The 113725-nt window shown below is 62.3% G+C and carries 100 protein-coding genes (1 of these 100 only partly in view); 44 read left to right on the top strand and 56 right to left on the bottom strand.

Going from position 1 to position 113725, the window contains the following annotated elements:
- Window positions 1-815: 815 nt before the first annotated feature.
- Window positions 816-2717 carry a biosynthetic arginine decarboxylase gene (gene speA / locus AC1IN8_RS03980; RefSeq protein WP_139439311.1) on the top strand — a complete coding sequence of 634 codons (1902 nt, stop codon included), beginning with the start codon at window positions 816-818 and terminating at the stop codon, window positions 2715-2717.
- Between the two features lie 117 nt (window positions 2718-2834).
- On the opposite strand, the gene AC1IN8_RS03975 is transcribed toward speA, so the two are convergent.
- The 3 genes from AC1IN8_RS03975 to AC1IN8_RS03965 all read right to left on the bottom strand — a co-directional run bounded on the left by AC1IN8_RS03975 (window position 2835) and on the right by AC1IN8_RS03965 (window position 7634).
- Entirely contained in the window at window positions 2835-3950 is a 1116-nt protein-coding gene (locus AC1IN8_RS03975) for an LPS O-antigen chain length determinant protein WzzB (protein ID WP_479758141.1), read from the bottom strand.
- A 518-nt stretch (window positions 3951-4468) separates the two neighbouring features.
- Window positions 4469-6571 carry a putative bifunctional diguanylate cyclase/phosphodiesterase gene (locus AC1IN8_RS03970; RefSeq protein WP_479758140.1) on the bottom strand — a complete coding sequence of 701 codons (2103 nt, stop codon included), beginning with the start codon at window positions 6569-6571 and terminating at the stop codon, window positions 4469-4471.
- A 385-nt stretch (window positions 6572-6956) separates the two neighbouring features.
- Window positions 6957-7634 carry an HNH endonuclease gene (locus AC1IN8_RS03965; RefSeq protein WP_479758139.1) on the bottom strand — a complete coding sequence of 226 codons (678 nt, stop codon included), beginning with the start codon at window positions 7632-7634 and terminating at the stop codon, window positions 6957-6959.
- Between the two features lie 267 nt (window positions 7635-7901).
- Here AC1IN8_RS03965 and AC1IN8_RS03960 point away from each other — a divergent pair, with 267 nt between their 5' ends.
- Window positions 7902-8369: a hypothetical protein gene (locus AC1IN8_RS03960; RefSeq protein ID WP_479758138.1), complete on the top strand. Its 468-nt coding sequence runs from the start codon at window positions 7902-7904 to the stop codon at window positions 8367-8369.
- Window positions 8370-8484: 115 nt separating this feature from the next.
- Window positions 8485-8853 (top strand): VOC family protein, encoded by a 369-nt coding sequence (locus AC1IN8_RS03955; protein ID WP_247626811.1) that lies wholly within the window; start codon window positions 8485-8487, stop codon window positions 8851-8853.
- 14 nt (window positions 8854-8867) lie between these two features.
- Here AC1IN8_RS03955 and AC1IN8_RS03950 read toward each other — a convergent pair whose 3' ends face one another.
- Both AC1IN8_RS03950 and gdhA read right to left on the bottom strand, forming a co-directional pair.
- Entirely contained in the window at window positions 8868-9083 is a 216-nt protein-coding gene (locus AC1IN8_RS03950) for a DUF3955 domain-containing protein (RefSeq protein ID WP_479758137.1), read from the bottom strand.
- Window positions 9084-9264: 181 nt separating this feature from the next.
- Window positions 9265-10623, bottom strand: coding sequence for an NADP-specific glutamate dehydrogenase (gene gdhA, locus AC1IN8_RS03945; protein WP_479758136.1), 1359 nt, complete (start codon window positions 10621-10623; stop codon window positions 9265-9267).
- 653 nt (window positions 10624-11276) lie between these two features.
- On the opposite strand from gdhA, the gene rluF reads away from it, so the two are divergent.
- Window positions 11277-12290 (top strand): 23S rRNA pseudouridine(2604) synthase RluF, encoded by a 1014-nt coding sequence (gene rluF / locus AC1IN8_RS03940; protein WP_479758134.1) that lies wholly within the window; start codon window positions 11277-11279, stop codon window positions 12288-12290.
- Between the two features lie 43 nt (window positions 12291-12333).
- Here the strand turns inward: rluF and AC1IN8_RS03935 are convergent, their stop codons facing one another.
- Together AC1IN8_RS03935 and AC1IN8_RS03930 are read right to left on the bottom strand one after the other, a co-directional pair.
- Window positions 12334-13587: a cyanate transporter gene (locus AC1IN8_RS03935; protein WP_479758132.1), complete on the bottom strand. Its 1254-nt coding sequence runs from the start codon at window positions 13585-13587 to the stop codon at window positions 12334-12336.
- Window positions 13580-14083 (bottom strand): nucleoside deaminase, encoded by a 504-nt coding sequence (locus AC1IN8_RS03930; protein ID WP_247626806.1) that lies wholly within the window; start codon window positions 14081-14083, stop codon window positions 13580-13582. The genes AC1IN8_RS03935 and AC1IN8_RS03930 overlap by 8 nt, the downstream gene beginning before the upstream one ends.
- A 124-nt stretch (window positions 14084-14207) precedes the next feature.
- Here AC1IN8_RS03930 and AC1IN8_RS03925 point away from each other — a divergent pair, with 124 nt between their 5' ends.
- Entirely contained in the window at window positions 14208-15065 is an 858-nt protein-coding gene (locus tag AC1IN8_RS03925) for a LysR family transcriptional regulator (protein ID WP_479758459.1), read from the top strand.
- 270 nt (window positions 15066-15335) lie between these two features.
- Here AC1IN8_RS03925 and AC1IN8_RS03920 read toward each other — a convergent pair whose 3' ends face one another.
- The 4 genes from AC1IN8_RS03920 to AC1IN8_RS03905 form a co-directional block, all read right to left on the bottom strand.
- Window positions 15336-15803, bottom strand: coding sequence for a GyrI-like domain-containing protein (locus tag AC1IN8_RS03920; RefSeq protein WP_265437489.1), 468 nt, complete (start codon window positions 15801-15803; stop codon window positions 15336-15338).
- Between the two features lie 69 nt (window positions 15804-15872).
- Complete coding sequence (rsmS, locus tag AC1IN8_RS03915; protein WP_139435937.1) at window positions 15873-16028, bottom strand: pleiotropic regulatory protein RsmS; 156 nt, start codon at window positions 16026-16028, stop codon at window positions 15873-15875.
- 86 nt (window positions 16029-16114) lie between these two features.
- On the bottom strand, window positions 16115-16585 hold the full coding sequence (locus AC1IN8_RS03910; protein ID WP_479758130.1) for an acyl-CoA thioesterase: 471 nt from the start codon (window positions 16583-16585) through the stop codon (window positions 16115-16117).
- A gap of 14 nt (window positions 16586-16599) precedes the next feature.
- The gene (locus AC1IN8_RS03905; protein ID WP_479758129.1) at window positions 16600-16902 is read right to left on the bottom strand and encodes a hypothetical protein; all 303 of its coding nucleotides are present in this window, start codon (window positions 16900-16902) and stop codon (window positions 16600-16602) included.
- Between the two features lie 215 nt (window positions 16903-17117).
- Between AC1IN8_RS03905 and AC1IN8_RS03900 the strand changes: the two genes are divergently transcribed.
- On the top strand, window positions 17118-17771 hold the full coding sequence (locus AC1IN8_RS03900) for a tellurite resistance TerB family protein (RefSeq protein ID WP_139435933.1): 654 nt from the start codon (window positions 17118-17120) through the stop codon (window positions 17769-17771).
- A 182-nt stretch (window positions 17772-17953) separates the two neighbouring features.
- Window positions 17954-18412 carry an N-acetyltransferase family protein gene (locus AC1IN8_RS03895; protein ID WP_479758127.1) on the top strand — a complete coding sequence of 153 codons (459 nt, stop codon included), beginning with the start codon at window positions 17954-17956 and terminating at the stop codon, window positions 18410-18412.
- 38 nt (window positions 18413-18450) lie between these two features.
- Here the strand turns inward: AC1IN8_RS03895 and AC1IN8_RS03890 are convergent, their stop codons facing one another.
- On the bottom strand, window positions 18451-19896 hold the full coding sequence (locus AC1IN8_RS03890; protein WP_479758126.1) for an aminotransferase-like domain-containing protein: 1446 nt from the start codon (window positions 19894-19896) through the stop codon (window positions 18451-18453).
- A gap of 121 nt (window positions 19897-20017) precedes the next feature.
- Between AC1IN8_RS03890 and AC1IN8_RS03885 the strand changes: the two genes are divergently transcribed.
- From AC1IN8_RS03885 to cydX, 3 genes are read left to right on the top strand one after another with little or no spacing between them, the layout of a single operon-like run.
- Complete coding sequence (locus AC1IN8_RS03885) at window positions 20018-21589, top strand: cytochrome ubiquinol oxidase subunit I (protein WP_479758125.1); 1572 nt, start codon at window positions 20018-20020, stop codon at window positions 21587-21589.
- Entirely contained in the window at window positions 21589-22716 is a 1128-nt protein-coding gene (cydB, locus tag AC1IN8_RS03880; protein ID WP_479758124.1) for a cytochrome d ubiquinol oxidase subunit II, read from the top strand. Before AC1IN8_RS03885 ends, cydB begins: the two co-directional genes overlap by 1 nt.
- Window positions 22717-22740: 24 nt before the next feature.
- On the top strand, window positions 22741-22854 hold the full coding sequence (gene cydX / locus AC1IN8_RS03875) for a cytochrome bd-I oxidase subunit CydX (RefSeq protein WP_005310033.1): 114 nt from the start codon (window positions 22741-22743) through the stop codon (window positions 22852-22854).
- Between the two features lie 63 nt (window positions 22855-22917).
- Here the strand turns inward: cydX and AC1IN8_RS03870 are convergent, their stop codons facing one another.
- From AC1IN8_RS03870 to AC1IN8_RS03845, 6 genes are all read right to left on the bottom strand, one after another.
- A complete protein-coding gene (locus tag AC1IN8_RS03870) occupies window positions 22918-24090 on the bottom strand; it encodes an MFS transporter (protein ID WP_479758123.1) in 1173 nt (390 codons plus the stop codon).
- 434 nt (window positions 24091-24524) lie between these two features.
- On the bottom strand, window positions 24525-25328 hold the full coding sequence (gene dkgB, locus AC1IN8_RS03865; RefSeq protein ID WP_479758121.1) for a 2,5-didehydrogluconate reductase DkgB: 804 nt from the start codon (window positions 25326-25328) through the stop codon (window positions 24525-24527).
- Between the two features lie 88 nt (window positions 25329-25416).
- Window positions 25417-25707, bottom strand: a complete 291-nt coding sequence (locus AC1IN8_RS03860; protein ID WP_479758120.1) for a putative quinol monooxygenase — start codon at window positions 25705-25707, stop codon at window positions 25417-25419.
- Window positions 25708-25905: 198 nt separating this feature from the next.
- Window positions 25906-26496 (bottom strand): HEPN domain-containing protein, encoded by a 591-nt coding sequence (locus tag AC1IN8_RS03855; protein WP_479758119.1) that lies wholly within the window; start codon window positions 26494-26496, stop codon window positions 25906-25908.
- 229 nt (window positions 26497-26725) lie between these two features.
- On the bottom strand, window positions 26726-27088 hold the full coding sequence (locus tag AC1IN8_RS03850) for a VOC family protein (protein WP_479758118.1): 363 nt from the start codon (window positions 27086-27088) through the stop codon (window positions 26726-26728).
- Between the two features lie 26 nt (window positions 27089-27114).
- Window positions 27115-27501 carry a DUF6404 family protein gene (locus AC1IN8_RS03845; RefSeq protein WP_479758117.1) on the bottom strand — a complete coding sequence of 129 codons (387 nt, stop codon included), beginning with the start codon at window positions 27499-27501 and terminating at the stop codon, window positions 27115-27117.
- A 169-nt stretch (window positions 27502-27670) separates the two neighbouring features.
- Between AC1IN8_RS03845 and AC1IN8_RS03840 the strand changes: the two genes are divergently transcribed.
- On the top strand, window positions 27671-28573 hold the full coding sequence (locus AC1IN8_RS03840; RefSeq protein WP_265437479.1) for a LysR substrate-binding domain-containing protein: 903 nt from the start codon (window positions 27671-27673) through the stop codon (window positions 28571-28573).
- A gap of 165 nt (window positions 28574-28738) precedes the next feature.
- Here AC1IN8_RS03840 and glpK read toward each other — a convergent pair whose 3' ends face one another.
- Both glpK and AC1IN8_RS03830 read right to left on the bottom strand, forming a co-directional pair.
- A complete protein-coding gene (gene glpK, locus AC1IN8_RS03835) occupies window positions 28739-30241 on the bottom strand; it encodes a glycerol kinase GlpK (protein WP_139435909.1) in 1503 nt (500 codons plus the stop codon).
- A 41-nt stretch (window positions 30242-30282) separates the two neighbouring features.
- Window positions 30283-31131 (bottom strand): MIP/aquaporin family protein, encoded by an 849-nt coding sequence (locus AC1IN8_RS03830; RefSeq protein WP_042648340.1) that lies wholly within the window; start codon window positions 31129-31131, stop codon window positions 30283-30285.
- A 488-nt stretch (window positions 31132-31619) separates the two neighbouring features.
- Here AC1IN8_RS03830 and glpT point away from each other — a divergent pair, with 488 nt between their 5' ends.
- The 6 genes from glpT to tyrA all read left to right on the top strand — a co-directional run bounded on the left by glpT (window position 31620) and on the right by tyrA (window position 39631).
- Window positions 31620-32978, top strand: coding sequence for a glycerol-3-phosphate transporter (gene glpT, locus AC1IN8_RS03825; RefSeq protein ID WP_139435903.1), 1359 nt, complete (start codon window positions 31620-31622; stop codon window positions 32976-32978).
- Between the two features lie 100 nt (window positions 32979-33078).
- Window positions 33079-33837, top strand: a complete 759-nt coding sequence (locus tag AC1IN8_RS03820) for a DeoR/GlpR family transcriptional regulator (RefSeq protein ID WP_005328190.1) — start codon at window positions 33079-33081, stop codon at window positions 33835-33837.
- A gap of 464 nt (window positions 33838-34301) precedes the next feature.
- The gene (glpD, locus tag AC1IN8_RS03815) at window positions 34302-35789 is read left to right on the top strand and encodes a glycerol-3-phosphate dehydrogenase (RefSeq protein WP_202046248.1); all 1488 of its coding nucleotides are present in this window, start codon (window positions 34302-34304) and stop codon (window positions 35787-35789) included.
- A 100-nt stretch (window positions 35790-35889) separates the two neighbouring features.
- Window positions 35890-36969 carry a glycerophosphodiester phosphodiesterase gene (glpQ, locus tag AC1IN8_RS03810; protein WP_479758116.1) on the top strand — a complete coding sequence of 360 codons (1080 nt, stop codon included), beginning with the start codon at window positions 35890-35892 and terminating at the stop codon, window positions 36967-36969.
- A gap of 330 nt (window positions 36970-37299) precedes the next feature.
- Entirely contained in the window at window positions 37300-38373 is a 1074-nt protein-coding gene (locus tag AC1IN8_RS03805; RefSeq protein ID WP_479758115.1) for a 3-deoxy-7-phosphoheptulonate synthase, read from the top strand.
- 118 nt (window positions 38374-38491) lie between these two features.
- Window positions 38492-39631 (top strand): bifunctional chorismate mutase/prephenate dehydrogenase, encoded by a 1140-nt coding sequence (tyrA, locus tag AC1IN8_RS03800; RefSeq protein ID WP_265436810.1) that lies wholly within the window; start codon window positions 38492-38494, stop codon window positions 39629-39631.
- 66 nt (window positions 39632-39697) lie between these two features.
- Here tyrA and hdfR read toward each other — a convergent pair whose 3' ends face one another.
- From hdfR to AC1IN8_RS03750, 10 genes are all read right to left on the bottom strand, one after another.
- Complete coding sequence (gene hdfR, locus AC1IN8_RS03795) at window positions 39698-40573, bottom strand: HTH-type transcriptional regulator HdfR (protein ID WP_025326467.1); 876 nt, start codon at window positions 40571-40573, stop codon at window positions 39698-39700.
- Window positions 40573-40932 carry a MaoP family protein gene (locus AC1IN8_RS03790; protein WP_005328181.1) on the bottom strand — a complete coding sequence of 120 codons (360 nt, stop codon included), beginning with the start codon at window positions 40930-40932 and terminating at the stop codon, window positions 40573-40575. Before AC1IN8_RS03790 ends, hdfR begins: the two co-directional genes overlap by 1 nt.
- A 290-nt stretch (window positions 40933-41222) precedes the next feature.
- A complete protein-coding gene (gene eco, locus AC1IN8_RS03785; RefSeq protein WP_005328180.1) occupies window positions 41223-41705 on the bottom strand; it encodes a serine protease inhibitor ecotin in 483 nt (160 codons plus the stop codon).
- A gap of 187 nt (window positions 41706-41892) precedes the next feature.
- Entirely contained in the window at window positions 41893-42450 is a 558-nt protein-coding gene (locus AC1IN8_RS03780; protein ID WP_139435884.1) for an Lcl C-terminal domain-containing protein, read from the bottom strand.
- Window positions 42447-43805: an Lcl C-terminal domain-containing protein gene (locus tag AC1IN8_RS03775; RefSeq protein ID WP_479758458.1), complete on the bottom strand. Its 1359-nt coding sequence runs from the start codon at window positions 43803-43805 to the stop codon at window positions 42447-42449. Before AC1IN8_RS03775 ends, AC1IN8_RS03780 begins: the two co-directional genes overlap by 4 nt.
- A 62-nt stretch (window positions 43806-43867) precedes the next feature.
- On the bottom strand, window positions 43868-46282 hold the full coding sequence (locus AC1IN8_RS03770; RefSeq protein WP_479758114.1) for a proprotein convertase P-domain-containing protein: 2415 nt from the start codon (window positions 46280-46282) through the stop codon (window positions 43868-43870).
- A 35-nt stretch (window positions 46283-46317) separates the two neighbouring features.
- Window positions 46318-48360, bottom strand: coding sequence for a prolyl oligopeptidase family serine peptidase (locus AC1IN8_RS03765; RefSeq protein WP_479758113.1), 2043 nt, complete (start codon window positions 48358-48360; stop codon window positions 46318-46320).
- On the bottom strand, window positions 48360-50510 hold the full coding sequence (locus AC1IN8_RS03760; RefSeq protein WP_479758112.1) for a TonB-dependent hemoglobin/transferrin/lactoferrin family receptor: 2151 nt from the start codon (window positions 50508-50510) through the stop codon (window positions 48360-48362). The genes AC1IN8_RS03765 and AC1IN8_RS03760 overlap by 1 nt, the downstream gene beginning before the upstream one ends.
- A gap of 258 nt (window positions 50511-50768) precedes the next feature.
- Complete coding sequence (locus tag AC1IN8_RS03755; RefSeq protein ID WP_479758111.1) at window positions 50769-52616, bottom strand: DUF3413 domain-containing protein; 1848 nt, start codon at window positions 52614-52616, stop codon at window positions 50769-50771.
- A gap of 43 nt (window positions 52617-52659) precedes the next feature.
- Window positions 52660-52887 (bottom strand): YejL family protein, encoded by a 228-nt coding sequence (locus tag AC1IN8_RS03750; RefSeq protein ID WP_011705556.1) that lies wholly within the window; start codon window positions 52885-52887, stop codon window positions 52660-52662.
- A 73-nt stretch (window positions 52888-52960) separates the two neighbouring features.
- Here AC1IN8_RS03750 and yejK point away from each other — a divergent pair, with 73 nt between their 5' ends.
- The 5 genes from yejK to AC1IN8_RS03725 all read left to right on the top strand — a co-directional run bounded on the left by yejK (window position 52961) and on the right by AC1IN8_RS03725 (window position 59421).
- Window positions 52961-54010, top strand: coding sequence for a nucleoid-associated protein YejK (yejK, locus tag AC1IN8_RS03745; RefSeq protein WP_202046239.1), 1050 nt, complete (start codon window positions 52961-52963; stop codon window positions 54008-54010).
- Between the two features lie 396 nt (window positions 54011-54406).
- Window positions 54407-55588: a maltose/maltodextrin ABC transporter substrate-binding protein MalE gene (gene malE / locus AC1IN8_RS03740; protein ID WP_025326475.1), complete on the top strand. Its 1182-nt coding sequence runs from the start codon at window positions 54407-54409 to the stop codon at window positions 55586-55588.
- 71 nt (window positions 55589-55659) lie between these two features.
- A complete protein-coding gene (gene malF / locus AC1IN8_RS03735; protein ID WP_404838148.1) occupies window positions 55660-57312 on the top strand; it encodes a maltose ABC transporter permease MalF in 1653 nt (550 codons plus the stop codon).
- Window positions 57313-57324: 12 nt separating this feature from the next.
- Window positions 57325-58215: a maltose ABC transporter permease MalG gene (gene malG, locus AC1IN8_RS03730; RefSeq protein ID WP_025326477.1), complete on the top strand. Its 891-nt coding sequence runs from the start codon at window positions 57325-57327 to the stop codon at window positions 58213-58215.
- Between the two features lie 69 nt (window positions 58216-58284).
- Window positions 58285-59421, top strand: coding sequence for an ABC transporter ATP-binding protein (locus tag AC1IN8_RS03725; RefSeq protein ID WP_319917796.1), 1137 nt, complete (start codon window positions 58285-58287; stop codon window positions 59419-59421).
- A 114-nt stretch (window positions 59422-59535) separates the two neighbouring features.
- Here AC1IN8_RS03725 and ppk2 read toward each other — a convergent pair whose 3' ends face one another.
- Window positions 59536-60345, bottom strand: a complete 810-nt coding sequence (ppk2, locus tag AC1IN8_RS03720; protein WP_479758110.1) for a polyphosphate kinase 2 — start codon at window positions 60343-60345, stop codon at window positions 59536-59538.
- Window positions 60346-60594: 249 nt separating this feature from the next.
- Here ppk2 and AC1IN8_RS03715 point away from each other — a divergent pair, with 249 nt between their 5' ends.
- Window positions 60595-61395, top strand: a complete 801-nt coding sequence (locus tag AC1IN8_RS03715; RefSeq protein WP_479758108.1) for an alpha/beta fold hydrolase — start codon at window positions 60595-60597, stop codon at window positions 61393-61395.
- A gap of 76 nt (window positions 61396-61471) precedes the next feature.
- Here the strand turns inward: AC1IN8_RS03715 and AC1IN8_RS03710 are convergent, their stop codons facing one another.
- From AC1IN8_RS03710 to AC1IN8_RS03700, 3 genes are all read right to left on the bottom strand, one after another.
- The gene (locus tag AC1IN8_RS03710) at window positions 61472-62281 is read right to left on the bottom strand and encodes a MipA/OmpV family protein (RefSeq protein WP_479758107.1); all 810 of its coding nucleotides are present in this window, start codon (window positions 62279-62281) and stop codon (window positions 61472-61474) included.
- A gap of 184 nt (window positions 62282-62465) precedes the next feature.
- Window positions 62466-63536 carry an AI-2E family transporter gene (locus AC1IN8_RS03705; RefSeq protein WP_139435855.1) on the bottom strand — a complete coding sequence of 357 codons (1071 nt, stop codon included), beginning with the start codon at window positions 63534-63536 and terminating at the stop codon, window positions 62466-62468.
- Window positions 63537-63599: 63 nt separating this feature from the next.
- A complete protein-coding gene (locus AC1IN8_RS03700) occupies window positions 63600-63830 on the bottom strand; it encodes a sulfurtransferase TusA family protein (protein ID WP_479758106.1) in 231 nt (76 codons plus the stop codon).
- A gap of 121 nt (window positions 63831-63951) precedes the next feature.
- Between AC1IN8_RS03700 and bepA the strand changes: the two genes are divergently transcribed.
- Window positions 63952-65406, top strand: coding sequence for a beta-barrel assembly-enhancing protease (gene bepA, locus AC1IN8_RS03695; RefSeq protein WP_348773032.1), 1455 nt, complete (start codon window positions 63952-63954; stop codon window positions 65404-65406).
- Between the two features lie 69 nt (window positions 65407-65475).
- On the opposite strand, the gene AC1IN8_RS03690 is transcribed toward bepA, so the two are convergent.
- A complete protein-coding gene (locus AC1IN8_RS03690) occupies window positions 65476-65970 on the bottom strand; it encodes a TlpA disulfide reductase family protein (RefSeq protein WP_479758104.1) in 495 nt (164 codons plus the stop codon).
- A 58-nt stretch (window positions 65971-66028) separates the two neighbouring features.
- On the opposite strand from AC1IN8_RS03690, the gene arsC reads away from it, so the two are divergent.
- The gene (arsC, locus tag AC1IN8_RS03685; RefSeq protein ID WP_479758103.1) at window positions 66029-66379 is read left to right on the top strand and encodes an arsenate reductase (glutaredoxin); all 351 of its coding nucleotides are present in this window, start codon (window positions 66029-66031) and stop codon (window positions 66377-66379) included.
- Window positions 66376-66759 (top strand): DUF2069 domain-containing protein, encoded by a 384-nt coding sequence (locus AC1IN8_RS03680; RefSeq protein ID WP_139435845.1) that lies wholly within the window; start codon window positions 66376-66378, stop codon window positions 66757-66759. Before arsC ends, AC1IN8_RS03680 begins: the two co-directional genes overlap by 4 nt.
- Window positions 66760-66793: 34 nt before the next feature.
- On the opposite strand, the gene AC1IN8_RS03675 is transcribed toward AC1IN8_RS03680, so the two are convergent.
- Window positions 66794-67414: an acyl carrier protein phosphodiesterase gene (locus AC1IN8_RS03675; RefSeq protein WP_479758102.1), complete on the bottom strand. Its 621-nt coding sequence runs from the start codon at window positions 67412-67414 to the stop codon at window positions 66794-66796.
- A 421-nt stretch (window positions 67415-67835) separates the two neighbouring features.
- On the opposite strand from AC1IN8_RS03675, the gene AC1IN8_RS03670 reads away from it, so the two are divergent.
- Together AC1IN8_RS03670 and iadA are read left to right on the top strand one after the other, a co-directional pair.
- On the top strand, window positions 67836-68615 hold the full coding sequence (locus AC1IN8_RS03670) for an ABC transporter substrate-binding protein (RefSeq protein ID WP_406569430.1): 780 nt from the start codon (window positions 67836-67838) through the stop codon (window positions 68613-68615).
- Window positions 68616-68681: 66 nt separating this feature from the next.
- Window positions 68682-69812, top strand: a complete 1131-nt coding sequence (gene iadA / locus AC1IN8_RS03665; protein ID WP_319917803.1) for a beta-aspartyl-peptidase — start codon at window positions 68682-68684, stop codon at window positions 69810-69812.
- 79 nt (window positions 69813-69891) lie between these two features.
- Here the strand turns inward: iadA and AC1IN8_RS03660 are convergent, their stop codons facing one another.
- Complete coding sequence (locus tag AC1IN8_RS03660; RefSeq protein ID WP_139434168.1) at window positions 69892-70794, bottom strand: LysO family transporter; 903 nt, start codon at window positions 70792-70794, stop codon at window positions 69892-69894.
- Between the two features lie 531 nt (window positions 70795-71325).
- Between AC1IN8_RS03660 and AC1IN8_RS03655 the strand changes: the two genes are divergently transcribed.
- The 4 genes from AC1IN8_RS03655 (at window position 71326) to AC1IN8_RS03640 (ending at window position 74666) form a co-directional block, all read left to right on the top strand.
- Entirely contained in the window at window positions 71326-72096 is a 771-nt protein-coding gene (locus tag AC1IN8_RS03655; RefSeq protein ID WP_025326493.1) for an ABC transporter ATP-binding protein, read from the top strand.
- Between the two features lie 65 nt (window positions 72097-72161).
- Window positions 72162-72935, top strand: coding sequence for an ABC transporter substrate-binding protein (locus AC1IN8_RS03650; protein WP_139434167.1), 774 nt, complete (start codon window positions 72162-72164; stop codon window positions 72933-72935).
- A gap of 204 nt (window positions 72936-73139) precedes the next feature.
- The gene (locus AC1IN8_RS03645) at window positions 73140-73880 is read left to right on the top strand and encodes an ABC transporter permease (RefSeq protein WP_025326495.1); all 741 of its coding nucleotides are present in this window, start codon (window positions 73140-73142) and stop codon (window positions 73878-73880) included.
- 93 nt (window positions 73881-73973) lie between these two features.
- The gene (locus AC1IN8_RS03640) at window positions 73974-74666 is read left to right on the top strand and encodes an ABC transporter permease (protein WP_139434165.1); all 693 of its coding nucleotides are present in this window, start codon (window positions 73974-73976) and stop codon (window positions 74664-74666) included.
- 70 nt (window positions 74667-74736) lie between these two features.
- Here AC1IN8_RS03640 and AC1IN8_RS03635 read toward each other — a convergent pair whose 3' ends face one another.
- From AC1IN8_RS03635 to AC1IN8_RS03625, 3 genes are all read right to left on the bottom strand, one after another.
- A complete protein-coding gene (locus tag AC1IN8_RS03635; protein ID WP_479758101.1) occupies window positions 74737-75378 on the bottom strand; it encodes an energy-coupling factor ABC transporter permease in 642 nt (213 codons plus the stop codon).
- A gap of 94 nt (window positions 75379-75472) precedes the next feature.
- Complete coding sequence (pflA, locus tag AC1IN8_RS03630; RefSeq protein WP_139434163.1) at window positions 75473-76315, bottom strand: pyruvate formate lyase 1-activating protein; 843 nt, start codon at window positions 76313-76315, stop codon at window positions 75473-75475.
- 75 nt (window positions 76316-76390) lie between these two features.
- Window positions 76391-79330 carry a sensor domain-containing phosphodiesterase gene (locus AC1IN8_RS03625; RefSeq protein WP_479758099.1) on the bottom strand — a complete coding sequence of 980 codons (2940 nt, stop codon included), beginning with the start codon at window positions 79328-79330 and terminating at the stop codon, window positions 76391-76393.
- Between the two features lie 134 nt (window positions 79331-79464).
- Here AC1IN8_RS03625 and AC1IN8_RS03620 point away from each other — a divergent pair, with 134 nt between their 5' ends.
- Window positions 79465-81153, top strand: a complete 1689-nt coding sequence (locus tag AC1IN8_RS03620) for an FAD-dependent oxidoreductase (RefSeq protein ID WP_479758097.1) — start codon at window positions 79465-79467, stop codon at window positions 81151-81153.
- Between the two features lie 93 nt (window positions 81154-81246).
- Here AC1IN8_RS03620 and AC1IN8_RS03615 read toward each other — a convergent pair whose 3' ends face one another.
- The 5 genes from AC1IN8_RS03615 to AC1IN8_RS03595 are packed head-to-tail and all read right to left on the bottom strand — an operon-like array spanning window position 81247 to window position 86354.
- Window positions 81247-81675 carry an ion channel gene (locus tag AC1IN8_RS03615; RefSeq protein ID WP_479758096.1) on the bottom strand — a complete coding sequence of 143 codons (429 nt, stop codon included), beginning with the start codon at window positions 81673-81675 and terminating at the stop codon, window positions 81247-81249.
- Between the two features lies 1 nt (window position 81676).
- Window positions 81677-82705, bottom strand: a complete 1029-nt coding sequence (locus AC1IN8_RS03610; protein ID WP_479758095.1) for a hypothetical protein — start codon at window positions 82703-82705, stop codon at window positions 81677-81679.
- Window positions 82706-82713: 8 nt separating this feature from the next.
- On the bottom strand, window positions 82714-83808 hold the full coding sequence (locus AC1IN8_RS03605; protein WP_202045105.1) for an HlyD family secretion protein: 1095 nt from the start codon (window positions 83806-83808) through the stop codon (window positions 82714-82716).
- Entirely contained in the window at window positions 83801-85312 is a 1512-nt protein-coding gene (locus AC1IN8_RS03600; RefSeq protein ID WP_479758094.1) for an efflux transporter outer membrane subunit, read from the bottom strand. The genes AC1IN8_RS03605 and AC1IN8_RS03600 overlap by 8 nt, the downstream gene beginning before the upstream one ends.
- 4 nt (window positions 85313-85316) lie before the next feature.
- Entirely contained in the window at window positions 85317-86354 is a 1038-nt protein-coding gene (locus AC1IN8_RS03595) for an AI-2E family transporter (RefSeq protein ID WP_241672722.1), read from the bottom strand.
- A 560-nt stretch (window positions 86355-86914) separates the two neighbouring features.
- Here AC1IN8_RS03595 and AC1IN8_RS03590 point away from each other — a divergent pair.
- Together AC1IN8_RS03590 and pbpC are read left to right on the top strand one after the other, a co-directional pair.
- The gene (locus tag AC1IN8_RS03590) at window positions 86915-91768 is read left to right on the top strand and encodes an alpha-2-macroglobulin family protein (protein ID WP_479758093.1); all 4854 of its coding nucleotides are present in this window, start codon (window positions 86915-86917) and stop codon (window positions 91766-91768) included.
- A 52-nt stretch (window positions 91769-91820) separates the two neighbouring features.
- Entirely contained in the window at window positions 91821-94142 is a 2322-nt protein-coding gene (gene pbpC, locus AC1IN8_RS03585) for a penicillin-binding protein 1C (RefSeq protein ID WP_479758457.1), read from the top strand.
- 72 nt (window positions 94143-94214) lie between these two features.
- Here pbpC and AC1IN8_RS03580 read toward each other — a convergent pair whose 3' ends face one another.
- On the bottom strand, window positions 94215-95174 hold the full coding sequence (locus tag AC1IN8_RS03580; protein ID WP_479758092.1) for a hypothetical protein: 960 nt from the start codon (window positions 95172-95174) through the stop codon (window positions 94215-94217).
- 175 nt (window positions 95175-95349) lie between these two features.
- On the opposite strand from AC1IN8_RS03580, the gene thiI reads away from it, so the two are divergent.
- Window positions 95350-96798: a tRNA uracil 4-sulfurtransferase ThiI gene (thiI, locus tag AC1IN8_RS03575; protein WP_139434152.1), complete on the top strand. Its 1449-nt coding sequence runs from the start codon at window positions 95350-95352 to the stop codon at window positions 96796-96798.
- Between the two features lie 74 nt (window positions 96799-96872).
- Here thiI and AC1IN8_RS03570 read toward each other — a convergent pair whose 3' ends face one another.
- Window positions 96873-97265: a hypothetical protein gene (locus AC1IN8_RS03570; RefSeq protein WP_139434151.1), complete on the bottom strand. Its 393-nt coding sequence runs from the start codon at window positions 97263-97265 to the stop codon at window positions 96873-96875.
- A 101-nt stretch (window positions 97266-97366) separates the two neighbouring features.
- Window positions 97367-97999 carry a trimeric intracellular cation channel family protein gene (locus tag AC1IN8_RS03565; RefSeq protein ID WP_025326511.1) on the bottom strand — a complete coding sequence of 211 codons (633 nt, stop codon included), beginning with the start codon at window positions 97997-97999 and terminating at the stop codon, window positions 97367-97369.
- Between the two features lie 389 nt (window positions 98000-98388).
- Between AC1IN8_RS03565 and AC1IN8_RS03560 the strand changes: the two genes are divergently transcribed.
- The 8 genes from AC1IN8_RS03560 to AC1IN8_RS03525 all read left to right on the top strand — a co-directional run bounded on the left by AC1IN8_RS03560 (window position 98389) and on the right by AC1IN8_RS03525 (window position 107076).
- Window positions 98389-99288, top strand: coding sequence for a flagellin N-terminal helical domain-containing protein (locus tag AC1IN8_RS03560; protein WP_479758091.1), 900 nt, complete (start codon window positions 98389-98391; stop codon window positions 99286-99288).
- Between the two features lie 609 nt (window positions 99289-99897).
- Complete coding sequence (locus tag AC1IN8_RS03555) at window positions 99898-100797, top strand: flagellin N-terminal helical domain-containing protein (RefSeq protein WP_479758090.1); 900 nt, start codon at window positions 99898-99900, stop codon at window positions 100795-100797.
- A 614-nt stretch (window positions 100798-101411) separates the two neighbouring features.
- The gene (locus AC1IN8_RS03550) at window positions 101412-102311 is read left to right on the top strand and encodes a flagellin N-terminal helical domain-containing protein (RefSeq protein WP_408748472.1); all 900 of its coding nucleotides are present in this window, start codon (window positions 101412-101414) and stop codon (window positions 102309-102311) included.
- Between the two features lie 36 nt (window positions 102312-102347).
- Window positions 102348-102797, top strand: coding sequence for a flagellar protein FlaG (locus AC1IN8_RS03545; RefSeq protein WP_479758089.1), 450 nt, complete (start codon window positions 102348-102350; stop codon window positions 102795-102797).
- 31 nt (window positions 102798-102828) lie between these two features.
- On the top strand, window positions 102829-104223 hold the full coding sequence (gene fliD / locus AC1IN8_RS03540) for a flagellar filament capping protein FliD (RefSeq protein ID WP_479758088.1): 1395 nt from the start codon (window positions 102829-102831) through the stop codon (window positions 104221-104223).
- 20 nt (window positions 104224-104243) lie between these two features.
- Window positions 104244-104666 (top strand): flagellar export chaperone FliS, encoded by a 423-nt coding sequence (gene fliS / locus AC1IN8_RS03535; RefSeq protein ID WP_111912395.1) that lies wholly within the window; start codon window positions 104244-104246, stop codon window positions 104664-104666.
- A gap of 50 nt (window positions 104667-104716) precedes the next feature.
- Window positions 104717-104989, top strand: a complete 273-nt coding sequence (locus AC1IN8_RS03530) for a hypothetical protein (RefSeq protein ID WP_479758086.1) — start codon at window positions 104717-104719, stop codon at window positions 104987-104989.
- Entirely contained in the window at window positions 104989-107076 is a 2088-nt protein-coding gene (locus AC1IN8_RS03525; RefSeq protein WP_479758085.1) for a motility associated factor glycosyltransferase family protein, read from the top strand. Before AC1IN8_RS03530 ends, AC1IN8_RS03525 begins: the two co-directional genes overlap by 1 nt.
- A gap of 50 nt (window positions 107077-107126) precedes the next feature.
- On the opposite strand, the gene AC1IN8_RS03520 is transcribed toward AC1IN8_RS03525, so the two are convergent.
- The 8 genes in view from AC1IN8_RS03520 to pseC are tightly spaced (each overlapping or abutting the next) and all read right to left on the bottom strand, a layout consistent with a single transcriptional unit that may run on beyond the window.
- Entirely contained in the window at window positions 107127-107792 is a 666-nt protein-coding gene (locus tag AC1IN8_RS03520) for a class I SAM-dependent methyltransferase (RefSeq protein WP_479758084.1), read from the bottom strand.
- Window positions 107793-108851 (bottom strand): pseudaminic acid synthase, encoded by a 1059-nt coding sequence (gene pseI, locus AC1IN8_RS03515; protein WP_479758083.1) that lies wholly within the window; start codon window positions 108849-108851, stop codon window positions 107793-107795. It abuts the gene before it with no gap.
- Window positions 108848-109411, bottom strand: coding sequence for a UDP-4-amino-4,6-dideoxy-N-acetyl-beta-L-altrosamine N-acetyltransferase (pseH, locus tag AC1IN8_RS03510; RefSeq protein ID WP_479758082.1), 564 nt, complete (start codon window positions 109409-109411; stop codon window positions 108848-108850). The genes pseI and pseH overlap by 4 nt, the downstream gene beginning before the upstream one ends.
- A complete protein-coding gene (locus AC1IN8_RS03505) occupies window positions 109393-110337 on the bottom strand; it encodes a hypothetical protein (protein ID WP_479758081.1) in 945 nt (314 codons plus the stop codon). The genes pseH and AC1IN8_RS03505 overlap by 19 nt, the downstream gene beginning before the upstream one ends.
- A complete protein-coding gene (locus AC1IN8_RS03500; RefSeq protein WP_479758080.1) occupies window positions 110338-111627 on the bottom strand; it encodes an aminotransferase class III-fold pyridoxal phosphate-dependent enzyme in 1290 nt (429 codons plus the stop codon).
- Complete coding sequence (locus AC1IN8_RS03495; protein WP_479758079.1) at window positions 111624-112379, bottom strand: cytidylyltransferase domain-containing protein; 756 nt, start codon at window positions 112377-112379, stop codon at window positions 111624-111626. Before AC1IN8_RS03495 ends, AC1IN8_RS03500 begins: the two co-directional genes overlap by 4 nt.
- Entirely contained in the window at window positions 112376-113221 is an 846-nt protein-coding gene (locus AC1IN8_RS03490; protein ID WP_479758077.1) for an aldo/keto reductase, read from the bottom strand. The genes AC1IN8_RS03495 and AC1IN8_RS03490 overlap by 4 nt, the downstream gene beginning before the upstream one ends.
- Window positions 113212-113725: the 3' portion of a UDP-4-amino-4,6-dideoxy-N-acetyl-beta-L-altrosamine transaminase gene (pseC, locus tag AC1IN8_RS03485; protein WP_479758076.1), read on the bottom strand. 629 nt of this gene lie beyond the right edge of the window; the window shows 514 of its 1143 coding nt (coding positions 630-1143); its start codon lies beyond the right edge, outside the window; it ends in the stop codon at window positions 113212-113214. Before pseC ends, AC1IN8_RS03490 begins: the two co-directional genes overlap by 10 nt.

Raw genomic sequence — 113725 nt, 5'->3', positions numbered from 1 at the left:
CTGTTATTTTCAGGGCCAATCCTGAGCGGCCTCATCCCTCGCCATCCCAGAGCCAGCCTTGCTGGCAGCAAGATTTGGCCCATCGATCAAAACCCGTTTTTTAACACGATTTTTTATTGTCAGTGGCGCCGGTAAGTGTGTACACTCCGCGCCGATCCGAGGGTAACCCTGAGCAGGCAGAGGCCGCCAGACACCGACAGGATCAGACGCCTATAGGGCGAGGCACGCAGAAACGACAGACACTGCTGGGGAATGGTTTCTTTAATACCGGTTAGGCTCCGGTATCAGGGAGAACAACAGACTCTCATCACCTACTGACCGAGTGGGCCAACGGCTCATCATCTTCCCTTGTCATGGGCGGTCACTGGCGTTGAGCGGGCTGTGGTGGTTGTCGTTCATCAACACGCGTGCGTGCTGACGTCTACCCTTCTCTTCCTTGAACCTCTCTCCTTTTGTCGGGATGGCTGCCGAATGATGAACGAACGGCGTGGCTGATGCCGGTTGTCATCAAAGTACCGCGGCGCCCCATTACAGTGGCACCGCATACCGTTGAGCTTGATGTAAAGCCACCAGCCCCACATCAAGACTCGTTACTTCCCAAGATCCACCAGGCAGCCTTGGCTTGCCGCGATGTGCAACAGAGGATCTGGCTGCGACAAGGCCCAGAGTCAGGCAACAACGCCTGCCGCCGCCGGCCGTGACGCACCGGGTGCCCGCAGGCAGCCTTTGCTCGCCGCATGTTGCAATCGATGGTCTGGATGTGATTGAGGGTAACGAAGGCGGCCTTCTGGCCGCTCATTTGCGAGGCATAGCCCATGACTAACTGGTCCAGCAAGGACTCCTTGAAGGTCTACAACGTTCCCTACTGGGGTGCGGGTTTTTTCAATATCAATGACGCCGGTCATGTGACCGTCTCCCCCGACAAGTCTCGTCCCGGGGCGCATATAGTGCTGTCCGAGGCCATCGAACAGCTGCGCCAGTCCGGACTGACTACCCCGGTATTGCTGCGTTTCCCCGACATCCTCAAGAGCCGGGTCGATGCGCTGTTCAACGCCTTCGGTCAGGCCATCGAGAAGTCGGGCTATGAAGGGGACTACCTGTGCGTTTACCCGATCAAGGTAAACCAGCAGCGTCGCGTCATCGAGACCATCAGTCAGTCCTACAGCGACAAGCCGCGGCTTGGGCTGGAGGCCGGCTCCAAACCGGAGCTGCTGGCCGTGCTGTCCCATCATCATGAGCAAGGGTCCGTCATCGTCTGCAACGGTTACAAGGACCGCGAATACATCCGCCACGCCCTCTTGGGCAACCTGATGGGCCACAAGGTCTACATAGTGGTGGAAAAACCCTCCGAGCTGGAAATGGTGCTGGACGAGTCAGTTCGCCTCAACATCAAGCCCAACATCGGGGTGCGCGCCAAGCTCGCCTCCACCGGCTCCGGCATGTGGGAATCGAGCGGCGGCTCCATGTCCAAGTTCGGCCTCTCCGCCTCCCAGATCCTGGCGCTGGTGGAGCGTCTGCGCAGCCTCGGCAAGCTGGACTGCCTGCAACTGCTGCACTTCCACCTGGGCTCCCAGATAGCGAACATCCGCGACATCCAGGGCGGCATCCGCGAGTGCGGCCGCTTCTATGCCGAACTGCGTCGCCTCGGCGTGCCCATCGACGTGGTCGATGTGGGCGGCGGCCTGGGTGTGGACTATGAGGGCACCCGCTCCCAGAGCCACTGCTCCGCCAACTACAGCCTCTCCGAGTACGCCAACAACGTGGTGTGGGGCATAGGCGATGTGTGCCGCGAGTTCGACCTGCCGCACCCGACCATCATCAGCGAGTCCGGCCGTGCCCTGACCGCCCACCACGCCGTGCTGGTCACCAATCTGATTGGTGCCGAAGGGGTGGAAGTGAACGACATCCATGCGCCGGATGAAGACGCCCCGACCATTTTGCAGAACATGTGGAAAGGCTGGCTGGACCTGCGCGGGGAAGATCCCTCCCTGCTGGAGATCTTCCACGACTCCGTGGCGGATCTGGGGGATGTGAACGCCCAGTTCACCATGGGGCTCTTGAACCTCGAGCAGCGCGCCTGGGCCGAGATGCTGCACCAGAACACCTGCCTGGCGCTCAAGGAGCTGCTCAACCCGGTCAACCGCAACCACCGCGCCCTGGCCGACGAGCTCTCCGAGAAGCTGGCAGACAAGTGCTTCGCGAACTTCTCCCTGTTCCAGTCCCTGCCCGATGCCTGGGGCATAGGTCAGGTGTTCCCCGTGATGCCGCTCACCGGCCTCGAGCGCCCGCTCACCCGCCGCGGCATCCTGATGGACATCACCTGTGACTCCGACGGCCAGGTGGAGCACTACGTCGACGGTCTGGGTGTCGAGAGCACGCTGCCGATGCCGGAGTATGGCGAGAACGAAGAGTGCCACGTCGGCTTCTTCCTGGTGGGCGCCTATCAGGAGATCCTGGGGGATCTGCACAACCTGTTCGGTGACACCCACTGCGCGGAAGTGTGGCTGGACGAGGAAGGCAAGATGGACATCCGCAACGTGGTGCGCGGCGACACCGTCGACCAGCTGCTGCGTTACGTCAACATCGACCCGTCCGTGATCCGCGAGAACTACCAGCGTATCGTCTCCCACCCGGCGCTGGACGACGCGACCCGCAAGGCCCTGCTCGACGAGTTGGAGCTGGGTCTGCAAGGCTACGCCTACCTGGAAGACGAATAAGCCAGCGGCTTGTTCCTCCGTCGGTCAAAAGACGGGAATGAAAAACGGCGCCTTCGGGCGCCGTTTTTGTTGTCTCTCTGGCAGGAGCACAGTGGCCGCTTTATAAGAAGATGAGAATCAGCCCTGATTCGCCAGGGCTGGCCGATGAGCATGCTCTTCTTTGCTTCTGCCCCGTCTGACGGCGTGCTGGAGCAGCACCAGGGCCATCCCCAACATCCCGCCCAGCAGGGTGGCCAGGACCAGGATCAGCGGGCGTTTCGGCTGGTCTCTCGTCAATGGCTGACCAGGGGTATCCAGATAAGAAAATGGACGAAAGACCAGGGCATCAATGCTGATGCTTTCTAATCTGGCAAGCTGAACCTTCAGCTCCATTATTTCCGGCATATATTCTTCTGGCTTGAGTGACTTGAGAATGGCCAATTTTTTAGCCAGCCCGTCTTTTCCGAGCATGATTGGGAAGCGATCACCATAGCTGAAGTTTTCCAATGGTTTATTCACCCCGGCCGCATTGGCGATGCTCATGCTGTATTCAATGTTTTCAATCTCTCTGGCCAGCTCACGCCTTGCATCTTCAGTTTTCATCTTTATTTTGAGACGAAGAGCACTGTGCTGGCTATCTCTATTATTTTCCAGTGCATCGCGCAGCTCTCTATTTTGCAATGAAATGATGTAATTCATATATCCCGTCAAAAGTGATGCAGCCTCCTCTTTTTTAAAGAACGAAAAAGAGAGGCGTATGCCCGGTTGTTCCCCTTTCTTGTCTGCAGGCTCGAGCCGCATCCACTCTGACCATGTTCTCAGTAATCGCTGCTGTGCCAAGGGGGCCAGATCATGTTCCACTACGTATTTTCCAAATTGGGAGGTGCCGTGCAGATAGCGGCTGATATTGTCGTAAGACTTGAATTCCAGCAAAAAATCATCGTAGAGGGTGTGATTGCTCTTGGGGCCGGCCAATCCTTGAATGTCGAGAGCGATTCTGAGGCGATCGAGCTCCAGCGTGTCTCGCTGTTTGGGTTTATATATGACAGCGTGCGCCGTCCACTGCTCGGGAGCAACCATGGCATACAATAATCCCATGCTGCCACATATCAATGCGCTAATAAGGATGCAGATCTTTTTCTGCCACAACAATGCGAAAAGTGCATAGAGATCTATTTCATCGTCGGCCCTTGTCATCTGCAAGGAATAACCCGCTCTATGGCGGTTATTGTCGTTCGTCGCCAAATGGCTCATAGATTGTCACCGATATATATCATGTTGCATTTGGCGCTCATTCCCGCCAGTCCGATGACGGGTGCAAGGTAGCAGCACGGACGAAATCCGGGTGGGCTCTGGTTGATTTGCCATCGTTTTTTCGAACATGGGGTATCTTGGTCGGTTATGTGGTTGTCTGCCCTCGATGCCCCTGGTGGTGGCACTGGCTGAACCCGACTGCATGTCAGGATGATCAAGGTGGTCATCTGTTGTGGCACAGTCCCGTTGATGGGGAGGGAAATTGTCCTTGCCAGTCCGCCTGCGCCAGATCAGGCAATCTGTTCCAGTCGTACCGTGGAATACGCGGGCAAGAAGGGGGCTGCACTGCCGTACGCGGTACGCGGTACGAAGTGATTAGAGCACCGGCTGTCTGTACGTGAACTGTACTGGACCGCAGGTCCCTCCCCGGATCGGCTGGCATGGGGGAGAGGATGGGAAGCCATGACGCCGTGGGATAGTCCTTCGGGCCTGGGTGGATCTGCACCCGTCAGGCAGGATCAGGCGAGCACACCCTCCAGCGCGAGCCGGGGGGCATCGGGGGCACAGCGGGCAAGCAACTGCTCCCCCGCCATGGGGCGCCCCAGCAGATAGCCCTGCAGGGTGTCGCAGCCGAGCTGGGTCAGCAGGGTGCGCTGCTGCGGGGTCTCTACCCCTTCGGCCACGATGCGCATTCCCAGGGCCTGGCCCAGGGCGATGATGGCGCCGATGATGGTGGCATCGTCGCCCCCCTGCTCCAGGGTGGCGACGAAGCCCTTGTCTATCTTGAGCTCGTTGGCGGGGAAGCGCTTGAGGTAGAGCAGGCTGGAGTAGCCGGTGCCGAAGTCATCGATGGAGATGCCGAGCCCCAGCTCTGCCAGGCGATTGAGGATGGCCAGGCTCTCCTCGGCGTTCTGCATGGCGGTGGATTCGGTGATCTCCAGGGTGAGGTGGCGCGCCTCGAGCCGGTGGCGGGAGAGGGCAGCCTCCACCACCTCCAGCAAGCCGGGGCTGGCCAGCTGTATGGTGGAGAGATTGACCGCCACACTCCAGTCGTGATGACCCGCCTCCCGCCAGGAGCTCATCTGGCGGCACGCCTCGTCGATGACCCAGTTGCCGATGGGGATGATGAGCCGGGTCTTCTCCGCCAGGGGCAGGAAGCTGGCCGGGGAGATGGCGCCATGTTCCGGATGCTGCCAGCGCAGCAGCGCCTCGGCGCCGACCACCTGGCCGCTGCGGGCGTCGTACTTGGGTTGATAGTGCAGGGCGAGCTCCCCCCGCTCCAGGGCATGGCGCAGCTCCTTTTGCAGCAGGAACTGCTGGTGGGCGTTGGCATTCATGGCGCTGTCGAAGTAGTAGTAGTCGTTGCGCCCCCGCTCCTTGGCGTAGTACATGGCGGCATCGGCGTTGAGGATCAGCTCGTGCAGGCTGGTGCCATCCTGGGGATAGACGGCGATGCCGATGCTGGCGGTGATGTGCAGGCTGTGGTGCTCCCAGGGGTAGGGCTGGGCCAGGGCTGCCAGCAGCCGCTCGGCGAAGGCGGTGGTCTGGGTGATATCCCCCGGTGCCAGGGCCAGCACGAACTCGTCGCCGCCAAAGCGCGAGGCGGTGTCGCTCCCCCCAAGCAGCCCGGTGATCCGCGCCGCCACCTCGGCCAGCAGCAGGTCTCCCGTGTGGTGACCGTGGGCATCGTTGATGATCTTGAAGCCGTCGAGATCGAGAAACAGCAGGGAGAAGCTGCGCTGGCTGTGCTGGCACTCCTGGATGCGCTGCTCCAGCCGGTCGGCAAACAGCAGCCGGTTCGGCAGCCGGGTCAGGCTGTCATGAAGCGCCAGCTTGAGCAATTCGTCGTGGGCCAGGTGCAAGGAGGTCGAGAGGCGCGCGGCGTGGGCATCCAGCAGGGAGAGCACCAGGGCGATGGCGAACACCGCCAGGGTCACTATGATGACCACGGTCGCCAGCCACTGGGTATCGAGGCCGGTATAGAGGGCGCCGCACAGGCTCCCTTCCGGGAACTGGGCCGCCGCCATGCCGGTGTAGTGCATGCCGATGATGGCGGCCCCCATCACCAGGGAGGCGAGGGCCTTGCGAAAGAAGGCGCGCGGCGTGCTGTTGCGCAGGCGAAACGCTATCCAGAGCGCGGCGCCGGAGGCGAGCACGGCGATCAGGATGGAGAGCACGAAGAGGCCGCGGTGGTAATGAATGCCGGGATCTATCTTCATGGCCGCCATGCCGATGTAGTGCATGGTGGCGATACCGGCCCCCATCAGCAGGGCGCCCCCCGCGACGTGGCGCCAGGGCAGCTCGGGGCGGCTCACCAGCCAGAGCGCGAAGGCCGAGGAGCCGATGGCCGCCACCAGGGAGAGGCCGGTGAGGGTCAGATCGTAACCGAGCGCTATGGGCAGGTTGAAGGCGAGCATGCCGATGAAGTGCATGGACCAGATGCCCAGCCCCATGGCGAAGGCGCCCCCCGCGAGCCAGAGGGCGGCGGCCCGTCCCTGACTCTGGCTCACCCGGCTCGTCATGTTCAGCGCCGTGTAAGAGGCGAGCACCGCCACTAGGATGGAGAAAAACACCAGATCCTGGCTGTAATAACTGTCGAGCATGGGGTGGGTCGCGGTCACTGTCACTCACTCTGGGATGAAAAACGGCCTGAGCCATGGCCGGACTGGAGAGGAAAATCGGGCTGGGGATTGTACACCAGAGGTGCCCCAAACCGGCCAGCGATACGTACCAAAATGGGCCCTGGATCAGAGTAAAAGCACTGAATTTATCCCCCGATGGTAAGGCCCTCCCACGCCCAGTCCAAAGGCGGGTTCCAAATTTTCCCGCTTTAAAATCAGGGGTATAGACAGGTGGGGATCACAGCCACTGTCCTGTATGCCTGGGTGAGCCGCAGCGTCTTTGCAGTCCGCCGAGGGGAGAAGTGGTAAATGGAGCGAGCAGGCATCCACAGTAGACAGCTCGCCATGGGCGAGCTGTCTATGAGGAGCAAATTGTCAGGCACCCTTACTCTCTGATGAGTCTTGGGATCTTTTGGTAAAGCGCGTCTCGGCGCGCCTCTTTGTTGGCGCCAAAGTGCAGCTCGCGGTGGCAATTAGGGCAGAGGGCGACCGTGTTGCCGATGGTATCTGAGCCACCTTCCGCTAAGGTGCGCAGGTGATGAACCTCGAGAAAGGGTTCCCCGGTGACCGTGATAAAGGGGGCCTGTGCATCACAACACTCGCATCTCGAGGCTGCGGCGACGAGTACCCAGGCTTTGACCCGTGGATCCCTCACATAACTCGTCGTGGTCAGGTCGCGCTGTGAGGGCTCTTTTACTCCGAGGGGAAGAGGAGAGATTGGCTTCTCTTTATATTGAATGAGCCGATGCTCGAATTCGGCCTGTCCGCTATAAGGTTGGCCATCGAGCTCACAGAGTAGGCGTTCAATAATAGAGGCATTCTGCGGGCCAACATTCTTGGCTGGTTTTAGTCCGGAGACCCAGGCCCTGCCCATCAACACGCAGATGTGAGAGATATTTTGCATCCGATATTCAAATGATTTCTCAGAGCGGGCGAATCGTGCAGCTAGCTCAGTGTAATAGTGCTTTTTGACAAAGGGGACGCCATCCAACGCCTTGCCGTGCATATCCAGATAGGCGGCCACCGTTGCCCTTAACTCTTCTTCCGTCCATGTCTTGCGCAAAGCCGACTCCTCGCGTCCGATACCCCCTCCCTATGCCACTTCAGGCATAAGGGTGGTTTCATCCGAGTTGCATTTGATGGTGCGCATCTTAATCCAATCGGCACCATCCTTCAGCTGAAATGTCGAAAAACCTGTGTCTTATCAATAGATTTATGTAGATAAATCAGTAGGCTGGTTTTTACACAGTCTGATGGGTGCCATCAGGACCCAATAATGGGAAGTGGGTGTTGATTGCGTGCCACCTAAGCCAACCACAGGGAGGTGGTGATGGATCCGATCTCTTATCTTTTTTCGGCTTATCTCAATCTGGTGCAGCAGCAGGTGACGGATATCTATGGCACCGAGGTCAAGGCGCTGGTGGTGCAGTATGAAGGGGAGCAGATTCCCTTCTCATTTCAGCTCTGGCAGATCAAACAGAACAGCGTCTGCCGTCCCTATGAGCAGGATGTGCGGCGCTTCAGTCAGTGTACGGTCAAGGCAAGGGCGCTGTTTGGCAAGTTGTGCGATGAGTTATCGCGCCAGGATGACAGTAGCTGGCAGCTCCCTAAGTACCGCACCATGTACTGCTCGGCCGCCATCGGCTATCGGCCCATGATTGCGGAGATCGCCGATGCCAAGCAGAGCCCGGCGAAGCTCGCGGAGCGGGCCTGCAATCAGGCCATTCTGGCGGCCATGGAGAGCGAGGACGAAGCCCTGCTTGCCCAGCGCGACAAGGCCTGCGCCGCCGTACGATAAGGCGTATTTCCCTGATAAAAGAAATGGTTAGGGATAATGGATGTGCGCCAAGACACAGTCTCTGCCAAGGGGACTGGCTATGATGGGGTGGCAGTCACCACCACAGGGAGCAAGCATGATCAGCCATATCGACCATCTGGTATTGACGGTGAGCGACATAGAGCGGGCGGTGGGGTTTTACAGCCGCGCCTTCAAGATGGAGCCCATCACCTTCGGGGCGGGGCGCCGGGCCTTGCGCTTTGGCAACCAGAAGATCAATCTGCAGTTGCTGGGGGAGGAGCCGCGTAACCGGGCTCAGGTGGGCTCTGGGGATCTCTGCCTCATCACCCGCTGGCCCCTGGATCAGGTGATGGCCCAGCTCGCGAGCCAGGGGGTCGAGATAGTGGAGGGGCCGGTGACGAAGAGCGGTGCCTGCGGCCCCATCGAATCTGTCTATTGCCTGGATCCGGATCAGAATCTCATCGAGATCAGCCGCTATCGCTGAGTGCCTCTGACGCATCAGGGCCGGCTTTCTTCCCCTTTGGCGAGGGCCCTGCGCAGCAGAGGGCGCAAGCTGAGCACCATGCCGCTGAAGAGCAGCAGATAGCCCAGTGGCAGCAGGGCAAAGGGCTCGTGCAGGAACCCCTCTGCATCCACTGTGGAGCCTGCGAGGTTGAAGGCCACAAAGCAGCCGAGCCCGGCCAGGATCAGGAGGGCGCCTAGGGTCGTGGTCATCTGGTTGTTCTCGTTCGCGCATGAAAGAGGAGTGAGGGTGTCATGGCTGGGTGAAGTGGGTGTGAAGTGGCGCCGACATCACAGGCGATCGCCCTGATGAAAGCCACCTCGACGCATCTAACGCAGCAGGGCAGCCATGGGCTGCCCTGCTGCTTTGGGGGACGTTTCGGGAGTGGCGTGACTAGCAAACCCCTTGCGCCAGCATGGCGTCGGCCACCTTGACGAAGCCGGCGATATTGGCGCCGCTTTCGTAGTTCACATGGCCGTCATCCTGGCCCTGATCCACCTGGCCGTAGCGCACGCAGGTGGCGTGGATGCTGCTCATGATCCCCTTGAGGCGGGCGTCCACCTCCTCCCGGCTCCAGGAGAGGCGCTGGGCATTCTGGCTCATCTCGAGGCCCGAGGTGGCGACCCCACCGGCGTTGGCGGCCTTGCCCGGGGCGAACAGCACCCTTGATTCGTGGAAGAGGCGGATGGCGGCGGCGCTGGAGGGCATGTTGGCCCCCTCGGCCACCAGCTGTACGCCGTTCGCGATCAGGGCGGCGGCATCCGATGCATCCAGCTCGTTCTGGGTGGCGCAGGGGAGGGCGACATCGGTCGCCAGATGCCAGGGGGTACGACCGGTGAAGAACTCCAGCCCCAACTCATGGGCGTAATCCGCCACCCGCTTGCGCTGCTCGTTTTTGAGCGCCATCAGGCGGGCCAGCTTCTCTGGGGTGAAGCCGTCAGGATCATAGACGGTGCCGCCGGAGTCGGAGGCGGTGATGACCCGGGCGCCGAGCGCCATCGCCTTCTCGATGGCGTACTGGGCCACGTTGCCCGAGCCCGACACCGAGACCCGCATGCCATCGAGGGACTGGCCGCGGTGGGCCAGCATGGCCTGGACGAAGTAGAGCAGGCCGTAGCCGGTGGCTTCCGGGCGGATCAGGCTGCCGCCAAAGGAGAGCCCCTTGCCGGTGAAGACGCACTCGGCGCTGTTGGTGAGCTTCTTCATCATGCCCGCCATGTAGCTCACCTCGCGCCCGCCCACCCCGATGTCACCGGCCGGCACGTCTGTGTTGGCCCCGAGGTGGCGATAGAGCTCCAGCATCAGCGCCTGGCAGAAGCGCATCACCTCCCCTTCGCTCTTGCCCTTGGGATCGAAATCGCTGCCCCCCTTGCCGCCGCCCATGGGCAGGGTGGTGAGGGCGTTCTTGAAGGTCTGCTCGAAGGCGAGGAATTTCAGCACCGAGAGATCCACCGAGGGGTGGAAGCGCATGCCCCCCTTGAAGGGACCGATGGCGCTGTTGTGCTGGATGCGGTAGCCACGGTTCACCTGCACCTGACCCTGGTCATCCACCCAGCTCACCCGAAACTGCACGAGGCGCTCGGGCTCCACCAGCCGCTCCAGCAGGCCGTGTTGCAGGTAGCGGGGGTGACGCGCCACATAGGGCCAGATGGAGGCGACGACCTCGCTCACCGCCTGGATGAACTCGGGTTGGTGGGGGTTGCGGCTGGCCACCTGGGCCAGGAATGCCTCCTGAGAGAGGGAATGACTCATCTGTAACTCCTGTAATAAAGGGAAATTGGCCTCTTGCCAGAGAAGGGTCGGCGCCGCACCCCGCTTTATATTCGACGTTGAAAGTGAATACGGATAAAAATTTGTTTCGTTGCGGTAATTGCCGACAATGATGGCGATGACGCCGCTGCATGGCCGACATCAGGGTGATAATTCGCGCCGACGAAAATCTTTTTATGCATTTTTGGTCAATAAATAGCAAGTTTTAGTTCATCCCTCTCGATGGGTATCCTTCGAGGCTCTCTGCGGTCGCAGGCCTGTCGCTCCAGGTGGGGCCGGGGCAGGGGAGAGGAGGGCCAGAGCAGGGGCAAGGGAGGGGGCGATTGGACAAGGGGAGCCTTATCTGCGAGACCGCATCCGCCGGGCGACGGCCCTCTTCGGGGCAGATGGCAGGATCCGGTGCACGGGGCGGGGCAAGGGATGGCGCAATATGCTACTGTAGCGGCGTTTTTTTGAAGAAAGGGCGGGCTTGCCCTTTTGAAGAGACTGATTGCAGGCGCTTTTTGTAGATCTTTTTTGTTGATTCTATTTGTAGATTCTTTTTTGTTGATGGAACTGTATGCAGACCAACCCGACCATGACCCGGCTGACTGAGCCGACACTTCTTTTGAACTCCACTATCTGGCAGGTGACCCATGCTGGCCGATGAATCCATGCGCCTGAACAAATACATCAGCGAGAGCGGCATCTGCTCCCGTCGCGAGGCTGATCGCTTCATCGAGCAGGGCCATGTCTACATCAACGGCAAGCGGGCCGGGATCGGCGATCAGGTGTTTGCCGGGGATCTGGTCAAGGTCAACGGTCAAGTGATAGAGGCGCGGGAGGCGGACAGCCTGGTCTTCATCGTGCTAAACAAGCCGGTGGGCATCGTCTCCACTACGGAGGCGGGGGAGAAGGACAACATAGTCGACTTCGTCAACCACAGCACCCGCATCTTCCCCATCGGCCGCCTCGACAAGGACTCCCAGGGGCTCATCTTCCTCACCAACCACGGGGATCTGGTGAACAAGATACTGCGGGCGGGCAACGATCACGAGAAAGAGTATCTGGTGACCGTGGACAAGCCGGTGACCGATGACTTTATCCGGGGCATGGGGGCCGGGGTGCCCATCCTCGGCGCCGTCACCAAGAAGTGCAAGGTGAAGAAAGAGGCGCCCTTCGTGTTTCGCATCACCCTGGTGCAGGGGCTCAATCGCCAGATCCGCCGCATGTGCGAGCACTTCGGCTTCGAGGTGACCAAGCTCGAGCGCATCCGCATCATGAACGTCAGCCTCAAGGGGCTGCCGGTGGGGGAGTGGCGCGATCTCACCGACGACGAGCTGATCGAGCTGTTCAAGCTCATTGAAGACTCCTCCTCCGAGGTGAAACCGGCCAAGGGGGAGAAACCCAAGACCCCGGCGGCGCAAACCGCCAAACCAGCCCAGGGCAAGAAGCCGCGCCGGGACGACGATCACGAGATTGGCGGGCGCCCCAATGTGCCGGGCCCGGAGGCCTTCGAGAAGAAGAGCCCCGCAGGCAAGGGCGGCGTGGGCAAGGGAGCCGCTGCTAAAGGCGCCGCTGGCAAGGGAGCCCCTGCCAAGGGGGGCAAGCCTGCCACCGCGGGCAAACCGCGCACCAACCAGGGTGGACGGCAGAAGAAGGGGCGCTAAGGCGCCCCGTCACTCGCTTTTCAACCTGCTCGATACACCGGCCCTAGGCCGGTGTATTGCTTTGTGCCGTCCGGGGCCCTTGGGTGAGGGGCGGGGCGGGCTGCCCCATCACCTTGTCCCCCATCACCCGGGCGTAGTGACGCGGATCCAGGCGCAGCACCAGCAGGCTCATCAGCGCCAGCCCCCCCAACTGCCACTGCCAGGCGCTGGCGAAGTCGCCGCTCAGGTGATGGAGGCGGGCCGCCACCCAGGGGCCGGTGGCCGCCAGGATGAAGCCGACCCCCTGCATCAGGGCACTGAGGCTACCGGCGCGCCTGGGGTCTGGCAGGTGATCCAGCGCAATCACCATGATGAGGGAGAAGCTGCCGCCAAGGCCGGCGCCGCACAGCAGGCACCAGAGGATGGGGGCGATTTGCGGGGCTAGCCAGAGGCCGCCAAAGCCCGCCACCTGCATCACAATGGCCAGCCCCATCCAGGGGCGCCTGTCCTCCTTGCGCGCCGCCAGCAGTGGCAGACCCAGGCCGCTGGCAGTCTGGGCCAGGGCCAGCCAGGCCACCAGCTCGCCCCCCTGCTGGGGGCTCCACCCCAGCGCCAGGTAGGCGGGGGCCAGCCAGGCCACGACGATGCCGTAGCCGCTGTTGATGATGCCAAAGCAGACGATCAGCAGCCAGGCTCGGGGCAGCGCGATCAGCCGCGGCTCCCCTGATAGGGGGGCGTGCGGCGCGGCGGTGGGCAGGCGCACCCGCCAGCCGAGCCAGACCAGGGCCAGCAGCACCGGCAGGCTCCACAGGGCCAGCGCCCGGGACCAGTCGAGGTGCGCGGCGAGCCTGGGGGTGAGCACGGCCCCGAGCGCCCCGCCCCCCATCATGCAGGCCGAGAAGATCCCCATCACCAGGGGCACCTTGCCCGCGAACGTCCCCTTGATGAGGCCGGGCAGTGTCCCCTGCACCAGGGCCGACCCCAGCCCGCACAGGGCGGCGCTGACGATAAGCAGGGTACCGCTCGCGAGATCGAGGCGCAGGGCGCTGCCCAGCATCAGCAGCAACAGGGCCGCACCGAGCAGGGGGCGTGGCCCGGCCTTGTCGAGCAGGGCCGGGGTGAGCAGGACGCCGACCCCGATCAGCAGCAGCGGCAGCAGGGTGACCCAGGCCAGCCTCTCCATGCCGAGGCCCAGCTGGGCGTCTATCTGCCCCGCCAGGGGGCCGATGGCGGTGAGGAAGGGGCGCAGGTTGATGCCAATGAGCACCACCAGCACCAGCAGGGCGCCGCTGCCGGAGGGGAGCGGGCGCTTAACCATGGGACTGGGGGCCGTAGAGGGCGGCGGCCGGGATGGGGCTCGGCAGCTTGACGAGGGGCAGGGGCGGCGGGTTGAGGGGCAGTCGCAGCCTGTGGTAACTGGCGCTGCTGTCAAAGCCGAAGGGGGCCGCGTCTTCATTGTCGAAGGCGTAGTAGACGGCGCTGATGCCATTCATCACCAGGGCGCACAGGCACATGGGGCAGGGGTGGCCGCTCGCGTAGACCACGGCGCCCGCAAGGGGCCCCTGGCGGCTCCCCTCCCGCAGCGCCTCCAGCTCGGCATGGCGGGTGGGATCCCCCGCCTCCAGCATGCGGTTGACGGCGCTCGCCACCAGCTGGTTGTCTCGCACCAGGAGGGCGGCGAAGGGGCGGCCCCCCTGCTGGCGGTGGGTCAGGGCCAACTGCAGGGTCTGCTCCAGCCACCCCTGATGGCTGGGGGCGGAGACGGCACTGAGGGCGTTCACTGGGCGGGCACCGGAGTGGGGAGGCTGTGACATGGGTTCATCCTGGCAAAAGAGGGGGGTGACGGCAGCCTAACGGGCCCGCAAGTCATTTGGAAATTAAATGATAAAATGACTTTCAGTGATTTTATAAATGGAGAATCCCCCCATGGAGCGACCCTTGCTGGATCCCCACCTGCTGCAGAGCTTTGTCGCCATCGTCGAGACCGGCAGTTTCACCCGTGCCGGCGAGCGGATGCACCTGACCCAGTCCACCATCAGCCAGCAGATGCGCCGCCTCGAGCAGCAGCTCGGTTGTCCGCTGCTCGACCGATCCGGCCGCCAGGTGGTGACCACGGCCCAGGGGGAGACACTGCTCGGGCTGGCGCGCCGCATCCTGGGGCTGCTGGCCCGGGCGGGGGAGCGGGTGGGGGAGGCCAGCCAGCCCCTGCGCCTCGGGGTGCCTGAGGATTTTGCCGCCGGCGCCATGACCCCTGTGCTGGCGGCTTTCGCCCGGCAATACCCCGAGGTGAGGCTGGAGGTGCAAAGCGGGCTGAGTCACGAGATCTGGCAGGCGTTCGAAGGGGGAGAGCTGGATCTGGCGCTGATCAAGCAGGGGCGCGGGCAGGGGGAGCCCATCGCCCGCTGGCGCGAGCCGCTCGCCTGGGTCGACAGCCGGGAGTGGCCAGCCAGCGAGCGGGATCCTGTTCCCCTGGTGGTGTTTCCGAGCGAAGGGCTCTATCGGCGCCAGATAACCGACGCCCTGGATGCCAGGGGCATTGCCTGGCGCATCGCCTACGTGAGTGCCAGTCTCGCCAGCCTGCAGGGGGCGGTGAGCGCGGGCATAGGGGTGAGCCTGCTGCCCGCCCGCTTGTTGCAACCGGAGCAGGTGGAGCTGACACACTGGCCCGCGGTGCGTCCGGTGGAGCTGGCCCTGCACCTGGGGGCGGGGGGCAGTGAGCCCCTCAGCCGGCTGTGCGAGGCCCTGATCGCCCTCTGCGACGAGGTGATGGGGGAGGAGGCAATCGTAGCGCGCTGAGGGGGACAACACGGCGCCGAAACAGTGCCCTGGTGAGACGTGCCCTGTGAAGGCCGCCCTCGTCTTGGCCCCTCAGACGAGGGCTTGTCTGGGCACCACGGCGAGCCAGAGTTCCACCTCGCCGCTGCCGCTATCCGGGTTAACTGTGAAGGCCGCCCTCGTCTTGGCCCCTCAGGCCAGGGCTTGTCTGGGCACCACGGCGAGCCAGAGCTCCACCTCGCCGCTGCCGCTATCCGGGTCAACGGTGAAGGCTGCCCTCGTCTTGGCCCCTCAGGCCAGGGCTTGTCTGGGCACCACGGCGAGCCAGAGTTCCACCTCGCCGCTGCCGCTATCCGGGTCAAAGGCGTCGCCGTAGCGCTCAAAGTCCGGCTTGTGGGCAGAGTCGTAATCGGATTGCGCGAGCCACGCCAGCGCCTGCTGCCAGGTGTGCGGCAGGGCATCCACATGGCCCAGATGGCGAAAGACCGCATAGGTCTGGGGGCTGATGCGCATCCGGCCCAGGGTCGGAGGCAGCACTTCCAGGGCGCTCACTTCAACTGCACACATATATTCGCAGCCGCTCTCGTCGGCGCCGCAGATGACGCCGTAGGCGTGCTCCCCCAGCTGACCCGGCAGGGGGCCGAGGGCGCTGAAGTCACGCCACTGGCCACCGAAGTCGCCGTGCTGGAAGCTGTGATGGCGGCGCAGGCCGCCAAGCAGCATGGCCTTGCCGGTTTCGAAGCGAACGGGGTCTGACATGGTGCCTCCCGGGTTGTAGGAGAAGGGTTGAAGGGAAAGGGGTGAAGGGACAGCGCCGAGGTGAGCGCGTCAGTGCGCCCGGCCTTCCTCGAGCTTGCGCTCATAGTCCTGGCGGACGATGGCGAGCGCCGCCAGGGCGAGCTCCGGGGCAATCTGGTTGGTTTCCAGCAGTTCTATCAGATCCACCGCGAGTTTGACCTCGGGCGGTGCAGTTTCCAGTGACATCTTGGTTTCTCGTGGGGCTGCGGGTGCGCCATTATAGCGCCCCGGGCGGTGAAGACACGCCCCGGCTGCCCGGGGGATGACGGGTTTCACATGTGCTGGCGCATCTCCTTGTCGAGCTCCTCGCGCAGGGCCATCAGTTTCTTGGCGTACTGCTGCAGGCTCAGCTCCTGCTCGCTCACCGGCTGCCACTGGGGCACCGGGCTCGGCTTGCCGTGCTCGTCCATGGCCACGAAGATGATGATGCAGTGGGTGGTCTTGTGGCGCGCAGGGTCAGTGGGGTGGCGGCTGTAGACGTCCACCGCCAGGTGCATGCTGGTGGTGCCGGTGTGGATCACCCTGGCGTGCACCTCCACCAGCTGGCCTATCTGGATGGGGCGCAGGAAGCGGATGCCCCCCACATAGACGGTGACGGCATAGCCGCCACACCAGCCGGCGGCGCAGGCGTAGCCGGCCTGATCGATCCACTTCATCACCATGCCGCCATGGACCTTGCCACCGAAGTTGACGTCGGCGGGTTCGGCGAGAAATTGCAGGGTCAGCTCGTGGGGTGGGGTCATATTGTCTCCTCGGTTCATTGCCGGTCACTCTTGCGGTAGGCCTCGGCCTGCTGGCAGGGAGGCAGGGATGACACATAGGGGAGTTCATTGCCGGTGCGCTGGCCGAGGCTGGCGTACTCCTGCTGGCAGCGGGTCGTCTTGCCGCCCGCCCTGACGCAGGCGTCGATGCGCTGCTGCCTCCCCTGTATGGTCTGTTGTTGCCGGGCGTTGGCACAGGCCCGATCCAGCCCGGCCTGATGGGTGTTCCTGTCAGGGGTTGCGGCGAGCAGGCCACCCCAGAGGGTGCCACCGAGCAGCAGTATGACCAGCTTCATCATGGGTTGTCTCCTTGCGAAGGGCGCCTCGCCATGCCCGGGGCTGTGCCCCCACAATGGCCAGTGATGACAATAACAACCGCAGCGACCAGGACTCATCCAACCAGATGAACCCGCCACGAGCAGGAGCCGTCGCAACAGCCGGGCTGGAACATCCATTCACCTTGAGTTCAGCGGCGGCGGCCCAGCATGGCATCTCATGCAAATGAGGAGGCCCCATGAAACAGATGCTGGAGCAATTGATGGGAGCTGGCAAGGGCTGGCTCAACGATGGCGGCGACACGCGCAAGGCCCAGATGAAGGGCATGGCCCAGGGTGGGCTGGCCGCCGGGGCCATGGCGCTGCTGCTTGGCAACAAGAAGATGCGCAAGTACGGCACCAAGGTGGCGGCGGTGGGCGGGGCGGCGGCCCTCGGCGGGCTGGCCTACAAGCTCTACCAGGACTGGCAGCAGAACCAGAGTGCGCCAGCGGCCGGCACGCCCCATCCCCTCAACGAGCTGGCGGGCGCCGAACTGGATGCCCGTGCCAGCCTGCTGGTGCGCGCCATGGTGGCGGCGGCCCGGGCCGACGGCCACATCGACGCCGCCGAGCGCCAGAAGATCCAGGCGTACCTGACCGAGCAGGGCCAACCCGATGCCGCCCGCTGGATTGACGCCGAGCTGGCCCGTCCGCTGGATCCGCAAGCCCTGGCCCGGGAAGTGACCGACATGGAGCAGGCCACCGAGGTCTATCTCGCCTCCCTGCTCGCCGTCGAGGTGGATCACTTCATGGAGCGCGGCTATCTCGACGAACTGGCCCGAGCCCTGAAACTCGATGACAACCTGAAAGCCAGCATAGAGCGCCAGGTGGCCCAGCTGGGCGCACCGGGTTGAGCCCAGCAGCTATCAGGATTGTTCACAAGGCCCCGTCATGGGGCCTTGTCGTTGGTGCCCCCGGTGAACCCTTGTCATGAAGGGATACAATCGGCGCTTCATCTTGGGGTCGACTCCTCCTATGATGGTTTTTTCCCCAGGCCGCTGGGGCGAGGTCATCAACCACAGGCAAGGAGCACCCATTGGAAATACGCAAGGCAACCGAGCAGGATCTCGACGCCATCGTCGAACTGGATCGGCAGATAGGGCAGATCCACTTCGAGCAGGCTCCCGAGGTGTTCTGCCCTCCCTCTTCCCGGCAGCGGGCGTTTCTGCTGGACGCCATCCAGAGCGAGGGGCGGCTGTTTTGTGTCGCCCTGGTGGAGGGATTGGTGGTGGGGTTCTTGAGCGCCAGGATCGACATCAATGAAACCGTCCCGTTTCTCACCACGCTGCCCGTCTGCCGCATCACGACTGTGGTGGTGGATGAGCACCACAGATCCCGCGGCATAGGCAAGGCGCTGATCGCCCATTGTGATGCGTGGGCCAAGGCCCACGATGCCAGCCAGCTCAAGCTGGAAGTCATGTCATTCAATGCGCGGGCCAGATCGCTCTACGAGTCTCTTGGCTTCAAGCGCCAGTCCGAGACTTACGCCAGATAAGGCTCCCCTACTGCGGCGAGCCAGTCCACAAGGCTTCGTCATGATGAGGCCTTGTCGTTGCTGGCCTGCCGATAGGGGGCGAGCTGCTGGTGGACCAGGGCCGCCAGCCGGGTGAGGGCGGCCTCCAGCGCCGGGCTCCAGGGATGAGCGCTGTTGAGGCGCAGGCAGTGGTTGTGCTGGCCCTGGCTCGAGAACAGGGCGCCGGGGGCCAACGAGAAGCCGCTGGCCAGCGCCTGGGCATAGAGGGCCCGGCTGTCGAGGCGCGCGTCGAATGTCAGCCAGAGGAAGTAGCCGCCGTCCGGGGTCGAGATATGCACCTCGTCCTGGAAGAGGCGCAGCAGAGCCGCCCGCATCTGCTGCTGGCGCTGGGCCAGGGTGTGGCGCAGGCGGCGAAAGTGGGCATCCACCCCGCCCTGGCGCAGCATGTCGGCGAGCGCCAGCTGGCTCGGCACATTGGTCGACAGCGTCGACATCAGTTGCAGCCGCTGGATGCGTTCGGCATGGGGCCCGGCCACCACCCAGCCGACCCGAAAGCCCGGCGCCAGGCACTTGGTCCAGGAGCCGCACAGCAGGCTGTCACCCCGGGCGTCCCAGCGCTTGATGGGGCTGGGGCGTTCGCGGCCAAAGTAGAGCTCGGCGTAGACGTCGTCCTCCACCAGGGGCACCTCATGGGCGTTGAGCAATGCCATCAGTGCCTGCTTGTGACCATCCGGCATGGTGTGACCCAGGGGATGCTGGACGTTGCCCATCAGCCAGCACGCCTTGATGGGGCGCTGGGCGAGGGCCTCGGTGAGCAGGGCGAGATCGATGCCCACCCCGGGGATCACGGGGATCTCCACCACGTTGAGCTTGAGCCGCTCTATGGCCTGCAGGGCGCCGTAGAAGGTGGGGGACTCCACCACCACCCAGTCCCCGGGCTCGGTCAGCACCTGCAGGCTTAAGGAGAGCGCCTCCATGGCGCCGGTGGTGATGATGATCTCCTGGGGGTCCACCGCCAGGCCGTCGCTGGCGTAACGCTGGGCGATGGCGCGGCGCAGCGCCTCGTTGCCGGGAGGCAGATCTGCCACCGTGCTGAAGGGGTCGAGGCGGCGCATGCAGCTCGCCAGGGCCCGGCCGAGCTGGGGGTGGGGGAAGAGGGCCGGATCCGCCACCGCGAGCCCCAGCGGCACCAGCTCCCGGGACTTGCTCGCCAGCAACACCTCGAACACCAGATCGTTGATGTCCACCGAGCCGCTGTAGCGGGCCTGCTGGGCCGTGCCGGCGGGCAGCGGTGAGGTGGCGGCCTTGACGTAGTAGCCGGACTGGGGCCGCGCCAGGATGAGGCCGCGGCTCTCGAGCAGCTGATAGGCCTGCAGCACCGTCATGGGGCTCAAGTGATGGGTCTTGCAGCTCTGGCGGATGGAGGGGATGCGCTCCCCCGGTTGCCAGAGGCCGCTCTCTATCTGCTGCTGCAACAAGGCAGCCAGCTGACCGTAACGGGACATGGGGTGGCCTAAACTGTTATAGGTGGATTTCACTATAACTGCATCTGTTATAGGTGTCATGGCACGTGTTGTACTTAACGGGCGAAAACCTGCCTGTTAAATGCAACATAGAGAGTCATGCATGATAAGCCTGGATGATGTGGTCAGCCTCTCCCGAATACAGTTCGGCGCGACGGCGATGTTCCACTTTCTGTTTGTGCCCCTCACCCTGGGGCTGTCCTGGATCCTGGTGATCGCCGAGTCCGCCTACGTGATGACCGGCAAGGTGATCTACAAGGACATCACCCGCTTCTGGGGCAAGCTGTTCGGTATCAACTTCGTCATGGGGGTCACCACCGGCATCACCCTGGAGTTCCAGTTCGGCACCAACTGGGCCTACTACTCCCACTATGTCGGCGACATCTTCGGCACCCCGCTGGCGGTGGAGGGACTGATGGCCTTCTTCCTCGAGTCCACCCTGGTCGGCCTCTTCTTCTTCGGCTGGGACAAGCTCTCCCGGGGTCAGCACCTGCTGGTGACCATGCTGGTGGCGCTTGGCTCCAACCTCTCCGCGCTCTGGATCCTCATCGCCAACGGCTGGATGCAGAACCCGGTGGGGGCCGAGTTCAATCCCATGACCATGCGCATGGAGCTGGTGGACGTGGCGGCGGTGATCTTCAACCCGGTGGCCCAGGTCAAGTTCGTCCACACGGTGGCGGCGGGCTATGTGGCCGCCTCCCTGTTCGTGATGGGGGTGAGCAGCTGGTATCTGCTGCGTCGCATGGAGGTGCGTTTCGCCCTGCGCTCCTTCGCCATCGCCTCGGGCTTTGGTCTGGCGGCCATCCTCTCGGTCATCGTGCTGGGGGACGAGTCGGGCTATCGCACCGGCGAGGTGCAGAAGGTCAAGCTCGCCGCCATCGAGGCGGAGTGGCACACAGAGCCGGCGCCCGCCTCCTTCACCCTGTTCGGCCTGCCGGATCAGCGCGCCGAGACCACTCACGCCGCGGTCAAGATACCCTATCTGATGGGCATCATCGCCACCCGCTCCCTGGATGAGCAGGTGACCGGCCTTAAAGATCTGAAGGCGCAGCACGAGGTGCGCATTCGCAGCGGCATGCTTGCCCACGACGCCCTGGAGGCGCTGCGCTCAGACGGTAGCAATGCCGAGGCCCGCGCCACCTTCGAGCGCCACCGCGCGGATCTCGGCTACGGCCTGCTGCTGACCCCCTACGCCGCCGATATCGGCAAGGCGGACGAGGCGGCCATCGCCAAGGCGGTCGACGACTCCATCCCCCAGGTGGCGCCGCTTTTTTGGAGCTTCCGGCTGATGGTGGGCATAGGTGTGGTGCTGCTCGCGCTCTTTGCCGCCGCCTTCCTGCAGCTGTGCCGGGGCAAGCTGGTGCAATCCCCCCGTCTGCTCAAGGCGCTGTTCTGGTCTATTCCGCTGCCCTGGATTGCCATCGAGGCGGGCTGGTTCGTGGCCGAGTTCGGCCGCCAGCCCTGGACCATCAGCGACGTGCTGCCGGTGTCGGCCTCCGTCTCCTTGCTGCAACCTGGGCAACTCTGGTTCAGCCTCATCTCCATCTTCCTTATCTACAGCACGCTGCTGGTGGTGGAGCTGTTCTTGTTGCGTCACGTGATCCGCAAAGGGCCCGCGAGCCTGCAGACGGGTCGTTATCAAGGTGAAATGTTGAAAAACGGGAGTCCCGTCTGATGGATTACGAAACCCTGAAACTCATCTGGTGGGGGCTGGTGCTCTTCCTGCTCATCGGCTTCGTGGTGATGGATGGCTTCGATCTCGGGGTCGGCATGCTGCTCCCCGTGGTGGCCAAAACCGATGAGGAGCGGCGAGTGCTGCTCAACAGCGTGGGGCCCGTGTGGGAGGGCAACCAGGTGTGGCTCATCGCCGGTGCCGGCACCCTGTTCGCCGCCTGGCCCCTGGTCTATGCCGCCTCCTTCTCGGCGCTCTATGTGCCCTTCATGTTCCTGCTGTTCGGCCTCTTCCTGCGCCCGGTGGGGTTTGACTATCGCAGCAAGCTGCCGGATCCCCTGTGGCGCCGCTGGTGGGACAGGGCCCTGGTGATGGGGGCCCTGCTGCCGACCCTGGTATTTGGCGCGACCCTCGGCTTCTTGTTGCAAGGCTTGCCGTTTCGCTTCGACTCGGCCCTTCGCATCCACTACGGCGCTTTTGATTTCAACTGGCCGCTGCTGTTGACCTGCATGGGCACGGCGCTGGCCCTGCTGATGCTCCATGGCTGCAGCTTCCTGCAGTGCAAGACCCAAGGGGTGATAGCACAGCGCTGCGCCCGCCAGAGCCGCTGGCTTGGCCCCCTAGCAAGCGCCCTGTTTGCCTTAGGCGGCTTCTGGCTCAGCCAGATGCGCGGTTACCGGATAGCGGAGATCGGGGATCTCAACGGCGCCCTGACCCCCTTGATGAAGCAGGTGGTGACGGCGCCGGACGGCTGGTTTGGCAACTTCGTGGCGCACCCTGTGCTCTGGGCAGTGCCTGCCCTGGGCCTCGCGCTGCCGCTCTTGAGCACGCTGGCCAGCCAGCTGGGTCGGGCGCGGCTCGCCATCCTCGCCAGCGGCGGTGCCTGCGCCGCCATGATGCTGACCGTGGCCATCGCGCTCTTCCCCTTCGTGCTGCCCTCCTCCCTGGATCCGTCCAGCAGCCTGACCCTGTGGGACGGCACCTCCAGCGAGCGGACGCTGCTTATCATGCTGGGGATCGTCGCCGTGCTGATGCCCATCAACATCGGCTATACCCTCTGGGTCTACTGGGTGGCGCGGGGCAAGATGAGCACCGAGCAGGTGCGCCAGCAGGGCCATAGCCTCTACTGACACGGGAATTGAGGAGTCTTCGATATGTGGTATTTCACCTGGATTTTGGGGCTGGGGTTTGCGCTGCTGTGCGGCCTGGTCAATCTGCTCTGGCTGGAGGCGCGCTGGGCCGCCGACGAGGATCTCAAGGAGTCTTGATCCGCACTTTTTTGCCAATGAAAAAGGCCGACACCGGGTGTCGGCCTCTTCGTCTGTGGGAGGTTAAACCGCCAGCGCCAACTTGGCCTCGCGCCTCTCGCTGACGTGGGTCAGGCCATAGGCCAGCAGCACGATGAGGGCCCCGATCCAGGGGGTGTGCATCAGACCGAGGTGATCCACCACTAAACCCCCCACCACGGATCCCAGCGCTATGCCGACGTTGAAGGCGGCAATGTTGAGGCCGGAGGCCACGTCCACGGCATTGGGGGTGTGGATTTCGGCCTGCTTCACCACCAGCACCTGCAGTCCCGGCACGTTGCCGAACGCGAAGGCACCCCACACCAGCACGGTGAGCACCGCCAGCACCGGATGGGGCGCGGTGAAGGTGAGCATCAGCAGGATGAGCGCCAGACCGCCAAACATCAGCTTCAAGGCGGGCAGCGGGCCCATCTTGTCCGCGAGCTTGCCGCCCCAGATATTGCCGACGGCCACCGACACCCCGTACACCAGCAGGATCAGGCTCACCGCATTGGCACCGAAGCCGCTCACCTGCTGCAAGATGGGGGCGAGGAAGGTAAAGGCGGTGAAGGCGCCGCCGTAGCCCAGAGCGGTCTTGGCATAGACCATCAGCAGGGGCTTCTTGGTCAGCACGGCGAGCTGCTCACTGAGGCTGGAGGCTGTCCCCTTGGGCAGGTTGCCGGGGATGAGCAGCAGGCTGCCTGCCATGGCGATGACCCCGAGTGCGCTCACCACCAGGAAGGTCTCGCGCCAGCCGAACTGCTGACCAATCCAGGTGCCGAGCGGCACGCCGGTCACCAGGGCGACCGTGAGGCCGCTGAACATGATGGCGATGGCGCTCGCCGCCTTCTCCTTGGCCACCAGCCCGGTGGCGATGGTGCTGCCCACCGAGAAGAAGACCCCGTGGGCCAGGCCGGTGAGAATGCGGGCGACGATCAGGCTCTCGTAGCCCGGTGCCTGCCAGGCCAGCAGGTTGCCGGCGGTGAAGAGCGCCATCAGGCCCACCAGCAGCCACTTGCGCGGCAGCTTGCCGGTGAGCGCCGTCAGCACAGGTGCGCCTATGGCCACCCCCAGGGCATAGAGGCTGACCAGCAGGCCCGCCGAGGGGAGCGAGACATTGAGCTGCTCGGCTATGGTGGGGATCAGCCCCACGATCACGAACTCGGTGGTGCCGATCGCAAAGGCACTCAGGGTGAGGGCAAATAACGCCAGTGGCATACAAACTCCTTGGATAGTGGCTCCCGACGGGAGAATGGCGCCAGTATGCCGATGTGATTTGTTGGCAAAAATGACGGCAACATCAAATTACTTTTGCCAAATCAGCAGCAATGGTGCTGTGGAAGGAGGAGTGGCTGAGGCAGCAAGAGCGGCTATGCAGAGTTAGCGGAAGGCAGAGACAAAGCGCGCAGCAGCAACGCGTGCAGAGCGAGCCGGGAACACAGAGGCAAGGGAAGGCTCTGGTGAGCAGCACGGGCGGCAGGGCTGGATGGCGTCTTGTGCCAGATGCTTGTGATGGCGATGGTGATGGCGAGAGAGGGGAAGACGAGAAGAAGCGGGAGGCATGATGCCTCCCGCTTGGGGTCACAGACAGATCCCGGACTGCTGTTTGCGCCCTTCTCCCCTGGCGGGAGAAGGGCTGGGGATGAGGGGGATCAATCCCAGGCCGGTGCGAAGTCCGGGTTGGCGCAGCGCTCGCCTCGATCCAGGGTGGCAATCTGTGCCATCTCCTCGGGGCTGAGTTTGACCTTCAGCGCAGCCAGGTTGGCGGCGAGATTCTCCCGTTTGGTGGAGCTCGGGATCACCGTCATGCCCTGGGCCAGCAGCCAGGCTAGCGACACCTGGGCCGCCGAGACGCCGTGGCGCTTGCCGATCTCCATCAGGAGCGGCTCGGCGAGTACCTTGCCATAGGCCAGCGGCATATAGGCGGTGATGGCGATGCCGTGCTCCTGGCAGAACTCAACCACCTTGCGGTTTTGCAGCAGGGGGTGGATCTCCACCTGCTGGTGGGCGATGGCGCCCGGCCCCAGGATCTCGATGGCCTGTTTGAGCTGGGCCACGGTGAAGTTGGAAACCCCTATCTCCCGGGTCAGACCCCGGGCCTTGGCCTCGGCCAGCTGCTCCAGATAGACCGCCATCGGCACCTCATCCTGGGGGGAGGGCCAGTGAATGAGCGCCAGATCCAGATAGTCGGTGCGCAGTTTCTCCAGGCTCAACTCCAGGCTCGGGATCACCTTGCCCGGGCCGAACTCGCTGATCCACACCTTGGTGGTCAGGTAGATATCCTGGCGGGGCACGCCGCTTTCGCTCATCAGTTGGCCCACTTCGGCCTCGTTGTCATAGATCTGGGCGGTATCGATATGGCGATAGCCGAGATCCAGACCCTGCAGCAGGGAGTCGCGCAGGGGCTGATCCTTCAGGCGAAAGGTACCAAGACCCAGGTTGGGCATCTTCATCATCATATTCCTCAAGTTATTGTTTCTACGCTCAATATTGTGTCGGCCCGTCCCCAGATCCAGGGCGGGCAGGGGCAGGCCGCAGCTGGATTCAGGCTAGTTGATAGCGGCGAACGCTGGTGCTGGCAAACCAGCCCCGGGTGCTGGCCACGAAGGCGAGAAAATGGGGCTGCTGCTGGTGGGCGCTGAGGGCGGTCTCGCTCTCCCACTCCTCGTGGAGCATCCAGCCGTGGGGGCGCTCCAGGCTCTGGTGCAACTGGTAGCAGAGGCACCCGGGCTCTTGCAGGGTAGCCGCTATCAAGGGGTCCAAGGCGGCGCGACACTCGGCGGCAAATTCAGGCTTGGCCTCAAGCTCGGCAATCACTGTGATGGGGGATGACATCTGCACCTCTTTGCTAAAACGACGGTCAGTATGCCCCCGGCAGACTGGGGGAAACAGGGCAGCAGTCGCAAAACACTATTGAGGACAGAGCAGCAATGGGGAGACCCCAGAAATTGGAGTTGATAAAGAGACCGGATAAATACCGGTCTCGGATAACAATAGGAACTGTACTATTTGCATTAATGCTAATTACAAAGGTTAGCCAGATAGTTGGTGTTGTCTTTCAAGTACGGAAGCATGATGCTGATCTATTTTATAGTTGATGTAACTGTCGGTTACCTTAACGAGTTCCTTTATAAAGCGAATCACTTTTTCAAGTTCATCACGTTTTATAAGATGCGCCGATGGTATTCCAGAATTTATTGGTTTTGAACGATGTGCAGCATCACCGCGTTTTTTAATCCATTGATTTAGAGTGGTTCTGGCTTTATCAGGCTCATAGTTAGACCATCGCCATCCCTCTGTAACATCAAAACCTAGATAGTCTTGAAATATTCGTTTGGTTTTGTCAGAACTTGGGTTATGGAACGTTTTTAAGTCTGAATGCAGTTTCTTGAGGATAAAATCGCCTAGGTAGCTGCCTTGTACAGCGGTCAATTTTTTGTGCACTTCTTCGACTAAGCGATCCTCGACATATGTTTCCCATGCAGTGAGAGCCATAACAAGGCCAGCTCGTTTTAATACTTCACTATTCGGAGGTGGGGGATTAGCATTGATGCTATCAAAATGAGCCAATAACTCTTCAGCGTCTTTTATTGCGTATTCAAATCCTTGAATTGCTTTTGACATAGTCTTCTTCCAATGAAATTCATTAAGATAATATGTTGAGTTTTATTAATATGGCATTCCAATAATATGAATCGGCACTGGCCGTATAGTAGTAAGTCATTCTCTCTTAATCTGACAGCTACGCGATCATAAAATAGGTGTTCTATCCGCGAATTTAAAGTTAAAAAAGATAAAGGTAAGCTTGATGTATGAATGGGGGCGAGAGACTGTGCATATCTGCCCCTCGCCATCAGGCCGCCGGTTCGGACCAGACCGCAAACTCGTTGCCGCTGGGTTCGACAAAGTGGAAGCGCCGGCCGCCGGGGAAGTCGAACAGCGGGCGGTTGATGGTGCCGCCATGGTGCTGCACCTTGGCCTGGGTTGCCGCTATATCGGCGCTGTAGAACACCAGCAGGGCGCCCCCCTGATGGCTGTGACTGCACATATCTGCGCGGTAGAAGCCGCCATCCAGCCCTTCCCCTTCGAAGGCGCAATAATCGGGGCCGTAGTCGGCAAATTGCCAGCCAAAGGCGGTGGTGAAGAAGGCCTTGGTCGCGGCGAGATCCCTTGCCGCAAATTCCACATAGTTCAGTTTTTCATGGGCCTTGGTCATAAGGGTCTCCTTGTCCATGTCGGTGGTTATTTCGATTGCCAGCGCTGTTGCGTGCGGATCGTGGAGTGGGGCAAGGTGTCCCAGGGGGTCAGCTTGAGTTGCTTGCGCCGAAACCAGAGCCAGGTCGCCATCAGCAGGCCGAACCCTATGCCGAACAGGGCGCTCTGGCGCAGGGCGAAGGTCGAGCTCACCTCATCCTGCCAGCCGAGGTACCACATCAACACCCCCCAGATGGCACCTGTTGGCAGACCAAAAGCAAGCAGGTTGACCAGAAAGCGCTCATGGTGGGGCGGTCTGAGTCGCAGGCCCAGTCTGCGCAGTAATCTGAACAGTGGCGGGTTGTAGTTGAGTTCCTGCACGCCCTTGTCGGCCAGCTCCCGATGGGCGGCGGCCAGCCTGTTGTCGAATGTCATAAGATCGTCCCTGTCATGATGTGGCGCCATACGGTGCCATCTGGCGGCATTGTACTGGCAAGGGCGGAGATAAAACAGGCGGTGCGTCACGATACGAAGCGACGCCTGCCTTGCCAACCTCCGGCCATTGCGCCTATAAAGCCCCATGACTCTTGCCAGGATGACAACAATGAAGACCCATTCCGATGAACTGACCCTGTTTGTGGCCGTGGTGGAGGCGGGCAGCTTTCGCCAGGCGGCGGAGAACCTCGGCATGGACAACTCTGTGGTGAGCCGCGGCATCAAGCGCCTCGAAGAGAAGCTCGCCACAGTGCTGCTCAACCGCACCACGAGGCGGGTCAGCCTGACCGAGGAGGGGAGCTGGTTCTATCAGCGGGCGGTGAAGGTGCTGACCGAGATGAGCGAGGCGGAGAGCCATCTGCTGATGCGCCGGGAACAACCCGAAGGGGTGCTGAGGGTCGATGCCGCCACTCCCTTCATCCTGCACCGGCTGGTGCCCATCATCGGCGAGTTTCGCCGCCGCTACCCCGGCATAGAGCTGCAACTGCACAGCTCAGAGGGCTTTATCAATCTGATGGAGCGGCGGGTGGACATGGCCATTCGCATCGGCGAGCTGACGGACTCCTCCCTGCGGGCCCTGCCGCTCGGGCGATCCAAGCTGCGGCTGCTCGCCTCCCCCGACTATCTTGCGGAGCGCGGCACCCCGCGCCAGCCGGCGGATCTGCTGAGCGGCCACGAGCTGCTCGGCTTTTTGCACCCCGATCACCTCAACCACTGGCCCCTGCTGAGCGCGGAGCAGGGGGACAGGTTCGCCATCACCCCGACCCTGCGGGCCAGCAGCGGCGAGACCCTGCGCCAGCTGGCGCTCAGAGGGCAGGGGATCGTCTGCCTGTCGGACTTCATGACGGGGGAGGACAGGGCGAGCGGCGCCCTGGTGGAGGTGCTGGCCCGCAGCAACAGCGGCGCCTCGCGCCCCATCAACGGGGTGTTCTACTCCGATGCCCAGCGGGACATCCGGCTGCGGGTCTGGCTCGACTTCCTCAAAGAGCAGCTCGGCGCCGAGGCGCTGTAGAGGGCATGCCGACAGTGTCAACCCCCTCCCGGCCTCCCCCTCCACGGGGGTAGGGGTCATGTTCTCCCATCCCTCAAGGGGAGGGGACCAGTGCCAATAAGAAGAGGCCGACATTGCTGTCGGCCTCTTTGCTTTTTTCATCTCAAGGAGGTGTCGGTTACCCCATCACTCCTCTTCGGCCCAGCGGCGTGAACGTTCGACCGCCTTCTGCCAGCCGCTGTAACGCTTGGCGCGATCGGCCTTGTCCATCTGGGGGATGAACTCGCGATCGACGCTGAACTTGTCTTCCAGCTCGTCCGAGCTCTTCCAGAAGCCGACGGCCAGACCTGCCAGGAAGGCGGCGCCCATGGCGGTGGTCTCGATGCGGGTCGGGCGCACCACTGGGGTGTGCATCATGTCGGCCTGGAACTGCATCAGGAAGTCGTTGGCCACGGCGCCGCCGTCCACCTTCAGGGCCGCCAGCTTGATGCCGGAGTCCTGCTGCATGGCATCCAGCACGTCGCGGCTCTGGTAGGCGATGGATTCCAGGGCAGCGCGGATGATGTGGTTGCGGTTCGCACCACGGGTCAGGCCGACCATGGTGCCGCGAGCGTACGGATCCCAGTAGGGGGCGCCCAGACCCACGAAGGCCGGCACCAGGTAGACGCCGTTGGTGTCACCCACCTTGCTCGCGAAGTAGTCGGTGTCGCGGGCATCGTGGATGATCTTCAGCTCGTCACGCAGCCACTGGATGGTGGCGCCGCCCATGAACACCGCACCCTCGAGGGCATAGTTCACTTCCCCTTTCGGGCCGATGGCGACCGTGGTCAGCAGGCCGTTGCTGGAGCGAACCGGCTCGGTGCCCGTGTTCATCAGCAGGAAGCAGCCGGTGCCATAGGTGTTCTTGGCCATGCCCTTCTCGAAGCAGAGCTGGCCGAACAGGGCGGACTGCTGGTCACCGGCGATGCCAGCGATGGGGATGCGGGAGCCGCCGCCACGGGTGGTGTAGCCATAGACCTCGGAGGAGGGTTTGACCTCGGGCAGCATGGAGGCGGGGATGCCCAGCTCGTCCAGCATCCGCTCGTCCCACTTCAGATCGCGGATGTTGTAGAGCATGGTGCGCGATGCGTTGGTCGGATCGGTGACGTGCACCTCGCCGTTGGTCATCTTCCACACCAGCCAAGTGTCTATGGTGCCAAACAGCAGCTCGCCGTTCATCGCCTTCTCGCGGGCCCCTTCCACGTTGTCCAGGATCCACTTCACCTTGGTGCCGGAGAAGTAGGCGTCCAGCACCAGGCCGGTGTTTTCCCGCACGTACTCTTCCAGGCCGCGGGCCTTGAGTTCTTCACAGATGGCCGCGGTGCGGCGGCACTGCCAGACGATGGCGTTGTAGACAGGCTTGCCGGTGGCTTTCTCCCACACCACTGTGGTTTCACGCTGGTTGGTGATGCCGATGGCGGCGATCTGCTCGCTGTGCAGGCCGCTCTTGGCCAGCACCTCGGTGAAGACGGAGGACTGGGTCGCCCAGATCTCCATGGGGTCGTGCTCGACCCAACCCGCTTTCGGGTAGTGCTGGGTGAATTCGCGCTGGGAGGTCGCGACTATGTTGGCGTCCTGATCGAACACGATGGCACGGGAGGAGGTGGTACCTTGATCCAGCGCGACGACAAATTTCTTTTCAGCAGACATGATGTTCTCCACGTTCTTATTTTCCACGTAAGGGACCGCTCTTAGGCGGCGGCCTCTTCTTTATTGGACAGCTTGGCGGCTTCTTCGGTCGCGACACGGTTGCCCGGGACGCAGGGAGCCAGCACTTTCACATACAGGGCGGTACCCAGCTGGGCGCCGACGATGGGGCCGAGGATGGGGACCCAGAAGTAGGGGTTGTCGCGACCGCCGGTCAGGGCCACATCGCCCCAGCCTGCAAAGAAGGCGAACAGCTTGGGACCAAAGTCACGGGCCGGGTTCATGGCAAAGCCGGTCAGGGGGCCGAGGGAGGCGCCGATCACCGCGATCAGTATGCCGATCAGCAGGGCGGCGGCGAAGCCTTTGGGGGCGCCGTTGTTGTTGTCACCCAGCGCCATGATGCCCAGCATCAGGACGGCGGTGATCACCAGCTCGACCGCGAACGCCTGCATGTTGGAGAGCAGGGCATTGGGGTAGGTGGAGAAGATGCCGGCGGTGCCGAGGCTCTCTACGCTGCCGCGCACCACGTTGTGGGTCAGTTCCCACTGGGTGAAGAGGTTGCCATAGAGGAAGTAGACCAGGGCGGCGGAGGCGAAGGCACCCGCTATCTGGGCGATGATGAAGGGCACCACCTTGCGCTTGTCGAAGCCGCAGAAGGTCATCAGCGCCAGGGTCACCGCCGGGTTCAGGTGGGCGCCAGAGATGCCGCCGGTCACGTAGATGGCGATGGCGACCCCCAGGCCCCAGGTAATGGAGATTTCCCATTGCCCGAAGTTGGCGCCAGCCAGCACCAGGGCAGCCACACAGCCGACGCCGAAGAAGATCAGCAGGCCGGTGCCGATAAACTCGGCGAGGCACTCGCCGAGCAGGGTATTGGGTCTTTGTATGCTCATAGTTGTTATTCCTTATATCCACCCAGAGTAGGTTTGATGTTCCGTTTCGTTATCTTGCATTCCCATTTTTTGCGTCCGAAAACGTTTCTTCTTGTTATTTGAGCTGACGCAAACGTTATGCTCGTTTGCGCTCGTTATTGGACGAGAGAGAAAATAAACCTTCTGTGCCAATTCACCAGACCCCCGCCACCGGAAATGTGGACAAGATCCCATTCATTGCTAAGAAAATGTGACGAAAAGCAACTGTTAGCGGTGTTAATACTCCTTAGTGGGTAGCTGGATTCCTTGCCCTGCAAGGGCTGGCGGCCGATGAGCGATCACTCATCGGGTGACATTTTTTGTAATAAAACTGCAATAATTCAGCCTTCATCACAGATTGAATGTTCACAAATGAGCACAATAGGCTCGCTTGCGAATAAGGACTCATCTGGTCGCAGGCATGATCGGGGCACCCTCAACCGCCCATAACAACAATAAGGACGCAGAACATGCTCAGTCTCTTCAGGCCTGCACCCCACATAGAGCGGCTACCGGCCGACAAGGTGGATCCCTTCTACAAACGCATGCGCTGGCAGGTGTTTTTCGGGATCTTCTTCGGGTATGCCGGCTACTACCTGGTGCGCAAGAACTTCAGTCTGGCGATGCCCTACCTCATCGAGCAGGGCTTCTCCCGCGGTGATCTGGGCCTGGCCCTGTCCGGCGTCTCCATTGCCTACGGTCTCTCCAAATTCCTGATGGGGAACGTGTCGGACAGATCCAATGCGCGCTACTTCCTCTCCGCCGGCCTGCTGCTCTCGGCCGGTATCATGTTCATGATGGGGACAGTGCACTGGGCTACCTCCAGCATCGCCATCATGTTCGTGCTGCTGTTCCTCAACGGCTGGGTTCAGGGCATGGGCTGGCCGCCCTGCGGTCGCACCATGGTGCACTGGTGGTCACAGAAGGAGCGGGGCGAAGTGGTCGCGGTCTGGAACGTGGCCCACAACGTGGGTGGCGGCATGATAGGTCCGCTGTTCATCCTCGGCATGGGCTGGTTCAACGACTGGCGCAGTGCCTTCTATGTGCCGGCTGCTGCTGCCGCCGCCATCGCGGTGATCGCCTTCTTCGTGATGCGCGATACCCCGCAATCCGTTGGTCTGCCCCCCATCGAGGAGTACAAGGACGACTATCCGAAGGATTACAACGAGAGTCACGAGCAGGAGTTTTCCGCCAAGGAGATTTTCGTCAAGTACGTGCTGCACAACAAACTGTTGTGGTACATCGCCATCGCCAACGCCTTCGTTTATCTCATTCGTTACGGTGTGCTGGACTGGGCGCCGACCTACCTGAAAGAAGCCAAAGACTTCAGCGTGGATCACTCCTCCTGGGCCTACTTCCTCTATGAGTGGGCGGGCATCCCGGGCACCCTGCTGTGCGGCTGGATCTCGGACAAGCTGTTCCAGGGCCGCCGCGCCCCGGCCGGTATCCTGTTCATGGTGCTGGTGACCCTGGCGGTGCTGGTCTACTGGCTCAACCCGGCGGGCAACCCCACCGTCGACATGCTGGCACTGGTCGCCATCGGCTTCCTGATCTATGGCCCCGTCATGCTGATAGGTCTCTATGCGCTGGAGCTGGCGCCGAAGAAGGCGGCCGGTACCGCGGCGGGCTTCACCGGTCTGTTCGGTTATCTGGGTGGCGCCGTGGCGGCCAACGCCATGCTGGGCTACACCGTTGACCACTTCGGCTGGGACGGCGGTTTCATGGTGCTGACCGCATCTTGCGTGCTCTCCATAGTGCTGCTGGCAATGACCCTCAAGCACGAGAACATCGCCGTCGCTGCCAAGAAGGCCGCTGCCGACAAGGCATAAAACGTGATCCTGCCCTTATCAGTCCGAAAAGGGATAGGGTACACTGCCAAAGGCCCCGCAATGCCGGGGCCTTTTTTCGTCTCTCAAGCGGAGTGCAAGCGTGAAGCAAACCCAACGACATCTGGAGATCCTGGACGTCCTGACAAGGCAGGGCTTTGTCTCGACCGACGATCTGGTGACCCATTTTGACGTCAGCCCCCAGACCATTCGCCGGGATCTGAACGATCTCGCCGAGCAGAACAAGATAAGGCGCCATCACGGCGGGGCCTCATTGCATTCGAGTACAGTCAATACCGCCTACAGCGCCCGCAAGGTGATGCAGCTCAAGGAGAAGGAGCGCATCGCCCGCGAGGTGGCCGCCAACATTCCGGACGGCTCGTCCCTCTTCATCGACATCGGCACCACCACGGAAGCCATCGCCCGCGCCCTGCTGGACCACAGGGAGCTGCGCGTGGTCACCAACAACCTCAACGTCGCCAGCATACTCACCGCCAAGGATGACTTCACCGTCATCATCGCCGGTGGCGAGATCCGCAACCGGGACGGGGGCATCGTCGGGGAGGCGACCCGTGACTTCATCGGCCAGTTCCGCATGGACTATGGCGTCATCGGCATCTCCGGCATCGACAACGACGGCTCCTTGCTCGATTTCGACTACCACGAGGTGAAGATAGCCCAGGCCATCATCGCCCACTCCCGCCAGGTGTTCTTGGCCGCCGACCACACCAAGTTCGGGCGCAATGCCATGGTCAACCTCGGCAACCTCAACCAGATCCACGCCCTGTTCACGGATCAGGAGCCGCCGGAGAAGCTGATGCGACTGATGTCCCAGCATCAGATAGCCTGCCACATCTGCTGAGTCTCCCCACGCCGCACTAGCATCAGGCCGCCGTCAGGCGGCCGCTTTCTTGCTGCTCTCTCACGGGGCCTTCCCCATGCGGGGCGCCTTGCCCCTGCAACCTCTCTCCTTCTGTCCCTGTGGCGCCGTCTCGGCTGGTCGCTGCCTGCTTGAGCCAAAAACAACGGCTCTCCTCTCGTCCCAGGTGGTCTGCCTCTGGGCAATCTCGGCTTCAGGGCCGGGCTCCTTCGGCCTCGGCCAGTCGCGCCCGCATCCGTTGCGGCAGCTTGGTCCCGGGCAGTAGGGACTATGGCGAGGGCTTGGGGTGGCACTTTGTCACCGACCGGCAGCATTTTTAGCATTGTCAGAACAATCGCGATCACATTTCTCTCACGAAATGTTCGTTTATTGGTTTTTCATGTTCTAATATGAGCGAAATCAAACATTGCCGGCATGGCGAACACAAAATAAGAAAGTAGGTGAACATGAGCGAACATTATGATCTGGTCGTCGTCGGCGGCGGCATCAACGGGGTCGGCATTGCGGCGGATGCGGCGGGGCGGGGGCTGAAGGTGGCGCTGTTCGAGGCGCAGGATCTCGCCTCGGCCACCTCGTCCAACTCCAGCAAGCTGATCCACGGCGGCTTGCGCTATCTCGAACATTACGAATTCAGGCTGGTGAAAGAGGCGCTGGCGGAGCGGGAGGTGCTGCTCGGCATGGCGCCGCACATCGCCCGCCCCATGCGTTTTCGCCTGCCGCACCGCCCGCACCTGCGCCCGGCCTGGATGATCCGTGCCGGCCTCTTCCTCTACGACAACCTGGCCAAGCGCGACAAGCTCAAGGGGAGCTGCGGCCTGCGCTTCCTGCCGCAAGATGGCCTCAAGAGCGGCATCAACAAGGGGTTCGAGTACTCGGACGCCTGGGTCGACGACGCCCGCCTGGTGGTGCTCAACGCCATGATGGCCCGGGACAAGGGCGCCGACGTACAGACCCGCACCCGCTGCGTCAAGGCGGTGCGCGGATCCAAACACTGGACCCTGACCCTGGAGCGGGAAGGGGGCGAGCAGTTCAACGTCACCTGCCGTGGCCTGGTCAATGCGGCCGGTCCCTGGGTCAAGACCTTCTATGACGAGAGCCTGCACGAGAAATCCCCTCGCGGCATTCGCCTCATCAAGGGCAGCCACATCATAGTGCCGCGCATCCATGAGCGCGAAGAGGCCTATATCCTGCAAAACGAGGACAACCGCATCGTCTTCGTCATTCCCTACCAGCAGGACTACTCCCTCATCGGCACCACGGACGTGGAGCACCATGGCAGCCCGCGGGAGGCGAAGATCAGCGAGGCCGAAATCAGCTACCTGTGCAAGGTGGTCAACGCCCACTTCACCCGCCAGATTGCCCCCTCCGAGGTCATCTGGACCTATGCCGGGGTGCGGCCCCTGTGCGATGACGAGTCCGACTCTCCCCAGGCGGTGACGCGCGACTACACCCTTGAGCTCTCCGGCGAATCCGATGGGGCGCCGCTCTTGTCGGTGTTTGGCGGCAAGCTCACCACCTATCGCAAGCTGGCCCAGGCCGCCTGCAACAAGCTCAAACCCTGGTTCAGCCAGATGGGTGAGGACTGGACAGCCACCAGCCGTCTGCCCGGTGGCGAGTTCGACTGCTCCACCACAGAGCTGGCCCGCGCCTACATGCTCGAATTCGACTGGCTGGACGAGCGCAGCGCCCGCCGCATCGCCGAGGCCTATGGCAGTCATGCCCGTCTCTGGTTGCATGAGGAGCGCGGCCAGCACTTTGGTGCAGGGCTGTATGAATCCGAAGTGCGCTATCTGATCAGCCGCGAGTGGGCCCATTCGATGGAAGATATACTGTGGCGCCGCAGCAAGCTGGGGCTGCGCCTCTGTGATGCCGAGCAGCAGCAACTGCACGCCTGGCTGGAGCAACACCATCACGCCCTGCCCAAGGCAAGCTGATGAAGACGCGGGCGGCCCTTGCCGCCCGCCGTTAAACTGCAATAAACCTCTGCTATAACAACTACCTACATCCAATAAACAATAACAAAGAGCCGTTCTTATGAAACAACCTCACCTCTCCCTGGTGGCCCTTGGCCTCGGGGTTGCCCTCGCATTGCCCGCCCTGGCCGCAGATGACGGCAAGATAGTGATCGCCCACCGCGGCGCCTCCGGCTACCTGCCCGAGCACACCCTGGAGTCCAAGGCCCTGGCCTATGGCATGGGGGCCGACTATCTGGAGCAGGATCTGGTGATGACCAGGGATGACCAGCTGGTGGTGATGCATGATCACTTCCTCGACGGCATCACGGACGTGGCGACGCGCTTCCCCGGCCGTGCCCGCCCGGACGGCCGCTACTATGTGGTGGATTTCACCCTGGCCGAGGTGCGCTCCCTGCGCATGACGGAGCCGTTCCAGCTGGTGGAGGGCAAGCAGGTGCCCGTCTATCCGGCCCGCTTCCCGCTGTGGAAGTCCGACTTCAAGATCCACACCTTCCAGGAAGAGATAGAGATGATCCAGGGGCTCAACAAGAGCACCGGCAAAGAGATCGGCATCTACCCGGAGATCAAGGCCCCCTGGCTGTTCCGCCACGAGGGCAAGGACATCTCCAAGGCGGTGCTGAAGGTACTGAAGGAGTACGGCTACACCGGCAAGAGCGACAAGGTCTATCTGCAGAGCTTCGACGTGGATGAGCTCAAACGCATCGACACCGAGCTGATGCCGGCCCTCGGCATGGACTTGAAGCTGGTGCAGCTGATGGCCGAGACCGACTGGAACGAGACCATGGTCTACGACGCCAAGGGCAAGGCGACCCCCTACGACTATGGCTGGATGTTCAAGCCGGGTGCCATGAAGACCATAGCCGGCTACGCCGACGGCATTGGCCCCTGGAAGCCGATGATAGTCACCGAGCCGGGCACCCCGGGCAAGCCGGTGTTCACCGCCATGGTGAAGGAGGCCCACGCCGCCGGTCTCAAGGTACACCCCTATACCTTCCGCCAGGATGAGGGGCAGATCCCGGCCTATGCCAAAGATTTCACCGACCTGCTCAACATCTTCCTCTATCAGGCGGATGTGGACGGGGTGTTCAGCGACTTCCCCGACAAGGCGGTGGCGGTCATCAAGGCCCACGGCAAATAATAAAAGAAGAGCAACACGGGAACGCAAGCGGGGCCAGGTGCCCCGCTTTTTTATGGCGGCAGGTTGGCCAGGGCGTGACGAGGTACAGGGTGTAATTATTTGTTTACGATTTTCGTGGTGCAGGGGGCCTCTCACGCGCTACTTTCTGGCTGTTTTGGTCACGGCAGTGGTCATTAATCCATCTATTGATGCACTGCACCGCTAGTTTCACTTGATTGTTTGTTTTTCCTTGGTAAGGTGAGGGCGGTTGCGTAACAAAGCGCTGACTTGTGTAAATAAATAAATACACTTTGGCGCAATTGGCTTAAATACAGTAGAGAGAATGAGAAAATGCAAAGAGATCCCCTGAACAACATCCATATCCAGTCCGAACAAGTGATGATCACGCCTGCCCAGCTAAAGGAGAAACTGCCCATCTCCGATCGCGCGCTGGCATTCGTGCAAGGGGCCCGCAATACCATCGCCGACATCATTCACCGTCGCGATCACCGCTTGCTGGTGATCTGTGGTCCCTGCTCCATCCACGACATGGACGCCGCCAAAGAGTACGCAACCAGACTCAAAGCGCTGCATGACGCCTATCAGGACTCTCTCTACATTGTCATGCGGGTCTACTTTGAGAAGCCGCGCACCACGGTCGGCTGGAAGGGCTTTATCAACGATCCGAATCTGGACGGCACCTTCGACGTGGAGCTGGGGCTGCACCGCGCCCGGGAGCTGCTCTGCTGGCTGGCGGAGCTGGAGTTGCCGCTGGCGACCGAGGCGCTCGACCCCATCAGCCCGCAATACCTGGCCGAGCTCTTCTCCTGGTCGGCCATCGGCGCCCGTACCACCGAATCCCAGACCCACAGGGAGATGGCGTCCGGTCTCTCCATGCCGGTCGGCTTCAAGAACGGCACCGACGGCAACCTGGGTACCGCGATCAATGCGCTGCAGGCGGCCTCCAGCCCCCACGCCTTCATGGGGATCAACCAGCAGGGCCAGGTCGCCTTGTTGCAGACCCAGGGCAACCCGGATGGCCACGTGATCCTGCGCGGCGGCAAGCACCCGAACTACGACTCCGTCAATGTGTCGCTGGCGGAAGAGGCGCTGGAAAAGGCGGGCCTGCTGCCCGGCCTGGTGGTGGATTGCAGCCACGGCAACTCCAGCAAGGATCACCGGCTGCAGCCCAAGGTGGCGGACAACGTCATCCACCAGATCCAGGAGGGCAACCGCTCCATCATAGGGGTGATGCTCGAATCCAACCTGTTCGAGGGCAACCAGTCCAGCGAGCAGCCCAAGTGCGAGATGCGCTACGGTGTCTCCATCACAGATGCCTGCATCGACTGGGAGACCACGGATGCGCTGCTGGCCCGCTGCCACAGCCAGCTGGCGGCGCCGCTCAAGGGCAGAACCGCGCCGTAAGTCGTGGTATCTTGTCGTAACTGATTGAACCATAGAGGTATCACTGCCTACGCAGTGATACCTTGTTGCCTCTTGAATCACAGGGCGCCGCCGCCTGCGGCGCCGGCAGGGACTGGATATGGCTGAAGAGTTGAATGCCCTCAGGGACAAGATAGATGCGGTGGACAGGCAGCTGATTGATCTGCTGGCCGCCCGTCTGGCCCTGGTGGGGGAAGTGGGTGAAGTGAAGAGCCGCCACGGCCTGCCCATCTATGCACCGGACAGGGAGGCGAGCATGCTGGCCCGCCGCCGGGCCGAGGCCGAACTGCTGGGGGTGCCCGGGGATCTCATCGAGGATGTGCTGCGCCGGGTGATGCGCGAATCCTATATTCTGGAATCCGCCAGCGAAAAAGAGAACCACTTCAAGTGCATGAAGCCGGATCTTGGCAAGGTGGTCATCATCGGCGGCCAGGGCCAGCTTGGCCGCCTGTTCGGCCAGATGTTCGGCCTCTCCGGCTACCGGGTCGAGACCCTGGAGCAGGGTGACTGGCCGCGCGCCGACGAGATCCTCGCCGATGCGGGGCTGGTGATGGTGGCGGTGCCCATCGACATCACCTGCCAGATCATCGACCGGCTCGGCAAGCTGCCGGCGGATTGCCTGCTGGTGGATGTGACCAGCGTGAAGGCGGCGCCGCTCGAGCACATGCTGGCGGTGCACCAGGGGCCTGTGCTGGGGCTGCACCCCATGTTCGGGCCGGATGTGGCGAGCCTCGCCAAGCAGGTGATCGTCTGCTGCCAGGGTCGCGACCCCGCCGCCAGCCAGTGGCTGCTGGATCAGATGACCATCTGGGGCGCACGGCTGCAACAGGTGGAGGCCAAGGCTCACGACGAGGCCATGACCCTCATTCAGGCGCTGCGCCACTTCGCCACCTTCGCCTACGGCTGGCACCTCTCCCGGGAGCAGGCCAACATCGACCGCCTGCTTGCCTTGAGCTCCCCCATCTACCGGCTGGAGCTCGCCATGGTAGGGCGGCTGTTTGCCCAGGATCCCCACCTCTATGCCGACATCATCCTCTCGTCACCGCAGAACCTCGCGATGATCCGCCGCTACTACCAGAACTTCGGCGAGGCGCTGGGGCTGCTGGAGCGGGGGGACAGGGACGGTTTCATCGAGGCTTTCTCGCAAGTTTCCAGCTTCTTCGGCGAACATGCCGACGAGTTCCTGCGCGAGAGCCGCACCCTGCTGGCCCAGGCCAACGACCGTCGTCACCATGGCTGACGGCACGCATCCATAACAAAGGGGCCGCTTGGCCCCTTTTTTCATGCTGTTCAGGCTGAGGCCCGGCTACTCGGCCGATGGCAGCCGCAGATCGGCGCCATCCCACCCCAGCGGCAGGGTGAGCAGCTGATCGATGAGCTCCCGGCGATCGGATTTCTCCAGATAGGCGAGGTAGAGCGGGCGGCTCAGCGCCTGTCCCCCTTCCACCAGGTGCAGTTGTCCCTGCTCCAGGAAGGGGCTCACCATACGCCGCGGCAGATAGGCGGCGCCCCCGTTGGCCAGCACGAACTGCAGCGCCATGCTGGCCGAGCTCGAGTGCAGCACCGGGGTCTTCTGCAGGCTCTGCAACCGGCTGGAAGGGGGCTCGAAACTGGTGCCCCAGTCGAGGTGAATATGGGGCATCTGCATCAGGCTGTCCGCATTGGCGGCCGGCTCGCGGCTCACCAGCTCGAACACCAGCTCGCCTATGGGATGCAGGGCTATCTCGTCTATCTTGGTCGGCTCGGAGAGCAGGGCGAGATCGAGGGAGCGCTCCAGCAACTGGCGGCACAGGTGCTCGCGAGACGCCGTCTCGAGCCGCACCGCGAGGCCGGGGGCCAGGGCATAGACGTGGTTGAGCCAGTCATTGAAGTCGAGCTCCCAGAACACCGCGGGTGCACCTATGGCGAGCTGCTGACTGAAACCGGGAGAGAGGGCCACGTCCTGCTTGGCGCGGCCCAGGGTATGCAAGATGGCGTCTGCGTAAGGCAGCAGACGCTCACCGGAGGCGGTCAGACGGATATTGTTGCGATGGCGGGCAAACAGGCTGACCCCGAGTTGTTGCTCGAGCTGGCGGATCCGAAAGCTGACCGCCGACTGGGTCAGGTAGAGATTCTCGGCAGCCCGGCCAAAATGCCGGGTCTTGCTGACCTCGATGAAGGTCCGAAGCAGCTCGGTATCCATTAATCGAGGGACTCGTCGCTGCCACCGCCGCCACCGCCCTCAAAGCTGCCGCCCGCATCCTCATTGGCGCCACCCGCGACTGTGCACAGACGGTGCACCCGCTTGGGACCAATCACCTTCAGGTACTTGAACCATACCTTGGCGTGGGGGTTGCTGCCGGCTGCGCCAGACTTGACCTGCTCGATGAAGGCGCTTTCTACGTCATCGCGGGGGGCCAGGTTGCCCTGATAGAGCGCCAGCATCACTGTGCCGTACTTTTCCAGACTGTCCGCTTCGGCCACGGTGAATTCGCCACTGCGACGCAGGCCACGGGGAAAATGTTTGAAGTCGTTGAAACGCTTGTCTGATTCGAAGCTCATAGTGCTCTTGTTCTGGTTAGTTTGACCTTTGCGGGCAAGTATCATCAGGCCGTCGCAGAGTGCAAAATCAATTTTCTTACTATGTTAATAAATATCTTTTATCGAACACCCTTTGTCTCATCCCGAGGGAGGATTTTGCGGTCCACAGCACAAAAAGCCTGAAAAATAGTGGAGTTATGTCAGGTTTTGTACAGCTGGACCCGGTCTATGCGGGGTAAAAACAATAAAATAAAGGCGCCATACGGCGCCTTTATTTGTTCATGGATTGGCTGAACCTGAGCGTCGGGCACTCATTCAATCATGGCTGGCTGCGCCAGGTTGTCGGCACGCCACAGACGGTAGCGCACTTCATACTCCTGCGGCACATAGATGACGAACGGCAGCTTGGAGTTGTAGTTCACGAAGAAGCCCTGACCATAGATCTGGACGAAGCTCTCTTTCTTCTGGCCATCCGGGCAGGCCATCAGGGTGCTGACAGGACCCGAGACCTGGCCCAGGGTCAGGTAGTTGTAGCCCCAGCCCTTGACGCTGTGCTGTTCCAGGTTGCCGGCGAAGCGGGGCAGGTTGCAGTCCACCAGCATCTTCTTGCCCACTTGCAGCTCGACCATCATGTCGGCTTCGTTTTCGACTTCCGGCAGGCGGATCACGACACGTTCCTGGTTCACTTCGGCGGCAGGGAACATGCTGATATCAAATTTTTTCGGTTCGGCGGCGAAGGCATGGCCGCCCAGTAACAAGGCGCCCAGCAGGCTAAAACGCAATACGGTTTTCATCTGTACCTCATGGGATTGGTTCAACGCCGCTAGACTAACCGCTCTGCCCGTTTCACGCCAGCGCTCCGGCGCGCAAAACCAGCCTGAACCGGCACAGGGTGACGTAATTTGATGCTTTTTTGACGCCTTCCACCCCAAAGGGGCCATTCGGGGGAAAACCGGGCAGGGGAGTCCCCGCCCGGACTGCTCACCTTACCAGCAGCACCTGCTTTGCCCAGGAGCCGGGGGCCCGCATGCCGATGGCGCCACTGGTGATGTCCAGATAGGCGACGCCCTTGCTGGCGGGCACCGGGGTGGAGGACCAGAGGTAGACATAGCCGTCGTTCACCTCCTTGCCGTCCCCGGCCATGGCGCGGGGGAAGAGGGTCTCGTTCAATGCCGGCTTGTAGCAGGCGGACTCCAGTATGCTGATGAGCTCCTTGATGGTGGGCAGGCGCCAATCGGTGTGGCCGCCGAAACCGTGGAGGGCATGGCTCGGCTCGGTGCGGATCCGCTCTGCGGTCAGCAGGGCCTGCTGCCAGTAGAGCCGGGTCGGCTCGCCGCTGCAGCTTCCATTCTGCCAGCTTTGGCCGAGCTGGCAGCGCATCCAGGTGAGGCCGGAAGCCCGGTCGGTGACGGTGCCGTTGCCGCGATCCAGGAAGCGGGAGCTGGGGCTGGTGCGCGGCAGGCTGTCGTCGCAGATGGCGATGGCCAGTGCCAGGGGGCTGCACAGGGTGAGCAGCAGGGTCAGAAGATACTTGTTCATCGGGTTACCTCGGCCACAAGGCGCAGTTGTATGGCATTGATTTCATTTTCGTTCTGGACGCCATAGGGGTAATCGGTGCCCGCATCCTCCCCCAGGAACAGAGGGCTGATGACGGCGATGGGGACGCTCTCGAGGCGCCGGGATGGGGTCAGGGTCTGGGTCCAGTAGCTGCCATCGAAGTCGCCGCTCGAGGGACCGACGTCGGGGAAGTAGCGCACATCCAGGCTGACCCGCTGGCCATCCTGGCGGGCGAGGGATCCGTAGTGTTGCAGGCTGCCTAGCTCTTGGGCCGTGGGCAGGCGCCAGTGCCCTATGCCGCAGAGTCGTTGTCCATTGAGCCATTGGCGATACTGCTCGGTGGAGCAGATAGCTTCCCCCTCGGGGCAGGCATAATCCAGCTCCGCCTGACTGGGGTGATAGTTGCCAAACTCCCAGGCGAAGACTTTGTGCAGATCCCGCGGACTGTCCGGATCATCGAGCTTCTTCTCCCAGATGAGGCCGGTGTTGAGATCCTCCACGCACTCCCACTCGTCGGCATTGTCCGCCAGGGGCTGCCCCTTGCCGTCCAGCTTGCGATAGCGCAGGGGCGCCTGGCCCAGGCTCGCCTCCTGGCCCGGGTGATCCGCAGGCTCCTGGGTCAGCAGGTAATCCACCCCGTCCGTGTAGGTGGTGACGCCGCTGGCGGTCACCAACGCCCGGGGTTGCTGCTGCATCAGCACGGCGGCGAGTCTGGCCTGCTGGCTCAGGAGCTCGGGGCTTGCGGCAAAGTGCCGGGCGAGCTCGGGCAGCAGGGTGACCAGTCCCTGCCAGATCTGGCGTTGGCGCTCGCCGGTGGCGAGACCGGGCAGGCTGGCGGCGTCATCCCGTGTCGCCAGGGCGAGCGCCTCCAGAGCCCTGTTGAACTCCTCCAGCTGCACCAGGGCCGCGAGTCCCTGATCCGGTTGCAGGGGCGCAAGGGCGAGCAGCAGCTCGGCCAGGGCCTGGGCAGGCGGTATCCCGTCCGCGACCCGGGTCTGCAGCAGCGTGCTCAAGGGGGTGGGGGTGAGGTGCTGATCGTCCAGGCGCGCCGCCGGGTGGGTCAGGGTCAGGGCGCCCGGCTCCCGGGGGAGGAACAGCAAGGGGCTGGTGAGCAGGCCGGGGGCGCTGGCGCTCAACTGGCGCGCGCCAGCCTCGCCACTGACCACGGGCTCGCCTGGCTCGCAGTTGTCGTTCTGGTTCTGGTTGACGCACAGGGTGCCCGCTGCGGGCAGGTTGACCGTCAGACGGTAGTCCGGCGCGGTCAGGGGCGCCTCGTCGGATCCGCCACCACCACAGGCGCTGAGCAGGGGGGCCAGCAGACAGGCCAGCGGGGTCATTCTCATCTTCATTTCTTGTCCTTGGAGGGGCCTTGGCCCCTCTTTGCTTTTATGGGGATGGATCAGCCGCGACGGCAGAGGCGGCGCCAGAGGGTGAGCGGCAGCAGCCAGAGCAGGTTGACAGTGCCGCCCCCGCTGCTGTCCGCGGTGTCGAAGTGGATGATGCCGTCATCCGGCGGGGCGACGGGCTCACCACACTGGGCGCCGGTGCGCTGGCTGATGCTCCAGCCGTTGATGCGCCCCTGATGGCCCGGCTTGCTGTCCACCACCTCCAGGGTCCAGCGACCGGCCAGCGGCTCTCCCACCAGGGGGGTGAAGGGTTGCAGGGGCAGCAGCTCGGTGGGGAAGACCCCCTTGAGCCGTGGCAACGGACTGTATCCCTTGTCCCAGATCTGGATGCGGGTGCCGGAGGGGGAGTTGAGCCAGATCTCCAGCTCATCCAGGGCCTGGTGTTGCAAGTCCAGGTTCAGCTGCAGGCGATCGCTCACCCGGGTGTCGCTCTTCTCCAGCACCAGGCTGGTTTCGCTGATGCCGCGCACCTCCTCGCTCTGGGCATCCTTGAGGGTCAGCGGCTTGCCGTTGGCCCGGCTGATGACGGGGGTGCCTATGGGCAGGGTGAGGGACTGCTGCCACTGACGCTCGGTCGGGCTGGTGCCCCTCATGACGAGGCTCACCGGCAGGCTCACCTCGTCGCCACAGGCCAGCGGGCTGGCGGCCTGCAGTCGCACTGTGGTGGTGAGGCTGGCGCCGGCCGCCAGGGTGGTCGCTGACCAGGCCAGGGGATCGGCCTGCAGGCCGGCGGGCAGGGACAGGGTCAGGTCCTTGAGGGTCACCGGGGTGCTGCCGGCGTTGCTGAGGTCCAGCTGCACCGACTGACGCTGCCCCAGCGCAAGGGCGCTGCCCTCGGCCAGGGCGACGTTGACGGGGGCCTGCAGCAGGCCGTGCTGGCGAAACGCCTGCTCCAGATGGCGAGCATAGGAGCGCGCCGGATAGAGGCGCGCCGCCGTGTCCACGGTAATGCGGGCCAGCTGCGGCATGCGGATGGCGGGCCCCAGGCCGAAGTGAGACTCGATGACGAGGCGATCGAACTCGTCCCGCGCCCCTTCCCCGTGCTCGGCCACCGACGCCAGCAGGGCCTGGAACAGCGGGGTGCCCCACAGCTGATCCCCGTTGCTGCCGTTGATGGTGCGGTGGGCCGGGTAGTTGTAGTCCGGGTGGTAGCGGGCCCGAGTATCGTCCAGCTGGCGCGGGGTGCGGTCGGTGAAGCGGGCATCCCAGTTGAACACCATGGCGGGTTCGAACTGGCGCCCCGCCTCGCTGCGCTGGCGATGGCTGGCGGCCAGGAAGTCGCCGAAGCCCTCGCCGATGGCGCCCCAATCCCCCTCTTCCCCGAGATCCGGCACTATGTGGTGCTGCACTCCGTGGCCGAACTCGTGCCAGATCACCATGGGATCCTCGGCATCGGGGACGCCGCTGCGGCCCAGCTCCAGCCTGCGCTCGAACGGATCGTAGAGGGAGTTGTCCTGATAGCCTGCGTCCGTGTCGACGTCGAGGGCGCCGGGGATGAGGTCGGTGAAGCCGAGGGCCTTGAGGTGGCGCTGGGCGAGATCCAGGTGGTAGTAGGCGTTGATGTCGGCAAAGCCCGGGTCGTCCCGGGTCAGGCGAAAGGCCTGCTGGTTGTCTGTCCCGTAGGGGGCGGTGGTGGGCTCGATGGCATCCACCACCCTGGCATGGGGGCCGCTCAGCACATAGTCCGAGCCCTGCAGGCTGACCGGCAGGGAGACCTTGTCCTGATAGGCGGCATCCGCCAGCACCAGAGCCTCGTGCCAGACCAGGCTGGCGTCTTGCAGCTGGGTGCGGGGATCGGGATCGAACACCCGCGCCAGGACAAGCTGATCTCCCGCATCGGGGGTACGCTGCGCCTGGGTGCTCGCCTGATCGCCCCAGCGGCCGAGCTCGCGATCCCCTTCGCAACTGGCAAACAGCTGGATCCGGGTGGCCTTGGCATTGCCCTCCTTGTGCTCGCTCACCCGCTGGCGCAGGGCCGGCACCAGGGTGTCGCCGTCGCGCCAGTACCAGGCTTCGACCGGCCCCAGCGGGTCTATCCGGCTGCCGTCGGCGCGCAGCTGGTCCAGCAGGGGATCCAGGCTGGTGCTGGCATCGCAGCCGGGCGCGGCACTCTGCAAGGGGCGCAGATTGTGATAGAGGCGCCAGGGTCTGCCGGCGCCGTCTATGCTGACGGCGGCCTGGGTGGTGGCCACCGGCAGGCCGTTGACCAGCATGCGGAAGCTATGGTGATGGCCGAGCAGGCTGGCCCTGTCGTAGTCGGGGGAGAGCGTCACGCCGAGGCGCTGCTCCAGCCAGGCCTGGGGCGTGGTGGTCAGGGGTGGCTCATCGACAAACTGCAGCTCGGCCGCCAGCAGGGGCTGGGGGAGCAGGGTTGCCGCCAGCCAGAGGGCCAGGGAGGAGGGTTTCATGGGTGACTCCAAAACAGAAAAGGTGAATGCGGACATCAGTGACGGACCCCAGCCAGGGAGAGCAGGAAGGCATATTCACGGGCAGCCTTCTGCTGCGCGGTGCCCGCACTGGCGAGATGGCCGCCGTCGAGTTCGGTGTGCAGCAGATAGGGACCGGCTCCTGTGCTGTGGGCCCGCAGGCGGGCCAGCCACTTGAGCGGCTCCCAGTAGGGCACCTGGCTGTCGTGCAGCCCTGCCGTCACATAGAGGGGCGGGTAGGGGGCCGCGTGCAGGTTGTCGTAGGGGCTCAGGCGGCGCATGGCCGCATAGTCGGCCGGGATGGCCGGATTGCCCCACTCCCCGTACTCCTGGCGGGTGAGGGGCAGCTCGGGATCCTGCATGGTGCCGAGCAGGTCGACGAAGGGAACCTGCAACACGGCCCCGGCGAAGCGGGTCGGCGCCTGATTGAGGGCCGCCGCCACCAGCAGGCCGCCGGCGCTGCCCCCCATGGCGAACAGCCGGTCCGGATCGATGGCGGGATCCCGGGCCAGGCTGTCTGCCACCGCCAGGAAATCGTCCACGCTGTGTTGCTTCTGCTGGCCGCGACCCTCCTTGTACCACGCCTCCCCCAGCAGGCCCCCGCCGCGCACATGGGCGATGGCGTAGACGAAGCCGCGATCCAGCAGGCTCAGCACCTGGGGCTGGTAGTAGGGGCGCATGGGGGTACCGTAGGCGCCATAGCCGTAGAGCAGCAGTGCCTTGGGGGAGTGGATGTCCTTGCGCCACACCAGGGAGACAGGCACCTTGACGCCGTCACGGCCGACGACCCAGCGCCGCTCGCTCTGATAGAGGGGGCTCGCGACCGGTTTGTCAGCGGCTTGCCATTGACCGGAGGCCAGATCCAGCCAGCGCTGGTGCGGCGCCTCGGCCATGCCCTGGCGGCGGATCAGGATCTGCTGACTGGCGGGATCATGGGCCCCCTGGATCCAGGCCGTGCCGGCTCCTTCGGTGAGCGCCAGGCTGTGGGTCAGCTTGCCGTCTGCGTCCAGCACATCGAGCCAGTCGTCCCCTGCCTTGCGGTATTGCAGCACTGTGTGGCGGGCAAACAGGCGCCACTTCTCGAGCTCCCGGCCCTCGCCGGACCAGAGGGGCTGCCAGGGACCAGCCGCCAGGCTCGCCAGGCTGGGCGCCTGATAAAGCCCCATGGCCCCGTCCCGGTTGCTCTTGACAAGCACTCTCTCCCCCTGGGTATCCAGGTAGTATTCGAGCCCATGTTCACGGGCCCTGAGCAGGGTCGGGCCGCCCTTATCCAGCAGGTATTGCTCCGAGCTGTCGTGGTTGTTGCTCTGCAGCACCAGGTGGCGGTTGTCCGTGGTGCGATAGAGGCTGAGCAGCCAGGCGGGATCGGCCTCCTGGTGCACCAGCGCCTCCTTGTCGGCCTGCCAGGCCCACAGCTGCCAGGGGCGCAGGGTGCGGGGTTCGTTGGCAATGGTGTAGAGGGTCTTGCCATCCAGGCTCCAGAGCAGATCGCTGGCCCGGTGCGCCAGGGTGGTGAGCGTCTCGCCGCTCGCCAGATCCAGCACCGTGATGCGGTAGTCCCTGTCCCCACGGCTGTCTTCGGCCAGGGCAAGCAGGCGGCCATCCGGGTGCAGGGCCCAGGCGGCAATCTCGTAGTAACCCTGAGCGGGCTGACGGGGGGCCAGCCGCTGGCGGGGGGCGGAGCGGGCGTCGCTGCGCTGCCACAGGCTGCCGTCCGCCTCCATGCGCCACTGGCTGCCCGCGTGAGTCAGCCACTCCTTTGGCAGGGGCTCGCCCCGCGCCCTGGCCTGCCACTCGCCTTGCAGCGTTGTTTCGAGGGGCTTTTGGGTGGCGAGTTGCTCGTCGGTCCAGCGGTTCTGCTCGCGCAGCAGCGCCAGCAGATCGGGGGCGCGGCGACTGTCGTCACGCCAGCCGCCATAGGGATCGAGGCGGGCTATCTCCCCCTTCATCAGTTGTGGACGCTCGGGGATAAGGGGCGCTGCCTCCTGGATTGCTTCAGGAGGCGGGGCGGCAGGGGCCGGGGTGGCCAGCAGGCTGGCCAGTACAAGCAGGCTGTGCATCAGATCCCCACGAAGGTGTAGCGCAGGCTGGCACTCAAGGTGCGGCCGCTCTGGGTGAAGAGGGAGGCGTCGGTACCGGCTTCCAGCCCGGCCACGTCCTGATAGCGGGTGTAGCGGGTGTCGAACAGGTTATCGAGCTTGAAGTTGACCTTGAGGGCATCGGTGATCAGCCAGTCCGCCGTCATGGCGAGACTGAACCAGCCAGCGCTCGTGAGGCAGGCATCCTGGCTCTTGGTCAGGCTGTTGCCGCAACTGGGCACCCGGCTCATGGCAGCGGCGTAGTCCGCCTGCACCCCCAGGCTCCAGTCATGGGTCTGGTAGCTCAGGCGAGTGTTGCCCTCCAGCGGAGTCAGGGTGCGCAGAGCCTCGCCCTGGCTGTCTTCCCCGTCGACCCAGCCGAGCTTGGTGGCCAGCTCCCACTCCTGGGTCAGCCAGTAGCTGGCGGCGATTTCCGCGCCCCAGGTCTCGGCCTTGGCCACGTTGCGGTACTGGCGCAGGATGACGCCGTCACTCAGGCGCAGCCCCACCTCGCGCCAGTCGATGAAGTTGTAGTAGCGGTTGTAGAAGAGGGCCGGCTTGATGCTCCAGTTCTCCCCCTCGCCGCTGAGCCCCCACTCAACGCTGTGGCTGGTCTCCTCCTTCAGATCCGTGTTGGCGATGATCTGGAATGGCGGCAGGGCGAAGTAGTGGGGAATGTTGCCGTACACCTTGTCGTAGGAGGGGGCCCGAAAGCCGTTGGCATAGCTGAGCCAGCTGCGCCACTGCTCGTTGACGCGGTAGCTGGTGGCCAGGCTCGGGGAGAGATGCCAGCTGTGGTTCTCACCCTGATTGCCATCTTGCGGGCGCAGCCACTGGTGATCCATGCGCAGGGTGGGGGTGAACTGCCACCGGCCCAGGGTCGCCACATCGCCGAGCCAGACGCCGGCCCGGTCGGTGCGGGCACTGCTGAAGGGCTCGGACTGGCTGGGCTGGGGCACCCCCGCCTCCAGGCTCAGCTTCTCCACCGGCCGCTCGTGGCGGGTACGCTCCAGCTCGACGCCGTAGCTCAGCTTGTGGGCGATGGCGCCGGTGACGAGATCCCGGCGCACGTCCAGCTCGCTGCCGACCCTCTCTTCGGTGAAGGTGGAGAGCTCCCGCTCGCTGCGGTAGCGGGGATAGCCGCTCAGCAGGTCGTTTTGCAGCAGGCTGCGCTTGTTGGCGCTGTTCTTGGAGTGGTTGCCATAGAGGCTCCAGGTGAACTGATCCGCCAGCAGACTGCCGAGATCGCTCGCCTCCCAGCCAAGCTTGCCCCCCTGGGTGCGCTGGCTGCCCTGCTCGTGGTATTGGCGCACCTGCCACTTGCCGTCGGGCTGGGGCACTTCGCGGGGCCCCTGATCCCGCTCTGCATTGTCCTCGAAGTAGTCGAGCTCCAGGCGCAGCAGGTGGTGATCGTTTAACGGGAAGCGGGAGCTGGTGGAGGCGCTAAGGCCGTCCAGATCCGCCGGGATGCGGCTCTCGTCATAGTTGGCGGTCTCGTGCCCCTGCCAGCCGGAGACCCGCAGCAGGTGCTCGCTATCCAGTACCCGGGCGGCGCCGGTGGCGCTCAGCTTCTGCTTGTCGCTGCTGCCGTCCTGCAGCACCTTGCTGCCGAGATAGGCATCCTGCCCCTGCAGGTAGTCCTCCGGCTGCTTGGTGGAGATGACTATGGTGCCGCCGATGGCATCGGAGCCATGCAGGGAGGAGCCGGCCCCCTTGGCGACCTCTATCTGCTTGACGTCATCGAGATCGAAGCTGAAACGGCCCACCTTGTCGTTGAGGTCGTCGGCACCGAAGCCGTCGCTGACCCGGACCCCATCCTTGATGATGAGCACCCGGTTGCCGCCCATGCCGCGGATGATGATGTTCTGCGGCCGACCGGCGGAGCCGGTCACCGAGACCCCGGGTTCGTTCTTGAACACGTCGGTGAGTTCGGTGGCGACCTGGCGATCCAGATCTTCCTCCGTGATGACGGTGATGGAGCCAGAGACATCGGACAGCTTCTGCTCGATGCGCTGCCCCTTGACCACTATGGTCTCGTGGGCCCTGGGTTCGGGATCTGTCCCGGCGGGATCGCTGGCGGCCAGGGCTGTACCGGACAGCAGCATGGGCCAGTAGTGAAGCAGTGTTTTCATTGTTGATAATGATTTTTATTTAAGCCTGAAGGGCGCGGATTATTGCAGATGAATCCCTTCGCTTCAACGATTGATAATCATTATCATTTTGGTTTTATGATCTTGATCGGACTGAGTTTTTTGAGAAATGAATCACTAGTTGCAGGACATACGTTTGCGAAAGGCGCTGACCGGGGGAGGGGAAGGTGCGTTCCGCCTGGATCTTTAGACAATAAAAAGCCCGCCGAGAAGGCGGGCTGATTGGAGCCGTGCTAGCACCTAGGGAGTGCGATAGAAGCGGTTGAGCTCGTTCATCACCTGGATCATGGCCCCCATGTCCGGGGTACCGTGCTTGATGGGGCGATAGGTGGCGCGATCCAGCAGCTCGAAGTCACCCTGCTTGTTGAACTGGGTGATGGTGTTGTCCTGATAGATGGCAAAGTCATTCTGATCGCCAGCCAGCAGCCAGTTGCGCGGGCTGGTGTCGAACAGGCTGCGCCCTGTGCTGTAGTCGCGAGGGGGGTTGCGTACCCCCAGCATGCCCTTCATCAGGGTCGGCACCAGATCCAGATGGCTGCTTGCCTGCTCCTGTGGCTGGCTCTCGACGCCGGGCCAGGCGAGGACCAGGGGAACCTGCACCTGATAGGGGGAGTAGTTGCTGCCATAGCCCCAGCTGTTGCTCTGGGTTTCGTTGAACTCCTGGCCGTGATTGGAGGTGATGACGACTATGGTCTGCTCGCTCAGCCCCTGCTGCTGCAGTTGGGAGAGCATCTGCTCCAGCAGTTGGTCGGTGTAGAACACCGAGTTCTTGTAGCGATTCTCCAGCTTCTGCAGGTTCTCGGGTCTGTAGGCGGTAGCCGGGTTGAACCGGGTCAGCTCGGGCTGGAAGGGGCCCTTGAGGCTGGCGGGCACCTGATAATCTCCCGGGCTCGAGAGATAGACCAGGGAGAACCAGGGCCTGTCCGCGGTGCGCGTGCCAAGCCACTGCTGCCAGTCGCCGATGAGGCGAGTGTCATCACTCTGGCGGGAGACAAACACCTGTTTGCGCAGGCCGGCGAGCAGGCTCTGCTGATATTGCTTGGCGTCTTCCAGGGCACCGAACAGGCCGAACTGATAGTCCTGGCGCAGCATCTCGTCAAACAGCACCGGCGGGCGCTTGTCGGCACGGATATCGTCATAGTAGTGGCCGGGCAGCCCGTAGAAGAGGCCGAACATCCCCATGGCGTCATCGTTGCCGCCACTCATATGGCGTCTGTAGTTGAGGTGCTGATCCGCATAGCGCTGCAGATTGGGCATGTTGATGTTGTTGAGCATGTCGGCCCGCAGGGAGTCGACCACCACCACCAGCAGGTTCTTGTGCTCGCTCGGGGCACTCACGCTGAGGGGGCGCAGGGGATAGAGCAGGCGATGCTCGGCGCTGCCCTGGTTCTCGGCCTTCTTCTCATACTGCTCGAGATCGAGCCAGCCATGCTTGGCCAGGAAGCTGCGGGCTGTCATGGGGTAGGAGAGCGGGAAGTTGGCGCGCTGCATGGTGATGGGCTGATACAGGGTGGCATCGGCCCAGCTGTTGACCAGGTGAGTCAGCATGAAGCAGACCAGCAGGGCCAGCCCCACCTGATTGCCGTACTGGCGGCGCTTGCGCTTGTTGATCTTGCGCCACACATAGGCCGACAGCAGCAGTTGCAGCAGGAAGATGGTGGGCACGGCGACGAAGATGATGCTCCAGATAGAGCCCTCTTCGGTCTGGGCCTGATCCAGCAGCAGTTGCCACACCTGGCCATTCAAGTGGAACTTGAACAGCTGGAACACCTGGGTGTCGATGAGCAGCAGCACCTGCGCCAGGGTGGCGATGATGGCCGAAATGAAGCGCAGTGGCTTCTCCCTGGGCAGCACGAAGCTCAAGGGGAAGACGGTCAGCAGATAGGTGACGAAGCTCAGGAACGAGAAATGGCCTATCCAGCTGACGATGAGATAGGTGACCCCGAGCGTGGTCGATGGCCAGCTGATGGAACCCAGATAGCGGGTCGCGATCAGCATGGCCAGGATGATGTTGAAGAAGGAGAACCAATGCCCCCAGGTGATCAGGCGAGAAACGTTATCACGATAGGGGTTGCCGGTTTCGACCATAATGATCCATCTGCTTGAAAAACATCAAAGAATGCGAAGAAACTCAGTGAGCATCGTGGCGATGATCCACCGAGGCGGTGAGCGCCTGGATGTACTTCTCGGTGATCGCCTGACGCTGGGCCGGGGCCATACCGTTGATGATGTTGGTGGTCAGGTTGCCAAGCACCATGAGACTGAGATCCACCGGCGCCTTGTGTTTCTCCAGGGCGGTGATCAGGTCGTTCATCAGGGCGTCAAACTGCTCGTTATTGTACTTTGATACGATGGGCATAATCTTGGGTTCATCTCGGTTCAAAGCGCCTTATAATACTTCACCCTTTCGGCTAACACTATGGCTTTGTGACATGAGTCTCGATATCGACAAGATCATTCTTCACTCCCTGCGCGCCGGCAATGACGGTCAGCCCCACGCCGATACCCGCAGTCAGACTCTGCCTGCCGACGAGGCGGTGCAAGGGCTGATGGCAGAACTGCATCGCATCTACAACGGCAAGGGTGGCAAGGGCTTCGGTTTCTTTGCAGACCCGGAGGCCGACGTCGCCGAGCTGGCAGAAGGTGAAGAGGCTCCCAAACAGCCGTCTCCGGCCTTTCGCATTGCCCTCGAACAGCTGCTTGGCGAGCAGACCGAATTCGTCCCCTTTTCGATCACCCTGACCCAGATGCTGGTCAAGCAGTTGGTGGAGCACGCCCTCGATGAGCAGGGGGTGCTGCTGATTGCCAAATACAACTATGTGGGGGTCGATTATCTGATGATTGCCCTGCTGGAGGGCAAGGAGAGCGTCACCGTCAGCGAGGCGCTGGACCTGCGTCACATTCATTATCTGGATATCGGCAAACTCAACCTGGTGGCCCGCATCGATCTGACCGAGTGGAAAACCCAGCCGGACTCTCGCCGTTATATCACCTTCAGCAAGGGGCGGGTTGGCCGCAAGCTGGGGGACTTTTTCATGGACTTGCTGGGTGCCCGCGAGGGCATGGATGCCAAGGTACAAAATAAAGGCTTGCTGCAGGCGGTGGACGATTACTGCGACAGCCGCCAGCTCGAACCCGCCGAGCGCAATGATTACAAGAAGCAGGTCTTCAAATATTGCACCGAGCAGGCGAGCGCCGGTGAAGAGATCGAAATCAAGGAGCTCTCGGCAGAATTGCCAGGGGACGGCGATCTCGATTTTTACAGCTTCATCGGTCAGGAATATGAGCTGGAAGATCGCTTCCCGGCCGATCGCTCCACCCTGCGCGGTCTGACCAAGTTTGTCGGCTCAGGTGGCGGTCTGACGCTGAGCTTCGAGCAAAAATTGCTGAACAGCCGGGTCTTCTACGATCCCCAGACCGACACCCTGACCATCCGTGGCGTGCCGCCCAACCTCAAGGATCAGCTGCTGCGCCAGTCATAATGTGATCCAGTCACCATTTCTGGCAAAAAGGCACCGGAGTCCGCTCCGGTGCCTTTTTATTTAAGGGGGAGATGAGTCTGGAATCCGGCTTGGTACTTTTGTTAACACATTAAACAAAATAATGGAGTTGAAAGGGTTTTCAATGGGGTGAAACCCCTTTCAATGGTGTAAATTTATTTCTTTTCGGTAATTAATTTTCCATGCAAGGTCAAAAATATGGCGATAAATCCCGATAAGTCGCTGAAATAAGAAAATGTTTTCATAACTTTCTGGAAGAAAATACGTAATTGCATTTCAAAAATGCGAGGCGTGTCATGTGAGGCGTTGCAGGCTTGGGATAATATTCATCTCGCACACAATGCTCTTACAGCGCGGAACTAATACAAGGAAAGGCTCATGAAAAAGAAATTGCTGTCATCCCTGATCGGTCTGGCTACCCTGGGTGTGGCTTGCTCAGCCACTGCTGCGATTGACGAAGGTCAGCTGACCATCTGGATCAACGGTGACAAGGGCTACAACGGCCTGGCCGAAGTAGGCAAGAAGTTTGAAGCCGAGACCGGCATCAAGGTGACCGTCGCGCACCCGGACCAGGTAGAAGTGAAGTTCCAGCAAGCCGCCGCCACCGGCAACGGCCCGGACATCTTCTTCTGGGCTCACGACCGTTACGGTGAGTGGGTCAAGGCCGGTCTGCTGGTGCCAGTGACTCCGAACGCCGCCACCAAGGCCAAGTTCGAGCAGTTCGCCTGGGACGCCATGACTGTCGATGGCAAGACCTATGGCTACCCGGTCGCGGTGGAAGCCGTCAGCCTGATTTACAACAAGGATCTGTTGCCCAATCCGCCCAAGACCTTCGAAGAGATCGCCAAGATCGACGAAGACCTGAAGAAAAATGGCAAGCGCGCCATCATGTGGGCCTATGACACCCCCTACTTCAGCTACCCCCTAGTGGCTGCCAACGGTGGTTATGCCTTCAAGAAGACCGCCACCGGTTATGACGTGAAAGACACCGGCGTGGCCAACGCGGGTGCCAAGGCCGGCGTCGGCTACATCTCCGAGATGATCAAGTCCGGTCACCTGGAGAAGGGCATCGACTACGGTGTCATGGATGCCAAGTTCAACAAGGGCGAAGTGGCCATGATGATCAACGGTCCCTGGGCCTGGAGCAACCTGGACAAGAGCGGCATCAAGTACGGCGTAGCGCCGCTGCCGACCCTGAAGGGTAATCCGGCCAAGGCCTTCGTCGGCGTGCTGGGTGCCACCATCAACGCCGCCAGCCCGAACAAGGATCTGGCCATCGAGTTCCTGGAAAACTACCTGCTGACCGATGCCGGTCTGGCGCCAGTGAACGCCGACAAGCCGCTGGGTGCCGTGGCGCTGAAGTCCTTCCAGAAGACCCTGGAAACCGACCCCAACATCAAGGCCACCATGCAGAACGCCCAGAATGGCGAGCCGATGCCGTCCGTGCCTGAGATGAGCCGTTTCTGGTCTTCCTTCGAAACAGCCCTCAAGAACGTCACCTCTGGCCGTCAGAGCGTTGACGAAGCCCTGGATACCGCTGCCAAGCGCATCGTCCAGTAAGCTAGCACCAGGGAGGCCTTCGGGCCTCCCACTCTCTCCAATCTCTCTTGGCGCAATAAAGGTTAATTGGCATGGAAGTTGTACCTTCTATCGAATCCTATGCCGGTCCGAAGAAAGACAAGTACGTCTGGCTGAAGTGGACCATGGCGGCACTGATTGCAGTGCTTAATGGTTATGCGGCCGTGATGATGTATGCCAGCGGCGAGTGGGTGTTTGCCCTGCTCGATCTGGTGGTCGTTTCCGTCGGTCTCTATGTCTTCATGAACAAGAAGACCTATGCCCACCGCTATATCTTCCCCGGTGTGGCAGGCATGGTTGTTTTTATCATCTTCCCTCTTGCCTACACGATCGGCATCGCCTTCACCAACTATTCGGGGTCCAACTTGCTCTCTCTCGAGCAGGCACGGGATTTCCATCTGAAAAAAATCTATAAGGTGACCGGCGGTGAATTCGATTTCACCCTCCTGGGTGGTGAGAACAATCAGTTTCAGCTGCTGCTGCAACAGGACGACCAATCCTTTATCAGTCAACCCCTTACCCTGCTGAACAACAAGGCACGTGAACTGGCCGTCCGTGAGGGCAGAGTCCGTGACGAGCCACAGGTTGTTCAGCTGCAACCCCTGAACGGGGAAGCGGTCGACCAGGCGGCACCCATACGTGCCATCGTCGATCACCGTACTCACCTGAGCGCCCTGGATCTGGTGCTGCCCGATGGTACCATCCACCTGACCCTGAGCAGCCTGCGCAAGTTTGCGGCGCAAAAGCCCCTCTATACCCAGCTGGTTGACGGGGCCGTGCTCAAGTCCGGTGTCGTTATCAAGGACGGCAACCTGCTGCGGGACAACCAGAACGGCGAGCTGATGCTGCCCAACGGCGACACCGGCTTCTATCAGTACATAGATGCTGATGGCCACTTCGTCGGCAAGGGCATTGCCCCTGGCTTCGTGGTGAGCGTGGGCTGGAAGAACTTCGTCCGCATCATGACAGACCCGGGTATCCAGGGTCCCTTCATGCAGATCTTCGTCTGGACAGTGATCTTCTCCGCCTGCTCGGTGGCCTTCACCCTGGCCATCGGCATGGTGATGGCGTGTCTGGTGCAGTGGGAGCAGCTCAGGGGGCGCGGTTTCTACCGGGTCATGCTGATCCTGCCCTATGCGATACCGGCGTTCATCTCGATCCTGGTGTTCAAGGGCTTGTTCAACCAGAACTTCGGCGAGATCAACCTGTTCCTGGAAGCGGCGTTCGGCATCAAGCCGGACTGGTACACCACCCCCTTCCTGGCCAAGGTGATGATCCTCATCGTCAACACCTGGCTTGGCTACCCCTACATGATGATCCTCTGCATGGGGCTGCTCAAGGCCATCCCGGAAGATCTCTATGAGGCGTCCGCCATGGACGGTGCGGGTCCGGTACAGAACTTCTTCAAGATCACCGTACCGCTCTTGATGAAGCCGCTGACTCCCCTGTTGATTGCATCCTTTGCCTTCAACTTCAACAACTTCGTGCTTATCCAGTTGTTGACGAACGGGGCGCCGGACATCATAGGGGCCAGTACCCCGGCCGGGACCACGGATCTCTTGGTGAACTACACCTACCGGATCGCGTTCCAGGGCTCGGGTGGTCAGGACTACGGTCTGGCCAGTGCCATCGCCACCGCCATCTTCCTCATCGTCGGCGCGCTTGCACTGCTCAACCTGAAATTGTCCAAAGCGGACAAGCTGTAAGGAGGCTTCTCAATGGCTATCGTACAACCCAAATCAGTGAAATACCGGGTGTGGGCAACCCACCTGGTCATGTGGGGCTTCCTGGCGCTGATCATCTTCCCGGTGATCATGGTCATCGCCATCTCGTTCCGTAACGGCAACTTCTCGGTGGGGGAGATAATCCCCTCCAATCCGACCCTGGATCACTGGAAGCTGGCGCTCGGCATGTCCATCACCAATGCCGATGGCAGCATCACGCCGCCACCCTTCCCGGTGCTGACCTGGCTGTGGAACTCCATCAAGATCGCGGGCATCACGGCCCTGATGATAGTGGTGCTCTCCACCACCTGCGCCTATGCGTTTGCCCGCCTGCGGTTCCGTGGCAAGCAGACCATATTGCAGGGGATGCTGATCTTCCAGATGTTCCCGGCGGTGCTGGCACTGGTGGCCATCTATGCGCTGTTCAACAAGATTGGCGACTACATCCCCTGGCTGGGTCTGAACACCCACGGCGGCCTGATCCTGGCCTACATGGGCGGCATCGCGCTGCACGTCTGGACCATCAAGGGCTACTTCGAGACCATAGACTCTTCCCTGGAAGAGGCGGCGGCCATCGATGGTGCGACCCCCTGGCAGGCATTCAGGTTGATCCTGCTGCCCCTGTCGGTGCCCATCCTGGCGGTGGTCTTCATTCTGGCCTTCATCGGCTCCATCACCGAGGTGCCCGTGGCCTCCATCCTGCTGCAGGATGTGAACAACCTGACCCTGGCGGTCGGTGCCCAGCAATACCTCTATCCGCAGAACTATCTGTGGGGTGACTTCGCCGCCGCCGCCGTGCTGTCCGGCCTGCCCATCACTGTCGTCTTCCTCATGGCGCAGCGCTGGCTGGTGGGTGGCCTCACCGCGGGTGGGGTGAAAGGTTAAGGTTTTAATGGCCGGGGGAGTGCTCCCCCGACTATCACGATTTGCACAGATTTCAGAGCGGAGCTCGTCATGGCTGAAGTAGTACTCAACAACGTTCGCAAAAACTACGATCCGGCTGTCCACAAGGACACGCTGCGCAACATCAACCTGGCCATCAAGGAAGGGGAGTTCATCGTCTTCGTCGGCCCGTCCGGCTGTGGCAAGTCCACCCTGCTGCGGATGATCGCGGGGCTGGAGGACATCACCAGCGGTGAGCTGACCATAGGCGGTCGTTACATGAACGACGTGCCGCCGGTGGAGCGCAACGTGGGCATGGTGTTCCAGTCCTACGCCCTCTACCCCCACATGAACATCTACGAGAACATGGCCTTCGGCCTCAAGCTCAAGAAGATGGACAAGGAGAACATCCACAAGCGGGTGATGCGTGCCGCCGAGATCCTGGGGCTCGAGCCCCTGCTGGACAGAAAGCCCAAGGCGCTCTCCGGCGGTCAGCGCCAGCGGGTCGCCATCGGCCGCTCCATAGTGCAGCAACCCCAGGTGTTCCTGTTTGACGAACCCTTGTCAAACCTGGACGCCGCCCTGCGGGTCAAGATGCGCATCGAGATCGCCAAGCTGCACAAGGAGCTCAACTCCACCATCATCTACGTGACCCACGATCAGGTGGAGGCCATGACGCTAGCCAACCGCATCGTGGTGCTGAGCCCCCTCAAGGGCGAGGCGACCACCAACCTGGAGCAGTTCGGCACCCCGCTCGAGCTCTATCACAACCCGGACAACAAGTTCGTGGCGGGCTTTATCGGCTCTCCCAAGATGAACTTCCTGGCGGGCGAGTTGCTGGAGATAGGCGAGCAGGAGTGCGTGGTCAAGCTGACTTCCGGCGATACCGTGCGTGCCCGGGTCGATGCCCGCAGCGGCGCCGTCGGTGACAAGGTGGAGCTGGGCATTCGCCCCGAGCACCTGGTGCCGCTGGATCACCCCCATGCCGACAGCAAGGTGAGCGGGGTGGTGCAGGTGGCTGAACACCTGGGGGCCGAGTCCTTCGTCTACATGGACGTGGATGGTCACGACTTCACCGTCAAGGCCAGCTCGGACGTGGACGTGGCCACCGGCGAGCAGTACAGCGTCGGCATTCCGGCCGAGGCCTGCTACCTGTTCGATGCCAAGGAGCAGGCGTTCCCCCGTACCGCCAGATATATCCGCACCTGATGGTGTTGTTGTGCAGGTTTCCGTAGTATTCAATGCCTTTTTGCCGGTCGAATGACCGGCTTTTTATTGCCTGCCGTGCGGGTAACCGGGCAGGCAGGGTCACGGGGATAAGGCTTAGAGTGCGGCGGTGATATCGGGCACGAAGGTCTGGCTGGTCAGGGGCGGGCGCTCATACCCCTCGGTCTTGATGGGGGGCAGCTTGATGGGTTCGTAGTGGATCGCCTCGTAGGGCACCTTGCCGAGCAGGTGGGCGATGCAGTTGAGGCGGGCGCGGCGCTTGTCGTCGGCCTCCACCACGAACCAGGGGCAGTCCTCGGTATCCGTGTAGGTGAACATGTCATCCTTGGCGCGGGAGTACTCCACCCAGCGGGAGCGGGACTGCAAGTCCATGGGGCTGAACTTCCAGCGCTTGATGGGGGTGTTGATGCGCTCCTTGAAGCGCTTCTCCTGCTCCTCGTCGCTGACCGAGAACCAGTACTTGATGAGGGTGATGCCGGAGCGAGTCAGCATCCGCTCGAACTCGGGGCAGGCACGCAGAAACTCGCGGTATTCGGCGTCGGTGCAAAAGCCCATCACCCGCTCCACCCCGGCCCTGTTGTACCAGGAGCGATCGAACAGCACCATCTCGCCCGCCGACGGCAGGTGGGCGGCATAGCGCTGGAAGTACCACTGGGTGCGCTCCCTGTCCGAGGGCGCGGGCAGGGCGGTGACCCGGCAGACCCGGGGATTGAGGGGCTCGGTGATCGCCTTGATGACGCCCCCCTTGCCGGCGGCGTCGCGCCCCTCGAACAGCACCACTACCTTGAGCCCCTCCTGCTTGACCCACTCCTGCAGCTTGACCAGCTCCTCCTGCAGCTGGGCCAGGTGGTGTTCATAGGTCTTCTTGTCCAGGCGCGGGCGTTTCTTGCTCTTTTCCTTCGGCATGATCTTCTCCTGTTCGAGTCCTTTTTGTGAGCCACCCCAGCTTGCACCAGGGAGGCGCCACTGCCAAGGGTGGCGTGTTACACTGCCGCCCCGTCGCTGCCAGCAGAACAGAAGAAAACATGAAGCCATTGTATGGGGATGGCGATTGATACTGCCGCCTCATCAACCGCTGGCAATAGAAAAAATGAAGCCATTTATGGCGATTTTGCACGGCCGTCTCATCAGCAGCCGCTGGCAACAGGAGATAACATGAAGCATTTTATGGAGATAGCGGGCCGCCGCATGGCCTATCTGGACGAGGGGCAGGGCCCTGTGCTGCTCTTTGGCCACAGCTATTTGTGGGACAGTGCCATGTGGGCGCCACAAGTCGAGGCGCTCAAGGGCAGCTATCGCTGCATCGTCCCCGAGCTCTGGGGCCACGGTGATTCCGACGTGCTCCCTGACGGTGGCTGCACCCTGGCAACCCTGGCCCGGGATCACCTGGCACTGCTCGATGCCCTCGACGTCGAGCAGTGCGTGCTGGTGGGGCTGTCGATTGGCGGCATGTGGGGCGTGGAGCTGGCGCGCATGGCGCCCGCTCGCCTCAAGGGACTGGTGCTGATGGATACCTTCGTTGGCTGGGAGCCCCAGATCCCCTGCGAGCGCTACCTCGGCATGCTGGCCACGATAGAGCAGCTGGGCACCCTTCCTGCCCCCGTCATCGAGCAGGTGGCGCCGCTCTTCTTTGCCCATGAGCCGGATCCCGCCCTGATGAGCGGCTTCAAGGCGCGGCTCGCCCAGTGGCCAGCGGATCAGGTGGCGAGCCTGGTGGCGGTGGGGCGCAGCTTCGTGACCCGGGAGGATCGCATCGAGTGGCTCGAAGAGATGGCGATGCCGAGCCTGGTGATGACAGGCTGCGAGGACAAGGCGCGCCCGGTGCTGGAGGGTTATCTGATGGCCGAGGCGCTGGCCTGCCCCTTCAGGGAGATACCGGGGGCGGGCCATATCTCGACCCTGGAGAACCCCGAGTTCGTCAACCGGGCCCTGGCCGAGTTTCTGGCCACCCTGTGATGGCCGCATGCCGGCTGCGAGTCACATCAAGCAAGAAGGGAGCCCATGGCTCCCTTCTTGCTGGTTGGCGGTTGGGTTACCAGATATAGCCCACCCCGAAACCGGCGTAGAGCTCCCCCTTGTGCTGGACTATGGGGCTATCCGCGATGTCGTCATCGTAGCGCTCGTAGTTGGCGGCAAACATGCCGATCCAGTGGGGGCTGAAACGGTAGCTGGTGATGATGGCCGCCATGGGGGAGAGGGTGGTGCCCGTGTCCCACGCCGGGCGCAGCCCCGTGGCCTCGCCCCCCGAGACGCCGCCAAAGTAGTAGTTCGCCATCTTGTCGCTGCGGATCATCATCCCCATGCCGGGCATGATGAGCAGCCTGTCCCGCAGTATGGGGAAGTCGGCCCACAGCAGCAGCTCCTGGCCGTTGCTGCGCCCGGTCACGTCCGTGCTGAGGCGGGTGCTGAGCAGGGCATAGGGGGTGATGAGGCTGGCGCCTATGCCCCCTTCCAGCTGCCACTTGCGCTGCTCCATGCCGGCCAGCTCGGGGGCATCGTCGGGATCCAGGTTGCCAAAGCGCATCCTGCCGTAACCGTAGGCGGCGAAACTGTCATCCTTGTGAAAGTAGTAGCGGGCCCTGTCCCCGAGGAACATGAACTGCTCGCCGAAGTAGATGAAACCCGGTATCGCGAGGGCTGTGTCATCCTGGCCCTGATAGCGGGCATCGCCACCGATGACGGCGCCGCCCAGCACCAGTCCCTTGGGCACCGGGCTGGTGGGGCTGTCCTGCACGAAGATGTCGAGGGAGCCGAGATCGACCTCGGCCCGGGCCTGGATCGCGAACAGCAGGGTCAGGAGTGCGCCAAGCGCGGCGCTGTGCAGGGGACGAACAGGGGGCATGGCGTGATCCTTCATGGGTCGGGGCTGGCAGAGCATACTGCCGACAACCTTGTCAGTGAAGCCTGTTTTTATTTCAAATTCAAGTTGATAGCATCATTGTGCCGCACCTGGATTCAGGCGGGAACCGAGTGCGGGGGCATGAGTTCGCGGGAATAAAAAAGAGAGGCGAAAGCCTCTCTTCTCATCAGGGGGCGGGGCGGGGCGCCTCGTCCCGCTTGGGCCAGGCGTTGAGCACCGCTTTCACCAGGGTCGCCAGGGGAATGGCGAAGAAGACCCCCCAGAAGCCCCAGAGCCCGCCGAACACCAGCACGGCAACGATGATGGCCACAGGGTGCAGGTTGACCGCCTCGGAGAAGAGCAGGGGCACCAGCAGATTGCCGTCGAGGGCCTGAATGACCAGATAGGCCACCATCAGCCAGGCGAAGTCCGGGGTCAGTCCCCACTGGAACAGGGCCACCATGGCGACGGGCACGGTCACCGCCACCGCCCCTATGTAGGGGATGAGCACGGAGAAGCCGACCGCCACCGCCAGCAGCACCGAGTAGCGCAGCCCCATCAGGGCGAAGGGGATGTAGGTCGCCACCCCGACGATGAGGATCTCGATCACCTTGCCGCGGATGTAGTTGATGATCTGGTCGTTCATCTCCACCCAGACCCGGTTGACCAGGGTGCGGTTGCGGGGCAGGAAGCGGCGCAGGCCGCTCATCAGCACCTGCTTGTCCTTGAGCATGAAGAACACCATCAGGGGCACCAGGATGGCGTAGATGAGGATGGCCACCACGTTGATGAGGGAGCTGAGGGAGGCGCTCACCAGCTGCTCCCCCCCGGCCAGAATGCGCTGGCGAATGTTGTCTATGATGGTCTCGACCAGGCTGACGTCGATGATCTCGGGGTACTTTTCCGGCAGGGTGCGCACCGCGTCCTGGGCATGGGCCAGCATGGAGGGCGCCTCCTTGGCGAGGTTGACCCCCTGGCTCACCAGTGTGGGGATGAGCCCCAGCAGCATCATGGTGGTCACAGAGAGAAACAGCAGCAGCACCAGGCTGGTGGCCAGGGGGCGGGAGAGCCCGGTGCGTTGCAGGCGGCTGACCGGCCACTCCAGCAGATAGGCCATCACCACGGCCACCAGCAGGGGGGCCAGCAGATCGCCAAACAGCCAGAGCACGGCGAAGCAGAACACCAGCAGCAGGAACAGGGTAACGGCATCGGGGTCGGAAAAACGGGTCTGATACCAGCGCTTCAATACATCTAACATCGAGGCTTCCTTGGTTTTACCTTGTCATCAGGATGGAAAGGGGCAACACGGAGTCTGGCGACATCATGATGGCCAGCTCCCGACCACGAGCAGCAGGGAGAGGCGGGCGGCGGACTCCTCCAGGGGGCGGACGCTGTGGCCCAGGCGTTGCAGGTAGGCCGGAATGTCCTGCCGGGAGCCTGCATCCCCCAGTATGAGGTGCAGGGATTGGCCGGGTCTTGCTTGGCGCAACCAGAGCTTGAGCCGGATCAGCGGCTCGGGACAACGCCAGGGGGTCAGGTCGAGCTGTTCCATGAGGATTCCATCGCGTGCGTGGTGGCCATTATGGCCGTGATACCAGTATGAAACAACGCTTGTGGGCCTTGATGGGCAAGGGTATTCTGCCCGAGCCCCTTCTGATGGAGATAGAAATACTGTGGCCCGTTTTTCCCCCTTGATGGCATCGCTTCCCCTGCTGGCATCCCTGATGAGCGCGACCTTTCAGGCTCAGGCGAACAACCAGCTGCCCGACATCGGCACCGCCGGGGTTGCCGCCCTGCCCATCGAGCAGGAGGTGCGTTATGGCAATGCCTTCATGCGGTTTGCCCGGGCGGGCTTGCCCATCATCGATGATCCCGTGCTGAACGAATACATCGACGATCTGGGTCAGCGACTGCTCACCAATGCCGACGGGGTGCGTTTCCCCTTTACCTTCTTCCTCATCAACGATCCCAGCATCAACGCGGCCGCCTTCCTCGGTGGGCGGGTCAAGGTGCACACCGGCCTCTTCCTCTACGCCGACGACGAGAGCGAGCTGGCCTCGGTGCTGGCTCACGAAATCACCCACGTGACCCAGCGTCACATCGCCCGTTACATGGAGGCGCAGGCGAGCAGCTCGGCCATGACCCTGGCCGGTCTGGTGGGTTCCATTGCGCTGGCGGTGATCAACCCCACTGCCGGCATAGCCGCGCTGCAGACTACCCTCGGGCTCTCCATGCAGTCGGCCATCAACTATACCCGTGACAACGAGTACGAAGCGGACCGCATCGGCATGAAGACGCTCTATGATGCCGGTTTCGATCCCATGGGCATGGCCAGCTTCTTCCAGAAACTGGCGGCGGAGTACCGCTACGCCAGCAAGCCGCCCGAGATGCTGCTCACTCACCCCCTGCCGGAGACCCGGATCAGCGAAGCCCGCGCCCGCGCCAACAGCTATGGCCGCCGTGCCTTGCCCCCCAGCCTCGACTTCTGGCTGGCCAAGGTGCGCATCCAGGTGCGTTATGGCACCGAGAGCCCCCAGGCGCTGCTCACCTATTTCGACAGCCGCCTGCAGAAGGGGGACTACCCCCTCAAAGACGCCGCCACCTATGGCAAGGCGCTGGCCCTGCTGCAGCTCAAGCGCACCGACGAGGCCGATACTCTGATGCAGAGTCTGGCCGCCCGCCATCCGGAGGATCTCTTCGTGGTGGATGCCCTGACCGACATCGATCTCGCCAAGGGGCGCAGCGCCCAGGCCATCGCCCGGCTGGAGCGCTTCCGCACCCGGATGCCGGACAACGAGGTGGTGGTGGTCAACCTCGGCAACGCCTATCTGGAGGCGGGCAACTACAAGAAGTCCATCGCCCTGCTGGATCCTTACGCCCGTGAGCACGACGAGAACAGCCTGGCCTGGAGCCTGCTGTCGGATGCCTATCGCAAGGCGGGACGGATGACGGATCTGCACATGGCGCGGGCGGAGACCCTCTCCCTGCGCGGTGACTACCAGGCGGCCATCGACGAGCTGATCGTGGCCCGTGGCACCACCAGCGACAAGCTGACCCTGGCCCGCATCGAGGCGCGCATCACTCAGCTGGAGCGGGCGAAGAAGGATCTGGACAGCCTGAAGGGCTAGTCCGGCTCACCGCGCCTGCATGCAACGGGGTGCACCAGAGATGGTGCACCCCGTGTCGTCATGGTGCCATCATGGCCGTGCCGAGGAGACTTGTGTGGCGGCCCAGGCCCGGATGGCGGCGAGCTTGTGCTCATCGAGCTCCCCCACCAGGGTCTGCTGCAACTGCCCCTTGCCGTCGAGCAGGTAGCTGGTGGGCAGCGCGCCAGGCCTTGGGAAGGGGAGGCTGGCCTCATCGAGGGGGATCATCAGGGGCACGGCTATCTGATGGCGCCGTGCCAGCTCGGCCAGCTCGCCGGGGGAGGCGGGATCATAGTTGATGGCTATGACCCCTATCTGTCCCTCCCGGTGCAGCGCCGCGAGCAGGGGCATCTCCCGCAGGCAGGAGGCGCACCAGGGGGCGAAGTAGTTGACCAGCAGCGGCTTGCCCGCCAGGGCGCTCAGGCTGATGCTCTTGCCCGTCTCGTCGGTGAGCTGGGGGGCCGGTGTGCAGGCTCCCAGCAGGGCAGCCACAATCAGCCAACAGATTCGTTTCATTTCCATATCCTTCCCGCTTACCCTGCCCATCCGTTTCCCCTACAATAGCGCCATTTGTTGTCCCATCTTGCAATATCAGGGAGTTACCATGAGCGAGACCCAAATCTATCACAACCCGCGCTGCTCCAAGAGCCGTGAAACCCTGGCCTTGCTGGAACAGCAGGGGATAGCCCCCGAGGTGGTGCTCTATCTGGAACAGGCGCCGAGCGAAGACGATATCCGCACCCTGCTGGGTCAGCTCGGGTTCGCCGACCCGCGCCAGCTGATGCGCACCAAGGAGGATCTCTACAAGGAGCTGGGGCTCAGCGAAGTGAACGGCGACGCCCTCATTCGCGCCATGCACCAGCATCCCAAGCTGATCGAGCGCCCCATCGTCATCAAGAATGGCCAGGCCCGCATCGGCCGTCCGCCCGAGCAGGTGCTGGAGATCCTCAAGTGAGCACCCGCTTCGCCCGTCTGCTGACCCTGGTCGGCTTCTTCGGCCTGCTGGCCTGGGTCATCCTCTGGCATCTGTGGCTCTCGCCCCACCCGGATCTCAACCCCTGGTTGCTGCCGGTGATCTGGACCGTGCCGCTGCTCTTCCCCCTCAAGGGCATAGTGCAGGGCAACCCCTACACCCACGCCTGGGGCAACTTCGTGCTGATGCCCTACTTCCTCCACGCCCTGACCCTGATCACCACGGACGAGGGGGAGCGGTGGCTGGCGGTGGTGGAGCTGGTGTTCACCACCCTGGCCTTCGTCGGCACCATCTATTACGCCCGTCTGCGCGGCCGCGAGCTGGGTCTGAGCATTCGCAAGAAGAAGGATGAAGCCCGGTAATAGCGCCCTCTCAACGCCCCGCTCGGGGCGTTTTTCATTGTCTTGATCCTGCCTCGTCCTGGCCCCTGCGGTAGTGGGTGAGTTGCCGCTCACTAAAGCGCATCACCTCGGGATAGAAGCGCAGAAACCCCCGTTCGCAGTCGCGCCAGCGGCCCTCATCCAGGGTATGGAGCGCCTCCCCCAGCAGTAGGGGGCGACGCAGGCGCCGGCCTATGCCGTTGAGGGCCTGACTCAGCCCCTCCCGATGCCGGTACGAGGCGATCCAGTCCTGCTCGGCCATCCGCCTGAGGGCTATTGGCAGGCCATCCGGCAGGCGGGCGTGATCCGCCAGCAGCTGGCCATAGCTCTGCTGCAGGAAGCGGGGCAGGGGATCCTGACTGAATTGCTGCCAGTGGTGGCTCAGCCAGTGGTCGTAGAGCATGTCCACCAGGATGCCGCCAAAGCGGCGCCAGGGGGCCTCGAAGCAGGCGACCGCCGCCCTGTGCTCGGGGTGGGCATCGGTGAAGGCATCTATCTTGCGGTGCAGCCAGATCCCCTCGTCGAAATGGGCCGCGAGGCCTGTGGGCAGGGGCCCCTTGACGAAGTCCCCCAGCAGGTTGCCGGTGAGGGAGCTTCGGGTGTGGGCCGCCAGATGGAGGTGCGCCAGGTAATTCATGGGATCAGGGTCGTGTGCGGGTCGATGGCAAGGTGCTCAGAGCCTAGAGGATCCTGGTTCTGTTGACCATGGCCAGGATGTTGCGTTGGCCCCACAAGCCCCTCTTGCAGGACAAATTTGAGGCGTGCTAAGGTGGCTCTCATCTTTGTCACAGGACGCGACAGACCATCATGATGCGCAAAGCCAGAGGTTTCTTTCTGGCCTTCTACTTCAAGCCTTTCTACCTCTCCGAGTGGTTCGACGAATAGATCGAGGCCCCGGAGCAGCTCATTGACCCCCGACGATCATTGATATCTGTCGAACATTGATACCCACGGGGGCGTGATCTCGCTCATCCGCGTTTTGCCGTTTGTTGGCCATCGCCTGCCCACGCTTGCGATGCCTTGACCGCGCCTGTGCGCTTTGTAATGGAGTACTCATGATGAATACCAAACTGACCCTGTCAGCCCTGTTTGCTGCCTGCCTGCTCACCACCCCCGTCACGGCCAAGGAGTGGAAAACCGTGCGCTTCGGTGTGGAAGGCGCCTATCCCCCCTTCTCCTGGACCGATGCGTCGGGGGAGATCAAGGGCTTTGACATCGATCTCGCCCATGCCCTGTGCCAGCAGATGGCCGTCAAGTGCGAGCTGGTGGCGCAGGATTGGGACGGCATGATCCCGGCCCTGCTGTCGCGCAAATACGATGCGATCATCGCCGCCATGTCGATCACCGACGAGCGGCGCAAGAAGGTGGATTTCACCGAGAAATATGCCCATATCCCCAACCGCTTCGTGGCGGCCAAGGGCACCGAGCTGGCGCTGACCCCGGCGGGGATGGCAGGCAAGCGCATCGGTGTGCAGCGCGCCACCACCCACGACAAGTACCTGACGGACAACTTTGGCTCCGATGTCACCATAGTGCGTTACGGCAATGCCGACGAGGCCTATCTCGATCTGAAGGCGGGCCGGGTGCTGGCCTTGCTGGCCGATGCCTCGGCCATCGATCAGGGGCTGCTCGGCAAGGCGGGAGGGGACAAGTTCGAGTATGTGGGGCCAGCCCTGACCGATCGCCAGTGGTTTGGTGACGGCATGGGGATTGCGGTACGCAAGGGCGATCAGGATCTCAAGGCCAAACTGGACGAGGCGATCAAGACCCTGCGAGCCAATGGCAAGTATCAGGAGATCAACCAGAAGTACTTCAAGTACGATATCTATGGTGGCTGATGGGGGGAGGGAGCTTGCTCTCTCTCTTTTTTCGCGGCAAGTGGTGATGAAACAAGGAGATGACCCATGTTGACCCTGATCGAGGGTGCGGAAATTCATAGCCCGGCCCCGCTCGGCCAGCAGGATCTGCTGGTGGCCGACGGTCGCATCGCCTGGCTGGGCAAGGGGCTGACGGTCCCCCCTGACTGGCCGCTGGTGCGCGTCGACGGCCGTGGCCGCTACCTGGTGCCCGGGCTGGTGGATCCCCTGGCCCACATCACGGGGGGCGGTGGGGAGGGGGGCTTTGCCTTTCGTACCCCTGAACTCGCGGCGGGGGAGGCCCTCAAGGCCGGGGTCACCACGCTGGTGGCGGCGCTCGGCACCGACAGCCTGACCCGCACCCCGGCCCAGGTGCTCGGCAAGGTGCGCGAGTTTCGCGCCGCCGGGGTGAGCGCTTACATGTATACCGGCTCCTATCACCTGCCGGTCAAAACCCTCACCGGCAGGGTGGAGTCGGACATCATGCTGATCCCCGAGGTGCTGGGGGTGGGGGAGCTGGCCATCAGCGATCACAGATCCAGTGCGCCGACTCATGACGAGCTGGCGCGGCTGGTGAGCGAGGCGCGGGTGGCCGGGCTGCTCGCGGGCAAGAGCGGGGTCAGCTTCTTCCACGTCGGGGATGGCCGCGGGGCCCTGGCACCCCTGCGGGCCCTGCGCGATGGTACCGACATCCCCCTGCGCCAGCTCTACCCCACCCACTGCAACCGAAACCCCTGGCTCTTTGCCGAGGCCATCGACTGGGGCCGGGCGGGGGGCTGGATCGATCTCACCACCTCGAGCTTCCCCGAGCTGCTGGACGACGGCGAGCAACTGGCGGCAGAGGCGCTGGTGGCGCTGCTGGCGGCAGGAGTGCCTGCCGATCGCATCAGCTTCAGCTCGGATGCCAACGCCAGCCTGCCGCGCTTTGACGGCGAGGGGCGCCTTGTGGAGATGCGCTGCGGCCAGATTGCCAGCCTGTGGCAGGAGTGCGTCCGTGCCTGCGCCCTCGGGGTGTCGCTCGAAGTCGCCCTCGGGGTGGTCACGGCCAATCCGGCACGGGCCCTGGGGCTGGCGGGCAAGGGGGTGATCGGCGTGGGGCAGGATGCGGATCTGCTGCTGATAGCACCGGAGCACCTCGCCATCGAGAGGGTGATGAGCGGCGGCCAGTGGCGAACCTGAGCCAGTGTGCGCCCGTCAGTAAACGAAAAGCCCGGCACTGCTGCCGGGCTTTTTGTTCGCCTGGGTGCTTTCTCCAGGCTCAGATAGCGAGGAAGCCCAGGATCAGGATGGGGCCGAGCAGGCTCAGGATAAAGCCCGAGACGATGGCCACAGGGACCACCTGGATGCCGCCGGATTTCTGGATGACCGGCAGGGTGAAGTCCAGCGCGGTGGCGCCACCGTAACCGATGGCGGCGGAGGGGTGGCGACGCATCAGCACCGGAATGATGAGGATGGCGATGAGCTCGCGCCCCAGATCGTTGATGAAGGCGGCGGAGCCGAGCACAGGCCCCAGCTTGTCGGCCACCAGGATGCCGGAGAGCGAATACCAGCCGAAGCTGGAGCTCATCGCCAGACCATGGGCAAAGGGCATGCCCAGCAGTTGTGAGGCCAGCAGGCTGCCGAGCCAGCTGCTGAGGATGACGGTGGCGGCTATCTTCATGCCCCAGGGGTTGAGCAGGATCTGGCGCAGCCGCATGCCGGAGTTGCGCATCTGGATGCCGATGAGCAGCAGCAACAGCATCAGGGCCCACTCGCTCCACTTGTCGATGGGCAGGGCGCGCAAGTCCACCAGCAGCCCCAGCAGCACGCCGCCGAGCACCACGAAGCAGAGCTGAAGCGACTCCCACAGCAGATGCAGCTTGCTCGGCATCCTGGCGTCGCTCGACTCGTGGGTGGGGGGGCTGCGTCTGTCCAGCCACCAGAGCGCCAGCAGGTTGCAGGCGGTGATGGCGGCCAGCATCACCCCTGCCACCTTGAAGATCACCGCCAGGTTGCTGCCGAGGTTCTCCACATAGGCCAGCCCCAGCCCCATCAGGAACAGGATGAGATAGACCATCTTGCCGAGGGATTGATTGATCAGCTTGATGAGCCGGGTGGAGGAGAGGGGGACAAGATAGCCGACACCTAACGGCAGCAGGATCAGCAACACATTCAGCAACATTGGGGCCTCGGTCACAAAACTGGGAAAACGACACATTACCACTACTTATTGGCCAAGAGTCATAAATCCACGAGTTTGTATGCCTCATTCGACCCTTTTTTTATCGGTTTGTTACTTTTCCATGGCGAGACCGCCTTCCCGGAGCCCTCTGATCTCGGGCCGTCATCGCCAATAAAATCAATTTCATTCAGAAAAAAGTGCGTTTTGTTCAGCCGAAGCGGGGTGAATAAAGTGACTCTGAACGGCTTCTGACTGAAATGGCTGAATCTTCTTGCTACTGGTGCGTTCCGGGTATAAAAAGGCGGTATCCCGGAGGTGGTGCAAAGCGGATTTTATGCAGACAAAGTGCTGAAAAATACCGCCAAGGCCAATAAAAATACAGATAAACCACTAAATACCTCGGTTCTGTATTGTTTTTTAACTACCTGAATGATATTTTCGCTGAAGGTTGCCATCGGTTAACTTTTTGTTAAATTCACGATGGTGGAGTCACGCCGTAGCGGCGTCTAGGGACAGACAAGGTTGTAATGGATGAGCGACGTTGCCGCACTGGAAGTTCGTGAACTGCACAAGTATTTTGGCACCCACGAAGTGCTCAAGGGCATCGATATGACGGCCCGCAAGGGGGATGTGATCTCCCTGATCGGCTCCTCGGGTTCGGGGAAGTCGACCTTTCTACGCTGTATCAATCTGCTGGAAACCCCCTCTTCCGGCACGGTCTCACTCCATGGCGAGCTGATCCGCATGAAGAGCAATCGGGCCGGTGAACGCCTGCCTGAGGACATGCGTCAGGTGGAGCGCATTCGCAGCCGCCTGGCCATGGTGTTTCAAAGCTTCAACCTCTGGTCCCACATGACCATTATGCAGAACATCATCGAAGTCCCGATCCAGGTGCTCAAGGTGCCCCGTGCCGAGGCCATCGCCAAGGCGGAGCAGCTGCTCAACCGGGTGGGGCTGTGGGAGCGGCGCGACTACTACCCCGGCCACCTCTCCGGCGGCCAGCAGCAGCGGGCGGCCATCGCCCGCGCCCTGGCGGTCGAGCCCGAGGTGATGCTGTTCGACGAGCCCACCTCGGCGCTCGATCCCGAGCTGGTGGGGGAGGTACTCGGCCTGATGCGCGAGCTGGCGGAAGAGGGGCGCACCATGCTGGTGGTGACCCACGAGATGTCGTTCGCCCGTGACGTCTCCAACAAGGTGATGTTCCTGCACCAGGGGCGGGTGGAGGAGGAGGGCAATCCCAAGGAGATCTTCGCCCATCCCAAGTCGGAGCGGTTCAAGCAATTCATCTCTTCCATCTATTGATGGAGGAGCGGTATTTTCAATATTCTGCGTTTTCAACGATCGACGTGTTTATCAAGGAGAGATACATGAACAAGCTGATGCTGGCGACTGCCGTGATGACGGCCCTGTGTTCCGGTAGCCTGATGGCCAAGGAGTGGAAAGAGGTGCGGATCGGGGTGGAAGGTGCCTATCCCCCCTTCTCCTGGACCGAGCCGAGCGGCGAGGTGAAAGGCTTTGACATCGACATCGCCAACGCCCTGTGTGAAGAGATGAAGGTGAAGTGCACCCTGATCAAGCAGGATTGGGATGGCATCATTCCGGCGCTGCTGTCACGCAAGTATGACGCCATCATCGCCACCATGGACATCACCGAAGAGCGCAAGAAGAAGGTGGACTTCACCCAGAAGTACCAGCACATTCCGGCCCGCTTCGCCGCCAAGAAAGGCACCGAGGTGCAGCTCGACAAGGCCTTCATGGATGGCAAGACCATCGCCGTGCAGCGCGCCACCTCCATGGACACCTACATCACAGACAACTTCCCCAATGCCACCATCAAGCGCTACGGCACCGCAGATGAAGCCTATCTCGATCTGAAATCCGGTCGGGTTGACTATGTGATGGCCGACTCCGCCGCCATCAGCGACGGCCTGCTGAAGAAAGAGGGCGGCGATGCCTTCGAGTTCGTGGGGCCCAAGCTGACCGATCCCAAGTGGTTTGGCGAGGGTGCCGGCATCGCGGTGCGCAAGGCTGACAAGGATCTGAAAGAGAAATTCAATGCCGCCATCCTGGCCCTGCGCGCCAACGGCAAGTACAAGGAAATCAACGACAAGTACTTCGACTTCGACGTGTACGGCGAGTAACTCCCAGGCGCGCTACCCCGGGTAGCCGCCGAAGGGATTGCGGCGGATCATCACGACAGGTTGACCCTCGTCTGTCCTCATCGGGCCCGTTGTCTCTCGCAAGGGAGCGATGGGCCCGCTTAGTTGCAATGGAGCCGCATGTGTTTGGTTTGAAAGGATATTGGGACGGGCAAGCCCGCTCAATGCGTTGCAATGGAGCCGCATATGTTTGATTTGAAAGGATACGAAACCTCCCTGCTGGAGGGGGCCTGGGTCACCCTGGAGGTGGCGCTGGCCTCTCTGCTGCTGGCGCTGGTGCTCGGCATGCTGGGGGCGCTGGCCAAGCTCTCCCCCTACAAGTGGGCGCGCGGCATCGCGACCGCCTATACCACCGTCATTCGCGGCATCCCGGATCTGGTGCTGATGATGTTGCTGTTCTTCGGCGGCCAGGTGCTGATCAACGGGATCTGCACCTGGGTCAACGAGGCCTACAACAACTACCTGCTGGAGAGCAACCCGAACCAGGAGTGGGTCTCATTGCTGCCGGATTACATCGACATCAGCCCCTTTGCGGCCGGGGTCGCCACCATAGGCTTCATCTTCGGTGCCTACATGACCGAGACCTTCCGTGGCGCCATCCTGGCGGTGGACAAGGGGGAGCTCGAGGCTGCCCGTGCCTTTGGCATGCGGGCGACCCAGGTGTTTGTGCGGATCCTCTTCCCCCAGATGATGCGCCACGCCCTGCCGGGCTTTGGCAATAACTGGCTGGTATTGCTCAAAACCACGGCCCTGGTCTCCATCATCGGGCTCGATGACATGGTGCGAAAGGCGTCCCTGGCGGCGGGCTCGACCCAGCAACCCTTTACCTTCTACATGGCGGTGGCGTTGATCTTCCTGATCTTCACCGCAGTCTCGACCTCGGCGCTCAAGTGGGCCGAGCGTCACTACGCCATCAAGACGAGGTAAGCCATGCCGTATTCAATGCAGTCATTCGTTTACTGTGATCGTTGCGGTGTCAGTGCCGAGCGTATCTTCATCACGATCAAGACGAGGTAAGCCATGGATTTCTCCATCATTCTCACGGAGTGGCCCACCTACTGGGAGGGCTTCTATACCACCATCTGGCTGGTGGCGGCCTCCCTCATGCTCGGCCTCATGCTGGCGGTGCCCATGGGCATTCTGCGCAACAGCCGCAACTGGCTGATCAAGGGGCCGATCTGGGCCTATATCTACTTCTTCCGCGGCACCCCGCTGCTGGTGCAGCTGTTCATCATCTACTACGGCGCCGCCCAGTGGGAGTGGCTCAAGAACGGCCCTGCCTGGGTGCTCTTCTCTGAGGCCTGGTTCTGCGCCCTGCTGGCGTTCACCCTCAACACCGGTGCCTACACCGCCGAGATAGTGCGCGGCGCCGTGCTGAACATGCCAAAGGGGCAGATTGAGGCGGCCAGTGCCTTCGGCATGAGCCGCTGGCAGACCCTCACCCGCATCATACTGCCCAATTCATTTCGCCGTGCGCTGCCCGCCTACAGCAACGAGGTGATCTTCATGCTGCAGGGCTCGGCGGTGGCGGGCATCATCACCATCGTCGACCTGACAGGTGCGGCGCGGATCATCAACTCCCGCTACTACAGCCCGTTCGAGGCCTTCCTGACCGCAGGCCTGCTCTACATGCTGCTCACCTTCGCCATCGTCTGGCTGTTCAAGAAGTGGGAGGCCCGCTGGCACGCCCACCTGCGTCCCCGCAGCGTATGACCTGATACAAAAGCCAGAGACAAAAAAGCCCGCAGTCGCGGGCTTTTTCATTGCGCCGGCCTCTGCAGACTCAGCGCCCCAGATATTCCCTGTCGAAGAAGGTGTTGACCCAGTGGGGTCGGTAGACGGCGAGCAGTGTCATGGCCATGCCGTTGAGCAGGGCCTCGGGGAAGAGCAGCAGCGGCCAGATGGAGAGGTAATCGGCAGTGATGGTGTGCCAGGGGTAGGTGCCGCTCATCCCCATCAGCAGGGCGCTGGCGAGGATCTTGACCGAGATGCTGAGGGCCCCCCCGAGAAAGGCGGCCACGAACAGGTAGACGAAGAGGTGGCGGGGCAGCCAGGCCCAGCTTGCGAGAAACAGCAGCCAGCTGGTGGCCACCGGCAGTGCGACGCCGATGAGCGCCTGCCAGCCGAACTCCGCCGGATCGGTGACACCAAAGGCCCCGAGGAGCAGCAGGGTGAGGCAGGGGGCCAGCAGGGCGAGGCGCCAGCCCAGCAGCAGGGTCAGGGTGGTGAGGCCGAGAAAGTGGATCTCCAGCCCCTCATGGAGGCCGGCCCGCAGGGTCCAGAGCGGCACCAGGACGATGGCGCTCCCCAGGCAAAGGTGCTGATAGAGGGGGTTGTCTTGGAGGGTGCGCAGCAGGGAGGCGCGCAGGCTGAAGGCGAGCAGCACCAGCCAGAGCAGGAGGGCGGTGACTTGTCCTTCACTCATGGCCTGTTCCCCCGGATCTCACTGCCCGGAGATGAGCCCGGGCGCTGGCTGGCGCAATAAAAAGAGGCCGCCCAGTCCCGGGCGGCCTCCTGTCTCAATACTTCACGTTGGGGTGGTACTTGCCGAGGATGCCCTGGACCCTGTCCATGGTCTCCTTGCTGGGGGGCTTGATCCCGGTCAGATCGTAAGTGTCTCCCAGCACGTCCCACTTGTGCTTGCCGAGTTCGTGGTAGGGCAGCAGCTCCACCTTCTCGACGCACTCCCCCAGCTCGGCGATGAACTGGCCGAGCCCCTCGGCGCTCTCGTCATCGTCGGACCAGGTGGGCACCACCACGTAGCGGATCCACATGGTCTGGCCGCGGGACGCCAGGTAACGGGCGAACTCCAGGGTGTACTTGTTGCTGACATGGGTGAGGGGGATGTGCTTCTCGTCGTTGATCTGCTTGATGTCGAGCAGCACCAGGTCGGTGTTGTCGAGCACCCGATCGAGCAGCTCGTCGTAGTGACGCACGAAGCCGTTGGTATCCAGGCAGGTGTGGATCCCCTGCGCCTTGCAGGCGGCAAACAGCTCGGCGATGAACTCTTGCTGCAGCATGGCTTCCCCACCGGAGGCGGTGACGCCGCCGCCCGAGGCATTCATGAAGTGGCGGTAGCTGGTGAGATCCTGCATCAACTCGGGCACTGTGACTTCGCGGCCGCCCTGGGTGTCCCAGGTGTCCCGGTTGTGGCAATACTTGCAGCGCATCAGGCAGCCCTGCATGAACACGATGAAGCGGATGCCGGGGCCGTCGACTGTGCCGCAGGTCTCGACGGAATGGATCCGGCCAATGATGTCGGGATTGCTGGTGTCGCTAACGGTGGCGGCAGGGATCCGCTGAGTGCCCTGATCGGCAGGGCCGCTGGTTTCAACGGCAGGGATCCGGTTAATGACTGACATAGACGACTCCAATTGTTCGGACAGGGTTCGAGCGGTCGTTATTTTATGACATAAAGCCCTATAAATCCTACCAGTTTAGCCCGCCGGGGTGGCACCCAGCAGACTCTCCAGTGCCTTGACAGGGAGCGGGCGGCTGGTCAGGAAGCCTTGGTAGTGCTGGCATCCCAGGGCCTTGAGCACGGCCAGCTGCTCCTCGTCCTCCACCCCTTCGGCGGTCACCGTGAAGCGAAATACCTTGGCGAGATCCAGGATGGCCTTGACGATGGCCTTGTCCTGCTCGCTGTGCACCAGCGTCTGGATGAAGCTCCTATCCAGTTTGACCTCATCGGCGGGCAGATCGCGCAAATAGGCGAGAGAAGAGTAGCCGGTACCGAAGTCATCGATGGAGATGAGGATGCCCAGCGCCTTGAGCTGGCGGATCTTGGCGATGCTGTCCAGCCGGTTCTCCAGCACCACGGACTCGGTGACCTCCAGCAGCAGGCGCGACGGTGGCACCCCGGTATCGCGCAGCACGTACTCCACCTGCTGCACGAAGCCGGCGGTGTGGAACTGGCGGGCGCTGACGTTGACCGACAGATGGGGGATGGCGAGGCCGTTGTTGAGCCAGAAACTGTACTGGGCGCAGGCGGTCTTCATCACCCAGTAGCCTATCTCCTGGATCAGGGTGGTCTCTTCGGCGATGGGAATGAAGTCCCCGGGGGGGATCATGGTGCCGTCCATCTTCTGCCAGCGCAGCAGGGCCTCCACGCCCGAGAGGCTGCCGTTGTCGACCCTGTACTGGGGCTGGTAGTGCAGCACCAGCTCGTTGTTGCGCAGGGCATCGCGCAGCTGGTTGCTCAGGGAGAGCTTGCTCTTCTCCTTCTCTGCCATGGCTTCGCTGAAGAAGATGTGGTTGCCCTGGCCGGCCCGTTTGGCCATGTGGACGGCGGTGTCGGCCTGCTGCATCAGGATCAGGTGATCCTTGTCATCGTCGCTGAACAGGCTGATCCCTACGGAGGCACTGCAGTGCAGCTTGTGATCGCCGATGTCGAAGGGGAGCCGGAAAATCCCCATCAGCTCCCGGGCGAAGTGCTCCGCCAGTATCTTGGCGGTGACATAACCCTGGCCCAGCGCGGTGAACAGCAGGGCGAACTTGTCCCCCGAGGTGCGGGCCAGCACCAGGTTCTCCTGGGGCAGGGACTTGAGTCGCACCACCACGGCCTGGAGCAGCAGATCGCCGCAGGCGTGGCCGAGGGAGTCGTTGATGGACTTGAAGTTGTCGAGATCCAGCAGCAGCAATGCTCCCCACTGCCCGTTCGGGCTCTGCAGGGTGCGCTGCATGATGTCGTTCAGGCTGCGTCTGTTGTAGAGGTCGCACAGATCGTCGTAATAGGCGAGCCGCTCTATGTGGCGAGCCGTCTCCTTCTCCTGGGTGATGTCGTGGAAGCTGCAGACGAAGTGGCTGATCTCGTCCTCCTCATCCTTGACGCCGCTCACCATCAGCCGTACCGGGAAGAGATGGCCGTCCCTGTGCAGGCACTGCTCCTCGCCGAGCCAGTACCCCTGCTTGTCGACGGCGGCGATCACCTCCTGCTTGAGGCTGTCGCCATAGTAGGTGGGCCTCAGGGCCTCGATATGCTGACCCAGCATCTCCTCGCTGGCAAAGCCGGTGATGCGGCTGAAGGAGTCATTGACCTTGAGGATGATGCCGCCGTGATCCATCACCAGCAGACCGTCGTGGGTATTGAAGGCCACTTCCGCCAGGCGCAGGGCATCGTCGTTGGCGAGGCGCTGCAGCTCGATGGCGGCCCGCTCGCGCTGCTCATGGAGGGCATCGAGCAGGGGTATGGGATCGGCCAGCGGCCCGTCGAGCAGCAGGGTGATCTGACCCAAGGGTGTGCCGCCCTGGCCCTGGAGGGGGATGCCGATGTAGGCCTTGGCGTCGAGGGCCAGCAACTGGGTGGCCTGGGGATAGCGCAGGGGCAGGTCTTCCACATAGAGGCTCTGGCCGTGCTGGAAGATCTCCCGGCCCGGGCCTATCTCCATTCGCATGGGCTTGACCGCGGAGAAGGTCTCTCCTTCCAGCACGCAGCGGGGAATGAGCCAGAGATCCTGACCGCGCAGCTGAAACTCCCCGAGCCAGCCGATGCGGGCGCCGCTCGCCGTCATGGCCCAGCGTATCAGGGCGCGGCAATACTCATTGCCGGTCTTGCAACTGAGCCCGCCTGGCAGGGTGAAGGGGGAGGCCTCGACCACCTCGGGTTCGGGCTGCCAGTGACCCAGCAACTGGGCGCAGTGGCGCACCAGCTGCAGCGTCTCTTCGCCTATCAGGGTCGTCTCGGCGTACTCGAGGCTGAGCACGCCGATGAGCTTCTCCTGCTCCAGCAGGGCGCCGTCCAGGCGGGAGCTGACGTTGGCATTGGCCAGATAATAGTGCTGGCTCAGCATGGGCTGATGGGCGGCCTCCGAGAAGCTCAGGGCGCCCCGGGTACGCAAGGCCCGGATGTAGCGGCTGTCACCGCGAATGGCGCCGACAGAATCCGCATTCAGGGTGAAGACAGGGGTCAGCTGCTCGCTGCCGAGGGGGCCGTTGGCCTGGTAGTGCCAGAGGATAAGTCGATCGGCCCCCAGGCACTCCCTGAGGCTCTCCAGCATGGGGGCGTACTGCTGCTGGCTGGCCATCTGGCTCAGGCGCGGCAGTTGCAGCGACAAGTTGGCCGCACTCTCCTGGGGCTGGGTCTGCAGGCAGATGAGCCAGAAGGCGTCCTGTTCATGGGAGAGGGAGATATGCCACTGCTGGGCGGCAAAGCGCAGCAGCAGCTTGCCCCCCTTGCCGCTGGCGAGCCGCTGCTCTATGGGCTGGCGCAGGGCATCCGGCAACTGGGCCGGCCAGGCGCTGCGGGGCTCATCTAGCCAGTGGAGCGGGGTCTGCATCACATCGGTCAGGGCGACCAGCCGTTGACTACGGGTATCCAGGCGAAAGAACAGGGGGGCCTGGCTGGCTGTCGGGAGATGACTGAGCGCGGTAGACGACATGAACTGACACTATCCTGTTGAGCAATTGTCGGAGGGCAAGAATACTGCAAATCCACGGCAAACAAAATTTCATTGAAACCTAAATTAGATGAGTCTAATTTATTGGTCATTTCCTGTTGAGTGGAGTCTTGCAGATGAAACGGATCCTGATTGTGGGTGGCGTCGCAGGGGGCGCCTCGGCGGCGGCCCGCGCCCGTCGGTTGAGCGAAGAGGCAGAGATAGTGATGTTCGAGCGGGGGGAGTTCGTCAGCTTCGCCAACTGCGGTCTGCCCTATCATATCGGGGGGGATATCCCCAGTCGGGATGCCCTGCTGCTGCAGACGCCCCAGAGCTTCAAGCGCCGTTTCAACGTCGATGTGCGGGTCTTCCACGATGTGATCGAGATAGACAAGGCGGGCAAGAGCCTGCTGGTGCGCAACCTGCAAACCGGCGAGGAGCGGCGCGAGCCTTATGACGTGCTGCTGCTGAGCCCGGGAGCGGCGCCCATTCGTCCTCCCTTCCCCGGCATCGACAGCCCAGGCGTGCACACCCTGCGCAACATCCCCGACATGGATCGTATCCTGGCGGCCCTGCACCACGACAAGCCGCGCCACATCACCGTGGTGGGCGGTGGCTTTATCGGGCTGGAGATGATGGAGGCGCTGCACCAGCGCCAGCTGGCGGTCACCCTGCTGGAGCTCTCCGATCAGGTGATGGCGCCGGTGGACAAGGAGATGGCCAACATGCTCCACGCCCGCATCCGGGAAGAGGGGATCGATCTGCGTCTGCGCACCGGCCTATCGGCTATCGAGAGTCTGGATCTGCCCGCCGAGATGACGGCGGCCGTGCCCACCGCCAACAGCGGCGGCCTGCGCCTGACCCTGAGCGACGGCACTCATCTTGACACCGGCCTGCTGATCCTCGCCATCGGCGTCAAACCGGAGACCCTGCTCGCCGCCAAGGCGGGGCTGGCGCTGGGCCAGCGCGGCGGCATCAGGGTGGATGCCGGCATGCGCACCTCGGATCCCTTTATCTTTGCGGTGGGGGATGCGGTGGAGGAGACCGACTTCGTCACCGGCGAAGCTGTGCTGATCCCGCTGGCGGGCCCCGCCAACCGGCAGGGGCGCATCGCCGCCGACAACATGCTGGGCCGAAGCGAAACCTACAAGAAGACGCAAGGGACCGCCATCTGCAAGCTGTTCGACTTGGCGGTGGCCAGCACCGGCCTCAACGAGAAGCGACTGGTGCAGCTGGGATTGCCGTTCGAGAAGGTCTATGTCCACCCGGGCAGCCACGCCGGCTACTACCCCGGCGCCCATCCGGTCAGCCTCAAGCTGCTGTTTGCCCCGGATGGCAAGATTTACGGCGCCCAGGCCATCGGCAAGGATGGCATCGACAAGCGCATCGACGTGCTGGCGGTGGCCCAGCGCGCCGGTCTCACCGTTTTTGACCTGCAGGATCTGGAGCTCACCTATGCGCCGCCGTTCGGCTCGGCCAAGGATGTGATCAACATGGCGGGCTTCGTGGCGAGCAACCACCTGAAGGGGGACACCATCCTCTGCCACGCGGCCGAGGTGCAGGCCCGTCACCCTCACCAGCAGGTGGTGGATGTGCGAAACGGCCCCGAGCTCGACAAGCTGGGGCGCATCCCGGGGGCGATGCACATTCCTCTCGACGAGCTGCGCGGCCGCCTCGATGAGTTGCCAAGAGACAAAGAGCTGCTCATCAGCTGCCAGGTGGGCTTGCGCGGTCACGTGGCCTGCCGCCTGCTGAGCCAGCACGGCTTTCGGGTGAAGAACCTCTCCGGCGGCTTCAAGACCTGGCAACTGGCCTTCGCCGAATAGTGCTGCCCGGCCGACATGGCCCAATCCCCTGCTGTGCATGAAAAAGGGCCACTCCATGGAGTGGCCCTTTTCTACACCATGAGCACAGCCCGCTCAGGGGGTTCCGTCATTGAGCTGCTTGCGAATGTGATGCTGCAAGACCGCCAGCATGGAGGCGCCGGAGAGGCCTATCATCAGGGCGCCGTTGACCGCCTCCAGCGGGCCGAGCAGCTTCCACTGCGGGCTCATGACGATGTCGCCATAGCCCAGGGTGGCGAAGTTGACCCCGGAGTGGTAGACGGCCTCCTGCAGGGTGTCGAACTCCCCGAGCCACAGGAAGAGCCCTCCCCAGACGCCGATCTGGGCCAGGTTGCCCAGCATCACCAGGGTGATGATGCCAAACAGGGCCAGCATGCCGGCCAGGGCCCCCTCGCGGCGATGGAACCGCTTGACATAGAAGCGGATGCACCAGACGGAGACCAGGGATTGCAGCAGCATGTTGACCAGGATCACCGGGATACCGACCAGAAAAATCGTAAACATATCAATCTCCTAACTGGGATTCCGTCAGCGGGCGGCCGACCGGCCACCACTGCTCGAGCAGCAAGATACACAGCCAGCCATAGCCGGCCACCACCAGATAGAGGCCGCAACGCATGGCGGCCGCCAACCACAAATCCTTGCCGGTGGCGCTGTCCTCTATGGCCGGGCCAAACAGGATGAGCGCCGTGATCCAGGCGTTGCTCCAGAATGAGGGCGGGAAGCGCCCCGCCACCAGCCGGATCAGACGCCGCGCCAGCCACAGGGTCATCAGGGAGAGCATCAGCACCAGCATCAGGAGGGAGGGCCAGAGGCTGAGTCCCATCCAGAGTGCGAACGCCAGCAGGGCGCCCGCCAGGGTCGAGAGCACCAGCTCCTGGCCCGCCTGTCTGGCGTTGAGGGAGGTGCTCTGCTGGGCCAGCGCCACCGTCTTCATCACCGCCGGAATGTAGAACGCCGGGTTGCCGAGGGCCAGCAGCCACACCGGCAGCACGATGGCGACGGCGCGCAGCGCCAGCCGCTCGGGATGTTCGGGGGGCAATGGCACCGGCCTTGCCGCCCCCCCTGCCACCGGCAGGGGGGGGAAGAGCGCGTGGGCCATGCGGTTGACCAGGGTGCCTATCAGGATCCCCAGCCCCATCATCTGGGCGATGGCGATGGCAAGGGACTGCTCGATGAGCCCGGCCACCGGGATCACCGTAATGGCCATGATGAGCAGCATGGCGGCGGCCCCCTTGCCGGCCATCGACTGCTGCATCAGCAGGTAGAGCAGCAGGGCGATGAGCAGCACGGCCGCCAGGGCATAGTGGGTCAGCAGGGGGACCAGCAGCACCCCGGCGGCCATGATCCCCAGCAGCAGCAGCCCCCCTGCCAGCCCCTTCTTCAGGCCAAGGGCCTCCCCGGGTCGGCACAGCACCACCCAGGCCATGATGACGCCGAGGTGGGGCATGGGCAGGGCCAGGCCGTAACAGATCCCCGCCGCGAGCCCGATGCCGGTGCCAATGCGCAGTACAGCCCTGTCGGCGTTATGCATATGGCGCCTCAATAGAGGAAGGAGAAGAGGCTCATCAGCCGGATATAGAGCGCCCCCAGGAAGTGCATCACCCCGCTCTCGCCGGTGTAGACCAGCACATCGGCCTGGCCGCCGACCCGCAGCGCCTCGACCGGCGGAAAGTCGTCACTCTGGAAGGCGATCTTGACCGGGAAACGCTGCGCCTGACGCAGCCAGTCGCGGTTGTTGTCCACCGTGGGCAGGGCACCGGCGGGCTGGCTCTTGCCATCGCCCACCCCGTAACCGACGCTGCGGATCTCCCCCTTGAACAGCTGTCCGGGCAGGCTGTCGAGCAGGATGGCGACCTTGTCCCCTGGCCGAATGTTGCCGAGGTTGTTCTCCGTCAGATCCGCCGACACCCAGACGTCGTGGATGGCGATCAGGGTCATGGCCGGTGCGCCGGCCCCGATGAACTGGCCTGCATCTGTGCTCAAGTCGGTGATGAGCCCCCGACCCGGTGCCACCACGCGGGTGTTCTGGCGATCCAGCTGCGCCTTGTGGACCGCCGAGCGGGCGCTGAGCAGCTGGGAGTTGTCATCGCCGCTCGCTCCGGCGGCCTCGATGGCGCGGCGGACGTCGGCCTCCGCTGCCGCCACCTGGCTCTTGGCCGTCTCGCGACTGGCCTGGGCCACCTCGAGGCGACGCACCGAGATGGCGCCCGGATCCTCGCGATAGAGCCGCTCCTGACGCTCCGCATCCTTGGCCGCGTTGTCATAGGCGGCGCGCATGGCCATCAGGGAGGCCTCGGCCGCCTTGACCCCTTCGGTGTTCGCCTTGACGCCGCTCAAGACCGTCTGGTAATCGGATCTGGCCTTGGCCAGGGCGATGTCATAGGGCTCGGGATCGATGTCGAACAGGGGGGAGCCTGCCTCCACGTCCTGGTTGTCGTGAACATAGACCCGCTTGATCTGGCCGGACACCTCGGCGGCGACGGGGACCACGAAGGCCTGCACCCGGGCCTGGGAGCTGTATGGGGTCAGCCGGTCCGCCAGCAGATACCAGATGAGCAGGAGGAGGATGGCAGCCAGCAGCCCTAGGGTGGCGCGGCGGCTGGCCTGGCCGGGAGATGCAGTGCTGTCAGTCATGGGAGCTTGCCTTCTGTGTCATGGGGGAGTGGGTTGCGTCGAGCAGGGGAGCCCAGTCGGTGCGCGTGCGCAGCTGGGCCTCCACCTCAGGGGTCACCAGGGGACGTTCGCGCCCCTGTTCCCAACCGCCACCCAGTGCCTTGTAGAGCGTGATGAGATCCCGCATCCGGGCGCCACGGCTGTTGACCAGGCGCTCCTGCTGGTTGAACAGGGCGCGCTGGGAGTCGAGCACCCGCTGGAAGTCCGCCATCCCCTCGCGATACTGGGTGTTGGCTATCTCGAGGGAGCGACGGGCGGCCTCCCCGGTCTGGGTCAGCAGGACGATCTCGTCCTGGCCGTTGGCGTAGGCCACGGCCGCGTCATCCACCTCGCGGGCCGCCTTGAACACGCTGTCACGATAGCGCTCGTGCAGTTGCTGGAAGCGGGCGTCCTGCACCAGGATCTGGTTGCCGAGCCGTCCCTGATCGAGCAGGTTCCAGCTGAGCGAGGGACCGACGGCCCAGGAGAAGGTGCCGCTCTCCCCATTGGTGGCGTTGACGCCCAGGGTGCCAAGCAGGGTGATGGAGGGGTAGAGCTCGCTCTCGGCCACGCCGATCAGGGCCGACTGGGCGGCCAGTTGCCGCTCCGCGACCCGCACGTCGGGACGCCGGCGCAGCAGATCGGCCGGCATCTCGGTGACCAGGGCCAGCTCCCCCTGGGGGATCTTGCCGGTGTTGGTGGCCATCTCGGGCAGGGGGCCCGGGGGCCTGGCAATCAGGGTCGAGAGGGCATTCTGGCTCTGGCGCAGGCTGGTCTCGAGTTGCGGAATGCCGGACAGGGTGCCGAGGTACTGGGTCTTGGCCTGCTGCACGTCCAGCTCGGCGCTGTTGCCGCTCTTGAACAGCCGCTCGGTGATCTCCAGGCTGCGCTGCTGGAGGCGGGCATTCTCCCGGGCTATGTAGAGGCGAGCCTCCAGGGTGCGGATGCTCACATAGAGCTGGGCTACCTGGGCGGCCATCAACACCTGGATGTCATCATACTGGGCCAGGGTGGCGAAGTAGTTGGCATCCGCCGCTTCGATGCCGCGTTCGAACTTGCCCCAGAAGTCGAGTTCCCAGCCGAGGTTGAACCCGGCGCCATAGCTGCTGCCGGCGCTGCTGTGGCCGCCCCGGGTCTGCCCGGCTTGCAGAAACTCGCCCGTGCCCACGGTGGCCTGGGGGCCGAGCAGGCTCTCGGCGATGCCGAGCTGGGCCTGGGCCTCGAGGATCCGCAAGCCGGCGATCCGCACATCCGGGTTCTTGCGCAGCGACTCCTCGACCAGGGCACTCAGCACGGGGTCGTTGAGGCGGTTCCACCATTGGCGATAGTCGGCGGTCGCACTCGCCTGCTGACCCTCGCTGGCGCTGTGCCAGCCGGCCATCTCCTCGACTCTGGGGGCCTGATAGTCGGGGCCCAGCACTGTGCAGGCACTTAATAACAGGCATGCGCCCCCCGTGAACAGGGGGCGGTGACGTTGGACGGCCATGGGGTTATTTATCCGCAGAAGCCAGACCTTCGTTGACCCAGGCCATGAAGATGCGATAGCCGATGGAGAGCAGGGTGGCGCCGATGAACATGCCGAGGATGCCACTGGTCGCCATGCCGCCAAGGGCGCCCAGCAGCACCACCGGCATGGGGGCATCGACACCGCGACCCAGCAGCAGCGGCTTGAGCACGTTGTCGGCCATGCCCGCGACGATCAGCAGGACGCTGTAGATGATGTTCACCGCAGTGCCGTGATCACCCGTGCTCCACATGTAGGCGATGGCGGGAGCCGTCACCAGGATCACGGGCACCTGGGCGATGCCGAGGATGAGCGCCAGGACGAAGAAGATGCCGACCGCCGGGATCCCCGCCAGCATCATGACGATACCCGCCAGCAGCGCCTGGATGAAGGCGACCCCGATGACCCCTTGAGCGACGGCACGTATGGTGCTGGTGCACAGCTTGGTCAGCGCCAGCCCCTTGCGTTCGTCCGTGATGCGCATGGCGATGCGATCGGCGCTCACCGCACCCGGTGCGCCCCAGGCCATGATGATGCCGGCCACGATGAAGGAGAAGACGAAGCCGAGCAGACCGCCTCCCATGCTGGCCAGGATGCCGACGACCTTCTTGGCGAGATCCCCGAGCTGCGGCTGGTAGCTGATGATGAGGCTGGGCAGGTCCACCGAGGCCTTCAGCCAGACGGCATGGAGCTTGGCGCCCACCAGCGGGATGTCGGCGATCTCGGCGGAGGGGGCCGGGATCACCAGGGTGTTGTTCTCCACCTTGTCGACCAGGGCGCTGACGCTGTCACCCAGGGAGCTGATCATGACCACGGTCGGGGCCACGATGAGCAGGATGCCGAGCAGCACCAGCAGGGTGGAGGCCCGCCCCTGCTTGCCGCCCAGGCGCGCGGCAAAGCGCTGGTGGAGGGGATAGAGGGTGACGGCCAGGATCAACGCCCACAGCATCATGTTCATGAAGGGGGAGAACACGGTGAAGCAGAAAGAGCCCAGTGCCAGGATAAGGCCAAACTTGATGAACATATCCAGGAATCTGGCAACCAACCTTTTTTCGACTATGGACAGATCGTTATTTTCCATTCTGGTATGACTCCGACGGGGGATGAGCACACAACCATGCTGGCCCGACATAGATGTCGGGCCAGCAGGCATGGGTTGTGCAGTAATAAATAACACTGAGTTCAGCGCGTGGGGGGCACGCTGACCTTGCCTGCATTTAATGTATGGCACAGGAACTCAATGTTTAAAAAATATTTAACCGATTGATATTAGGTTGATTGCGTCTACAACTTCAGCGGTGCCAGAGAATAAAGAGTCCCCTCGTGCCGCACAAGCGAACAGTTGTTCCCAGTTTGGCTTGGGTTCAGAAAACGGGGAAAGTTTTCCCATATAAAATAGCCGCCCAAAAAAGAGCTTCGAATGGGGAATATTATTGCTTGCTCATAAATAGCTATTTCTGCTGCCAGCAACGGCATGCCGTGGATGATGCGCCCGCCGCACTGAGTTTTGTGTTAATGGGGGGGACGTTTTATCCTATTGGCTCCTGCGCTGCGCTGGCGGCGACTCAACCCGGGATCAAATCTATGCGTCTCCTCAAGCCCTCTGCTGTGTCTCGCGTCCCTCGTCTGCTTACCTCGTTACTGGCGGGTGTGGGTGCTCTGCTTTTGGCAGGCTGCGGCCCGGACACTCCGGCCCCCGCATCCTCCCCAACCGAGGTGCAGCAGGAGGCCGGGGCACCGACCTCAGTGGTGCAGGCCAATGCCCGCCAATATAGAGACGCCCCGGCGCTGGCGCTGGTCTTCTCCGGCCCCTTGGCGCCCAAGGCAAACTGGCAGAGCTGGCTCACGGTCAGCGAAGGGGGCAACCAGGTGCAGGGGGAGTGGATCCTCGCCGACGATGGCCGCACCCTCTATTTCCCGAATGTCCAGCCTGACAGAAGCTACGAGGTGAGTCTCAAGGCGGGGCTGGGCCCAGCCCCCCAGAGCTGGACTCTCAAGACCCGGCCGCTGGAGGCGGGGGCCTCGTTTACCGCCAGCGGCATGGTATTGCCCCTGCGCGACGAGCTGCGCCTGCCCATCAGCGCGGTGAACGTGGACGAGGTCAACATCGACTTCTTCCGGGTCGATGCGGAATATCTGCCCCGTTTCCTGGCCGAGTATCGCCCCGGTGCCGGCATGGGCAACTGGGATCTGGAGCAGGTCACCCGGCGAGCCAAGCGGGTGTTCAGCGGTCGCTATGCGCTGGAACTCGATGCCAACCGGCGCGAGACCCGCCTCATCAATGTGAAGGAGCCGCAACTGGCCGAGGCTGGGATCTACTTTGCGGTGATGTCTCCCCTTGGCAACTACGACTGGCGCAAGGAGACCACCTATTTCGCGGTGAGCGACATGGGGCTCAGCGCCCGCCGCTACCGCGATCAGCTGGAGGTGTTCGTCAGCTCCCTGGCTAGCGCCGACCCGCTCAAGGAGGTGCAGCTCTCCCTGCTCGACGAGAAGGGCAACCGGCTGCAGGTGCAAAATACCGATCCCCAGGGCCATCGCCGCTTCGATCAGGTGCAGGGGGCCCGGCTGCTGCTGGCCGAGCAGGGCAAGCATCTGGCGGTGCTGCGTCTCGATGGCGCGGCCCTCGATCTCTCCACCTTCGATCTCGGCACCCAGCCCTGGCAGGCACAGCAGCTTTATCTGTTCAGCGGACGAGATCTCTACCGCCCCGGCGAGCGGCTCGACAGCGAGATCCTGCTCAAGGGGCAGGATGGCCAGTTGCTGCCCGGCATGGCGGTGGAGCTGGAGGTGAAGCAGCCGGACGGCCAGCTGCTCGAACAGAAACGGCTGCTGCCGGACAACCTGGGCGCCGCCCACTATGGTCTGCGGTTGCCGGACGATGCGCCGCTCGGGCGCTGGACCATCACCCTCAAGACATCGGCAGGCAGCCGTTTCGAGTGGCCCTTCCTGGTGGAGGAGTTTCTGCCGGAGCGGCTGAAACTGCAGCTCGGCAAGGGACCGGAGGGGGAATTGCAGAGCCCTGAAGCCGCGCTCACCCTGCCGCTGCAGGGGGACTACCTCTACGGTGCCCCGGCGAGCGCCACCAAGGCGAAGGCGGAGGTGAAAATCAGCCGCGCCACCATGCCCTTTACCCAGTGGCAGGAGTTCACCCTGGGTGACGTGCTGCTCGCCGAGCAGGCCAAAGAGCCGGAGCCCCTCAATATCACCCTCAATGAACAGGGGCAGGGGACTTTCTCGCTGGCGGATGAGCTCGATGGGGTGCGCGGTCTCGGGCCGCTGGAGGTGGCCTATCGGGTGTCGCTCTCCGAGCCAGGTGGCCGCGCCGTCAATCGCAGTCGCACCCAGTACGGCTGGCCAGCGGGCAGCCAGTGGCCCGCCCTCAAGGCCGATTTCGTGGCGGATCGGGTGGAAGGGGGCAAGCCGCTGCCCTTCCAGATCCTCAACCTCGACGACAAGGGGCAGCCGGTGGCGGGCGAGGTGAAGGTGCGTCTCATCAACGAGTACCGCGACTACTACTGGCACTACGCCGACGGCGAGGGGTGGAAGTACGAATTCAACAGCCAGCCCTATCTGGAGCAGGAGCAGATCCTGCAGCTGGACGGCAAGGGACCGACCCCCCTCAGTTTGCCGCTGGCGGCGGGCTGGTATCGGTTGGAGGTGGAGAACAGTCAGGGCCATCAATCCAGCCTGCGGCTGGAGATCGGCAGCTACGCCTGGGGCGGCGGTGGCGAGCAGGCGCGGCCCGACAAGATTGCCATCACCCTCGACAAGCGCGCCTACCAGGCGGGCGACAAGGCCAAGGTGACCCTGGTGGCCCCGCGCCCCGGCAAGGGGCTCTTGCTGGTGGAAGATGGTGACGGCCTGCGCTGGTGGCAGCGCATCGAGCTGAACGCCGAAGGTGCCGGACAAGGGGAGGGGCGCGGCGAGTTCGAGATCCCGGTCAGCCCCGAGTGGCTGCGTCATGATCTCCATATATCGGCCCAGATCGCCGTCCCTGACAGCGAGTCGAGGCCGGCGAGCAGCAAGGGAATACCGAGCCTGCGCTCGGTCGGCCTGGTGCCGCTCACCCTGGATCGGGAAGCGCGCCGTCTGCCGCTCACCCTGAGCGCGCCGGATAAAGCCGTGCCGCTCACCCGGCTGGAGGTGACAGCCACCTCCACCCCCAACAGTCAGGGCCGCGTGGTGCTGGCGGCGGTGGACAGGGGCGTGCTCAATATCAGCGACTACCAGCCGCTAGACCCGTTCGAGATCTTCTTCGGTCGCAAGCGCTTCGCGCAAGACTTGTTCGACAACTACGGTCAGGTGATCCCGCCCCAGGATGGTAAGCTGGCTCGCCTCAACTACGGGGGGGACCGGGCACCGCTGAAAAAGGGTGGCGCGCTGGAGAGCCGGGTCGAAGTAGCCGCGCTCTGGAGTGGCGAGGTGAGTTTTGATGAGAGCGGCAAGGCGGTGATCCCGCTCGACCTGCCCAACTTCAACGGCGAGCTGGCGCTGATGGCGCTGGCCTGGAACGAACAGCAAGTCGGGGAGGCCGAGCGCGCCGTCAAGGTGGTGGCACCCTTGGTGGCCGAGATCGGCTGGCCGCGCTTTGGCGCCAGAGGGGATGAGACCCGGGCCCTGGTACAGCTGCGCAACATGAGCGGTGAGGATCAGACCCTCTCCCTTGCCTGGACCCTCAACGGTGGGCTCAAGGCAGACGGCGAACTGCCCGGCACCCTTGCCCTGAAAAATGGCGAGGAGCAGTGGCTGACCCTGCCGCTCACCGTGACCGGGGCGAGCGGTGTGGCAAGCTTGCAGTTGGCGGCCAGCGGCAAGGGCTTTGCGGTCAGCCGCGACTGGACTCTGCCGCTGCGCTCCCCTTGGCCGGCCGAGACTCGCCAGCGCTACCAGATGCTGGCTCCCGGCCAGCAGATGAGCCTGGCACCGGGCGAGCTTGCGGGGCTTGACCCCGCCAATCTGCAGGGGCTGCTTAGCCTCTCCGGCACGCCCCCCTGGGATCCGGCGGCCCAGTGGCAGGCGCTGGCCGACTACCCCTATGCCTGTCTGGAGCAGACCCTATCGCGCGCCTGGCCCTATCTGCTGACCACGGCGGATGATCGGGCCGCCTGGAGCAAACCCGCAGAGGGCAAGAAACCGGCGAGCGAGGCGGATGTGCAGCGTGCCCTGCTGCAACGGCTGCAGCGGTTGCAACTGCCAAGCGGCGGCTTTGGCCTCTGGGATGGTCGTTCCGACGAGGAGCAGTGGCTCACCGCCTATGCCGCCGACTACCTGCTGGCCCGCAAGGAGGCGGGTGATACGGTGCCGGAGGCGATGCTCAATCAGGCCCTGAACCGGCTGCAGAGCTATCTCACCGACAGCCAGTACGGGGAGCGCTGGAGCAGTGCCCCCGAGCACAGCCGTCTTGCCTATCAGGCCTACAGCGCCTATGTGCTGGCCCGGGTGGGCAAGGCACCGCTCGCTACCTTGCGCCTCATCTGGGAGCAGCAGGCGGATCACGCCCGCTCCGGTTTGCCGCTGCTCCATCTCTCGTTGGCGCTCTCGGCCATGGGGGATGAGCAGAATGCCGCCAAGGCCCTTGCTCGGGCGCAGGCGACCGAGCGCGGTGAGGATTATCTCGGGGATTACGGTTCCCCCCTGCGCGATCAGGCCCTCGAGCTCTCCCTGCTGCGTCAGTACAAGCTGGCCGAGGAGCGCTGGCCTGATCTCAGCGCCAAGGTGGTCGACACCCTGGCCCACCGTCAGTGGCTCAGCACTCAGGAGCGGCTCGCATTGCTGCGGCTGGCGCAAGTTGATCCTGCCGCCGACTGGCAGGCCAGGGTCGACTCACCCCTTGGCAGTGAATCCCTGACCGGTTCGGCCCCATTGCTGCTGGGCGCCCCCGAGGCGCTGGCAGTCAGCGGGATCACCAACGAGGGCAAGGGATCCCTCTATGTGCAGCGCACTCTGGTAGGTTACCCCGAACAGGCTCCTGCCCGGTTGAGTCAGGGGATAAGCGTCACCCGCAGCTGGTTCGACAGCGACGGCAAGCAGCTTGATCCGGCCAGGGTACGGGTCGGCGATCTGGTGGTGGTGCGGCTCAACGTCAGCAGCGAATCGGCGGTGCCCGATGCCCTGCTGGTGGAGATGGTGCCGGCAGGCTTCGAGCTGGAGAACCCGGCCCTTGGCAACAGCATCAAGCTGGAAGAGCTCTCCATCGAGGGGAAACCGGCGTGGCAGAGCGAGTGGAACGACTACTTCAAGCATCAGGAGTTTCGTGACGATCGCTACACGGCGGCGTTGGATCTGAGTGCGGGGGGCAATCAGCAGCTGGTCTACCTGATGCGGGCGGTGACGCCGGGTCGTTATCAGGTACCGCCGACCCAGGTGGAGGACATGTACCGGCCTGAGCTACGGGCAGTGGGTGAGGATATTCACGAGGTGAGCATCTCTGAGTAATCTTCCCTCCCTCGAGCGGGTTCGCCCGCTCACTTTCTGGCAGCGTGGCTGGCTGCGACTTTGTCACTGTGGTCGCGCTTGCTGGGGCTGGCTTGACCGTCTGCCACGCTGGCTGCGCTGCTCGGTGCTGGGCGTTGTAGCCCTGTTTCTGGCGCTGCTGGCGCTCGATCGCATTTTCCCGCCGCCGCCACTCGACCCAGCCTATGCGCGGGTGGTGCTCGACATGAAGGGGCGGCCACTGCGGGCCTTTGCCGACACCAGCGGCGTGTGGCGCTACCCCGTGACCCTGGAGCAGGTCTCCCCCCGCTATATAGAGGCGTTGCTGGGCTACGAGGATCGCCATTTCTGGCGCCATCCCGGGGTCAATCCGGTGGCCATGGTCCGCGGGGTTTGGCAGTGGCTGCGCTACGGGCGCGCCGTGTCGGGCGGCTCGACCCTCACCATGCAAGTGGCCCGCCTCATCGAGCCCTACCACAGGAGCGTGCCCGGCAAGCTGCGCCAGATGGCGCGGGCGCTGCAGCTGGAGTGGCACTACGACAAGCGTACCCTGCTCACCGTCTACCTCAACCGGGCGCCATTTGGCGGCAACCTGGAGGGGGTGCAGGCGGCAAGTTTTGCCTATCTCGGCAAGAGCGCCGCCAAGCTGACCCATGCCGAGGCGGCGCTCTTGGCAGTGCTGCCGCAGGCTCCCAGCCGCAACCGGCCGGACAGGCATCCCGAGCGAGCCCGCGCCGCCCGCGACAAGGTGATGCTACGACTGGTGGCACAAGGGGTCTGGCCCGAGCCGGTGTGGCAGGAGGGGCGCATCGAGCCTGTGCTGGCCCGCGGTCACTTCACGCCGATGGAGGCGCCGCTCTTTGCCCGTCTCGCCGCCGATAATCAGGCCGGGGCCCTGGTGCACACCACCATAGACGGGGATCTGCAGCGCTGGCTGGAGGGGCGGGTAGCGAGCTATATCCGCCGCTTCCCCGAGCAGACTTCCGCCGCCCTGCTGCTGGTAGACAACAAAACCATGGCGGTGCGCGCCTATGTGGGCAGCGCCGAGTATGGCAATTTGCGCCGCCACGGTTATCTCGACATGGTGCAGGCGATCCGTTCTCCCGGCTCTACCCTCAAGCCCTTTATCTACGGTCTGGCGATGGACGAGGGGTTGGTGCACTCCGCCTCCCTGCTCTCCGATGCGCCTAGGCTCGGCTCGGATTACAGACCCGCCAACTTCTCCGGCGCCTTTCAGGGGCCGGTGACTCTGGCTCAGGCGCTGCAGCAATCTCTCAACGTGCCGGCGGTACAGGTGCTGGAGGCGCTTGGGGCCGACAAGCTGGTCAGCCGCCTCGACAATGCCGGGGTGCGGCTCGCGCTTTCGGACAAACCCAACCCGGCCATTGCGCTGGGGGCGGCAGGCATTCGGCTCGAGCAGCTGGTGGCGCTCTACAGCGCGCTGACCCGGCAGGGGCAGGTGGCGATGCCGGTCTGGCTGGCGGGGCAGCAGGCGGTGTCACGCCCCTTGCTGAGCCCGGGGGCGGCCTGGATCATCTGGCAGATATTGAGCGCCCAGGGGCGCGCGGATCAGCCCTTTGCCAGCGAGGCGACCGGCCGGGTCAACCGGCTTGCCTGGAAGACCGGCACCAGCTATGGCTATCGCGACAGCTGGGCCATGGGGGTCTCCGGTCGCTGGACCATAGGCGTCTGGCTGGGACGCCCCGACGGCACCCCCATGCCCGGTTTTTACGGCCAGAGCGCGGCGGTGCCGCTGCTGCTCTCGGTCTACTCGCGGCTCTCGGACAACAGCCCTCTGCCGGCGCAGCCCAATACGGTGAGCGAGGCGGAGATCTGCTGGCCGTTGGGACGCAAGGCGAGCGCGACCCTGCCAGAGGCCTGTCTGCAGCACCAGAGTGCCTGGCTGCTGGAAGGGCGCGATCCCCCCACCTTGCCGGATCCCATGGACTGGCCTTCGCCGCTGCGGCTGGTTGCGCTCACTGCCGAAGGCAAGCCAACCCTGGCCCGTTGCCAGGATGCGGCGCAATCCGGTTTCCGGGCGCTCTGGCCGCTCTCGCTGGAGCCCTGGCGGTCACCCGGCGAGCGGCGGCAGGCGCTGCTGGCAAGCGGTTGTGCGGGGGAGGGGCGAAGTGCCGAGCTGCAGGCCCCTATTCGCATCCTGGCGCTGGGAGAGGGCAATCTTATCCGCAGCCAGCGTTACCGGCTGCAGCCCAAAGTGCTGGGGGGCGTCGGCAAGCCGGCCTGGTTTCTCAACGGTCAGCGGCTGCGCTGGGATGGGGATCAGGTGCTGAGCGAGGCGGGGCGCTACCAGCTGGTGGTGGTGGACGAGGCGGGCAACAGCGATCGCATCGAGTTTCGATTGGAGAACCCCTCCTGAGAGAGGCGAGTCAAAGGGGCTGCCCGTTCAGGGCGACAATATTTTGACGGCAGCCTCTGCGCCTAAGCTGGCTCAGGGTTTGACCTGACCCAGCCGGGTGAAGAAGTGCTGACTCTTGCGCTGGTGGAAGTGGCTCTTCTTGATGGGATGGAAGACCAGAGTGCTGTCGGGATGACTCTCCTTGAGCCTGTGGATCATCGCCATGGCGGGCAATGAGCAGCTGACCAGGGTGGTGAGTGGTAGGCTGCGGGTCTGCGGGCCCAGCAGCTGGTTGAGCCCCTGCTGCGCCTGTTCGAAGCGGGCCAGTATCGCAGGGTCGGCGTAGCCGCTGCCAAGCATGGCGAGCAGGGCATCCAGAGCCTGGTGGAAGGCCGCCAGCTGCTGGCGAAACCCGCTGCGCCCGCGCAGAGCAACCAGCTCCGCAAAGGAGATCTCGGCGAGGTGAGTGGGTACTTGCAACGGGATCTCGAGGTGGAAGCAATCCTGACCGCCGCGATTGTGGTAGCGGGATTCGAGCAGGTGAAGCAGCCGGTCCAGATAGTCGTGATCCGTGATGAGGGCCCCCTCATTGGCGAGCGCCCACTCACGGGCGAGGCGCATGGAGAGCAGGTTGGCAAAGCGCCGCGCCATTCTTATCCCCCCATCATCCTGCGTCGCAAAGCCCTGGGTCAGGCAAAAACCGTGCAGCCGCTCCAGACCTGGCTGGGCGGGGCAGAAGCAGTCGTGGTTGGCACGCTGGCGCCAGCGCGTGATCAGCTCCTTGTTGCCAAACACCTTGTGGCGGACGAAGTCGGGGGCGACAAGGCCGGCAATCTGGCTCTCGACCTGGGGCGTGATGGCGGCAAAGAAGGCGGGCTCGGGCGGCTCGGCCAGCAGGTCGCTCTGCTGGCGCAGGGTATCGAGCAGGGCGGTGAGGCCGCTCTTCTCGCTGACGGTGAAGACGAAGGCGAGCCGCTCCAGATAGATAAGAGCAAACTTGAGCCAGAGTTCATCCCGTACTTCCATGCCGGGGTAGTAGATATAGGTCTTCATCGGATCGTCAGGGTTCAAGCCGGTGGCCAAGGCGCAGGCTCGGGAATATACGCAAGATTGCCGCCTTGCGGCAAACATTGCGTGGGAAAATATGCCGTCGCCTGGCCAGTAGGCGCTGGCGCCAAACTTCTGATATAATTCGCGCCCTTAAATCAAGGCCACCCGAGTCAACACCATGAAGTTCATTATCAAGCTGTTCCCCGAAATCACCATCAAGAGCAAGTCAGTGCGTCAGCGTTTCACCAAGATGCTGCAGGGCAACATCCGTAACGTGTTGCGCCGCTTTGACGAAGACGCCCGTGTGCGGATGGACTGGGACAAGCTGGTAGTGAGCTCCCGCAACGATCAGTTCCACGCCCAGTATCTCGAGACCCTGGCCTGTATCCCTGGCATCCAGTACTTCCTCGAAGTGAAGCTGAGCAACTTTACCGATCTGCACGACATCTTCGAGCAGACCCGCGCCGTCTGGGGCGATCGCCTGAAAGGCAAGACCTTCTGCGTGCGCGCCCGTCGCGTCGGCAAGCACGACTTCAGCTCCCTGGAGCTGGAGCGCTATGTGGGTGGCGGCCTCAACCAGCACTGCGAAACCGCCGGTGTGCGCCTTAAAAAACCCGATATCCAGGTCAACCTGGAAGTGGAAAACGACGAGCTCTACATCATCAGCGCGGTCCACCACGGCATGGGAGGCTTCCCCATGGCGACCCAGGAGGATGTGCTGAGCCTGCTCTCCGGCGGTTTCGACTCCGGCGTGGCCTCCTACCAGTTCATCAAGCGCGGCTGCCGCGTGCACTACTGCTTCTTCAACCTGGGGGGCGCCGCCCACGAGATCGGTGTCAAGCAGGTCGCCTATTACCTGTGGAACAAGTTCGGTGCCTCCCACAAGGTGCGTTTCACCGCCATCGACTTCGAGCCCGTGGTGGCCGAGATCCTCGAGAAGATCGACAACGGTCAGATGGGGGTGGTGCTCAAGCGGATGATGATGCGTGCCGCCGGCCAGGTGGCGGACACCTTCCAGATCCCGGCCCTGGTGACCGGCGAGTGCGTGGGCCAGGTTTCCAGCCAGACCCTGACCAACCTGAACGTCATCGATCGGGTGACCGACAAGGTGATCCTGCGCCCGCTCATCACCTGGGACAAGCCGGACATCATCAGCGAAGCCCGTCGCATCGGTACCCTGGAGTTCGCCGAGACCATGCCGGAGTATTGCGGTGTCATCTCCAAGAAGCCGACCGTGAAGGCCGAGCTCTCTCGCATCGAGGCGGAAGAGGCCAACTTCGACTTCGCCATCCTGGACAAGGTGGTGAGCGAAGCCCGCTACCTCGATATCCGCCGCATCGGCGAAGAGACTGCCGCCCAGGTGCAGGAGGTGGAGACCACCCAGGTGCTGGCCGCCAACGAAGTCATCCTGGACATCCGCTCCAGTGATGAACGCGACGAGAAGCCGCTGGTGGTGGAAGGGCGCGACGTACTGCACATCCCCTTCTTCAAGTTGGCAACCGCCTTTGGCGATCTGCCGAAAGAGCAGACCTACCTGCTCTATTGCGATCGCGGCGTGATGAGCAAGCTGCAGGCGCTCTATCTGAAAGAGCAGGGCTTTGACAACGTCAAGGTGTACCGCCCCTGATAGCGGTGCCCATGCGCCCATAAAAAAATCCGGCCAAGGTGCCGGATTTTTTTATTTCACATGTTCGGTGATGATCAGGGGCAGGGGACGGGGGTAAAGGTCTCCTGGCCATGGCAGCGCCAGCCCATCTCTGCCTGACGCATTTGCCACAGGTTGTTGCTGCGAAACAGGGTCAGGATGTAGATCATGTCGCTCTTCTGGCCATCGAGGGCCACCGAGAGCACCAGATCGTTGTCCAGCTGCTGGGCATGGATGCGGGTGGGCACGTCTTCATGACCCACGAAGCGGCGGGCCACTTCGCGATAGTCGTTGACCCAGCCCTGCTGACTGCTGCTCGCCTGACGGATCTGCTGGTTGAACTGCTGTACCGGGGTGGATGCCAGGCGCCCGAACAGGGCCTGTGCCCCCGCATGAGCCGCTGCCACCATCATCAGAATCAGCGTGGTAATGAGCCCAAGTTTTTGCATGAGGTAATCCGGCTTGAAACGACCACTCTATGACAACAGAAAAGCGGGCTTGGTTCAATCTTGCCCCTGCAAGGGTGGGATCTCGCCCACCCAGTCCAGGTTCAGTTGCGCTGCAACGAGAAGGTCGGCAGGGAGAGGTGCCAGTAGATGGCGGCCACGCGCAGGCCAAAAACGGCCGTCATGCAGATAAGCATGGCTGTGACCCTGTCCATGTTGACCTCCAGCGCCAGGGTATAGAGGATGCCCCCCAGGATGCAGGCGGTGGCATAGATCTCCTTTTGCAGCACCATGGGCACTTCCCGGGCCAGCACGTCCCGGATCATGCCGCCAGCAACCCCCGTCATGGTACCCATGAGCACCGCAATCAGCCCTGAGGTGCCAAAGTTGAGTGCCTTCTGGGCGCCTATCACGGTGAAGAGCGCCAGCCCGAAGGCGTCGGCCACCGGCAGCACATACCAGGGCATGCGGCGGGGCAACTTGACCATCCACATGCCGATGAGGGCCGTGGCGATCACCACCCAGATATAGAGGGGGTCGCGTACCCAGAAGACCGGGGTGGCGCCCAGGATCATGTCACGTATGGTGCCACCACCGATGGCGGTCACCGCGGCCAGCACCATGACGCCGAAGCCGTCCATTCGAAGGCGCCCTGCCACCAATACCCCCGAAAACGCGAATACCGCAGTACCAAACATGTCGCTGATGTAAACAATCTGCTCAACCAGTGTCTGCATGGAGAACAACTCATGTCCAATAAATGATGGGGCGGCGATTTTAGGGGCAAGGGGCGCGTGTGAGCAATGCCGGTATGCAAAAGTGGGAGCCAGAGCGGGTTTCTGGGGGTCAGGGGAGGACGGGTGACAGGCAGCACAGACCCAGCGGGTGCGGGATCTGGCCACCTATCTGCGGGTCGGTTGGGGATCTGCGACAAAAATTCTGATTTTTTTCTCAAGGCTGGGAAATAGAGGCCGATATATAGGTTAGGCGGCGATTACTGCCAAAAAGGCAGAAAAAAGAAATTAAAGTCTTACCAAACAGCGCCGTTAACTAAACATATCAGGCACAAAACAAAATAAAGCCTGAGTGAATTAAAGATAAAATTTAATAGCTTAGGAGAAAAATTATGAGTCTGTATATCAATACCAACGTTTCATCGCTCAACGCTCAGCGTAACATGATGAACAGCACCAAATCTCTGGATACCTCCTACACTCGTCTGGCCTCCGGCCTGCGCATCAACAGCGCCAAGGACGATGCGGCGGGTCTGCAGATCTCCAACCGTCTGACCTCCCAGGTCAACGGCCTGGATCAAGGCAACCGCAACGCCAACGACGGCATCTCCCTGGCGCAGACCGCAGAAGGCGCCATGGACGAAGTGACCGGCATGCTGCAGCGCATGCGTACTCTGGCCCAGCAATCGGCTAACGGCTCCAACTCCGCCAAGGATCGTGAAGCCCTGCAAAAAGAGGTGGATCAACTGGGTGCCGAGATCAACCGTATCTCCAGCGCGACCACCTTCGCTGGCACCAAGCTGCTCGACGGCTCCTTTGGTGGCACCTTCCAGGTCGGTGCGGATGCCAACCAGACCATCAGCTTCAGCCTGAGTCAGGCAGATGGTTTCAGCATCTCCGGGATTGCGGCGGCGGCGGCAACCACCATTGCTGGTACCGCAGCGGCGGTCGGTATCTCTACAGTCTTTGTTGGCGGTAGTGCTGGTGGCATCAGCATCAGCAGTCAGAGCAATGCCCAGAACGTACTGGCAGCCGTTGACTCCATGCTGACCGTGGTCGACAGCAAGCGTGCCGAGCTGGGTGCGGTGCAAAACCGGTTGGATTCAACCATCCGCAACCAGTCCAATATCTCCGAGAACGTCAGCGCCGCGCGCTCCCGTATCCGTGATGCAGACTTTGCCACCGAAACCGCCAACATGACCAAGCAGAATATCCTGCAACAGGCTGCCTCCAGCATCCTGGCCCAGGCCAACCAGCGCCCGCAGTCTGCGCTCTCCCTGCTGCAAGGCTAAGCTGACTGATTGCCAGAAAAAGAAAAGGGCGGTTGTTCAGGCCGCCCTGGTAAGCAAGATGGAACAATGGGGTGTTCGGATTTACGCCTTGTCCTATCGAAAGAGAGTTTCTCTTATTGGTATTACCCCTCGAGTGTTGCGCAGATCGTTCACTCTGTCACCCTCGAGGTTGTTCTCCTGAGCGTAAGCTCTTCTTTGGCCGACATTGTCGGCCTTTTTTATGGGCGCCGATAAACTGGCGACACATAAACTCCAGCATAAAACATGCCAATTTCTATTGCGTAGACATTCATGAGTGACGTCGAAGTGTCTAATGACGACAGGGCTTTGAGGCCACGTCATCAGGAACAGGGCTGTTGCCAGTTTTTTGCGTGGGGAGGTTGAATAAATTGCTTAAAGCTTCTGATGGGACTGCCGTTACAGAGAGTGAAGCAAATCGAGGGGTGTTCGGAAAACCAACATTTGCGCAACTGCGGGTCCTGTGTCCGTTCAAACAGGGGACCCGCCAGATGGCACAGACCGTTCAATCTGTCCATCTGAACGGTGGGACCCTGGCTGCATAGATGCAAGCAGAGCCCGCAGTTTCTTGTTCATCAGGAGAAATCTTTTATGGCCATGTTTATCAATACCAACACTTCATCATTGAACGCCCAGCGTAACTTGATGAACACCACCAAGTCGTTGGATACCTCATACACCCGCCTGGCATCCGGTCTGCGTATCAACAGCGCCAAGGACGATGCGGCCGGTCTGCAGATCTCCAACCGTCTGACCTCCCAGGTCAACGGCCTGGATCAGGGCAACCGCAACGCCAACGACGGCATCTCCCTGGCGCAGACCGCAGAAGGGGCCATGGATGAAGTGACCGGTATGCTGCAGCGTATGCGTACCCTGGCCCAGCAATCTGCCAACGGTTCCAACTCCGCCAAGGATCGCGAAGCCCTGCAGAAGGAAGTGGATCAGCTGGGGTCTGAAATCAACCGTATCTCCACCGATACTACCTTCGCCGGGACCAAGTTGCTTGACGGTAGCTACTCTGGCTCCTTCCAGGTGGGCGCGGATGCCAATCAGACCATCGGCTTTAGCCTGAACCAGTCTGCCGGTTTCAGTATCTCCGGGATTGCCGCCGCCGCTGCCACGTCCATCACAACGGCAACCGGGGCGACGGTACTGGTGTCTGCCATCTTTGTTGGTGGCAGTGCAGGTGGTATCAGTATCAGCAGCCAGAGTAACGCCCAGAACGTCTTGGCGGCCGTCGACTCCATGTTGGGAGTGGTGGATGGCAAACGTGCCGAGCTGGGTGCGGTGCAGAACCGACTGGATTCGACCATTCGCAACCAGGCCAATATCTCGGAAAACGTCAGTGCCGCCCGCTCCCGTATCCGTGATGCGGACTTCGCCACCGAAACTGCCAACATGACCAAGCAGAATATCCTGCAACAGGCGGCTTCCAGCATACTGGCCCAGGCCAACCAGCGTCCGCAGTCTGCCCTGTCACTGCTGGGTTAATCAGCAAAAAGAACAGGGCGGTTGTTCAGGCCGCCCTGGTAAGAAAAGATGGAACAATGGGGTGTTCGGATTTACGCCTTGTCCTATCGAAAGAGAGATTATCTTGTTGGTGTCTCTCCTCGAGTGTTGTGCAGTCGTTCACTCTGCCGCTCTCGAGGTGGTTCTCCTGAGCATAAACTCTTCAATGGCCGACTATTGTCGGCCTTTTTATTGGCGCCAGAAAAGTGGCGACGAGAAGTATCCAGCATAAACTATGCCAGTTGAGCTTTCTGGCCTGAATCCAATATGAACAAAAGCCTTCTGCTCTGAACGGGATCGGCCAGCTGTCTGGTTAACCGCCATCAGTCTCTGAGCGGAAGGCATTTGCCTCTTTGTTGATGAGAGCGGCAATAAATGTCCTAAAGCTTCTGATGGGACTGCCGCTACAAAGGATGAAGCAAATTGTGGGGTGTTCGGAAATCCAGCATTTGCGCAACTGCGGGTCCTGTGTCCGTTCAAACAAGGGACCCGCCAGATGGCACAGACCGTTCAATCTGTCCATCTGAACGGTGGGATCCTGGCTGCATAGATGCAAACAGAGCCCGCAGTTTCTTGTTCATCAGGAGAAATCTTTTATGGCCATGTTTATCAATACCAACACTTCATCATTGAACGCCCAGCGTAACTTGATGAACACCACCAAGTCGTTGGATACCTCATACACCCGCCTGGCATCTGGTCTGCGTATCAACAGTGCCAAGGACGATGCGGCGGGCCTTCAGATCTCCAACCGTCTGACCTCCCAGGTCAACGGCCTGGATCAGGGCAACCGCAACGCCAACGATGGCATTTCCCTGGCACAGACAGCGGAAGGGGCCATGGATGAAGTGACCGGCATGCTGCAGCGCATGCGCACCCTGGCCCAGCAATCAGCCAACGGCTCCAACTCCGCCAAGGACCGCGAGGCTCTGCAGAAGGAAGTGGATCAGCTGGGCTCTGAGATCAATCGAATCTCCAAAGATACCACCTTTGCGGGTACCAAGCTGCTGGATGGCAACTACAGCGGTAGCTTCCAGGTTGGGGCAGATGCCAACCAGACCATCGGCTTCAGCCTGTCCCAGGCTGATGGGTTCAGCATTTCCGGTATTGCGGCTGCGGCCAACACTACTGTCGATGTAGGTACAGTGATCGGTACTGCCATCAACGTCACTGCGATCTTTGCCGCAGGTAGTTCGATTAGCATCAGTACTCAGAGCGGCGCTCAACAAGTGTTGGCTGCTGCCGATGCCATGCTGGGGGTGGTGGACAGCAAGCGTGCCGAGCTGGGTGCGGTGCAAAACCGTCTGGATTCGACCATTCGCAACCAGGCCAATATCTCCGAGAACGTCAGCGCCGCGCGCTCCCGTATCCGTGATGCGGACTTTGCGACAGAAACCGCCAACATGACCAAGCAGAACATTCTGCAACAGGCCGCGTCCAGCATCCTGGCACAGGCCAACCAGCGTCCGCAGTCGGCTTTGTCGCTGCTGGGCTAAGTCGGTTCAACCGTCAATTGACATGAGGAGCAGCAGATGGCCAATGAATCGATAGCCATGCCTTCTGTTACTTCGACGCTGACTCAACATGGCGGCCCCCAGGCCGCCATGGCTGTTTCTCCATCGGTCTCCAATGGAGAGGATGTGGTCGAGCAGACCAGTGTCGAGCCGATAGCCAAGGCATCACAGGCACAGGTCAAGGCGTCAGAGTCGCGTATGGACAAGGCCTATATGGAAAAACAGGCCCAAGAATTGCAAGAAAGATTGGACAATTTGAGCAAGTTGAAGGGATGGACCATCAATTTCAGTCTGGTCCCCGAATTTGACCAGCCGGTGATCAAGGTGATAGATGCGGAGACCAAGCAGGTTATCCGTCAGATCCCGAGCGAGGAAATGCTCTTGATAAGCAAGAGGTTGCAATCCATGGATCAGGCGAATGGCAATAGTGCCGCTCTCTCCGGGCTGCTGTTCGATGGTCAGGTGTGACCCAATTTTAAGTCGATAGACAGGAGGATGTATGGCAATTACCTCTGCGGGGGCGGGATCCGGGCTCGATCTTGAAAGTGTGATCTCGGCGAGTGTGGCAGCGAAAAAAGCCCAGCTGCAACAACCGATCGTCACCAAACAAAACAGCACCCAGATCACCTTGTCTGGCATAGGTCAGTTGAAATCCTCCATCTCTGCCTTCACCGACATCCTCGACAAGCTGAGTGCCCCCGGTGCTTTCAACAAGCGCGCCATCAACATTACCCAGAGCAAAGACGACCCCATACTGAAGGTGGAGAGCAAGTCTGGCGCCTCCAATGGGCAATACAACATCATCGTCAATAAGTTGGCACAAACGAGCCGTCAGGAAGGGATCTTTGATAGTTCCACCACCTCTCTGGTCACCCAGGATGGGCAACTGACGTTCAAGGCCGGCGACAAGACGTTCAAGGTGGATGTGAAAGCGGGCGATACCCTGCAAGACATTCGCAAGAGCATCAACAGCAATGGCGACAACTTCGGCCTCAGCGCCAACATAGTGAACACGGCGGATGGCAAGGCCAAGCTGGTGATCGATTCCGGCATTTCGGGCGATGGCAAGGACCTGACCATCACCGGAGATACGGCGGAGCTCGCCATCTTCGAGTCGGGGGGCGGTGTCATGAACCAGACCCGGGCTGCCAGCAGTGCAGAGATCTCCGTGGATGGCAACGTCCTCAAGAGCGACACCAACACCTTTGATGACTCTATCCAGGACCTCAAGGTGACTGTGCTGCGCGTGTCGGATAAAGACAGTGTGGGGGATCTCAAGGCAAACAAGGTCGATATCACGACCGACAAGACCTCTATCCAGGAGCTTGTCCAGCAGTTCGTGGATGGTTACAACACCCTGCAAGACAAGATGAATACCCTGGGCAAACGCAACACCTTCGTGGGTGGCGTGAAGCAGGATGATGGCGGCGCCCTGGCCGGTGACTCAACCACAAGAGCCATCGAGTCATTCATGAGCAATCTGCTGGTCAGCCCTTCCCAGAACAGCGGTACCTACTCCACCATCTTCGAGGTCGGTATCAAGATGGACAACAAGGGCAAGCTCTCTCTCGACAAGACGAAGTTTGGCGAAGCCGTCGACAAGAACTTCGATCAGGTTGTGGCACTGTTTGGTGGCGAGAAGGGCCTGGCGGGCACCTTGAATACCGGCTTGAAAGAATATACCAAGAGCGGCGGCATGCTGGCACAACGAGAAGATGTCTTGAACTCTGACTTGCGTGCTCTTACCCAGAAAACCTCAACGGCCAGTGCACAATTGGCAAAATATGAGGCCTCACTGCGTGCCCAATATGGCAGCCTGGATGCCTTGCTGGTCAAGATGAACAACTCGGCCTCTGCATTGTCCAGCCTGCAGACGAATTATCAGAAATCTTGATAGATCGAGAGTATTGAAATATGTACAAGCGCAATATCAAAGCCTATACCGCAGGCAACCTCGCAGCCGATCTGGCCACGGCGGATCCTCACCGTGTCATTCAACTGATGATGCAGGGGTGCCTGGAACGTCTGGCACAAGCCAAGGGGGCCATCGAGCGCCAGGACATGGAAGCAAAATCGGTGGCCATTTCCAAGGCACAAGGGTTGCTGCATGGTTTGCAGGATGCACTGGATATGAGCCAGGGAACCATGGCTGAAGACCTATATGGGCTTTACGCCTATATGGACGAACGTATCTGGGATGCCAGTCTGGCGCGCGATATCGCTCCCCTCGAAGAGGTCATGGGACTGATGCTGACCATCAAATCCGGTTGGGATCAATTGCCCGAGGCTGAAAAACAGCAGGGCTATCAGATGAGACAGCAGTTGGGTGAGCTGTGAGAGCCACTCTCACCGAGCTCGATGACGCACTGCGGGATAATAGCCGCTTGATGGGCGCCCTATTGCAACAGCAGCAATATGATGAGGCCCTGTCGTGCATGGATGAGCGGTTGGTGTTGATAGGTCGTCTGGTGCAGCTTGCTCAAGATGAACCTGAGCAACAACAGGCTGTTGCGGCCCTGGCTGGCGAGCTGTCACTTCAAGAAGAGAGCACGAAAGCCCTGATAGCCAGTCATCATCACGCCATTTTCGAACAACTGACTCACGTTGGGAAAGCCAGCAGGGCTGGGCAAGCGTATCGTGCAAACAGCAAGGAGTTCTGATGCCAGGCAATATTGATGCAGCCCTGATAAAAGCGGAGCAGGATGCACAGCGACTTCAGCAGCAAGCAGAGCAGGAAGCTGCCATGAAGGTGGCGTTACCCCTTCGCTTTGCACAAAATATGGCTGCGTTTCGTCAATATATTCCCCATATCGCCGACATCTATGAGGACTATCAGCCCGCTCGTCCATTCAAGTTCTTCTGCACTGAAAACGGTCAACCCAATCTGGCCTGGCTGGATGATGATGTCGCCGTGTACGGTGCTGAGCCTTATCTCATCTGTGAGACGCTGGTGAAGGAGTTCATGGAGAAGGGGGGATTATCCAGATTCTCCTTCAGCCAGGAGGCCAATCCCCTGGGCTTCATGCATGTCGAGTACCTCAACAAGCTCAATGCCTATCTTGACGACATTTCCGCGCGGGAAGAGAGACTGGGACAGGTGCCCCAAGAGGTACCGAGCGCCTTTATCTTCGGGGTGGGTCTGGGCTATCACCTCGGTTATCTCTATGAAAGGTGCAAGATCGGTACTCTCTTTCTGTTCGAGCCGGACCTGGATCTCTTCTATGCTTCCTTGTTCTGCTTCGATTGGGCGCCATTGCTGACTTATCTGCATCAGGAGAATCTGGGGCTGCACATTCTGCTGGGGCAGGATGAAGAAACCATCGTCAAGGATTTTGCTGCGGCCATTCACAGCCGTGGATCTTTCCTGATCGCCAACGCTTTCATCATGTGGGGCTATCAGAACGAGAAGATAAGAAAGCTGATAGAGAAGGTGCAGCAGGAATATTATCTGCTGGTCATGGGGTGGGGCTTCTTCGATGACAATCTGATCGCCCTGTCTCACACTATCAATAATATCGAGCGTGCAGTACCCTTCTTGAAAAAGGGCGGGAGGATCCCATCTGGTTATTCTCGGACTCCCGTCTTTATTATTGCCAATGGTCCTTCGCTGGATGAAGCCATTTCTGTCATCGAGAAAAACAAAGACAAGGCCATCATCATCTCCTGTGGCAGCGCCATTTCAGCCTTGCAAAAGGTCGGTATCAAGCCGGATATTCACGTTGAGACGGAGCGGACCAAGATAGTCTATGACTTCCTGATCAATCTGAACGATCCTGATTACCTGCGCGATGTCCTGTTCCTGAGTACGGATGTCATTCATCCCGACTGCGCCTCGCTATTCAACCGTTCGGTGCTTGCATTCAAACTCAGTGAGCCTGGGGTGGCGCTCTACCATAATTATTTCCCTCATTTGAACGCCTGCGCCGCCCTCGGTGGGGTAAACCCCCTGGTGGGCAATATAGGTGTCAGTGCCCCCATCCATCTTGGTTTTAAAAACCTCTATCTGTTCGGTCTGGATAACGGCTACAAGCACAAGGGACACCATCATTCCAAGCTCAGCTCCTACTATAACAACGAGGAGAGTGCCGGGGCCTTGGGGGAGATGATGTATGGCGATAGTTTGTGGCAACGGGAAGGGAATTTTGGCGGCACCATCATCAGCAACGCCATGTTTGACACCTCGCGGCGGGTGATCGAGCAGGTGCTGGCAGCCAATGAAGATATTCGCTGCTTCAATTGCAGCGATGGCGCCAAGATAGAAAAGGCGAGGGCCCTGCCAAGTGCCGAGATAAGCCTCTCTATGCCGGTCGACAAGTCCGCCCTGCTGGGGGAGATAGTGGCGCTCTGTGCCCCGATCCCTTTGTGCAAGCAAGACTTCTCTTCGCTGCTTGACGTCGAGTTCTTCAATATCTTCATCGACAAGATGGTGGCCGAATGGCAACAGGATTTCACGTCTCGCAATGAGATAAATCAGCTGATGCTGCGCAACTTTGGCTATCTTGCCCAGATTTCCGCCACACGCCAGCAGCATATTCCACAAACCATGATAGGGTCGATGAATTATGTATTTACCCTGCTGAGCTCCATTCTCTACTCCTTCGAGGGGGAGGAGGAAACGTTGGCGCTGATGAAACCGGCCATCGAACTCTGGTTGGAGTTCTTGGCGAAAGTCAGAGAGATGTATCCGATGGCACTCGACAGCGTCGATATGATAGATAACGAAGTGATGGCGTTGTTCAGGAAATAAAGGATAAAATTTAAGCAAATAAAAACACCGACCCTTGGGTCGGTGTTTTTTTATCCCTTGGGATAAGGATTCTGCGCTGCGAGCAGGCGCACATCTTTTCGCAGGATCTGCACCGAGATCAGTGCATCTGGCTCCAGTTCGGCGCCACCGTCGTGATGCTGCACGTGTTCAAACAGGCGATGGTAGCTCGGGTGCCAGCTAAACAACTCTCCGTAATTCATCTTGTAGCTGAAGAGATTGGCGTGATGCTGATAGTCGTTGCGATAGTGGCCCGTCGGGGGATTGAAATCCAGTATGGTCATGAGGCCCCGATCGGCCAGCAGGGCATCACTGCCGGCGGCAATCCTGAACAGATCCTGGGGATCGCACAGATAGAGGCAGAAGCCGAAGATGATGAGATCGACCGGCTCTATCTCGGGCAGGCTGTCGGCCGTCCCGACGGTGAGGTGCAACCCTGGATAGCGGGAGAGCCCATCCTGGATGGCGCTGGCGGACGGATCCACCCCATAGCAGCGGGCGCCGTAGTGCTCGGCCAGCTGCGCCAGCCGCCAGCCATTGGCACAGCCTATCTCCAGGATCCTGGCAGGTCTGCTGCCCAGGTATTCCAGCGCCTTGAAGATGGGATCATTTGCCAGGGATTTCTCGAGGATGGCGGCCTTGTTGCGCTCGTACCACTCGTTCCCTTCCTGGGCCATGAAGACGTTTTTCTGTTGCATCTACTGCTCCTCGGCAACTTGGGCAATCAATGACCATGCCAGCGGTGTGCCAGCCTGAATATCCTGGCTTGCACGGCGACCCAGCAGGGAGGGCAGGTGAACCGGGGGTAATCCATCCGCAGGGCGGACGGAGCGCACATTGCGGGGGGTAAAGGCCTCTCCTGCTTTCATCGGCTCACAGACGAAGAGTGAGCGGGAGAAGTGCCGGTTTGCCATCGCCTTATCATTGAGGCTGTAGCAGACCTCGCCCAGGGCGGCCTCAACCTGCCTGATCCCGTTGACCATATGGGAAAACTCGTCCGGTGTCATGGAGAAGGAGGCATCCGGTCCTCCCAGGGTGCGATCCAGAATGAAGTGTTTTTCAATCACGCGAGCCCCCAGTGCGGTGGCGGCCATGGCCACGGCCTCGCCCAGGGTATGATCCGACAAGCCCACCTTCACCCCGAATGTCTGTCGCATATTGGGCATGGTGAGCAGGTTGGCCTCCTCTACCGGGGCGGGGTAGGAGGAGGTGCACTTGAGCAGGGTAATATCCTGATTGCCCATGCGGCGGCAGGCCTGCACGGCGGCATCGATATCGGCCAGGGTCGCGATGCCGGTCGAGATGATCATCGGCTTACCCTTGCTGGCCGCGTATTCGATCAGGGGAATGTCGGTGATTTCGAACGAGGCGATCTTGTAGAGGGGAACCTTGAGTTCTTCCAGAAAATCGACCGCGGTAACATCAAAGGGGGTGGAGAAGAAGATCAGCCCCTCTTTGTGCGCCTCGGCCTGGATGGCGGCATGCCACTCCCAGGGGGTATAGGCCTCCTGGTAGAGCTTGTAGAGCGTGGTGCCATCCCAGATGGTGCCCTGATTGATCTGGAAATACTCGTTGTCGCAATCCAGGGTGATGGTGTCGGCCGTATAGGTCTGGATCTTGATGGCATCGGCGCCGCACGCCTTGGCCGCCCGTACCGTCGCCAGCGCCGTCTCCAGGGAGTGGCCGTGGTTGGCAGACAGCTCGGCGATGATGAAACACCGATCCGGGTTGATGGCACTCGCCATGGTTTGGGTCATGAATGTGTCCACTCCTGTTCAGTGATCCCCATCAGCACGAGATCCACATGGTTTGTTGTATGGGGGCGATAGACGGCCTCCCGCCAGGCGCCTTCATGGCGAAAGCCTGCTCTCAGATAGGCTTGAATGGCTCTTTCATTGTCCGCGGCGACCTCCAGCTTGAGAGTGTGCAGGTGGGCGATCTCGAAGGCGAGCCGGTTGACGGCGGTCAGCAGGCGCGCGCCCAGCCGTTTCTCGCTGCGCCAGGGATTGCGATAGATCCCGAGCCAGGCCAGGCGATTGTGCCAGTCAAGCCGGTGCAGGGAGATGACGCCGACAGGACCCGCGTTGTCCAGACAGAGATAGTTGATGTTGCGGGTGTCCTGATGCTGGCGAGCCATGAAGGCGCGATGTGATTCCAGGCTGATGTCGCCGCCACTGTTCATCCAGTGCGCAATGTCTGGATGTGTGCGCATCTGCCAGACCGCCACTATCTGCTGCTCGTCCAGCATGGCGAAAGGGATGAGGGTGACACCGGCCAGCTCGAAGCGGCGCTGCAGGTTTATCTCTGGTTGAGCCATGAGAGGGCCTCCAGGGTGCCGTTTCCTGCCATCAGCGCTTGCAGCTTGTGTGCTCGTCTAATGCGTTCGTCCGGAGCCGCCAGTCTTGCCAGCCCTTGTTCCAGCCGGGAGAGCAAGTCGGCATCATGCCACCAGCCGCCCGAGAGGAAGGCGTCCGGGCCGCACCAGCCAGCCAGCTGACTTGCCTGATTGTCGGCAACACCGACAAGGATGCCCGGCAGTCCGCAGCGCGCCAGCTCATAGGTCACCTGTCCGGCACTGCCGATGGCCAGATCACAGCGACACATGAGAGCGGCCATCTGGCTGGCATCGAGACGGTGATGTTGCCTGCATCCCGACAGCCGCGGATCGTGCTCCCGGATGATGACGTCCAGCTCCACCTCAGGACAGTGCTGACGTAGCCAGGTGACCAACCCGGGAGTGAGATCGCGCACATCGGTTCCCCCCATGATGATCAGGATGCGTTCGATACGCTCGGGAACCCGGTTTCGGGCTGGAACAGACCAGAACGGGGGGCGTAAGGGTTGCCAGCCGGGCCCCCACTGCCATAGCGCGGGGCCGGACTTGTTGCCAGGTGCGCCCGGACTGGCGTGGATCACCAACCCCTCTGGATAGTCCAGGCGCTCGGTGTCATCGAGATATATCACCCGCAGGAAACCGGCTGCGATGCTCTCAAGCGTGGCCAGGCTGGCCGAGTAGGAGTCGACAATGGCGACCGCCTGCCGTGGGGAGATGTGTTGTTGCTGCCAGTTTCCCCAACTGACGGTCTCCTCCTTGAGCAGGGCGCTGGCAAGATCATCGCCCTCGACCACCCAGTGGACGGCGCCCCCCTGTTGTCGCCAGGCCTGCGCATAGGCGCTGCAACGGCTGAGGTGCCCCAGGCCCCGGACTCTGTCCCCTTCACTGAAGATCCACAGGGGCAGCACTCAGCGCACCTTGAACACCGGCTGGATGGGTTCGCCATCCAGGGCCTGATGAATGGCCTTGTCTGCATCCAGCCGGATAAGCGCCGGCAGGATATCGGCATAGACGGCCAGCAGAGTTTGAACGTCCTGTTCGCTGTGGGCGAGATTGAGGTTGTGGCTGCCGAGGCTAAGAATGCCGCGCTTGCACAGCTCCTGGATGAAGTAGCTTTTCAGCAGCCAGCTGGAGTGGTTGGCCGAGTCGCCGATGAGCAGGAAGCTCCAGCTCGGGTGGCCGGCGCTTTGCAGCCAGCTCGGGGCGTTCAACTGCTGGAGCAGGGTATCGAGTCCGCTCAGCAGTTGCTGGCCCCGCTCGGCCAGTCTGGCGGGCACGTCGAGCCGGCGCATCTTCCTGATGACGGCGTTGGCCGCCGCCAGGGCGATGGCATCGCCGCCGAAGGTGCCGGAGAAGAAGATATCCTCCATGCGGCCCATGTACTGGCGGCGACCCACCACGGCGGAGATGGGGAAGCCGTTGGCCATGCCCTTGCCAAAGGCGGCCAGATCCGGCGTGACCCCGAACAGGGTCTGGGCGCCGCCGAGGTGGAAGCGAAAGCCGGTGATGGTCTCATCGAAGATGAGCAGGGCGCCGTGTTCGTCGCAGAGCTGGCGCAGACCGGGCAGGAAGTCCGGGGCGGGCCAGGCGACGTTCATGGGCTCCAGGATCACGGCGGCAAACTCGCCGGGATGGGTTTCCAGCTGGGCCCTGATGGAGCCCAGATCGTTGTAGTCGAAGCGGTGGGTCAGCTCGCGTACGCACTCGGGCACCCCCAGATGGCGGGTGGTGGAGCCGATGTACCAGTCTTGCCAGCCGTGGTAGCCGCAGACGGCGACCCGCTCCCGACCGGTGACGGCGCGGGAGAGGCGGATGCAGGCGGAGGTGGCGTCGGTGCCGTTCTTGCCAAAGCGAACCATCTCGGCGCAGGGGATAAGCTCGATCAGCTGCTCCGCGACCTCGGTTTCCAGCCTATGGGGAAGGGAGAAGATGGAGCCCAGATTGAGCTGCTCCAGCACGGCCTGGTTCACATCCGGGTCGCAGTAACCCAGGCTGATGGCCAGAAGGCCGCTGGCAAAGTCGAGATACTCGTTGCCATCCACATCCCATACCCTGGCGCCCTGGCCACGCTCGATAAAGAGCGGGGCGGCGCCATAGGGGAAGCAGAGGCGGCTCTTGGAGAAGGTCTGGGAGCCTAAAGGAATGCTCTGCTCGGCCCGGGCGGAGAGCGCCAGTGAATGCTGATAACGTGAGGTCATGAGTGGTTCTCCTTGGCCAGCGAGCTTGCCAGCCCCTCATTGCGTTGATGTTGAGTGTTCAGGGTCGCAAGCGCCGGCTCCCGCGCCAGCAGGGCGAGAATGTCGCCGGTGGCAAATGCCGGGTTTGACGGATAAAGCCGCTGATAAATCTGTTCGACCAGGGTGAAGTCGGCGGGCTCGTCCACCGTCCAGCGCAGGTGGGCCAGGCTGGGGATACGGCTCAATGTCCCTATCTTGAACTGATCCTCATGCTGGCGGATGTAGTAGGTCACGTGCTCGCGCTGGGCCGGGGTGTGTGCGCGCTCGGCGAGCAAGTCTAGGGTGGCGGCACTTAAGATCTCGGCGTCCAGGCCGTCCGGGTAGCTGGGATCCCAGCAGTTGCTGCTGTAGTCGTAACCGCCGGTCAGATGCAGCTCGATAAGCTCGTCGATGAGAGCGGGATCCGCGAGGGGGCAATCCCCGGTGAGCCGCACTATCTGGCTGGCCCCGAAGGGTTGTGCGGCCAGATGGAAACGCTGCAACACATCGTCAAGCGGACCGCGGAAACAGGGTACCCCCAGCTGGGTGCAGAGCGCTGCAATGGCCTCATCCTCGCGCTGGTCGCTGGTGGCGACCACCAGCTGATCCAGCCTGGTCGAACGCTTGAGCCGTTCAATCTGGCGGGCGAGCATGGGCTCGCCGAGCAGGGGCTTGAGCACCTTGCCAGGCAGTCGGCTGGAGCTGGCTCTGGCCTGCAGGATCCCGAGGATCATGATGTTCTCCACAAGGCTGGGTTGATGAGGGTCGGCTCGTCACAGGTGAGGGCGGCCAGGTCGTCGTCATGGCACGGATGCAGATGGGCATAGGCCGAGGCGATGGCCGCCAGCTCGTGGGCATGACAGACCCCCACCACGAAGCGGCTGACCTGGGGCAGGGCCGGGATCAGGGCGAGCGCCTTGTGGAGGGGGGAGAGGTGGGGATGCCACTCATCCAGCCGCGCGAGCGGTTCACTGAAGGCGTCGAAATAAGCGGGACGAAGGGCCGGCTGCATCAGCAGCAGGCCTTGCAGGAAGAGGGATCGCACATGGATTTCACACCCCATGGCCTGCAACCGGTCGAGCCAGCCCGAGCGCAGGAAGCGTTGATCGAGCAGGTTGGCGGGGAGCTGCACCAGCTCCAGGGGATAACCCTGATCCAGCCAGAGTGCCAGCTCCTCGGGGGAGTAGACGGAGACCCCCACCTTGCCCACCTTGCCCTGATGTTGGAAATCCGCCAACTGCTCGAACAGGGCAGGGCTGGCGTCCTGGCTGCGGTGCAGCAGCAGGCCCTCGACGCTGGCTCGGGCCAGTCGTTGCAGACTGGACTCCAAAGAGGAGGCTAGGTTCGCGGCATCTATGCTCGGTGACAGCTTGGTGATGACTTGAAAGTCGGCGGTGTTGCAAAGCCCTAGCCTTGTCTCGGCCTTGCCGTAGGCCTGGGCTGTGTCCAGGGTATCCATCCCCAGCTTGCGGGCCAGAGTCAGGATGGCGCCTAGCTCGGCATCAGCAACCTCGCCAGTGTGGTTGCTGATGCCGTAATCGAGGCCGAACTGGACAGTGCCGAGGGCTAGGCGCATAGCACCGACTCCAGGGCTTCGACCACCTTGTCCTGCTCGGCCGATGAGAGGGCAGGGAACAGGGGAAGGCTGATGGCTTGTCGGTAATAGGCCTGGGCACCGGGGTAATCGGCGGGGTCATGGCCGAGATCACGGTAATAGGGTTGGGCCGGAATGGGCATGTAGTGGACGTTGACGCCGATACCGGCCTCCCTCAGTTGTGCAAACACCCGGTCCCGGTCGTGAACCCGGACCACATAGAGGTGATAGCCGCTGCGGCAGTCATCCATCTGGCGCAGGGGTTGCACCGGCAGTCGGGTCAGCAGCTCGCCGTAGCGGGCGGCCAACTGCCGACGCCTGTCGATGAACAGCGGCAGGCGAGCGAGCTGGCTTAACCCCAGCGCCGCCTGGATGTCGGTCAGGCGGTAGTTGAAGCCGAGCACCTGCTGCTCGTAGTACCAGCCCCCCGGACTGTCGACGCTCAACTGTGCGGGATCCCGGGTGATGCCATGACTGCGATAGAGG

The organism is Aeromonas sp. 130281 (assembly GCF_056642115.1).
Note: the sequence above shows the minus strand (reverse complement) of the source record. Positions and strands in the feature narration are given on the sequence as shown.

Bases quoted from the DNA above. Each gene is read 5' to 3' on its own strand.
- AC1IN8_RS03525 (WP_479758085.1), top strand. From the start codon at position 104,989: ATGCCAGGCAATATTGATGCAGCCCTGATAAAAGCGGAGCAGGATGCA.
- AC1IN8_RS03580 (WP_479758092.1), bottom strand. From the start codon at position 95,174: ATGAAGACCTATATCTACTACCCCGGCATGGAAGTACGGGATGAACTC.
- AC1IN8_RS03600 (WP_479758094.1), bottom strand. From the start codon at position 85,312: ATGGCCGTCCAACGTCACCGCCCCCTGTTCACGGGGGGCGCATGCCTG.
- AC1IN8_RS03760 (WP_479758112.1), bottom strand. From the start codon at position 50,510: ATGAAAACACTGCTTCACTACTGGCCCATGCTGCTGTCCGGTACAGCC.
- arsC (WP_479758103.1), top strand. From the start codon at position 66,029: ATGAGCGAGACCCAAATCTATCACAACCCGCGCTGCTCCAAGAGCCGT.
- fliD (WP_479758088.1), top strand. From the start codon at position 102,829: ATGGCAATTACCTCTGCGGGGGCGGGATCCGGGCTCGATCTTGAAAGT.
- AC1IN8_RS03870 (WP_479758123.1), bottom strand. From the start codon at position 24,090: ATGCCACTGGCGTTATTTGCCCTCACCCTGAGTGCCTTTGCGATCGGC.
- AC1IN8_RS03840 (WP_265437479.1), top strand. From the start codon at position 27,671: ATGAAGACCCATTCCGATGAACTGACCCTGTTTGTGGCCGTGGTGGAG.
- AC1IN8_RS03675 (WP_479758102.1), bottom strand. From the start codon at position 67,414: ATGAATTACCTGGCGCACCTCCATCTGGCGGCCCACACCCGAAGCTCC.
- AC1IN8_RS03770 (WP_479758114.1), bottom strand. From the start codon at position 46,282: ATGAAACCCTCCTCCCTGGCCCTCTGGCTGGCGGCAACCCTGCTCCCC.
- AC1IN8_RS03790 (WP_005328181.1), bottom strand. From the start codon at position 40,932: ATGAGCTTCGAATCAGACAAGCGTTTCAACGACTTCAAACATTTTCCC.
- cydX (WP_005310033.1), top strand. From the start codon at position 22,741: ATGTGGTATTTCACCTGGATTTTGGGGCTGGGGTTTGCGCTGCTGTGC.
- AC1IN8_RS03755 (WP_479758111.1), bottom strand. From the start codon at position 52,616: ATGGTCGAAACCGGCAACCCCTATCGTGATAACGTTTCTCGCCTGATC.
- glpK (WP_139435909.1), bottom strand. From the start codon at position 30,241: ATGTCTGCTGAAAAGAAATTTGTCGTCGCGCTGGATCAAGGTACCACC.
- AC1IN8_RS03860 (WP_479758120.1), bottom strand. From the start codon at position 25,707: ATGTCATCCCCCATCACAGTGATTGCCGAGCTTGAGGCCAAGCCTGAA.
- AC1IN8_RS03900 (WP_139435933.1), top strand. From the start codon at position 17,118: ATGAAACAGATGCTGGAGCAATTGATGGGAGCTGGCAAGGGCTGGCTC.
- AC1IN8_RS03500 (WP_479758080.1), bottom strand. From the start codon at position 111,627: ATGACCTCACGTTATCAGCATTCACTGGCGCTCTCCGCCCGGGCCGAG.
- AC1IN8_RS03930 (WP_247626806.1), bottom strand. From the start codon at position 14,083: ATGTCACAGCCTCCCCACTCCGGTGCCCGCCCAGTGAACGCCCTCAGT.
- pseH (WP_479758082.1), bottom strand. From the start codon at position 109,411: ATGGCTCAACCAGAGATAAACCTGCAGCGCCGCTTCGAGCTGGCCGGT.
- AC1IN8_RS03855 (WP_479758119.1), bottom strand. From the start codon at position 26,496: ATGTCAAAAGCAATTCAAGGATTTGAATACGCAATAAAAGACGCTGAA.
- AC1IN8_RS03905 (WP_479758129.1), bottom strand. From the start codon at position 16,902: ATGATGAAGCTGGTCATACTGCTGCTCGGTGGCACCCTCTGGGGTGGC.
- AC1IN8_RS03640 (WP_139434165.1), top strand. From the start codon at position 73,974: ATGGATTTCTCCATCATTCTCACGGAGTGGCCCACCTACTGGGAGGGC.
- AC1IN8_RS03650 (WP_139434167.1), top strand. From the start codon at position 72,162: ATGAACAAGCTGATGCTGGCGACTGCCGTGATGACGGCCCTGTGTTCC.
- rsmS (WP_139435937.1), bottom strand. From the start codon at position 16,028: ATGTCACTGGAAACTGCACCGCCCGAGGTCAAACTCGCGGTGGATCTG.
- AC1IN8_RS03775 (WP_479758458.1), bottom strand. From the start codon at position 43,805: ATGACCCCGCTGGCCTGTCTGCTGGCCCCCCTGCTCAGCGCCTGTGGT.
- tyrA (WP_265436810.1), top strand. From the start codon at position 38,492: ATGGCTGAAGAGTTGAATGCCCTCAGGGACAAGATAGATGCGGTGGAC.
- yejK (WP_202046239.1), top strand. From the start codon at position 52,961: ATGAGTCTCGATATCGACAAGATCATTCTTCACTCCCTGCGCGCCGGC.
- AC1IN8_RS03590 (WP_479758093.1), top strand. From the start codon at position 86,915: ATGCGTCTCCTCAAGCCCTCTGCTGTGTCTCGCGTCCCTCGTCTGCTT.
- AC1IN8_RS03570 (WP_139434151.1), bottom strand. From the start codon at position 97,265: ATGCAAAAACTTGGGCTCATTACCACGCTGATTCTGATGATGGTGGCA.
- AC1IN8_RS03530 (WP_479758086.1), top strand. From the start codon at position 104,717: ATGGGCGCCCTATTGCAACAGCAGCAATATGATGAGGCCCTGTCGTGC.
- AC1IN8_RS03595 (WP_241672722.1), bottom strand. From the start codon at position 86,354: ATGTTCATCAAGTTTGGCCTTATCCTGGCACTGGGCTCTTTCTGCTTC.
- malF (WP_404838148.1), top strand. From the start codon at position 55,660: ATGGAAGTTGTACCTTCTATCGAATCCTATGCCGGTCCGAAGAAAGAC.
- eco (WP_005328180.1), bottom strand. From the start codon at position 41,705: ATGAAAACCGTATTGCGTTTTAGCCTGCTGGGCGCCTTGTTACTGGGC.
- gdhA (WP_479758136.1), bottom strand. From the start codon at position 10,623: ATGAGTCATTCCCTCTCTCAGGAGGCATTCCTGGCCCAGGTGGCCAGC.
- cydB (WP_479758124.1), top strand. From the start codon at position 21,589: ATGGATTACGAAACCCTGAAACTCATCTGGTGGGGGCTGGTGCTCTTC.
- AC1IN8_RS03545 (WP_479758089.1), top strand. From the start codon at position 102,348: ATGGCCAATGAATCGATAGCCATGCCTTCTGTTACTTCGACGCTGACT.
- AC1IN8_RS03670 (WP_406569430.1), top strand. From the start codon at position 67,836: ATGAATACCAAACTGACCCTGTCAGCCCTGTTTGCTGCCTGCCTGCTC.
- AC1IN8_RS03625 (WP_479758099.1), bottom strand. From the start codon at position 79,330: ATGTCGTCTACCGCGCTCAGTCATCTCCCGACAGCCAGCCAGGCCCCC.
- AC1IN8_RS03750 (WP_011705556.1), bottom strand. From the start codon at position 52,887: ATGCCCATCGTATCAAAGTACAATAACGAGCAGTTTGACGCCCTGATG.
- AC1IN8_RS03950 (WP_479758137.1), bottom strand. From the start codon at position 9,083: ATGACCACGACCCTAGGCGCCCTCCTGATCCTGGCCGGGCTCGGCTGC.
- AC1IN8_RS03520 (WP_479758084.1), bottom strand. From the start codon at position 107,792: ATGCAACAGAAAAACGTCTTCATGGCCCAGGAAGGGAACGAGTGGTAC.
- fliS (WP_111912395.1), top strand. From the start codon at position 104,244: ATGTACAAGCGCAATATCAAAGCCTATACCGCAGGCAACCTCGCAGCC.
- AC1IN8_RS03495 (WP_479758079.1), bottom strand. From the start codon at position 112,379: ATGATCCTCGGGATCCTGCAGGCCAGAGCCAGCTCCAGCCGACTGCCT.
- AC1IN8_RS03935 (WP_479758132.1), bottom strand. From the start codon at position 13,587: ATGGTTAAGCGCCCGCTCCCCTCCGGCAGCGGCGCCCTGCTGGTGCTG.
- AC1IN8_RS03955 (WP_247626811.1), top strand. From the start codon at position 8,485: ATGATCAGCCATATCGACCATCTGGTATTGACGGTGAGCGACATAGAG.
- AC1IN8_RS03715 (WP_479758108.1), top strand. From the start codon at position 60,595: ATGAAGCATTTTATGGAGATAGCGGGCCGCCGCATGGCCTATCTGGAC.
- AC1IN8_RS03490 (WP_479758077.1), bottom strand. From the start codon at position 113,221: ATGCGCCTAGCCCTCGGCACTGTCCAGTTCGGCCTCGATTACGGCATC.
- AC1IN8_RS03605 (WP_202045105.1), bottom strand. From the start codon at position 83,808: ATGACTGACAGCACTGCATCTCCCGGCCAGGCCAGCCGCCGCGCCACC.
- AC1IN8_RS03710 (WP_479758107.1), bottom strand. From the start codon at position 62,281: ATGCCCCCTGTTCGTCCCCTGCACAGCGCCGCGCTTGGCGCACTCCTG.
- pflA (WP_139434163.1), bottom strand. From the start codon at position 76,315: ATGTCAGTCATTAACCGGATCCCTGCCGTTGAAACCAGCGGCCCTGCC.
- AC1IN8_RS03660 (WP_139434168.1), bottom strand. From the start codon at position 70,794: ATGTTGCTGAATGTGTTGCTGATCCTGCTGCCGTTAGGTGTCGGCTAT.
- AC1IN8_RS03830 (WP_042648340.1), bottom strand. From the start codon at position 31,131: ATGAGCATACAAAGACCCAATACCCTGCTCGGCGAGTGCCTCGCCGAG.
- pseI (WP_479758083.1), bottom strand. From the start codon at position 108,851: ATGACCCAAACCATGGCGAGTGCCATCAACCCGGATCGGTGTTTCATC.
- AC1IN8_RS03620 (WP_479758097.1), top strand. From the start codon at position 79,465: ATGAAACGGATCCTGATTGTGGGTGGCGTCGCAGGGGGCGCCTCGGCG.
- AC1IN8_RS03765 (WP_479758113.1), bottom strand. From the start codon at position 48,360: ATGCACAGCCTGCTTGTACTGGCCAGCCTGCTGGCCACCCCGGCCCCT.
- dkgB (WP_479758121.1), bottom strand. From the start codon at position 25,328: ATGATGAAGATGCCCAACCTGGGTCTTGGTACCTTTCGCCTGAAGGAT.
- iadA (WP_319917803.1), top strand. From the start codon at position 68,682: ATGTTGACCCTGATCGAGGGTGCGGAAATTCATAGCCCGGCCCCGCTC.
- AC1IN8_RS03655 (WP_025326493.1), top strand. From the start codon at position 71,326: ATGAGCGACGTTGCCGCACTGGAAGTTCGTGAACTGCACAAGTATTTT.
- glpD (WP_202046248.1), top strand. From the start codon at position 34,302: ATGAGCGAACATTATGATCTGGTCGTCGTCGGCGGCGGCATCAACGGG.
- glpT (WP_139435903.1), top strand. From the start codon at position 31,620: ATGCTCAGTCTCTTCAGGCCTGCACCCCACATAGAGCGGCTACCGGCC.
- AC1IN8_RS03845 (WP_479758117.1), bottom strand. From the start codon at position 27,501: ATGACATTCGACAACAGGCTGGCCGCCGCCCATCGGGAGCTGGCCGAC.
- AC1IN8_RS03700 (WP_479758106.1), bottom strand. From the start codon at position 63,830: ATGGAACAGCTCGACCTGACCCCCTGGCGTTGTCCCGAGCCGCTGATC.
- AC1IN8_RS03645 (WP_025326495.1), top strand. From the start codon at position 73,140: ATGTTTGATTTGAAAGGATACGAAACCTCCCTGCTGGAGGGGGCCTGG.
- AC1IN8_RS03550 (WP_408748472.1), top strand. From the start codon at position 101,412: ATGGCCATGTTTATCAATACCAACACTTCATCATTGAACGCCCAGCGT.
- rluF (WP_479758134.1), top strand. From the start codon at position 11,277: ATGCTGGCCGATGAATCCATGCGCCTGAACAAATACATCAGCGAGAGC.
- hdfR (WP_025326467.1), bottom strand. From the start codon at position 40,573: ATGGATACCGAGCTGCTTCGGACCTTCATCGAGGTCAGCAAGACCCGG.
- AC1IN8_RS03555 (WP_479758090.1), top strand. From the start codon at position 99,898: ATGGCCATGTTTATCAATACCAACACTTCATCATTGAACGCCCAGCGT.
- thiI (WP_139434152.1), top strand. From the start codon at position 95,350: ATGAAGTTCATTATCAAGCTGTTCCCCGAAATCACCATCAAGAGCAAG.
- AC1IN8_RS03850 (WP_479758118.1), bottom strand. From the start codon at position 27,088: ATGACCAAGGCCCATGAAAAACTGAACTATGTGGAATTTGCGGCAAGG.
- AC1IN8_RS03635 (WP_479758101.1), bottom strand. From the start codon at position 75,378: ATGAGTGAAGGACAAGTCACCGCCCTCCTGCTCTGGCTGGTGCTGCTC.
- AC1IN8_RS03560 (WP_479758091.1), top strand. From the start codon at position 98,389: ATGAGTCTGTATATCAATACCAACGTTTCATCGCTCAACGCTCAGCGT.
- AC1IN8_RS03890 (WP_479758126.1), bottom strand. From the start codon at position 19,896: ATGTCCCGTTACGGTCAGCTGGCTGCCTTGTTGCAGCAGCAGATAGAG.
- glpQ (WP_479758116.1), top strand. From the start codon at position 35,890: ATGAAACAACCTCACCTCTCCCTGGTGGCCCTTGGCCTCGGGGTTGCC.
- speA (WP_139439311.1), top strand. From the start codon at position 816: ATGACTAACTGGTCCAGCAAGGACTCCTTGAAGGTCTACAACGTTCCC.
- malG (WP_025326477.1), top strand. From the start codon at position 57,325: ATGGCTATCGTACAACCCAAATCAGTGAAATACCGGGTGTGGGCAACC.
- AC1IN8_RS03610 (WP_479758095.1), bottom strand. From the start codon at position 82,705: ATGCATAACGCCGACAGGGCTGTACTGCGCATTGGCACCGGCATCGGG.
- AC1IN8_RS03725 (WP_319917796.1), top strand. From the start codon at position 58,285: ATGGCTGAAGTAGTACTCAACAACGTTCGCAAAAACTACGATCCGGCT.
- AC1IN8_RS03960 (WP_479758138.1), top strand. From the start codon at position 7,902: ATGGATCCGATCTCTTATCTTTTTTCGGCTTATCTCAATCTGGTGCAG.
- AC1IN8_RS03975 (WP_479758141.1), bottom strand. From the start codon at position 3,950: ATGAGCCATTTGGCGACGAACGACAATAACCGCCATAGAGCGGGTTAT.
- AC1IN8_RS03885 (WP_479758125.1), top strand. From the start codon at position 20,018: ATGATAAGCCTGGATGATGTGGTCAGCCTCTCCCGAATACAGTTCGGC.
- AC1IN8_RS03565 (WP_025326511.1), bottom strand. From the start codon at position 97,999: ATGCAGACACTGGTTGAGCAGATTGTTTACATCAGCGACATGTTTGGT.
- AC1IN8_RS03615 (WP_479758096.1), bottom strand. From the start codon at position 81,675: ATGTTTACGATTTTTCTGGTCGGTATCCCGGTGATCCTGGTCAACATG.
- AC1IN8_RS03920 (WP_265437489.1), bottom strand. From the start codon at position 15,803: ATGTCAGACCCCGTTCGCTTCGAAACCGGCAAGGCCATGCTGCTTGGC.
- AC1IN8_RS03705 (WP_139435855.1), bottom strand. From the start codon at position 63,536: ATGTTAGATGTATTGAAGCGCTGGTATCAGACCCGTTTTTCCGACCCC.
- AC1IN8_RS03690 (WP_479758104.1), bottom strand. From the start codon at position 65,970: ATGGGCAGGGTAAGCGGGAAGGATATGGAAATGAAACGAATCTGTTGG.
- AC1IN8_RS03780 (WP_139435884.1), bottom strand. From the start codon at position 42,450: ATGAACAAGTATCTTCTGACCCTGCTGCTCACCCTGTGCAGCCCCCTG.
- malE (WP_025326475.1), top strand. From the start codon at position 54,407: ATGAAAAAGAAATTGCTGTCATCCCTGATCGGTCTGGCTACCCTGGGT.
- AC1IN8_RS03910 (WP_479758130.1), bottom strand. From the start codon at position 16,585: ATGACCCCACCCCACGAGCTGACCCTGCAATTTCTCGCCGAACCCGCC.
- AC1IN8_RS03805 (WP_479758115.1), top strand. From the start codon at position 37,300: ATGCAAAGAGATCCCCTGAACAACATCCATATCCAGTCCGAACAAGTG.
- ppk2 (WP_479758110.1), bottom strand. From the start codon at position 60,345: ATGCCGAAGGAAAAGAGCAAGAAACGCCCGCGCCTGGACAAGAAGACC.